Below are 101,915 nucleotides of genomic sequence, written 5' to 3' on the forward strand. Positions count from 1 at the left end.
GTTCTTCAATGAGGCAACGAAGCCATCAACCGGAGGTTTTCAGATGAGGCAACGAATCACTTTTCCCGGAGGTATTGCAATGAGGCAACAGGGAGAGGGAGAGGGAGATACCCGACGGCGTGACGCCAGGAGCCCCTGTCCCTTCGGAGGACCAGGCGTCTGGTCTTCGATCCCGCACAGCGTTAGTCTGGCCTGTAAATTTACCTAGCTTTCACAGAAGCCTGATCCACCCAATCATGTGAGGGGCATCGTGGCCGGATCGCTGCGCAAACGCGCTGAGTTCAGACTTGCGGCTGGTCTTCTGGCCTTGGGCCTGCTTTTGACCGCGTGCCAGTCCGGACCGCCGGAGCCCCCACGGCCGTCCCCCTCGGGCTCACCGGAGCCGTCTCGCTCGGTTTCACCGGAGCCGTCCCGGTCCCAGCAGTCCCCGGCTGGCACCGTGCACTTCACCGCCCAGGGGGATATGGGTGTGGGCTCGGGAGCCAAGAAGGTGCTCGACGTCGTCGCGGGACTCAAGCCTCAGCTGAATCTTGCCCTCGGGGACTTCACCTATGAGGCCGGAATCGAAGAGCAATTCTGCGATATGGTCACGGGCAAACTGGGCACCGAATTTCCTTACCAGCTCGTGACCGGAAACCATGAGAGCGACGGGCGCGAAGGCGACATCCAAAACTTCGTCCGGTGTCTGCCCAACAAGCTGCCCGGGCTGCAGGGGGAATACGGGACACAGTGGTACGCGGACGTCCCGGAAGAAAATCCCGTCGTCCGTTTCATCATGGTCTCGCCCGGCATCGACTTCCGGGACGGGCCCCTCGATTATTCAAAGGACAGCGAACGGTGGCGCTGGACCACCGACGCCCTCGACGCGGCAAAGTCGCAAGGTATCCCTTGGACAGTTGTCGGCATGCATGTCCCCTGCTTCAGCGTGGGCAAATATGACTGCCAGGCCGGCGAGGAATTAACCAATATGCTGATCGAGAAGAAAGTCGACCTGGTGCTGACCGGCCACGACCACGTCTATCAGCGGACACATCAACTGGGCGCTGGTTCCAGCTGTCCAGGCCTCGTGGCGGCCGCCTTCTCCGACGGCTGCGTGGCCGACTCCGACAGCAGCATGGTGCAGGGCGCAGGAACCGTGTTCGCCACCATCGGGGTCGGCGGGGTAGGGCTCTACGACGTCAACAGCACGGATGTGGAAGCCGGCTATTTTGCGACGTGGTCGGGCAGGAACCGGAACCCCTCCTTGGGCACACTTGACGTCACGGCGACAACCGGCGATTTGACCGCCAGGTTCGTTCCCGCCGAGGGCTACAGCCTCACGGACTCGTTCAGTATCCAGCGGAAATAGTGCGGTGCGTGTTCGACGCCGGATGCCCTGAGGACGCCGCCGACTCAATCGTCACGGGCGGATGTCCGGGCGTTCTTGCGGGCCTCTAAGCCGGTACCCACATGCTGATCCAGTCCAGAGAGACGTGGCCCTGGGTTTCGGGAGCAGGACAGATGGGCAGGCAGGACTCGGTCTGCAGGATAAAGTGCATCGGCGTCGAGGGTGCGTCAGTGGTAGTCGCACCGAGGGATCGCCCGTCGAGAAAAAACTCAACCCGTCCCGGGCTCCACTCCGTGGTGGCGACATGCCACGAGCTGACGGACTGGTCCGAGTCAAACTTGTCGAAGGCGTCGGCACCGGACCTTGCAAAATGCACCGCACCGTAAATAATCTTGGCGAGATCTCCTTCAGGAAAGTCGATCTCACCATCCCGCGGCCAGATGCCGCTGTCCGGCCACAGGAGCCACGCCGTCTTGAATCCGGGCATCGGATCAGCCCTGTAGCGCACGGAGTACCGCCCGTACAGGAGGCTGTTGGCACGTGGCGGGTTAGCGCTGGAGTTTGGAATTTTGGGCGTGGGCGCCGCCCCCATGGAGATCCCGTTTTCCGAGCGCAGGAACCAGTCCAAGGCGCCGTTTTGAACGCTGAGCACCTTCGACGGGTAGTAGCCGGATTTGCCGCCACTGACTTGTCCTGCCGTGTCCGGCGTCCCGTCCTTGTAACCCGCGCTCCACCGCTCCTGGTAGAGGGGGCCCGGGAAGGCGCCCAGCGGGACGTCGCCGGCGGAGAAATCCTCCACGAATACATGTTTCCACCCGGGCAGATCCCCGCTCTGTGCCAGATCTGTTGTCCGGATCGGGGCCGGGGTAGGGGTAGGGGTCGGGGTAGCGGTAGGGATCGATCTGAGGGCTGAACCGGGCGCGGCGCTGAAAGGCCGCTCAACCCGAGGAGCGGGGCCGGCCCCGCAACCCAGTAGAACAAGGACGACAGCGGGAACGAGCATTAACCGGGAGTTGCGGAGGCGCCGGGTACTGCTCCGGGCGGCGCCCCCTTGAACGGGTGTCCGCATGCGGTCAGTCTTGCATGTACGGAGCCGGGCAATCAACTGATTTTGTCAGGTATCCGGTGTCCCACGCTGGTCCACGAGGGTCCGGAGTTCGAGAAGTGGATGCTTCAACTAAACCCAAGGTTTCCGAAAGGTGCCGGGACCAGTATTTATCAGGGGGAATTTTACTTAATTGCCTACAATCCACCAGCGAAATAGCTGGGCTCTCGGGTCCATGCTCAGGGGGAAGCTGTGGTTTGGGGCAGCAGACAACGTCATTGAGTGGTGAGGCTGATGTCCATCCCAAATCTCAAACCCAAGTTGCGCCCCCAAACGACGCCGCCCCAGTCTGGCCCATCAGTGAGCGTGGTGATTCCCACCCTCAATGAGGCCATGAATCTTCCCTGGGTGCTTCGCCGGATGCCGACGTATGTCGACGAAGTTGTGATCGTCGACGGCCGTTCCCTGGACAGTACCGTTGACGTCGCCCGGGCGTTGCGCCTGGACGTCGTCGTTGTTGCCGAGCCCCGAGCCGGCAAAGGCAACGCGGTGCGGGCCGGATTCGCCGCGGCGTCAGGCGACATCATCGTCATGCTGGACGGCGACGGCAGCATGGATCCGCAGGAAATCGGCTGGCTGGTGACACCCCTCCAGCACGAATACGATTTCGTCAAGGGCTCGCGCTACGTCACGGGCGGCGGCTCGGATGACCTGACCATCCTGCGGAGCTCGGGCAACCGCATGCTGACGTGGCTGGCCAACGCCGTCCTACACAGCGACTATTCGGATCTCTGCTACGGATACATAGCACTCCGCCGGGAATGCGTTGAGATCCTGGAGCTGCAGTCCGACGGCTTTGAAATCGAGACGGAGCTGATCGTGCGGGCTTCCAGGGCCGGCCTTCGGATCGCCGAGGTCCCCAGCCACGAGCTGTGCCGGATATCCGGGAAGTCAAACCTCCATACCTTCCGGGACGGGTGGCGCGTGCTGCGAACCCTCGCCCGTGAACGTATCAGTTGGGAAGCGCCCACCGCAGGAGCCCGGCCCGAGGCCCTGCGACGGGTGAAATACAAGTATCCGAGTGTCATGTTCCCGCACATCCCTACGGATCCCCAGAGCGTTCTGGGATTGCGGCCAGGGGCCTGAGATGTCCCAGATCGCAGGGTTTCCGACGATTTCTGTAGTTATCTGCTCCTACGCGGAGGAGCGTTGGGATCTGTTAATGGGCGCTCTGGACTCGGTCCGGGCCCAGACTCATCCCCCGCAACAGACGATCGTGGTTGTTGACTACAACATGGATCTTTACAAGCGACTCATCTTCACGGTGTCGGACGTTGTCATCGTCGAAAACAGCGGACCCAAGGGCCTCTCCGGCGCGCGCAACACCGGAGCGGGGGTCGCGAACGCCAGAATAGTGGCCTTCCTCGACGACGACGCCGAAGCCGGCCCGGATTGGCTCGAACGCATGGCTGCCATGTACGACGATCCGGACGTTCTGGCGGTGGGTGGCCGTGTTGAGCCGCTGTGGAAGGCCGGCCGCCCAGGGTACTTCGCTGAAGAACTGGACTGGATCGTCGGCTGCACCTACCGGGGCATGCCCAAGGTCGCTGCTGAGGTCCGCAACGTCATCGGGGCGAACATGTCTTTCCGGGCCGATGTCCTCGACCGCGTCGGGGGGTTCAACACGTCATTGGGCCGCCAGGACGCCGTTCCCCTCGGATGTGAAGAGACCGAGCTCTGCATACGGGCGGTCATGGGCGCCCCTGGCTCCCGGATCGTCTACGAACCCGCGGCTCTCGTGCATCACCATGTTCCCGCGGAGCGTGGCAGCTGGCGGTACATGCTGGCGCGGTCCTGGTCCGAAGGCACCTCCAAGGCACAAGTGAGCCGGATTGTCGGCCACAAGCGCGCCCTTGGCCCTGAACGGCGTTATGTCCGGCAGGTCTTGCCGCGCGCCGTTTTTGCCGGAATCCGTGACTGGATCCGGGGCAAGGACGCCGCAGGCCTGAGCCGGGCGGGCGCAATCATCGCAGTGCTCGCATCCACGGCCTCCGGGTACGTTCGCGGACGCCGCCTGCCGCCGCCTCCTGAAACAAGCGTGGTGTCACAGGACGAGCTGTGGAGAGAAGTCCAGTGATTCAGATGCGCGTACCCCTATACATCGCCGTCCCGAAGATTGCCGTTGCGGCAGTCCTGACGTCAGGAAGATCCCGACATGAGCCAGTCTGAAAGAGACGTCATCCAGCACTCCGGCGCCGCCAGCGGGGCCGGCTTCGACATCCATGGCGTGGTGGGCATTGAGGTGGCACCCGGAACGCCTGGTGAGTCGCAGTTGCGGGACATGCTTGCCCCCTTCCTGGGGAAATCCGTCGCGTCCCGGCGGCTATCCATCAGCGAGCAAATTTCGCCGGTCTCCGGTCAGTCGCATGCGGAAGACTCTTATCGCTTCACTGAGGACTCGCTCTACCTCCCCGGCGACCGCGTCCAGATCATCGAAACGCCGGAAGGCTACCGGATCGAGGGCAGCGGTGAGTTGCTGACCGCGGTGATCCCTTTGCTGGACCGGCTATGCGTCCAGGAAGAGACCGCGATGATCCATGCCGCGGTTGTCGATTTCCGCGGTTCGGGCGTTCTGCTGCCGGCATGGGGCGGAGTCGGGAAAACAAGCACCGTGGCAAAACTTGTTGCCATGCCGGATGTCCGTTTCATGGCGGACGACTGGGCCTTCCTGGGCGCTGGCGGCATGCTCATGGGGTACGCGAAGCCCATGTTCATCAAGCCACACCACCGGGCCATCTACCCCGAACTGTTTCACGGAACACGCAAGCCGTTGGCTCCGGGCTGGCTCACCACCCCCGTGGCCCATCTGGCCACCGCTGTCCACCCCGTGATTGTGCGCTACCCCAAGACTGCCGCTTTCACCAGACGCTGGTCTCCCGAACACCGGATGGTGCACCCGGAACAGGTCTTCGGCCCGGAGCGGATCTCATCAGCGGCACCGGCCCAGCTTGCCATCTTCCTCGAGCGTTTCGACGGGGCGGAAGCACGGCTCGAAGCCCGCAGCGTCGACTGGATGACGTCCCGCATTGTCGGGAACTTCCATTCCGAGCTCCCGATGGTTTCCCGCCGGCTCGTCGAGGCTTTGGGGGCGTCCGGGCTGGTCCCCCTGGCGGAACATTTCGGCGAGAAGGCCGCCGTGGTGCGGCGGGCCCTGGAAGACGTGCCGTGCTCGCTGCTTCGTCTCCCTGTCTCGTGGTCCGCGGACCAGGCCTCAGATTTCGTCGCGAACGTGGTGCGTTCAAAGCTCGACGGGTGAGGTGGGGGACGTGGTCGAACTTGATGTGTCGGTGATCGTTCCGGCGCGAAACGCCGCCGCGTGGCTGGGCGAGTGCCTGGAGTCCATCACCGGTCAGGGTCCGCGCGAGGTCATCGTGGTCGATGGCTGTTCAACCGACGACACGGTCGCGATCGCGCGCTCCTTCGGTGCGCAGGTCATTTCGGATGAGGGCCGGGGCCTGCCTGCAGCACGAATGCTGGGTGTCCAGAGCGCCCACTGCGACGTCGTCACCTTGATAGACGCCGACGTCGTCCTCCCGCCGGGCAGCCTGGAGCGGCTGCTGGGCGAATTCGAAACGGGCGGCTTCGACGGTCTGCAGTTCGGGCTGGCCAGCGAGGCCGACGGGCCCGGCTACTGGGGATCGGCCCTGGCCTGGCACCACAACCACAGCCGGGTGCGGTCATGGTTCGGCGTCTGCGCCACGCTCATACGCCGGGACCTATTGCTTTCGGTCGGATTCGATGACTCCTTCCGCTCCGGCGAGGATGTTGAGTTGCGGATCCGTCTGGAAAAGGCCGGTTATCGGCTTGGAGTGTCCCCCACGACAGTGGTCCGGCACCGGTTTGCCGACACCTTTGACGGGGCGCGGGACCAATGGGAGCAGGACGGCGCCGGAATGGCGCGTACCATCCGCAAACATCCACGCCGTGCAGGCTGGATGGTTGCGCTTCCCCTGCTGGCGACCGTCCGGGGGGTGGGAATGTCCCTTGTTCGCGCACCCCGATACTTGCCGTATTGGCCGGGCTTCTTCCTCTATAACTACCGATCTATGATCGGTGAGATCCTGCGCCCGGCAGGCCAGCCGCTCTCCGTTGGCGGAAACGCGGCTTGGCTGGCCGCTGCCAGGGTGGCCCCCATGCTCACGGGTTTCCTCTTCTGGGCCCTGGTGGCTCTCGTACTTCCCCCCGCCCAAACTGGTTTGGGGTCGGTGGTGATATCGGCGGCACTCCTGACGGTGCAATTGGGTATGTTCGGCGTTGGACCGGCCACATTGACCCTCCTGCCCGCGGAATCGGACGGCGGCCGCCGCCTCATCGCCACCAGCCTGCTTACCGTTGGGACCTTCTCACTTGCGGTGGCCGGAGGACTTGCAGCAATAACACACTCCTTCGGTTCCGGGGTCGGCGAGGCCTGGAACGACCCGCTGGTCACAGCCCTATTCCTCGCCACGGCTGTCTTCGCCGCCGTCGCTTATCAGCTGGACCATATCGGCGTCGCCCAGGAGCGCGCCGACCGCGCACTCACCCGCAGCATCGTGCAGAGCATCGTCCAGCTCGCCGTGGTGGCACTCGCCTTCGTGCTCGGAATCCACGAACTGTCGGTAGTGGTCGGCGCAGTTGCAGCTGGTGCCCTGGCTAGTGTGGTGGTGGGACTGCGCCAACTCCGCCGCGCCAGTGTCTCCCCCGACTGGCGGCACGGGCTGCGGCCCCGGCACGCCCTGAAACTCTTGAAACCCGGGCTGCCAAACCACGCCCTGATGCTTGCCGACCGGGCACCCGGCTACCTGCTGCCCCTGATCGTGGCAGCAACGCTTGGCCCAGCGGCGACAGCGGCCTGGTACATCGTCTGGATGATGGCCTCGGCTGTGTTCTTCGTGCCGCAGTCCGCCGGCTTTTCTCTCCAGACGGCGCTGGCCGGAACGCGTTCCAGGCCCGGCCTCGTCGTGTCCGCCATCCGGGCCAGCCTCCTGCTCACTCTGGTGGCCGGCGGACTGCTGATCTTTGTCGGGCCCCTCCTGCTCCGTTTTCTTGGGCGGGATTATGCCTCGGTCTGGGTGCTGATTCCCATTCTCGTCCCGGCGCTCCTCCTGAGCTGCGTCACCCAGGTCTACTACGGGTTGTGCCGGGCCCAAGGGCGTCTTTTGGAATCCACATCGGTCGCCGTCGTGGCCGCGGCCCTGGTGCTGGGGCCGGCTCCCGCCGTCGCCCAATTACACGGCCTCACCGGCGTCTCCCTGCTCTGGTCCGTCGCACAATCTGTGGTGGCTCTGGTTGCCGGCTGGCGCCTGATAGCACTGACCCATACCAAGGCCTCTTCCGCGGCCGTCCAGATTCCTTCGTCGGCGCGCCAAGAGCCGACCGGAATGGAGACACTATGACTCACGAAACTGCAGCAGCAACTGTCCCCCGGACTACCCGGGACGCCCTCTATGACGATGTCCGGCGCGCTGGTGCGAAACCGCCCGCCGGCACCGGCTCCGGATTGACTCCCGCCTGGCGCATCGGCGCGCTCGGCGCCCTCGGCGCTGTATCCCTGATTCTCGGAATCTGGAGCCTGAGCACGGTCGATCCCCGGCAGATCGGCGGTTCCGGCCTCATTGGAGCACTGCCCCCCACTTATTTCGTGGCCCTCGCCCTCAGCCTGGTCGGATTCGTCGCCGCCCTGAACCTTCCCCGGTTCAATGCGGTCCTCCAGACCTGGCAGATCTTGGTCACGGTGCTGATCCTGCATGGCGCCGACCCGATCATCCATGGCCTTCCGCGGCTCGAGGCAAGTTACCGGCATCTCGGGATTGCCGACACGATTGCCCAGTCCGGGCAGCTGGACCCGACGTTGGACGCCTACTTCAATTGGCCGGGCTTCTTCAACCTGTTGGGAATGCTCTCGGGCGCGACCGGCGTGAAGGACCTGATGGGCGTGGCCACGTGGGCACCGGTCGGAGTCAACATAATCCTCCTCGCTCCACTGCTGGCACTGGCGACGAAGCTGACTGCCCATCGCCGCCAGGCCTGGGCCGCAGTGTGGCTCTTCTATTTGACCAGCTGGGTTGGCCAGGACTACCTGGCGCCGCAGGCTTACGCCTTCGTGCTGCTGGTCACCCTCATCGCCTGCATCCTCAGTAGCTTCACCGGGTGGGCATGGCGGACGGACCGGAACCGCTTCACCGTCGCTTTGGCGCGGATCGTCGGCAGGCTGGACACCGTCAGTCCCCGGCAGGGACTCGCGGTTCCATCCCGAGGAAATGCGGCCATTCTCGTCGTGGTCTGTTCGGTGCTCCTCTTCGCCATGACCGCTTCACACCAACTGACTCCCTTCGCGGCAATCCCGATTCTGGCCGCCTTAATGCTGACCGGCCGCCTGCGGCTCCGCTTTCTTTCCGTTCTAGCGGTGATGCTGCCGGTGGGATGGCTGGTCTTTCCGGCATCAGCGTATTTGCAGGGACACTATGTCGAGCTGTTTAGCTCGTTTGGCGACATCGGCGCAAACACCTTCGGCACGCTGAGCACAAGAGTCTCCGGCAGCAGCTCCCACATGTTTGTGGTCTACACCCGCCTGGCCGAGGTGGCGCTGCTGTGGCTACTGGCTGCAGTGGGTGCCGTGGTGGGCCGACGACGGAGGGCGCCCTGGCTCACGGCCGCGGTATGTGCGCTGGCGGTGCTGGTCCTCGTCCCGGTCCAGCCCTACGGAGGCGAGCTGCTGCTTCGGCTCTACCTCTTCAGCCTGCCGTTCACGGTGTGCCTGGCGGTGCTTCCGCTGATGTCGGACAAGCCCAATGGGCCGGGTCTGCGACGCGGCATCGCCCTCTTGCTGCTGGGGGCTGTTCTCGCCACGACCACCATCGTGACCAGATACGGCAACGACATCATGGAGAGCTTCACTACCCACGAAATCGCCCTTGTTAACCGACTCTACGAGACCGCACCCGCCGGGTCCGTGCTCATCGAAGCCGTGCGCAATACACCCTGGAAGTTCCAGCACTACTCCGGATACGACTACCGGGCGCTGGCTCCAGCCGAACCGAGGCCTGGGGCAAACCCGCTGACGTGTGAAGCCGCCAATCAAATAGCCGCCCGTTCCGGGGCCTACCTGATCGTCACGGTGAGCCAGCTTCACGCCGCCGAACTGCGCGGCTCAACGCCCCTAGGGGACCTGCAGAACTTCGTCGCCACGTGCGGCACCAGCCCCGGCTGGACGAGGGTTGCCGAGAACGACGACGGCGTGATCTTCCATATTGAAGGAGCAAGAAATGGCAATTGAACGACGTTACGTAGGCTTTGCGACGGCCGCCGTCGCGATAGCCGCCGTGCCGCTGTCATTTTTCGGCCCCGAGGGCCTCCGCCTGGCCGTCATCGGGCTGCTGATGCTCGCCGGCCCGGGAACGGCTCTGGTGCTGCTGCTCCGGTTCGGTCCGCCGCCCTCCGCGCAGAGCAGTGGAGCGCTGCCTCTGGCCGTCGCCATCGCCATTGCCTTCAGTCTCGCGATGTCCACCCTCGTATCGACGGCGATGGTCTACGCACGTCTCTGGTCACCTCCGGCAGGCGTGTGTCTCCTGTCCCTCGTCACACTTGGCTTGCTGGCCCTCGAGGCCAACCGGTCCCGCGTCTCCCCGGCAGGTGCAAAATGATGGTTTTCCTGACCGGGCTGGCTGCCATCACCTCGCTGGTGACCTGCGATGTATTGCGGGTATTGAATCCCGACAAACCACTCCCGCGGGCCGCGGCCTATGCGACGGCGGCTCTTCTTTCCGTAGCAGGTGTCTCGGTAGTCGCGCAGCTGATGCGCCTTCTGTAAGCGGTACCAGTCTGCCCATGCCGCTGGGCCAGTTCGCACCCGTCGAACTACTGACAGTAATCAACAACTGATACTGAGAGTAAATCAATGAGAACACTTAAAGCACTCAGCACTGCGGGAACGTTAGGGCTGCTCGTAGCCGGTTCCCTTGTTTTTGGTTCGGCCCAGGCCGCTACCGCGGCAACCTGCAGTCCCGCGCCGAAAGTCTCCTATCCGGGAAGCGTCGTATTGGCGACGGGCTTTGAAACCGGCAGCTTTTGCGGCCTTGTTCCGAAGGTGTCGGGAACCGGCACGGCGACTCTTTCGAGTACGTCGCCGCACACCGGGTCCAAGTCAGCCAAACTGCATGTGACCACCGATTCCGGTTCCCTCGCGAATTTTTCCACCCCTTCCTTCCCCTCGGGCACCAAGACCGCCTACGCAGACGGCTGGTTCAATATCACCGCCGCCGGGGTCTCCGGCAACGATGTACCGTACTTCCGGTTCTTCTCAGGCAGCACCCGGATCGCCGATATCTACCGGTACAACAGCAACGGGCAGCTGTGGCTGCGGGTCACCTCACCCAGCGGGTCGTTCGTCTACACGAAGCTGATCGCCGGAAGCATCTCCATGACGGCCTGGCATCACGTCACCATGCGTGTCACGACAAACGGCTCAAAATCAACGGTCCAGGTGTGGTTTGACGGGGTGCAGAAATACTCCAGCAGTGCAGTCAGTATGGCCGCCACCAGCCTGAGCAAGGTTCAGCTGGGGGCCGAGCACAACCGGCAGAAGGGCGATGAGTACATCGACGACGTCGTCATCACGCGCTCGCCCTGACCGCAGGAGCCTGCCGGTCTGAGCGGTATGCCGGTCCTGCACAGCTGTCGTGCACAGTTACGAAGGTCGGTGGCCGGGGAGATTCCCCGCCACCGCCCTTCGTCCGCGTTCGAACAGCCCTAGGCTGACTTGGCCGATTTCACGAACGCACTGATCTTGGCCAGGTCTTTGACACCGCGGGTTGATTCGACGCCGGAGGACACGTCAACGCCCCAAGCCCCGGCCTGTTCCGCCGCGTCGGCAACATTGGCGGGATCCAGCCCCCCGGCCAGCAGCCAGTTCCGGCCTTCCAGCCCCTTGGCCCGGACGGACGAATAATCCCATGCCTCGCCGGAACCGGGCACCGCGGCGTCGATGAGCAGCAGTTCCTCACCCCAACTGGCAAACGCCTCCGCGCCTGCGTCCATGGTCACCGCCCGGATGACGTTCAGGCCGGCGTCGTGCACGGCCTGCACGTCCGCCGGGGTGCGGTCGCCATGCAACTGGACCCAGTCCAGCCCCGCTTGGCGGGCCAGGGCGACGGTGTCCGCCGCGCGCTCGTGCCGGAAGACGCCCACCGCGGCAACCCCGCCGGGAACATGCGCCAGAAGTTCCCGGGCTTGCGCCGGGGTCACTTCACGGGGGCTGCGCGTCAGGACGAAACCGACGGCGTCAGCCCCGGCCGCGACCGCAGTCCGCACCGACTCAGGGGTACTGAGTCCACACACTTTGACGAACATTTGGCTCCTTCTGCAATGCTGCTGACTCTGACGTTAGCAAGATGCGGCAGCCGGCGGGGTGTTACGTGTTTCCGTCGCCTGCCGTGCGGGCTGCTGCCCCACCGGGTCGGCGGATAGGCTGGGGCGATGGAGATCATCCGCTACGCCGAGCTGAAAGCCCAACCCTGGCGCAACGGCGGCGGGGTGACCCGCGAACTGGCCCGGCGCCCGAAGCCTGCCGCAGAGGCCGCCACTGTTGATGCCGGTGGGCAGGACAGCGCATGGGACTGGCGGGTCAGCATCGCTGAGGTCTCCAAAGCCGGTGCCTTTTCCGCCTTCCCCGGCATGGACCGGGTACTCACCGTGATCGAAGGCGAACTCCTGCTCCTGAGCGTCGACGGTGCCGAGCATCCGCTGGAGAAATACCGCCCTTTCCGGTTTTCGGGGGACGCAGACTCCGCCGGCGCACTGCCCACCGGCGACATCCGGGACCTGAACGTCATCACCCGCAACGGCAGCTTCAAGGGCTACACCTCCATCATCGAGCTTTCCAAGAAGCGGGCGCATCCCGTGTTCGAGGGCCAGTTCGGCATCCTGCTACAGGGCCAGGCCACGGTAAGCCCCGGCACTGCGGGCTCCGAACCGGGCGTGGCGCCTGGCACAGGGTCAGCCGCCGTCACGGCGCCGGCTGCCGCCGTCGAGTCCCAGCCGCTGAACCGCTACGACGCCGTCGTCGGCTCTGACGCGGCGACGCCGGAAATCCTGGGCCGCGGCTTCCTCGCCGTCGTCTCGATCGACCGGGTTGCTGGGTAGCCGGGTGGCTGGGTAGCTCCAGCGGGCTAGCTTTCCGCCGTCTTCACGCGGGCGGCGCCCTGCACGGACGAGTGTGTCCCGGCCTTCACGCACCCGGTCTTCTGCCACCCGGCGTAGGGGTTGCTATTCTGGATCCCAGGGCCCCTTCTCCGGGCCTCCGGACGACGGTTCAGTACCCGGCACGCGACAAGACTGGCCACGGGAGCCGTCATGCCATGGATCATCCTCATATTCTCCGGGGCGCTCGAAGCCGTCTGGGCCGCCGCCCTGCACCGCACCTCGCAGGCCACGGGCCGCCGGCGGCTGCTTCCGGCCGTGATCTTCCTCGTCTCCGTCCTCGCCAGCACCGGCGGCCTGGCCATCGCGATGCAGACCATTCCGACCGGCACAGCTTATGCGGTGTGGGTGGGGGTCGGCGTCGTCCTGACCTCCGGCTACGCGATGATCACCAAAGTTGAACGCGCGACGGCGGCGCGGATCCTGCTGCTCGGCGGGATCGCCGCGTGTGTGGCCGGCCTGAAGCTGGTGGCGTGATCATGGCAACCAAACCGGTGCCGGGATCAGCAACCAGCTGGCTCTTCCTGCTCGCCTCTGCCGTACTGGAAGCGGTCTGGGCCACGGCCTTGGGCCTTTCCGACGGGTTCAGCCGGCCGCTGCCCACCGCGGTCTTCGCCGTGGCGGCCACGCTGAGCATGGTGGGGCTGGGCCTTGCTGTGAAGCGCATTCCGCTCGGGACGGCTTATGCCGTCTGGGTGGGGATCGGCGCGGCCCTGACGGTCGCCTGGGCGATGGCGAGCGGCGTCGAGCCCGCCAGCCCGCTGAAACTGCTCTTCCTGGCAGGGATTGTGGGCTGCGCGGCGGGACTGAAACTGCTGCCGGCCGGGGAATCCACGGCTTACCCGACGCTCCCGCCCAGTTAGTCCGTACCCGGACGGGTTGTCCGGGGCGACACGCCGTGGCTGCGGCCCGCCCGCGGGAAGCAACCGGGCGGGAGCGTTGGAATACGCCGGAACGCGCCGGGGTTGGGGGTAGAAACAGCGAATGGAGATCCAGATGAACGCGGCAGCATCAGTCCAGCTCGGCGACGGACTCAGAGTCACCCCCCTCGGATTCGGCGGCATGGCCCTGACCCCGGTGTACGGGGAGGTGGACCCGGCCGAGGCCCTGCGGACCCTGCACCACGCGGTGGATGCCGGCGTCAGCTTCATCGACACGGCGGACATCTACGGCGGCGGCAGCAACGAGGAGCTGATTGCCCAGCTGCTCAAGGAACGCCGCGGCGAAGTCCAGCTGGCCACCAAGTTCGGCCTCGTGGGCACACCGTCGGCCGGATACACGGACATCCGGGGCGACGGCGCCTACGTGCGGCAGGCCGTGGACCACAGCCTGCAACGGCTGGGCACCGACTCGATCGACCTGTACTACATGCACCGCCGTGACCTCCGCGTTCCGATAGTGGAAACCGTGGAGGCCATGGCGGGGCTGGTGCAGGCCGGCAAGGTGCGGCATCTTGGCCTGTCCGAGGTGACGGCCGAGGAGCTGCGTGTTGCCAGCAGCATCCACCCGATCGCCGCGGTCCAGAGCGAGTGGTCCATCTGGAGCCGCGATGTGGAACGCAACGTTGTTCCCGCCGCGGCCGAACTCGGGGTGGGCTTTGTGCCCTATTCGCCGCTGGGCCGGGGATTCCTCACCGGCACCGTGGACGCCTCAACGCTGGGCAGCAACGACTTCCGCCGCAACATCCCGCGCTTCGCCGCGGACGCCGCCGACGCCAACCAGGCCGTGGTGGCCGCCGTGCGGGCTGTCGCCGCAGAGCTCACCGTCGCCGGGCGCAGTGCAACACCGGCCCAGGTGGCCCTGGCGTGGCTCCTCGCGCAGGGCCGCAAGCTGGGCCTTCCCGTGGTCCCCATCCCCGGCACGCGCAAGGCGGACCGGATCGACGAAAACCTGGGCGCCCTGGCCCTGGACTTCACCGCAGCGCAACTCGAGAAGCTCGACGCCGCTGCGGACGCCGTCGTCGGCTCCCGCTCCGCGGACCCCAACTGGGTGTCCGAGGGCCGTGAATAGCGCCTCCGTAGACTGTTGCCCATGGACTCGCTCATTCACTCTTTACGTGACATCACCATCCGCCGGATTTCGGTCGGCGAGATGGACAACAACGTGTATCTGCTCACCAGCAAGGCATCCGGCGCGCAGCTCCTGATCGATGCGGCCGATGATCTGGCCGCCATCCAGGGGCTGCTCGCCGATGCCGCCGCGGATACTTCCGCGACGCCGAAGCTGGCGCTGATTGCCACCACGCACCAGCACTGGGACCACGTCCGGGCGCTGCCGGGCCTGGTGGAAGCCACCGGTGTGAAAACGGCGGCCGGGACGGACGATGCCCCGGAGCTGCCGGTGCCGGTGGATGTCCTGCTGGAGCACGGGGACGTCAGCAACTTCGACGGATTCGACGTGACGGCAGTGCACCTGCGCGGCCATACCCCGGGGTCGATCGCCCTCGTGTACCAGGACCCGGAGGGCCCGGCCCACATCTTTTCCGGCGACTCGCTGTTCCCGGGAGGAGTGGGCAACACGCAGAAGGATCCTGAGCGGTTCAACCAGCTGATCGCCGATGTGGCCGAGCGGCTGTTCGACGTTTATCCGGATGACACCGTGGTGCATCCGGGCCACGGCAAGCCGACCACCCTGGGAGCGGAACGCCCGCACCTGTCCGAGTGGCGCGCCCGCGGCTGGTAGCTTTGCGCTGCGCTTCTAGATTTGCGCTGCGCCTAATGCCGGCCGCTACGGGAATTCCCGTAGCGACCGGCATTTTGCGTATCGCCAGCTAGTTTGTGTCGCGGAAACCGAAACCGTTAGCGGCTGCGGCGTTCGTTCGACGCCGGTGCGGACGCGCGGCGGGGGCCGCCGCTGCGTGCCGGACGGCCTTCGCCGGAGCGGCCGTTGCCGCCGCCTGCGTAAGAGCCCCCGGAGGTGCCGCCGGTGTTGGATGACCAGACAGCCGCGTTGGCTCCGGCCTTGCTTGCTCCGGTCTTGCTTCCAGCGGGGGCGCCGGCGGCTGCACGCTGGCCCGTTGCCGGACGTCCGCCGCGCTGGCCTCCAGTCGAAGCACCCGTGCGGGGTGCGCCGCTTCGCGGTGCGCCGCTGCGGGGAGCCGAAGCGCCCCGGGCGTCGCTGCGTCCTTCTGCGGCGCGTCCGTCCGAGCCGCGGCCCGCCGAGGCGCGGCCGCCTGCCGCCGGTACATCGTTGCGGTGAGTGCCATAGGACGTTGAGCGGCCGCGGGTGTTGCGGCGCTCGGCGCGCTCGGCATCCACGCGGTCCTCGTTCTTCTCGATGACACGCTCAGCAGCGTTGCGCGCGGCAGCCTGGCCTTCGTAGGCCACGGCACGGCGCTCGGCACGGGGAAGATCGGTGCGGGGAGCCTCGGTTCCGACCCGTCCCCGTCCGCCACGTCCACCGCGGCCACCCGCGGTGGGTGCAGCCTGGGTGGTGCGGCGGGCGCGCTTGCGCTCGGCGTTGGCACCGGTGGAGCTGCCGCCGCCCTGGTTGGACTTGGCGGCCAGCAGTGCGGCGCGGGTGCGGGGATCGATCTTGTCGGCCATTTCGCCAACCAGCTGGGCGACCAGCGGGGAGTTGGCGGTGACGCGCTCGAAGTTGACCTCGACGCCGGCAGCCTTCATGAGCTTCTTGACGTCCGACTGCTGCTCGGGCAGGGTCAGCGTGACCACGGTGCCGTCGGAGCCGGCGCGGGCGGTACGGCCCGAGCGGTGCAGGTATGCCTTGTGCTCCGTGGGCGGATCCACGTGGATGACCAGTTCGACGTCGTCGACGTGGACGCCGCGGGCTGCGACGTCGGTGGCCACCAGGACGCGGACCTCACCGGAGGAGAACTCGGCCAGGTTCCGGTCACGGGCGTTCTGCGAGAGGTTGCCGTGCAGATCGACGGCGGGGATGCCGGCGTCGGTCAGGGTCTTGGCCAGCTTGCGGGCGTGGTGCTTGGTGCGCATGAACAGCATCCGGCGGCCGGCACCCGAGGCGAGCTCGACGATCAGCTGCTTCTTGACGGTCTGGTCGTTGACGACGAGCACGTGGTGTTCCATGGTGGTCACCGCGGCCTGCGGATCGTCCACGGAGTGGGTCAGCGGGTTGGACAGGTAGCGCTGGACAATCTTGTCCACGCCGTTGTCCAGCGTGGCGGAGAACAGCAGGCGCTGGCCCTGGCTGGGGGTCATGTCCATGAGCTTCTTGACCACCGGCAGGAAGCCGAGGTCCGCCATGTGGTCGGCCTCATCCAGCACGGTGATCTCGACGGCCTCGAGGGTCAGGATGCGTTGGCGGATCAGGTCCTCCAGGCGGCCCGGGCAGGCGATGACGATGTCGACGCCGGCGCGCAGGGCCTTTTCCTGGCGGGCCTGGGAGATGCCGCCGTAGATCACGGTGGTGGTCAGGCCCATGGCCTTGGCCATCGGCTCGATGGTCGCGTTGATCTGGGTGGCAAGTTCGCGGGTGGGGGCAAGGACCAGGCCCATCGGGCGGCCGGGCTTGCGGAAGTGCTTGGCTTCCCGCTCGGCGAGTCGTGCCACAAGCGGGATGGCGAAAGCGATGGTCTTGCCGGAGCCGGTGCGGCCGCGGCCCAGGACGTCGCGTCCGGCCAGGGTGTCCGGGAGGGTCTTGACCTGGATGGGGAACGGTTCCAGGATTCCCTGTGCAGTCAGGGTGTCGGCGAGTGCCTTGGGCGTGCCGAGGGCAGCAAAAGTAGTCATAGAGTCAAAGGTCTTTCAGGCGGTATCCATGCGGATATCGGCCCCCGGTGCCGGTTGGCCCAGGGGTTCGCCGAAGAAAAGTCAGGTGATCAACCGGGCCGCTGCCAACCTTGCGGCAGTGGCGGCCGGGACCAAATAGAACGCGTTCATCGACGCAGGATGTGCCTCTCACATGAAAAAACCCACTTCCTGCGTAGGGACTCCGGGAGGAATCCAGCAGGGGAACCGGTTGATGAACCGGAACCGGTCAATCAAAACTGATCAAAACCTGATCAACCGAATCTAAAGTGGGCATCACTGCACATCAAGTTCCATCAGTCTATCATCCGGGCGGGGCTGGGCCCGCTTCCGGCCGCCGGGCCCCCCGAAACGGCTCCGACTGGAGCCTGCACCCGGAACGTTTTCGGCAGCCTTTCCGCACGGTGATTCCCTGTTCCCCTAACCCGGGCCGGACTGCCATCATGTGGGAAGCGACCAGGAGGAGAACCATGACGGGGCACCAGCACGACGGCGGCACGGACGAAGGCACAGCGGCGCAGCTGTGGGACGAGAGATACAGCAGCCGCGCCAAGGTGTGGAGTGGACGGCCGAATCCGCAACTGCTGGTCGAGGCGTCCGAGCTGCCGCCGGGCCGCGCCTTGGACCTGGGTTGCGGCGAGGGCGCCGACGCCATCTGGCTCGCCAGCCGGGGCTGGACCGTGACCGCACTGGATGTCTCCGCCGTCGCGCTTGAACGGGCCGCTGCCCATGCCCGGGAGACGGGTCACGCGGGAAGGATCGAGTGGGTGCGGCAGGATCTTGCCACGTGGGTGCCGGAACCGGTGTATGAGCTGGTCACCGCCCAGTTCCTGCACTCGACGCTGATGCCGTGGCAACAGGCGCTGCAGCTGGCCGCCGCTGCGGTGCGGACGGGCGGCACCTTGCTCGTGGTCGGCCATCACCCCGAGGGACTGCCGCCGTGGGGAAATCACCACCCAGGAAATCACCACTCAATCGAGAAGTACTTCACCGCCGAGGAGGTGGCACGGGAACTGGGGATCGAGGCTCCCGAGTGGCACGTCGACGTCGTGGAGAGCCGGCGCCGCAGTGCGACGGGCCCGGACGGCGAGGCTGCCGGGCTCATAGACGCCGTGCTGCGCGCCACCCGGCTCGCCGCCCGCTGAGCTCCGATTCCCGGTCCCGGCCATCGCGGGTGGCGGGCAATCTATTCGGGAGGCGCGCCCTGATCGGGAGGCGAGTCCTGATCCTCAGGGGATGGAACTGGTCCGAGGATGCCGGTGGGCGTCAGGTCCACATGTCCGGCGCCCGCGTTCGCTGGCTTGAAAATCCAGTGCTTGTAGAGGAGAAAATTCCATGAAGTGGTTGCGACCGTCGCGGCCACCTTGCCGATGGCGTAGGAGTGTCCGGAAGCTGCAATGAGATTGACCACCAGGTCTGTGGCCACGAGGTTGAAAACCACCAGGGTCCCATACTTCAGAAAGCTCAGCTGGGCCCGCGAGTTCGACTGGAAAGTGAACTTACGCTGGATGAAGAAATTGAACACGAGACTGGCCAGGAACGCGATTGGCGTGGCGATCCACAGATCAACCCCGCCCACTTGGTGCATCAGTGCAAGCAAACCGAGGTCGATTGCGAAGGAAGCCACTCCCACCACAAGGAACTTCACCAGGTGTCCGTTGCGCACTGAAGCCTGGACACGCCTCCGGAGCCTCGTGGAAGATTCCCGCATGATCTGACTACCGCCCGTGTGGTTGAATTGCCCGACGTTCCGTCATTCAGGACACCAAAAGAGTCTATGCCAGGCACCCCCTTGTCCATATCCAGCATCCAAGCGCGGCCGGACTATGCCCGCCGTTCGGCAAGAAAGACCAAGTAGGGTTAGGAACTGAACCGCCATCGAAACAGAGAGATGCCAACCCCCAGTGAAATCAGGAAAAGAGTCCCGGGGGCTCCTGCGCTTCCTCGCCCTGTTTGCCCTGGCTGGCCTGTTGACGACTCTTTGGTCCTTGGCCAGCCCGCTGATCTCCGTCCCGGACGAACAAGCCCACGTCATTAAGGCAGCAGCCGTGGTGCGCGGGCAGCTTCAGGGCGAATCCGGGGTGGCTCAAGGCGAACGGACACAGGTACTGGTTCCCCAGTACATTGCATCCACGGACAAGCTCCAGACCTGTTATGCAGGCAACGCTCTGCTAACGGCAGATTGCAGCCCCAGCCTCCCGTCCGACACCACAATGGTTCGCGCCCTCACGAGTGCCGGCAGCTACAACCCCATGTACTACGCGGTGGCGGGCATCCCCAGCCTCTTCATGTCCGGCGACGAAGCCGTCTATGCGATGAGAATTGTCAGCGGCCTGTTCACTGCCGCCTTCATTGCCGTGGCCCTGTTTTCCCTGAGTGGCCTGCGCCAGTGGAGGGCTCCGCTGTTCGTCGGAACATTCGCAATAACTCCAATGGTCCTGTTTCTCTCCGGGGCCGTGAATCCCAATTCCCTCGAAGTCGCAGCCTCCATGGCCATGTTCTGCGCGCTCTCCCTGACCTGGGAACGAGTCGAATCCAGGTCTTCCTGGAAGGTTCCCCTGGCGCTTGCCGCATTATCCGCTGTGGTGCTGGCCAACACCCGCGCCGCGTCACTGTTATGGCTGGCGTTGGGGGTGGCGGCTTCCTTGTTGATGTTCGGTTACCGGCCCATGGTCTCCGTGTTGCGGCACCGGTTTGTCTGGGCCATGGCAGCTGTAGTTGCAGTGGGCTGCGCACTGTCGCTGATCTGGCTGAGGTACGCCAACAGCCTTCAGAACCTAGTAGGGAATGGCTCTGACGACCCTCCGGTGCAGATCGTGGCGGTCATGCTCGATCGGACGTTCGACTTCGCAACGGGCTATGTTTCCTATCTGGGCTGGCTCGACACCCTGGGCCCGACGGGGGTGCTCGCCGTCTGGGCTGCCCTGATCATCGGTGCGGTGTGTGCAGCCTTGTCCATTGGCAACAGGCCCGGGCGGCTCGCAGTGGGCTTTCTCCTGACAGCGGTCGTCGTCCTCCCCCCGATCCTTCAGATTCCCCTGGCGAAGGACGTCGGCATCATCTGGCAGGGGCGCTACATCCTGGCGCTGGTTGTGGTGCTTATTGCGGCAAGCGGCATAGCCGTACGGTCCTTAACCGTTGGCCAGGCCGATTCTGCGCGCCGCGCCAGCGCCGTGCTGCTCACGGTAATGGTGTTCGGCCACTTCTACGCCTTCATAAACGGGATGCGCCGCTATGTCATCGGGCTGGAAGACCGATCCAATTGGAGTGACATGGTCACCGCACCCCGGTGGGAGCCACCTCTGGGATGGATTACCCTCACGGTGGCTTACCTGGCCGTACTGCTGGTGGCTGCCGTGCTCCTGCATCATTGGGTCTCAAGGCCTGCCGGGATGCTCCCGGAGGAATCCGGAGCCCACGCCTAGGACGCTGATCTGCCGGCGGCAGGCGCGGCCACGCGCGGGGCGACCACAACGGCGGCAACGCCGATGGCAGCGGTCAGCGCGAAGACCCCGGCAAAGGAGGCCGCCGTCGTCGTGAATGCGGCAAAGACGATTCCCGTGGTGGCGAGTGCCAGCGCGCCGCCGAGGGAATCGGAAATCGACATGGCCGAGCTGTTGAACCCTTCGGTGTCCTTGGTCGACAGGGCCAGGGTCATCACGCTCAGCCGCGGGTACATCAGCCCCATGCCCCCGCCGGCAAACAGCCACCCCGTGATCGCGACGGCGGCCGGCCAGCCGAGCACGGTGGTCACCAGAGCCAGGACGACGGCGCCGAGCACCAGCCCCGCACCGATCCGGACCGCGCGCCGGTGGTCCAGACGGGGTCCGAGCCGGCCCTGGATGGCGGACGCCGCGGCCCATGCGAGGGCCCCGCCGGTGAGGGTGAGGCCGGCAAAGGTCGGTGCGAAGACGTAGCGTTCGACCAGCAGGTAGGGCAGGTACACCTCGGCGCCGAAGAACGCCGCCGAGGCCAGCCCGCGGGTGAGGATCACGCTGGGGAGCCCGCGGCGGGCCGTGAGCGTGCCGCGGGGCACGAGGGGTCGGACGGCGACGAGCGCCACGGCGACGGCGGCTGCCGCGAGCACGCCGCCGGCGACCGGGACCTCGGCGGACAGGTTCAAGCCCAGCACGGCGAGCGCGGCCAAGGCTGCCCAGGCCAGCCGCCCATAGCCCCACGGCGCCCAGCCCGGCTTGGACGCCGGCTTGCCCTCGGCCGACTCGCCCGCGGGGGTGCCGTGCAGTCCGCGCAGGGCCGGAACGATCATGAGCAGCGCCGGCACCACCAGGCCCACGACGCCGAGGAAGACCCAGTGCCAGCTGGCGAGCTGGGCCACGAGTCCGGCGGCGAAGGGGCCCACGAGGGAGGGGATCACCCAGGCGGCGGCAAACGCGGCGAAGATCTTCGGGTGCAATACCGGCGGATAGATCCGGGCCACCACGACGTAGAGGGCCACCGTCATGGCGCCGCCGCCGAGGCCCTGCACCAGCCGGCCGGCCACCAGGGCGGCCATGCTCCCGGCCGTTCCGGCGATCAGGAGGCCCAGCACGAACAGGGCCACGGAGGCGTACAGGGGTCCGACCGGACCCCGCCGGTCGGACCAGTTGCCGGCAGCCACCATACCGATGACCCCGGTGGCGAGAGGACCGGCGAACGCCAGTGCGTAGAGCCCGGCGCCGTCCAGCTCGCGGCTGACGACCGGCATGATGGTGGTGACCGCCATGGACTCGAAGGCGGCCAGGAACACCAGGGCGCAGGCGCCTAGGGTCACCAGCAGGTAGCTGCGGTGGAAGATGCCGGCCGATTCCGGGGCCGGGGCGGGGGCGGTACGGGGCAAGGGCGTGGCCTGATCGATAGTCGTGGACGCAACCGTAGGACCTCAACGAAAGTTCAGGTCACGGCCCGTCCTCCTGCGGTTTCGCCGGGGAGTTTTCGGCGAAGCTTGGGTGGAGGCTAAAGGGGAAGCATGCCACAGCTGGCGGGCGGCGCGCACCACGTGGTGAGTATCGGCGAGGTGTCCGAGCGCAGCCGGTGTGGCGCCGTCGGCCCTGCATTTCTACGAACGAAACGGGCTGATCTCCTCCACCCGCAACTCCGGCAACCAGCGGCGGTCCCGGCCCCTAACGCTGGGAGCCCACTCCCAAGTAGCTGGCAATAGTTGTCGTTCTGGGCGCGCGGAACGACAACTATTGCCAGCCAGTTGGGCTAACCCTGCGCGTCGAGGCCAAGGGCGGGGACGACGACGGCGCCACTGGCCGTCGAGTCCGGGTTCAGCATCCAGCCCACCCGTTTGACGGTGCTGAGCATCACGACGCTCTCGGCCAGCTCGATGCCCGGCACCCGCTGCCGCAGCGCCAGTTCGGCATTCATCACCTCCGCCAGCGAATGCAGCCACATGATGATCACGAAATTCGTCCGGCCCGTGGTGGAGGCGCTCAACCGGACGTTGCGCAGGCCGCGGAGCTGCGTCGCGGCGGCCTCGTGCTGGCCCGCCGGGACGTTGGCGAACCACTGGCATGTGACCGGAAAGCCCGAATACTTCTGCGCCACCTCGCACCGGAAGGACAGCATTCCGCTGGCCAGGACCCGGTTCAGCTGGCGCTGCACCGTGGCGGGGTGCCGGCCCAGGGCGCGGGCGATTTCGGCCGACGTCGAACGCCCGTCCCGGGACAGGAAAGGCAGCAGGGCGAGATGGCTGGCGGGCAGCGGCGGACCGACGGTTTTCGCCGGCAGCAGCCCCGCGGCTTCCGGACCCGCCAGCGCACGAAGCGCCGCCTGCTGGGAGCGATCCAGGACGTTGAGCCGCCAGGCGTCGCCGCCGCTGTGCAGCCGGGTGCAGAGCGCGGTCTGGTACTTCAGCAGCCCATTGATGTCCTTGAACCGGGCCACGACGTCGGCGCTGAACTCCTCCAGGGAGGGCGTGATCACGGTCAGCATCAGGTCGCGGTTGCTCGCGGCCTCCTCGACGGTCACCACCTCGGGAAGGGCGGCGAGCGCGGCCGTGACCTCGGCCCGTCGGTGCATCTCGCAGTCGATATCCACGAAGGCCAGACACATCTGCTTCGGATCCCCGATCAGGTGGGCCGTCACCCAGGAGGCACCGGCTGAGCGCAGTCGCTCCCAGCGGGCCGCGAGTGTGGTGGCGTGGACGCCCAGGACGTCCGAGGCGTCCTGCCAGCTCATGCGCGGAGCTATCTGCAGCGCATTGATGAGCGCCAAGTCTTCCTCGCTGAGCTCCATTGCACCTCCAAACCTTCGCCGCTGCGTGAAAACGCAATATTTGCCCTGTCTTCTGCATTATTCCAGCGAGTCAGTGGAATGTGAGGCGCGCCACTGCAAAATGGAGCGAGGAAGAAAACCAAGAGTCCGGGTGTCCGGACGGACCAACCATAGACCAGGAGGACGGATGCCGATCGCCGCAGACGCCAAGGAACTACAGGGGGACCTCGCCCGGTTCCGGCACGAACTGCACCGGGAACCGGAGATCGGCCTGGATCTCCCGCGGACCCAGGAGAAAGTGCTCAAGGCCCTCGACGGGCTCCCTTACGAGATCACCCTCGGCCGGGACACGACGTCGGTCACCGCGGTATTGCGCGGCCAGGGACCGCGGCGGGAGGCCGCCGGGGGGCAGGCAAACCGGCCCGCAGTGCTGCTCCGCGCGGATATGGATGCCCTGCCCGTCCAGGAGAAGACCGGCGCGGCGTTCACCTCGAGGATCGACGGTGCCATGCACGCCTGCGGCCACGACCTCCACACGGCCATGCTCACCGGAGCCGCCACCCTCCTGGCCGAGCGGCGGCACAAACTCGCCGGCGACGTCGTCCTGATGTTCCAGCCCGGCGAGGAGGGCTTCGACGGTGCCAGCTACATGATCCGCGAGGGCGTCCTGGAAGCGTCCGGACGCCGGGTGGACGCCGCCTACGGCATGCACGTGTTCTCCTCCCAGGAACCATTCGGCCGGTTCTGCACCCGGCCCGGCGTGATCATGAGCGCCAGCGACGGACTGTTCGTCACTGTCCTCGGGGCGGGCGGCCACGGCTCGGCACCGCACACGGCCAAGGACCCCGTGACCGCGGCCGCCGAAATGGTCACCGCGCTGCAGGTCATGATCACCCGGCAGTTCAACATGTTCGACCCCGTCGTCCTTACTGTGGGGGTGTTGCAGGCCGGCACCAAGCGCAACATCATTCCCGAGACCGCGCGGTTCGAGGCAACGGTCCGCACCTTCTCCGAAGAGGCCAGGGAGAAGATGATGACCGCCATCCCGGCACTGCTGAAGGGCATCGCTGCCGCGCACGGCGTGGAGGTGGATGTGGACTACCGCAGCGAATACCCGCTGAGCGTCACCAACGAGGACGAGACGCACACGGCCGAGCGGGTCATCCACGAACTCTTCGGCGAGGACCGGCACACCCGCTTCGCGAACCCGCTCAGCGGCTCCGAGGACTTCTCGCGCGTCATGAACGAGGTCCCCTCCACCTTCATCGGCCTCAGCGCCGTCCCGCGGGACGCGGACCACACGACGGCGGCGTTCAACCACTCCCCCTACGCCACGTTCGACGACGGCGTCCTCGCCGACGGCGCGGCGCTCTACGCCGAACTGGCCCTGCAGCGCCTCACGGCCCTGGCCGCCGGCTCCGGCTCCGCCGCTGCAGCCGCAGCTCCCGCCATCCGCAACTGACCCTAGAGAGATCCAATGACAACCACGCTCAACCCGCAGCGCGAAGCCCGGACCGCCCTCCGGAAAACCATCGTCGGCACCGGCATCGGCAACGCCGTCGAATGGTACGACTGGGCCATCTACGCCACCTTCACGCCGTTCATCGCCAGCCAGCTCTTCAGCAAGGCGGACCCCGCCTCGGCGGTGCTGTCCACCCTGGCGATCTTCGCCGTCGGCTTCGTGGCACGGCCGTTCGGCGGCTTCCTGTTCGGCTGGATCGGCGACCGGGTGGGCCGAAAGACCTCCATGACCCTCGCCGTCGGGCTGGCCTCGCTCGGCAGCCTGCTGATCGGCATTGCCCCCACCTTCGCGGCCGTCGGCGTCTGGGCGTCCCTGCTGCTCCTCGTGGCCCGGCTGGTCCAGGGGCTCGCGCACGGCGGTGAGCTGCCGTCGTCGCAGACGTACCTGTCCGAGATCGCGCCCAGGGAACGCCGCGGGCTCTGGTCGACCCTGATCTACACCTCCGGCACCGTGGGCATCCTGTTCGGGACGCTGCTGGGCGCGGTCCTGAACATGAGCCTCAGCACCGAAATGATGAACGCCTGGGGCTGGCGGATCCCGTTCCTGATCGGCGCCGCGATGGGCCTCTACGCCCTGGTCATGCGCGCCCGGATGCACGAAAGCAGCGTCTTCGAGGGTGAATCCCCGGCCGAGAAGCGCGAACCGATCTGGCCGCAGATTGTCCGGCACCGCAAGCAGGCGTTCCAGGTGATCGGCCTGACCGTCGGCCTCACCGTCATCTACTACATCTGGGGCGTCGTGGCCCCCAGTTACGCCACCACCGCGCTGAAGATCGACCGCGGCGAAGCCCTGTGGGCCGGGGTGGTCGGCAACCTGGTCTTCATCGCCGCCCTGCCCTTCTGGGGGAAGCTCTCGGACCGGATCGGCCGCAAGAAAGTCCTGTGGGCCGGCGCCACCGGCGCGGCTGTGCTGCACTTCCCGATGACCTGGCTGCTCAAGGATTCGGCGTGGCAGCTGGCGGTCAGCATGTCGGTGATGCTGATCTTCATCGCCGCGAGCGCCGCGATCGTTCCCGCCGTGTTCGCGGAACTGTTCCCGACCAGCATCCGCACGGTCGGCGTCGGCGTCCCGTACTCGATCTGCGTGGCCGCGTTCGGCGGGACCGCCCCGTACCTGCAGCAGTGGCTCAAGGACATCAACATGGCCCAGGCCTTCAATCTCTACGCCGTGGTCCTGCTGGTCATCAGCATCCTGTTCATCTTCAGCATCCCGGAGACCAAGGGAAAGGACCTGCGCGGCTGAGGAACTCCTTCCGGTCCCCGACTGACTCGCATTAGTTGTCGTTCTGGACGCCCAGAACGACAACAACTGCGAGCTACTTGGGCCGGGAAGACCGACTGAAAGGCCGGTCAGCCGCCGATGAAGCGGTTCCGCCCGGCACGGTAGCCGAACACCGCGCCGAGGGCACCGACGGCGAGGAACAGGATCCCGGCCGAGGCGAAAGACCCGGTGGACTGGTGCAGCTGGCCGACCAGGAGGGTGCCGGTAGACCCCAGCCCGTAGCCGACGCCCTGCATCATGCCGGACAGGTGGGCGGCGGTGTGGCCGTCGCGGGTGCGCAACATGATCATGGTGAGCGCGACGGCGGTCAGGCTGCCCTGGCCCAGGCCCAGCAGCCCGGTCCACAGCCAGATCAGCTCCAGCGGGCCGAAGATGCTCAGGGCGAACCCGCCACCGGTCATCAGCGCCACCACGGTGTTGATGGCGCGCTGGTCACGGAACCGGGCGGCCAGGGCCGGGGCGAAGAGGGAACCGAGCATCTGCAACACGATCGAGGCGGAGACGATCAGCCCGGCCGTAGCTCCGTCCACCCCGCGTTCGCGCAGGATCGGCGCCAGCCAGGCAAAGACGCTGAAGGACATCATCGCCTGCAGGACCATGAAGATGGTCACCTGCCAGGCGACGGCCGAGCGCCACACGTTGACGCCGTCGGCCGCCTGCCGGTGCTGGCCGTGGCGCTGCCGCACGGCCAGCGGCAGGAACAGCACCAGGACGACGCCGGCGGGCAGCGCCCAGAACCACAGCGCCGCCGTCCACTCCCCCGTCGCGCGGAAAACCGGGTACGTGAAACCGGCGCCGAGGGCCGCCGAGGCGCAGATCGCCGTCGTGTAGAGGCCGCCCATCAGGCCGAGCCGGTGCGGGAAGTCCCGCTTCACGAGGCCCGGGAGCAGCACGTTGCAGAGCGAAATCGCGGCGCCGCAGGCCGCCGTTCCGGCCAGCAGCGCGGGCAGATGCCCGGCGCCCGCGGCGTCCAACGGCCGCAGCAGCAGTCCGGCGGTCAGTACCCCCATGGCACCGAGCAGCACGCGTTCCGCGCCGAAACGGCGCGCCAGCACCGGGGCGAGCGGGGCGAACACCCCGAGCAGCGTCACCGGCACCGTGGTGAGGACCACCACCGCCCAGCCCGGCAGCCCGGCGTCGGCCGTCACTTCGGGCAGGACCGCAGAGAAGCTGGAGAAGACGGTGCGGAGGTTCAGCCCGATCAGGACCAGGCACAGGCCCAGGTAGACCAGCGCGCGGCGGCTGCCGACGCTGGTGGGCGCGGCCGCGGGAACGTCGTCGATCTCGGCATCCACGAGCGTGCTGCGGCGGTCCCTGAGTGCGGGCCTGCCGCCGGGCGGGGAGTCCGGGGAGTTCTTGGGCTGAGTCACGGACCCATTCTGGCAGGCCGGAGCGCACCGCCCCTGCCGGAGAGCAGCTCCCCTGCCGAGCGCACCGTCAACCCCGCCCGCGGGAAGGAGGCCGCGGCGTCGGGCGCCGGTATTCTGGATGGGATGAGTGAATCCCCAGAAACACCCCAGACGCCGGAGCCAACACAGCCGCCCCGCCCGGTGACTCCCGGCACCCAGGCCTCCTTTGGCACCTACGGCGGACGCCCGGTCAGCTTCGTGCGCCGCGGCACCCGCCTGCAGGGCCGCCGCCAGTCCGCCTGGGAAGAGCATTCTGACCGCTGGGCCGTCGAGGTCCCGCGCCACATCGCCAACACGTCCGTCCACCCGGACTACGTGTTCGAGGCCGAAGCCGAATTCGGCCGCACCGCCCCGCTGATCGTCGAGATCGGCTCGGGGCTGGGCGACGCCGTCTGCCACGCCGCCGAGGAGAACCCGGATACGGACTTCCTCGCCGTCGAGGTGTACACCCCCGGCCTGGCCAACACACTCATCAAGATCAACAGCCGCGGCCTGAGCAACGTCCGCGTCGTGGAGGCAAACGCGCCCGAGGTCCTCGCCACCATGCTCCCGGCAGGCTCCGTGACGGAACTGTGGGTCTTCTTCCCCGACCCGTGGCACAAGTCCCGGCACCACAAGCGCCGCCTCATCCAGCCGGCCTTCGCCGAGCTTGCCTCGCGCGCCCTCAAACCGGGCGGCATCTGGCGCATCGCGACCGACTGGTCCAACTACGCCGTCCACGTCCGCGAGGTCCTGGCGGACTCCCCCGATTTCGAGAACCTGCACGAAGGTGAGCGCAGTGGTGCGGAAAGCCCCCTCACCCAGGTCTGGGAATCCGGCGTCGAGTCTCTCGTGGGCGGGGCGCCGGTCAAGGAGGGCCGCGCACCGGTCAGCACGGAACATACAGGCCCCAACGAAGGCACCGATCAGGCCGGCGGCTGGGCTCCCAGATTCGAGGGCCGGATCCTGACCAGTTTCGAAAACAAGGCCCATGAGGCCGGACGGCTCATCTTCGACCTCAGCTACCGGCGGCGATAAGCCACCCCACAGCGGAGGTGTCAAATAGCGTTGCCGGCCTGAGCCAGGTCAGGGTGATTGCGCGTTCGATGCTGGCGCGGTGGGTGCCGGTCCAATCCTGAAACGGCAGGCGTCAACCCGCCAATGGCACGGCTCCCCAGGCCGCTGTCCGGATTCAGCCTGAGCCCGAAGCCGCAGATGCTTTTCCCGGACCGGCCGGCGTGGCACGATTAGCTAAGATGCATGCCCCGGGCGGAGCCCTCGTCCGGCCGAACAACCGAGTCAGTTGGGGGATGTGCCATCAAAAAGGAACTGAAAGACGTCGCCGATGCGACCGAGGACGCCACCAACTCGCGCGCGCTGGAAGTAGTGGCGCGGGCCGGGTTTGCGGTGAGCGGCATCCTGCATTTCCTGATCGGCCTCGTTGCCATCCGGCTCGCCATGGGCGGTACGGGGAAGGCGGATGTCAGCGGTGCCGTACAGCAACTGGCCGGCCAGCCGGCGGGTCCACTGCTGCTGTGGGGCTCGTTCGCGGCCTGCGTTGCGCTGGCGCTCTGGCAGACCAGCGACGCCATCTTCGATTTTGAACACATGCCAGCCAAGAAGAAGCTCGGGAAGAAGCTCAAGGCCGCCCTCCAGGCCGTGGTCTACGCCGCTCTCGCCGTGTCCCTGGTTTCCTTCGCCATCGGCGCCGGCAAGGAGAACAGCACCTCCACGAGCGACCTCACCGTCACCGTGATGAAGGCCCCAGGCGGGTACGCACTCCTGCTCTTCATCGGCGCCGCGGTTGCCGTCACCGGAATCATCTATGCCATCCGGGGCTTCCGCCAGTCCTTCACGAAACACCTGAGGCTCCCTGCATCCCAGCAGGCGCAGTCCGCGGTGAAGGCACTGGGCGTCGCGGGCTACGCCGCCAAGGGCATCGCCCTGCTGCTGGCGGGCCTGCTGATCATCATTGCCACGGTGAGGGTCCGTCCCGAAGAATCGACCGGGCTCGACGGCGGCCTGAAGGCGCTGCGTGACCAGCCCTTCGGCATCTACATGCTGGCGGCCGTGGGCGCCGGCCTCATTTGTTACGGCGTCTTCATGGTGGTGCGCGCCAAACTCGCCAAGATGTAGCTTGGCCCAGCCGCCGGGCCGGATGGAGAGCTAGCCGAGCGGCACGGCGACGACGGCCACCGTCTGCTGCTGAGAGTTGCGCATCTCGACGCTGGCGATACTGGTGAGCTGCAAGGGGGTGGCGCCGGTGATCTTGACCCTGCCGCTGGGTGTGGCCGTCCAGGCGCATGCGCGGTCTTCGCCGCCGTCGTGGTCCTTTACCCAGAGCGAGAAGGTGCCGTCCACCGGCAGGCTCCGGCCGTCGACCGCGAGCTCCGTACCCCAGGCCTTCTTGACAAGGCCCACGGTGAACTGCAGTCCATCGCCGGCCTGGACGGAGTAGCTGGCGTCCGGCTTGGCCGGCTGGTTGACCAGCGGTCCGGCCAGGACGCCTAACGCGAGGCAGGCAGCGGCGACGGCCGCCACCGCTGCCGACCACCGGCGTCGTACCTTTCGGCGGCGGGTGGACAACTCATCGAGCAGCCGCCTGGGTACCGGAACAACCCCGGCAGCCCGCGCCGGTCCGGGGCCTGCCGCGGCGGTGAGGGCGACGGCGTCGGCCACCGGAACCGCATCCAGCAGAGCAGGGAGGCTTGCGAGTTCGTCGAGCTCCTGCCGGCACACAGCACAGGATTCCAGGTGCTGCTCGAAGTCTGCGGCGTCGGCGGGCTCCAGGCCACCGAGCAGATAGGCGCCGAGCAGCTGATGCATTTCGGTGCCGTTCACCGCTGCATCCCCATTTCGTCAAGGATGGTCCGCAGCGCCCGCACGGCGTAGAACGCCCTGGACTTCACTGTTCCGCTGGGGATATTCAACGTCTTCGAGGCCTCCTGGACCGTGTAGCGGCGGTAGTGGAGGGCCACCAGGACGCCCCGGTGCTCGGCGCTGAGCCGCAGCAGCGCTTCCTCCATGAGGACCCTGTTGAGGAGTTCGTCGACGCGTTCGGCAGCGTCTACAGGCTCAGCCAGATCGCGTTCCGTGGCTTCGAGGGGCCTGCGCTGGGCTTTTCGGTAGTTGTCGATCATGATGTTGCGGGCCGTCCTGAACAGGTAGCTGCGCAGGCTGCCGGTGATCTCCGGCGCCTGCTGCCAGACGCGCAGCACGGTCTCCTGCACCACGTCATCGGCCAGGTGCGGATCCCGGGAGGCACCGAGGACAAACCGTTTCAGGGCCGTCCCGTGATCACGGTAAATCTCGGCCACCACGTCTTCGTCCAGCGACATGCCATGCCTCCCGGCCTCGTGTGGTTCTACTCTCTTCTGCCCCGTACGACGTATGGGCCGCCGGAAAAGTTCAATGCCGCCGCCGTGAACCATTCTTCACCCGGCGGCGTCCTAAGGGGTAGCGCCGGACTCTGAGTTGGCCGGCACGAGTCAAGGAGCAGCACATGAAGAAGCACCTCAGCATTGGCTTGTCCGCTTTCGCCCTCGCAGCACTGCTTTCCGGCTGTGCTGGCGGTGGCGGCACCACAACACCGACGACGGCGGCCGCGCCGGCCACGAGCGCTCCCGCCGCTTCGGCTCCTGCGACCTCGGCTCCTATGACCTCGGCGGCCGCCAGTTCGGCTCCCGCCTCGGCCATGGCGGCAGAGCTCAAGGTGGCCGAGTCCAAGCTCGGCCCGATCGTGGTGGACGGCAAAGGCATGAGCGTCTACTACTTCACGAAGGACACAAAGGATTCGGAGACCAGCGCCTGCACCGGCGGGTGCATCACCAACTGGCCGCCCGTCGTTACCACCTCGGACGCCCCGGCGGTCGAAGGCGTCACCGGCACCCTGGGAACCATTTCGACCCCGGACGGCAAGAAGCAGCTGACCATCAACGGGATGCCTGTCTACTACTTCGCCAAGGACAAGGCGGCTGGGGACATTCTGGGCCAGGGCGTGAACAGCACCTGGAACCTTGTGGCTCCTTCCGGGGAGATGATCACCGCACCCGCCGGCTACTAAAGACTGCCGGGTTCGCGGAGGAGAGTCTCCTGCCTAGATGAATAATTCCAAGGGCTGTCAGTGGTCGTAGGCGGTCAGTGAGCGGCGGACGGCCTGTCCTGTCTGGTCGTTGTGCCAGATCGCGGCGGTCATGGCCAGGAGGCGCTGGATGATCCGGGCGGTGACGCCTGCCGGGGTGCGTCCGCCGTGGTGTTCGAGGTCGAGCTGGCCTTTGAGGGTGTCGTTGATCGATTCGATGATCTGCCGCAGGGGTTTGAAGAACCGGGATCCCGCCCGCGGTTTTTCTCCCTTCCGGGCCGGGCGCAACAGCTCGATCCCGGCCTGGTCGACGGTCTCCTCGAACCCGGCACCGTAGTAGTTCTTGTCGCCGATGAGGAGCTGGCGGTGCCCGTCGGCACGGACCCTGGCCATGGCCGGGGTGTCGGCGAGGATGTCCAGGAACGTCTGGCGTTCGTCGACCTTGGCCCCGGTCAGGGCGTATCCGATCGGGAGCCCGTGCAGGGTGCAGACCAGGTGCAGGCGCAGGCCCAGAAATACCGGCTGTGGGAGGCGCAGTAGCCGTATTCGGCCCACCCTGCCATCTCGGAGCGGCGGACGGTTTCCTTGGACCTGGCGCATTCGACCGGGGTCGAGTCGACCACCCAGACATCGTCGCAGCCGATGTCGCTTTGTTGGACGAGGACGCCGATGAGCCAGTTCATGGTCGGGAAGAGCCGGCGCAGGCGCTTGTTGTATCCGGCCTGGCCCGGCAGGTACGGGAACATCGTGGCCAGATTCTTGTGGGCATGGCGCAGCCAGCGGGCTTCGCTGGTAAAGCCGAGCAGCGCCTGCATCAGCGCCAGGGTCATCACTTCGGCGTCCGTGATTCGCGGACTGATGCCGATCCGGGGCCGGGCCGGGACCCGTCCCGGATGCGCCTTCAGCAGGTCATCGGCGGCGACATAGAATGCTGTTGCGAGGGTGTCCAGATCGGTGTCCACGTGAACCTCCAGGTTCGGCGTTGGGTAGATAACACCGATTCTGGGCACCCTCCACCCCTCACCAAGGCATGACATGCCGCCCGGACCCCTTGGAATTATTCATCTAGGCGTCTTCCTCCGCGAACTCGACGGCGGCCACGATCTCTTTGGTTTCCGGGTGGATCATGAAGGCTTCGTCGTCCTCTTCGACCATCAGGAACTCGCTCTGGTCCGTGGCGAAGTGCCAGGCCAGGGCACGGTGGCCATCGTGGTCGTAGTTGGGGTTGCCCAAGGTGATCTTCAGCAGCGTGTGGCCCGCAACGTCGCACAGTTCACGGATGATCAGCTCGAATCCCGGAGCGTTCATCAGCTCATCGTCCGCCGCCTCGGCCTGGCGTTCCGCCAGATTCGGGATCCGGGAAACACGTTCGGCGATGTGCCGGTCGAGTTCCGCCTCGTCCAGGACCAGGAGATCCTGCTGGGCGCGAAGCCACGCCGCGTTAAGCGCGGTGATGTCCTCGGTCTCCACGAGCGATTCGAACTCGGCATCGAGCTCTTCCAGCCGCTGCACCGCCTGTGTGGTGCCGTGGCTCCTGTCCGTTGCCCCGTCCGGGTGGTCCCCGTCCAGCTCCGTATCCCCGTCAAGATAGGCGTCGGCTTCCTCCTCGGTGAGCGATTCGAACGCCGCCGCGGTGCGGTTGAAGAGCTCCAGATGCCCCACGGCCCCCATCCCTGACAGCCCCTCGCGAACGTAAGGGTCAATATCCTCGCGCTCCTGCGCGGTGATCACGTACTGGGCGAAGCCGCCGGCCAGGGACTGTGTCAGGTAGAAGTCCACGTAGTAGCTGCGGAGTGCGTTCGGGGCGATTTCCTCGACGTCGAGAAGCTCCGCGTACATGGTGTTGACCACGTCCACGTTCGCGTCGACCACCTCCGCGTCGCCACCGGCGAGGCTGTCCCTGGTCAGGACCGGGGCGTAGTCAGTTGCGGACAGGCTGATGGAAGGGCTGTTGCTCATAGGAAATCCTCACCGTTGAATGCAGATGGCGCTCCGAACCCTTCCACCGTATGTGGCGCCGGTTGCCCGCATCGGCGTCGAAGTTGAACGCCGGGGGAAGACTTGGGGGTCTCGTTCCGGCCGGGGTCCGCCGGCCGCCACTTTTCCACACAGCCCCGGGACCCGACCGGCCTCGCCGCGGGGCGGGGCGGGGCTAGTCTCGGGGCGGGGCCGCTCTTCCGGACACCCCCCGGCCAGGGACGAATCCGCAAGCCACTCCCCGGCTCGCTAAGATGGATCTGATGACCAACTGCCGAAAGTAGTGCGCACATGCCTTCCCATCCGGACGAGAGTGCGGCACTGGCAATACAGACACCCGCGATCAACGACCGCTCCCTTGCGGCCGGGCTTGCCTACGCCATGGGGAGCCGGGTCTCCGTAATCTCCTTCGACCCCGCCACCGGCCTGATGCTCGGCAAGGTGCGGGGCGGCTCCGAAGTGCCCTATTCGACGACGGCGAAGCTGGTCCGGAAGGCGGGCGGCTGGAGCTGCACCGTGGGCGTCTGCAGCTGCCCGGTCCGGAAGGACTGCAAGCACGTGGCCGCCCTGCTGTTCGCGGCCGAGGACAACCCCGCAACGCGGGTCCAGTTGCTGACCCCCGCCGATGCCTCCCGGACCTCCCGCCAGGCGCCGGCCCTCGAGGTGCCGGACTGGGAACAAGCCCTGAGCCCGCTGATCGAGCGCCCCGGCATCACACAGTCCACCAACGGGATTCCGCTGGCCCTCCAGTTCGAAATCGAGGAACCCGCTCCGCATTTCTCCTACACCGGCCGCAGGGATCCCCTGCGCAGCGTGCGGCAGCTGAAGGCCCGGCCCGTGATCATGGGCGCCAAGGGCAAGTGGATCCGCGGGGACGTTTCCTGGAACACCCTGAGCTACCTGAACTACCGGCGCGAGTGCAACGAGGCCCACGTCGAGTGGATGCAGGAATTCCTCGCCTCGCACACGGCCCTCGCCAACCGCCAGCACGCCGGCACCGCGCCCTGGCTGGGGCTTAACACCTACGCCGGCAAGAACCTGTGGAGCCTGCTGGACCAGGCCCGGAAGATCGGCGTCGCCCTGGTCCACGGCCGCGGCCAGGAGCCGGTGCGGGTGGTGGAGCAGCCTGCCGCCGTCGGACTCAATCTCGCCCGCGACGCGCGGAACCCGCCCGGCAGGGATGGCGCCGGCACCATCGTCTCCGCCGGGGCCGCCGGCACCACCGGCAACGCCGGGGATCAGAACGGCGGGCTGTCGCTCGCGCCCACCATCACGGTCGAGGGCGTCGTGGTTGATCCTGCGAGCGTGGGCACCATCGGCCGTCCCGCGCACGGGATCTTCCTGACCACCGGCGGAGACGCCCTCCCCGGGGTCGCGCTGGACGAGTCCATCATCACCCTCGCCCCGCTGGAAAGCGGGCTCAGCGAGGAGCTGCTGACCTTTGTCACCGCCGGGACCACGTTGCACATTCCGGCCCGGGATGAGAGCCGGTTCCTGACCGGCTTCTATCCCAAGCTCAAGCAGTCCGCCCGGGTCACGGCATCCGACGAGTCCGTCGAACTGCCCACCCTGGCTGTCCCTACGTTGTCCCTGCTCGCCAATTACGGCGCGGACCACCGGGTGCGGCTGCACTGGGAATGGCACTACAAGTCCGGGAAGCTGGTCACCGCGCAGCCGCTGTGGCGCCACCCCGGCGATCACGGCTACCGCGATGACCCGGCCGAGGCCAGCATCCTGGAGGCCGTTGGGCAGCCCTGGGACATGGTGCCCGCCTTGGGCGAGTCAGCCACCGGCGGCTGGGGGACGCCGCGGCTGGCGGCCTCGGCCGAACTCAGCGGCCTGGACACGCTGGCCTTCACCGAGGAGGTCCTCCCCCGGCTCCGCGAGCTGCCCGGTGTCGCGGTGGATACCGCCGGCGACATTGCCGACTACCGGGAATCCGAAGAGGCCCCGGTCGTGGCGATCTCGACCAAGGCCACCGACCAGCGGGACTGGTTCGATCTTGGCATCGTCATCACTCTCGAGGGCCAGCCGGTGTCCTTCGCGGCGCTGTTCTCCGCCCTCGCCTCGGGGCAGACCCGCATGCTGCTGCCCAGCGGCGCCTACTTCTCTCTGGACCTGCCTGAGCTGCACCAGCTCCGGGCATTGATTGATGAAGCCCGCTCGCTGCAGGACAACAAGGACGCGCCGCTGCAGATCAGCCGTTTCCAGGCCGGCCTCTGGGACGAACTCGCGCAACTTGGCATCGTGGACGAGCAGGCCGCGGCCTGGCGCGAGGCTGTCGGCGGGCTGCTGGAAGGCGGCGTGAAGGGCCTGCCCTTGCCTGCAACGCTCAACGCCGAGCTGCGCCCGTACCAGCTCGAAGGGTTCAACTGGCTCAGTTTCCTCTACCGGCACGGCCTGGGCGGGGTGCTGGCCGACGACATGGGCCTGGGCAAGACTGTCCAGGCGCTGGCGCTGATCTGTGCAGCCAAAGAAGCAGCGAAGGAGCCGGCCAAGCAGCCCCCCGCGGCGTCCGACGGCGACGGTGCGGCCCCGGACACTGTTGGCGCGGCGCCCGGCGCTGCCCCTTTCCTCGTCGTCGCCCCCACGAGTGTGGTGGGGAACTGGGAAGCCGAGACCGCCCGGTTCGCGCCTGGCCTGACGGTGCGCGCCGTCAGCGAGACGTTCGCGAAGAGCGGTTCGACGCCGGCAGAGGCGATGGCCGGTGCGGACATCATCATCACCTCTTACGCGCTGTTCCGGATCGACTACGACGCGTATGCCTCGCTGGAATGGGCCGGCCTGGTCCTTGACGAAGCGCAGTTCGTGAAGAACCACCAGTCCAAGGCCTACCAGTGCGCCCGGAAGCTTCCGGCGGCCTTCAAACTCGCCATCACCGGCACGCCCCTGGAAAACAACCTGATGGAGTTCTGGGCCCTCACGTCGATCGTCGCGCCGGGTCTCTTTTCGAGCCCCAAGCGGTTCGCCGAGAACTACCAGAAGCCGGTGGAAAAGAACGGCGACAAGGCGCAGCTGGACAAGCTCCGGCGCCGGGTCCGGCCGCTGATGATGCGCCGCACGAAGGAGCAGGTCATCCACGATCTGCCGCCGAAGCAGGAGCAGATCCTCGAGGTGGTGCTGAACCCGCGGCACCAGAAGGTGTACCAGACACACCTGCAGCGGGAGCGGCAGAAGATCCTGGGCCTGATTGACGACGTCAACAAGAACCGCTTCACGATTTTCCAGTCCCTGACCCTGCTCCGGCAGCTCAGCCTGGACCCCTCGCTGATTGACCCCTCGCTCTCGGGCGTGCGGTCCAGCAAGCTCGATGTGCTCTTCGAGCAGCTGGAGGACCTCGTCGCCGAAGGCCACCGGGCGCTGATCTTCAGCCAGTTCACCGGGTTCCTGGGCAAGGTGCGGGAACGGCTCGTCGAGGAGAACATCGAGTTCTGCTACCTGGACGGGAGCACCCGGAACCGCACCGACGTCGTCAACGAGTTCAAGAACGGCGCGGCGCCGGTGTTCCTGATCAGTCTCAAGGCCGGCGGCTTCGGCCTGAACCTCACCGAGGCGGACTATGTGTTCCTGCTGGATCCTTGGTGGAACCCGGCCTCGGAGGCGCAGGCCGTGGACCGCACGCACCGGATCGGCCAGGCCCGGAACGTGATGGTCTACCGGCTCGTTGCCAAGGACACCATCGAGGAAAAAGTGATGGCGCTCAAGGCCAGGAAGTCCCAGCTGTTCGCGGACGTCATGGAAGGCGATGCATTGTCAGGCGGCGCGCTCACGGCGGAGGACCTGACCGGGCTGTTCAACGACTGACACGCTTCAGCCGCGGGGCTGTGCCCGGAGCCGGGACAGGAGCGTCGCGGCGAGCAGCGCCGTCGTCATTTCCAGCGCGATGACCGCCAGCAGCGCCCCGGAGCCTGAGGGCGCCGCTCCGGCTGCCGCGGGAGCGGCGCCCTCGTGGACGTGACCCGATGCCCCGGCGCCGAGGAACAGGAGCGCGTGCACCCCGGTCATCGCCAGGGCCGAGGCCATGACCCGGCGAAGGGCGGCGGCCCTGCCGTGCCGCCAGATGTGCACGGCGCACGGCAGGCACGCAGCCACCATGGCGAGCATGAGCAGGTTCAGCCATGTCCCGTGCTGGTTCCCGGCGACAAGCCACAGGTGCATGAGGCAGGACGCCGCCGTCACGGCGGCGCAGATCCGCGAATGGAAGACGATGCCGGCGATGCCGCCCCGCCGTCCCACGCCGCCCGCCACGCTCACGGCGCCGGACTAGCTGTGGCAGTGGCCGCCGGCCGGCTGTGCACTCGTGGGCACATCCAGCACGGGGCTGCGGTCAAAGAATCCCTCGGGCCGGAGCTTGAAGCCGACCGAGTCCACCGGCATGATGGGCCAGTCCTCGGGACGCGGGAAGTGGGTCAGGCCGAAGGTATGCCACAGAACGATGTCCTGGCCGTCCAGCTCCCTGTCCTGTGCCACAAACTCCGGCAGCCCCGCTCCCCCGGCGTGCTGGTTGACGAAATCGCCTGTGGGGTACCGCTCCTCCTCCGCGAACCGGGTCACCCAAAGGTCTTTCGTGGCAAAGGCGGCCCGCCGGGCAATGGAGGACTCCGGGTCTGCCAGCAGCGTGGGCTGGCCCTCGGCATGGAGCTTGTATCCCACGGCTTCGCCGAGGCGATTCCGTGACTGCGGGTTGGAGATGACCCAGGTCCGGCCGCTGCGGGCATCGGCCTCGCGGGCACCCTCGGATTCGCGGGCGATCACTGTGCGCTTCCGGGAGAAGGCATTGCCGCGTTCATTGCCCTCGCCCATCGCCTGCCGGACCACGTCCTCTTCCTCCACCCGGTTGGTGAAGCCGTCGATCGCCATGTCCAGCCGGGCGCTGAACAGGTGCTGGTGGTACGGGGCGCCCAGACCCGGGGCGAGCTGGGAGATGTTGGCCGAGCCGCCTTCTGGGTAGGCGGAGGTGAAGACGACGCCGGTGGCTTTGGCCTCGAACTCGATGGTGCCGTCGAGGTAGAGGTACCAGTAGAAGCCGTAGTCATAGTTGCCGATGGTGGTGAAGAAGGAGATCACCAGGCGGCGGTTGCGGCGGGTGTAGTTGATGCCGGTCCAGAGGTCGCTGTGCTTGGCCAGGATGCCCCAGTCTTCCTCATGCATGCAGATGCCGTTGCGGATTTCCCGGGGGTTGCCGAAGGCGTCGCTGATGACGGGGCTGAGGTAGGTGATCTCGCCGAGGCAGTCGCAGCCCAGTTCCAGCGAGTTGGCGTACTGGCCCACCAGGTATTCACCGGTGTCGAAGTAGTTCTGCCAGGACCGGATGGGCGACGGGTCCCCGTAGGGAACCACCATTTCGGCGATGGACGCGCGGTTGATGATGGGCCGCTTGCGGCCCCCGTCCCGGAAGGCAAGGTTGTGCAGCACCACGCCTTCGCGGACGTCGAAACCGACGTCGACGCTCCACTTTTCCCACTCGACATGGTTCCCGCCGGTGACGGTGAAGCTGGGTCCGTCCGGCTGGGTGATGTTGATGGGTTTCTGCGTGGTGCGCAGCGGGCCGGTGAGCTCCGGATCGGTGTAGTTGCCGTGTTCGGCCGGAATCTGGACGGCGCCTGTGTCCAGCACCTGCGTGACCTCCTGGCTGACGACGTCGACGTACGCCACCAGCCCGTCCACGGGGTGCGCCCAGGCGCTGTCCTCCGGGAAATCCTGCACGAAGGCCAGGCCACGCAGGATCCGGCGGCCCTTTTCCTCGGGATACTCGAACGCCCCGGCGGACAGCGGGGCAACGCGGACCTTGCTGACATCCAGGCCCCGGCTTGCCAGCGCCTTGAGCCACCGTTCGTCCGTGGCCAGGAGCTGTTCCACGACTTCGAATTCCTCCTCCAGGACGGGAAGTTCGCCGGTCAGGGCCGTGTCCAGCTCGACGGCGGAAATCACCGCGCCGCTGGAAACCGAGACGGTCACGTCGGCCGGGCGTCCTCCGGAGACGTCGTGCAGGAAGACCCGGAACCGTCGATCTTCACTGTCGGCCGGCGCGTGCCTGGCGGGGTCCACCAGGCCGAGGTACGCGATGCGCTGCGTCTCTCCCAGCAGGCCCGCGGCACGCAGGATGCCTTGGACGGCGGTGATTTCGGCGCCCGTGGCCAGACTGTACGGGCTATACGGAGTGAGGGTGTCAGTTTGTACGGGCATCTTGAGGGCCTTCGTTCGGTGACCCTGGCGGGTCAGAACTTTTATTTTCTATAGTTGTAGAGAATACGGAACCGTAAGATGTGCCACAAGAGTCCGACGCAAAATATTTTGGGGAGCTGCCCGGTGCCAAAGATTGTCGACCACGACCAGCGGCGGCTAGAACTCGTCGACGCGACGTGGCGGACCATCGCCCGGCTCGGCATCGAAAGCGCCACCATGCGCGAAATCGCCCTCGAGGCCGGCTTCGCGAACGGGGCCCTCAAGCCGTACTTCCCCACAAAGGATGACCTGCTGACGTTCGCGTTCGGGCATGTCTTCAACCGCACCAACGAACGCATCGCGGAAGTCACCGCCGGGCAGTCCGGACTCGTTGCCCTGAGATCGTTTTGCGTCGAGGTGCTGCCCCTGGATGAGGAGCGGATCAACGAGGCCCGGATTGTCATTCCCTTCTGGCAAAAGGCCATCAACGATCCCGGCAAGGCCCGGATCCACCGGGATTCGATGGCGCAGTGGCTTGCGGCGATCCGTCAGCACCTTGCCGAGGCGCGGCAATCCGGCACCGTCACCACAGCCGTCGCCGACACCGCGCTGGCCGGGCAGCTGCTCAACTTCCTCCTCGGCGCGCAGATCGCGGCGGCACTCGCCCCCGAGGGCCAGGTGGAGCTCGGGTTGAACGAGCAGCTGAAGGGGATCCTGACCCTGCTGGGCAGCTAGCAGCCCGCTCGTCTGTTCTTTTTTCGCCGGTTGTCGAAAAAAGATGACAGCGGCGGGCCGCGCCGCTACCCTGAAAGGACTGTGTCCCACGGCACAGTCCCCGGAAACGGCACAGTCCACGAATTACGACGGCGTCAGGATCTTTCATGACCGCAGTTGCAGCCCGCCCATCCCTCAGTCCGTCCGGACAGCACGTCCGCACCAGCACGGCGGCCTCGTTCGAGCACTGGAGGCACCTCGTCGCGGAGTCCTTCGTCCCCCTGGCCGCCTCGAGCGCAGATGCGGACAACTTCCGCGGCCGCATGCGGGCCCGCAGGCTGGACCGTGTGGCGGTCGTCGAAGTCTCGTCGACCAGCCATGAGGTCCACCGCACGCCGGCGCTCATCGCCCAGTCCAACCAGCGCTATTTCAAGCTCAATCTCCAACTGCAGGGCACCGGGCTCCTGATCCAGGACAACCGCGAGGCCCTCCTGCGCCCGGGCGACCTCTCCATCTACGACACCAGCCGGCCCTACACGCTTGCCTTCGAGGGGGACGCCCGGCTCATGGTGGTGATGTTCCCCTGGGACGCGCTGTCCCTGCCGCCGGACTGCATCGCGCAACTTTCGGCTGTGCGGATGGCCTCCGACAGCGGCCTCGCCGCGATCGTCGGGCCTTTCATCGCCCACCTCGCAGAGAACCTGGACGCGCTGAGCGGCCCCAGCGGGTCCCGCCTCGCCACCAATGCCCTCGATCTCGTGTCCACCATGCTGCATTCGGAACTGGACATGTCCCCGGACCGGATGAGGCCGCAGGCCCTCCTGGCGGCCTCGGTCCGCGAGTACATTGACGCGCACCTGGCCGATCCGCTGCTCTCCCCCGCCTCCATCGCGGCGGCCCATTTCATTTCCACCCGGCACCTTCACAATGTGTTCCATGAATCCGGGACCACCGTGGCGAGCTGGATCCGGACCCAGCGGCTGGAAGGGGCACGCCGCGAGCTGCGGGATCCGCTCCTGGCCGGCATGCCGGTAGCAGCCGTGGCCGGGCGCTGGGGCTTCCTGGATGCGGCCCACTTCAGCCGCTCCTTCCGTGATGCCTTCGGCGAATCCCCCAGCGACTGGCGGCGCGGCGCCTGAGCGTGGCCGCCGCCCGCCGCTGACAGCGCCCGCCGTTTGACAGAGCCAGCAAGCCGGGATGCACAGGGGGCGGTGCCGGATCTGCCCGGCACCGCCCCCCGCCTCCTCAGCCGAGTCGACTACCCGGCGAGCTCAAGCCCAGAGGTCCGGATCTGCCTCTCCACCCGGACTTCCACCAGGACGCCGGCCGCAAAGACCGCGGGGACTGCAATCAGCAGGCCGACGGCTGTTTCTGTGCTTCCTCCGATGAGGGACGTGAAGTTGCTGACCACCAGGTGCAGCACCCACGCCAGCAGCGCGGAAGCGAGGACCGGGGCGATGAACGTCTGCCATAGCTGCCCGCTCACCCGCTCCCGGCGGAAATAGCCGACGACGGCGAGGGAGGACAGCATGTACAGCACCAACAGTGCTGCGACGGCCAGTCCGCTGAACCACGAGAAGAGCGTCAGCACCGGGTCCAGGCCCAGCAGGGCGAACGGCGCCACGAGCAGGAGCGCGATCGCGGTCTGGACCCGCGCGGCCACGGCGGGGGCGCGGTGCCGGTTGGTCCGGGCCAAGGCGCCGGGCAGCGACCCGCGCAGGGCCAGCGAATGGAGGTAGCGGTTGATGCCGTTGTGGAAGGCGATGATGCCAGCCAGGAGGGATGACACGAGCAGGATGCCGGTGACCGTTCCGGCCCACGGCCCGAACAGCTCCACCATAGGCGTCAGCACGAACGAGGTGGAGTCGCCCGATTCGAGGGCCGCGCCCGCGGCATCCATAACGTGGGAGGGGCCGTAGTAGCTCACCAGCATCCACGAAATGAAGGAGAAGAACACCGCGATGACCACCACCGACAGGTACGTGGCGCGGGCCACCGTGCGGTGGGCGTCCTTGGCCTCGGCCGAGTAGATGGCCGTGGATTCGAAGCCGAACATGGACGCGACAGCGAACATGATGGCCACGCCCGGGGCTCCGGTGGCGATTGCCTCGGGCGAGAAGGACGCCGCCAGGTTAATTCCTTCCGGTCCGCCGCCACGGAACAGCACGGTGAACCCGAACATGAGCAGGATCGCGACCTCCAGGCCGACGAGCAGCGCCAGAACCCGCGCCCCGAGTTCGATGTTGAGGGATCCCAGCACCTGTACGCCCGCCATGGTGAGTACGGCCAGCAGCCACCAGGGGACCTCAATGCCGGCGGATCCAAGGAGCCCCGAGAAGGCCGCACCGTACAGGCCGTACATCGCGGCCTGGACCGTGCTGTATGCGAGGAGCGCGAGCCACGCGGCACCCGCGCCGGTCTTTCGCCCAAAGGCGGCGGTCACGTAGGCGTAGAAGGCGCCGTTGGCCTGGATCTTGCGGCTCATCGCGACGAACCCGACGGCGAAGATCACGATGACGATGCCCACTACCAGATAGGCCCCGGGCGCGCCGGCGCCGTTCCCGAGGGCTGCGGCCAGGGGGGATGCGCCGACGATGCCGGTCAACGGCGCCTGGGCGGATAAGACAAAGAAGAGAATGCCCATGACGCCGACGCTGCCGGCGCGCAGCGCGGTGGAGTGCTCCGTGCGGGGACGGTCTTCCGCGGTCCGGGACTCGGAATTTGAAATACTCATCGGATCCTTCTTAACGGTCATGAGTCTGGGAAATGGCTGTCTGAGAAATAGGGGTGCTTGCACCGTGAAATCCAGCATGGCAGGTGACGCCCGTCACTCTTTTGTCGATCCGTGATCGGTTGTTGTTCCCCAGCGCAATGGAACCCAGCGCGACGGCCGCCCTGGCGATCATTCGCACCCGGTCAACTCCAGTTCGCGCAAAGACAAGACTGCACGTCAGGCACCGGAGGACACTCGGACATGTGTCTCAACGACTCAGCGCCTCAACTACTCGATGTGGAGTACCCATGGAAACCTACGACGCCCTCCTCGCCTCGATCACCCCGGTGTCCGGTGAGACCCGCACAATCTTTGACCCGGCCACCGGCGAACCGGTCGGCGAAGCCCCGGTCCACACTGTCGAGGACCTCGAGCAGGCCATCGCCGCCGCGGCGGCCGCGCAGCCGGCCTGGGCTGCCCTGGGCCACGAAGTCCGGTCCGCCGCGCTGCTCAGGGCCGCCGACGCCGTCGAACGCTCCGCCGAGGAACTGGCCCGGCTGCTCTCCCGGGAGCAGGGCAAGCCGCTCAACGGCCCGAACGCCCGCTTCGAGGTAGGCGCCTGCGCCGCGTGGCTCCGCGCCGCCGCCGGCACCCCGCTGGAGCCGGAAACCGTGGTGGACGACGGCGAAACCCGCGCCGAACTGCACTACCGGCCCATCGGCGTCGTCGGCGCGATCGGCCCCTGGAACTGGCCCATGATGATCACCGTCTGGCAGATCGCGCCGGCCCTCCGGATGGGCAACGCCGTGGTGGTCAAGCCTTCCGAATACACCCCGCTCAGCGTCCTGGCCCTGGCAAAGGTCATCAACGAGGAACTCCCCGACGGCCTCCTCACCGTCGTCTCCGGCGGCCGCGACGTCGGCGTCCGGCTGGCCGAACACCCCGCGATCGGCAAGATCATGTTCACCGGCTCCACCGCCACGGGCAAAGCCATCATCAAATCCTCCGCGGACACCGTCAAGCGCCTCACCCTGGAACTGGGCGGCAACGACGCCGGCATCGTCCTGCCCGACGCCGACCCCAAAGCCATCGCCGAAGACCTCTTCTGGGGCGCCTTCATCAACACCGGCCAGACCTGCGCGTCCCTCAAGCGCCTCTACGTCCACGACACCATCTACGACGCCGTCTGCGCCGAACTCACCACCGTCGCCGCCGGCATGCCCATGGGGAACGGCCTCGACGAAAACAACGTCCTCGGCCCGCTGCAGAACCGCCAGCAATACGACGTCGTGGCCCGCCTCGTGGATGCCGCCAAGGAGTCCGGCGCCCGAGTGCTGCTCGGCGGCAACCCGGACCCGGACCAGCCCGGCCACTTCTACCCCACCACCCTGGTGGCGGACATCGACAACAGCAACCCTCTCGTCGCCGATGAACAGTTCGGCCCCGCCCTGCCGATCATCCGCTACAGCACCGTGGACGAGGCAGTCACTATGGCCAACGCGCTCGACGTCGGGCTCGGCGCCTCCATCTGGTCGACCGACCCGGCAAAGGCCCGGAAGGTGGCGGCCCGCCTCGAAGCCGGCACCGTCTGGATCAACAAACACGGCGCCGTGGACCCGCGCGTCCCCTTCGGGGGCGCCAAGCAGTCCGGATACGGACTCGAGTTCGGCGTCGAAGGCCTCAAAGCACTAGGTATCCCGCAGGTCATCAACGGCTAGGCCAGGCCTGTCCGCGATTCCGCAGTCTGAGAGGATCTGCCGGTGCACTCTCCGGCAGATCCTCTTCGCACGTCCGGATGCTGACGACGCCCGCATCCGCGGTGAGCGCACGCGGGCGTTGTCAGACCGCGCGTACGGGGTCACACCGCTGCGGACCGCCCTGCCCGCAGGAGGGGCGCGAAGAACGCGGCGAGCTCCGCCGTCGCCGTCAGGGGCAGGACGTTGGCCACATACTGGTCCGGCCGCACCACTACAACGACGCCGCCGCGGTCGAGACCGCGCAGCTCGAAGATGTCCGCGGCCGGATCGGTGCCGTAGACCTTCTCGTAGTCCGTCAGCCGGAACGGTCCCACCTGCGGTTTGAACGCCGCCGGGACGGTTCCGATGTCGATGCTCGTGTGGTCCTGCTGGTAGATGACCTTCACGTCGAACCATGCGTCACGGTCGGCGCCCGACGGCGTCGCGGCCAGCGGCGAGTCCGGCGCGTTCGCGATCCACTCGGCGAAGTCGGCCACAGGCGACGCCTCCCCGGCCAGTGCCGCGTCGGCGAAGACGTAGATGCGCCACCTGCCGTCCGCCGTGGCATGGTGCCCGAGCTGCACCGGGTTGGTGTCGCAGACCCGCACGACGGGCGCCGACTTGAAGCGCTTGCCGATGGTGAAGCCGGTGGCCAGGTCCTGGTGCGCGGGCGCGGCGATGAGCATGGAGGGGGCGTAATGCGTCATGAACCCCGCGGGGAACTCTGCGGTGCGCACGTAGAAGTCCTCGAGCTCGGAGGGGTTGTCGAACTCCTCGGGCTTCTTCGCCATGAGCGTGGACCACTCCTTGTCGAAGTCGATGAGGTCCTTCGCGATGACCTGGCGCTCGGCCGAATACGTGGACAGCAGGCTCTCGGGGCTGCGGCCCTCGAGCACGTGTCCCAGCTTCCAGGCCAGGTTGAAGCCGTCCTGCATGGAGACGTTCATGCCCTGGCCGGCCTTGGCGCTGTGCGTGTGGCATGCGTCGCCGGTGATGAATACGCGCGGCGTGCGGTTGCCCCGCTGGTCCGGGAGGACGTCGTCGAACCGGTCGGTGAGGCGGTGGCCGACCTCGTACACGCTGTGCCAGGCGACGTTGCGCACGTCGAGCGTGTAGGGGTGGAGGATCTCGTTCGCCTGGGCAATGATCTGCTCGATGGTGGTGTTGCGGACGGCGCCGTTGTCGTTCTGGTCGACCTCGCCGAGGTCGACGTACATGCGGAAGAGGTGGCCGCCTTCACGCGGGATCAGCAGGATGCTGCCGCCCGTGCCGGACTGGATGGCGCACTTCGTGCGGATATCCGGGAAGTCCGTGACGGCGAGCACGTCCATGACGCCCCAGGCGTGGTTGGCCCGGTCGCCGGCGAGCGTGCAGCCGATCGACTCCCGCACCCTGGACCGGGCGCCGTCCGCGCCGACGACGTACTTGGCCCGGACAACGCGCTCCCGGCCTGCGTCGGGGCCGGCCGTGTGGAGGAGCGTCGCGGTGACGGGGTAGTCGCCCTCGCCGGAGACCTCGAGGCTGCGGAACTCCAGGCCGTAGTCGGGCGACATCCGCGTGGGCGCGTTGGCCATGACCTCGGCGAAGTAGTCCAGCACGCGGGCCTGGTTGACGATCAGGTGCGGGAACTCGCTGATGCCCGCCGGGTCGTCCAGGGTGCGGGCGGTGCGGATGATGCGGGAGGGGTCCGCGGGGTCCGGCTTCCAGAACGCCATCTCGGTGATGCGGTACGCCTCGGCGATGATCCGCTCGGCGAAGCCGAACGCCTGGAAGGTCTCGACGCTCCGGGCCTGGATGCCGTCGGCCTGGCCGATGGCGAGCCTGCCGCCGCGGCGCTCCACGATGCGCGTGGTGACGCCCGGGAACTGGGACAGTTGGGCTGCGGTCAGCATGCCCGCGGGGCCGGTGCCCACGATGAGCACGTCGACCTCGTCGGGAAGCTCCGCGGGCCGGTCGACGCCGACGCCGGCGGCGGGCTGGACCCGCGGGTCACCGGATACGTAGCCGTGGTGGTGGAACTGCACGGGGTTTCCTCGTTTCGTCATGTGGGACGCTTCGCCTGAATTGTGTTCGATATTAGAACTCAGTGTTCGATAATAGAATGCGTCTATTGGTCTAATAGTGTACGGCAGATATGACGCGGGTTACAGGCCAGCCGGTATTGGCCAAGCTCTTCAACGTGTGTCACCACCCGGCCGGGGACCGCCTTCAGCAGCAAGTCTGCGATGTCCATATAACTTCTTCCTCTTCCAGGCGATCGTCTGGCGTCCCGGGTCAACGGGTCATGTATTGCCCCGGCGGGGGCGGCTCCCAGCTGACCGCTGGATCAGACTTTGGCGTTGTCCGTGGTGTGGCTGACGGCGGGAGTGCGCTTGTCGAAGATGGTGGCTCCGACCTCCTGCTCGGCCTGGTTACTGATGCTCAGGTCGATGCCTTTCCGGTCACGGAGCACCAGTACGGCGGCCACCGAAATCAGCGCGACAACCAGCAGGTATACGGAAACGGACGTGGTTGTCCCGGTGGCCTGGACCAGCGCCGTGGCAATGGTCGGAGCGAAGGCCCCGCCGAGGATCGAGCCCAGGGCGTAGGAAATGGCGACCCCGGAGAACCTGATCGAGGCCGGGAACAGTTCACTGTAGAGCGCCGCCTGGGGGCCGTAGGTCAGGCCGAGTCCGACTGTCAAAAACGCAAGGCCGAGGAGCAACGCCCAGATGTTCCCGGTGTTTACCAGCCAGAACAGGGGGAAGACTGCCGCGACCAGGCAGCCGTAACCAATGAGGTACGTCTTCTTGCGGCCGATGCTGTCGGAGAGGTAACCGGCAACCAGGGTGAAAATGAACCAGAAGGCGGCGGAGGCAGTCACGGCGAGCAGCACTCCGGTGCGGTCCATGGCCAGGCCCTTGGGGTTGGTGGAGTAGTTAAGGATATAGCCGCCGGTGGTCATGTAGCCTGCGGCGTTGTTACCTGCAAAGACCAGTGCGGCGAGAATAACCAGCAGCCAGTGCTTTTTGAACAACTCGACGATCGGAACACGCGTCTGCTGCTTCTTCTGGGCGATTTCCTCGAAGACGGGGCTTTCTTCCACACTGCGGCGGACAACGAAGCCGACGATGATCAGGACGAAGCTGAGCAGGAACGGGATGCGCCAGCCCCACTCAACAAAGGCCGCGCCGGGCGAGATCACGCCGGACATCAGTGCCAGCACGCCGGAGGCAAGGATCATGCCCAGGGGGACGCCCAGCTGCGGGAACGAGCCGTAGAGGCCGCGCTTGCCCTTGGGAGCATGCTCCACTGCCATCAGTACGGCACCGCCCCATTCGCCACCGGCGGAAATGCCCTGCAGGATGCGCAGCAGCAGCAAGAGTACCGGTGCGATAATGCCGGCAGTCTCGTAGGTGGGCAGCACACCAATAAGGGTCGTGGCAACGCCCATCAGCACCAGGGTGAGGACCAGCATTGCCCGCCTGCCCAGCCTGTCGCCGAAGTGGCCGGCCAGGAAAGCGCCCAGGGGCCGGAACAGGAAGCTGAGTCCGATCGAGGCAAAGGAGATCAGGATGCCGATGTCACTTCCGGCAGGTTCGAAGAAAAGCTTGGCGAAGACCAGGCCCGCCGCGTTGGCGTAAATGAAAAAGTCGTACCACTCGATGGTGGTTCCGATGATGGTGGCGAACGCTACCCGGCGGCGATCCTTTGCCGTCGTGCGCTGCGCATGCGGGAGAGCAGTCATGGATTCCTCATTTCTTGCGGGCACGTCTCTGTGGCCCGGTAGAGGTGGAAGTGCGGTGGCCGCGATCTGGGCCTACGGTCATACATGAAACCGTATATGATTGTTCATAGTAGCTGTGATGAAATTCGTGTCAAGGCTCACATTCAAATCAAGCTCCTATCCGCGCCAATACTACGAACTCCGCGCAGGCCCTTGACGGAACCTTCGGAACCATGCATAGTTTCGTATACGATTTTGTTTTGATGAGGAGATACTTTTGGACCAGGTCAATGAAGACACGCTGGCCGCCGCCAGGAAGGTCATCGCGGTGCACCTCAACTACCCCAGCCGCGCAGCCCAGCGGGGCCGCACGCCGGAACAGCCCTCGTACTTCCTGAAGCCGTCGTCGTCCCTGTCGCTCGGGTCGGCAGAAGCCCCTTCCGCGGTGGAGCGTCCGGCCGGCTGCGAACTGCTCGGTTACGAAGGCGAGATCGCCCTGATCATCGGCAAGCCCGCCCGCCGGGTCGGCATCGCGGACGCCTGGAGCCACGTCGAATGGGTCACGGCCAGCAACGACCTCGGCGTCTACGACCTCCGCTACGCGGACAAGGGCTCCAACCTCCGTTCGAAGGGCGGCGACGGCTTCACCCCGGTCGGCCCGGGAATGATCCCGGCGGACGCCGTGGACCCCGCCACACTGCGGATCCGCACCTGGCACAACGGCGACCTGGTCCAGGACGACACCACCGGGGGCCTGCTGTTCCCATTCGCCCGCCTGGTTGCCGATCTCTCCCAATTGCTCACCCTCGAAGAGGGCGACATCATCCTGACCGGCACGCCTGCCGGGGCCTCGGTGGCCAAGCCGGGCGACGTCGTCGAGGTTGAAGTCAGTGCTGCCGGCCTGACCACCGGGCGGCTGGTCACCCGGGTGGAGGAAGGCACGACGCCGTTCGCAGACTTCGGTGCGCCGCCCAGGACGGATGACCTGCAGCGCGAGGAGGCATATGGTTCGCGGGAAGCGGCCGGCCTTGCCGCGGTGGAGGGCGCCGCCGTCGGGCCCGTCCTGTCCCCGGAACTGAAGGCGAAGCTGGAAAGCGTCTGCACCGCCACCCTCTCCTCCCAGCTGCGCAAGCGCGGGCTGAACAACGTCAGCATTGACGGCCTGACCGCCACGCGGCCGGAGAAACGGGTGGTGGGCCTGGCCCGGACACTGCGCTACGTACCCAACCGTGAGGACCTGTTCAAGACCCACGGCGGCGGGTTCAACGCCCAGAAGCAGGCGATCGACTCCGTGAACGAGGGCGAGATCCTGGTCATGGAGGCCCGCGGCGAGAAGGGCACCGGCACCATCGGCGACATCCTTGCGCTGCGCGCCCAGGTCCGGGGAGCGGCGGCGATCATCACCGACGGAGGCGTCCGCGACTTCTCCGCCGTGGCCGCGATGGAGATGCCCACCTACTACTCCAACCCGCACCCCGCCGTCCTGGGCCGCCGCCACATCCCGTGGGACACGGACATCACCATCGCCTGCGGCGGCACCACCGTGCAGCCAGGCGACATCATCGTGGCCGATTCCGACGGCATCCTGGTGATCCCGCCGGCGCTGGCCGAAGAGGTAGCGGACGACTCCATCCGCCAGGAACGCGAGGAAACGTTCATCGCGGAAATGGTGGCACAGGGCCACAGCGTGGACGGCCTCTATCCGCTGAACGCCGCCTGGCGCACCAAGTACGAGGAATGGGAAGCGGTCAAAGCCAATGGTTGAGACGACGGTGGCAGCAGGCAGCAAGTCCGAGCAGGCCTACGCGGCTATCAAGGACCAGATCCTCCAGGGCCTTTACTCGCCTGGGTACCGTCTGGTGCTTTCCAAAATCGCGGACGGCCTGGGCGTCAGCGTGGTCCCGGTCCGCGAAGCAATCCGCCGGCTCGAGGCGGAGGGCCTGGTGAAGTTCGAGCGCAACGTGGGCGCCACGGTGGCAGGAATCGACCCGGTCGAATACCTCTACACCATGCAGACCCTGAGCATCCTCGAGGGTGCGGCCACCGCACTTTCCGCACCGCTGATCGGCGCGGCGGATGTTGCCCGGGCCCGTGCCGTCAACGCGGAGATGCGCGCCTGCCTGGAACATTTCGACCCGATCCGGTTTACGCAGCTGAACAAGGACTTCCACAGCGTCCTGTTTGAGCACTGCCCCAACCCGCACATCCTGGGCCTCGTCCATCAGGGCTGGGATCAGCTGGGCTCCCTGCGGTCCTCCACGTTCCGCTTTGTCCCCGGCCGGGCCCACGAATCGGTGGACGAGCACGAGGCCCTGCTGCGGCTCATCGAAACCGCCGCCGGCGCGGAGGACATTGAAAAGGCCGCCCGACTGCACCGTTCCGCCACCCTGGACGCCTACCTCAACCAGGCCAAAAACATCTGACCCGATTTCCCCAGGACGCTGACCCGATTGCCCGGGACGCTGTCCGGACCCACCCAGTAGTAAGGAAACAACAATGACGTTTACTGCCGCAGAAGCCAGCACGCACTATGTGCCGCAGGACCTGCCCACCCATATCCAGCACTACATCAACGGCGACTTCGTTGACTCCGTGGGCGGGGCCACCTTCGATGTCCTGGACCCGGTCTCCAACCAGAACTACGCCACCGCCGCGGCCGGCCAGAAGGAGGACATCGACCTCGCCGTCGCTGCCGCCCGCGAAGCCTTCGTCAACGGCCCGTGGCCGAAGATGAAGCCGCGCGAACGCGCCCGTGTCCTGAACAGGATCGCCGACGCCGTCGAGGCCCAGGAGGACCGGCTCGCCGAACTCGAAACCTTCGACACCGGCCTGCCGATCACCCAGGCCAAGGGCCAGGCCCTCCGTGCAGCCGAAAACTTCCGCTTCTTCGCGGACCTGATCGTCGCCCAGTTCGACGACGCCATGAAGGTCCCCGGCTCGCAGATCAACTATGTGAACCGCAAGCCGATCGGCGTCGCCGGGCTCATCACGCCGTGGAACACCCCGTTCATGCTGGAGTCCTGGAAGCTGGCCCCGGCGCTGGCCACCGGCAACACCGTGGTCCTGAAGCCGGCCGAGTTCACCCCGCTCTCGGCATCCCTCTGGGCGACCATCTTCAAGGATGCCGGCCTGCCCGACGGGGTGTTCAACCTGGTCAACGGCCTGGGCGAGGAAGCCGGTGACGCGCTGGTCAAGCACCCGGACGTGCCGCTGATCTCCTTCACCGGCGAGACCACCACGGGCCAGACGATCTTCCGCAACGCCGCCGCCAACCTCAAGGGCCTCTCCATGGAGCTCGGCGGCAAGTCCCCGTGCGTCGTGTTCGCCGACGCCGACCTCGACGCCGCGATCGACTCCGCCCTGTTCGGCGTCTTCTCGCTCAACGGAGAACGCTGCACGGCCGGTTCCCGCATCCTGGTGGAGCGCGGCATCTACGAGGAGTTCTGCGAAAAGTACGCCGCCCGGGCGAAGAACATCGTGGTCGGGGACCCGCACGATCCGAAGACCGAGGTCGGCGCCCTGGTCCACCCCGAGCACTATGCCAAGGTGGCCTCCTATGTGGAGATCGGCAAGTCCGAGGGCCGGCTGCTGGCCGGCGGCGGACGCCCCGAGAACCTCCCTGAAGGCAACTACATCGCCCCCACCGTGTTCGCCGACGTCGCGCCGGACGCACGGATCTTCCAGGAGGAGATCTTCGGACCGGTCGTCGCGATCACCCCGTTCGACTCGGATGAGGAGGCGCTGGAGCTGGCCAACGGCGTCAAATACGGGCTCGCCGCCTACATCTGGACCCAGAACCTGACCCGCGCCCATAACTTCTCCCAGAACGTCGAGGCCGGCATGGTGTGGCTGAACAGTCACAACGTCCGCGACCTCCGCACCCCGTTCGGCGGCGTCAAGTCCTCCGGGCTGGGGCACGAGGGCGGTTACCGCTCCATCGATTTCTACACCGACCAGCAGGCCGTGCACATCACCCTGGGCCCTGTTCATACTCCTAAATTCGGCAGCATCGAAGCCTCCGCCCACAGCGAGGGCTAGTAGCCGGCGACAGCTAGCCCCTCCCCCACCCCCTTTCAAAGAAGAGAGAACACCATGACCAACTTTGTACCCACCCCCACCGTTCCGGCACCGGACATCGTCCGCTGCGCCTACATGGAAATCGTGGTCACCGACCTCGCCAAGTCCCGCGAGTTCTACGTCGACGTCCTCGGCCTGCACGTCACCGAGGAAGATGAGAACAACATCTACCTGCGCGCCCTCGAGGAGTTCATCCACCACAACCTGGTGCTGCGCAAGGGACCCATCGCCGCCGTCGCCGCGTTCGCCTACCGGGTCAAGTCGCCGGCCGAGGTGGACGCCGCCGAGGCCTACTACCAGGAACTGGGCTGCCGCACCGAACGCCGCAAGGGCGGCTTCACCAAGGGCATCGGCGACTCCGTCCGCGTCGAGGACCCGCTGGGCTTCCCGTACGAGTTCTTCTACGAGACCGAGCATGTCGAACGCCTCACCCAGCGCTATGACCTCTACAACGCCGGCGAACTGGTCCGCCTGGACCACTTCAACCAGGTCACCCCGGACGTCCCGCGCGGACGAGCGTACCTCGAGGACCTCGGCTTCCGCGTGTCCGAGGACATCAAGGACTCCGACGGCGTCACCTACGCGGCCTGGATGCACCGCAAGCAGACGGTCCACGACACCGCGCTGACCGGCGGCGATGGCCCGCGCATGCACCACGTCGCCTTCGCCACGCACGAAAAGCACAACATCATCCAGATCTGCGACAAGATGGGCGCCCTGCGCATCAGCGACCGGATTGAACGCGGCCCCGGCCGGCACGGTGTCTCCAACGCCTTCTACCTCTACATCCTCGATCCGGACGGCCACCGGATCGAGATCTACACCCAGGACTACTACACCGGCGACCCAGACAACCCCGTGATCACCTGGGACGTCCACGACAACCAGCGCCGCGACTGGTGGGGCAACCCCGTGGTCCCGTCCTGGTACACCGAAGCCTCCCTGGTCCTGGACCTGGACGGCAACCCGCAGCCCATCGTGGTGCGTGAAGACAAGAGCGAAATGGCCGTCACGGTGGGAGCCGACGGCTTCTCCTACACCCGCGAGCCGGGCGAGGAAGTCGGCTTCAAGCTCGGGGCGCAGCTCTAGCATGCTGGACGCCAGGACCATCGAGGCCATCGCCGACGAGCTGCTGGAGGCGGGCCGGAACCGCAAACCCGTGCCCCTGCTTACGGCCCGCTACCCGGGCATGACGGTGGAGGACTCCTACGCCGTGCAGCAGCTGTGGCGGCGCCGCAACGAGGACGCAGGCCGCAAGCTGGTGGGGCGCAAGATCGGTCTGACCTCCAGGGCGATGCAGGCCGCCACAGGCATCACCGAGCCCGATTACGGTGCCATTTTCGATGACATGGTGCTGGAAACCGGCTGCTCGGTGGCCTGGGATCAGTACACCCATCCGCGGGTGGAGGTGGAACTGGCGTTTGTCTTGAAGAAGGACCTGTCCGGTCCCGGCTGCACCATCTTCGACGTCCTCAACGCGACTGACTACGTGGTTCCGGCCCTGGAGATCCTGGATTCCAGGATCGAAATGGAAGGCCGGACCATCGTGGACACCATCTCGGACAACGCCGCCATGGGCGCCATGGTGATCGGCGGCAACCCGGTAAAGCCCGACGCCGTCGACCTCCGCTGGGTGTCCGCGATCCTGTACAAGAACCAGACCGTGGAGGAGACCGGTGTGGCCGCCGGCGTCCTGGACCACCCGGCCAACGGGGTCCATTGGCTGGCCAACAAGATCGCCGCCCACGGAGACGGCATGAAGGCCGGGGACATCATCCTCGCCGGCTCCTTCACCCGGCCGATGTGGGTCTACAAGGGCGATACCGTGCACGCCGACTACGGACCGTTGGGAGTTGTGACGTGCCGCTTCGAGTAGACCCCGGAAATGCTGATTACGCGAACACGTTCCGCGACGCCCTCGCCGCTGCGGACCGCCCGCTGGCCGGGATGTGGGTGTGCTCAGGCAGCCCGCTCGTGGCGGAGCTCTGCGCGGGGTCGGGCCTGGACTGGCTCCTGGTCGACGCCGAGCACAGCCCCAACGGCCTCGAATCCATCCTGGCCCAGCTGCAGGCGGTGAACGGCTACCCGGTCCACGTCCTGGTCCGCCCCCCGGTCAACGACACCGTGGTGATCAAGCAGTACCTGGACCTTGGCGTGCAGAACCTGCTGATCCCGATGGTGAACTCGGCCGCCGAAGCGGAATCCGCCGTGGCGGCCACCCGCTACCCGCCCCAGGGCGTCCGCGGCGTGGGCTCCGCGCTGGCCCGCGCCGCCCGCTGGAACCGCATCCCGGACTACCTCGCCCGGGCCGGCGAAACGGTCAGCGTCACTGTGCAGATCGAATCGACGGCGGCTGTTGAGGCTGTGGAGGACATCCTGGCGGTGGACGCTGTGGACGCCATCTTCCTGGGACCGTCCGATCTGGCGGCCTCCATGGGCGTGCTGGGACAGCAGGAACACCCCGAGGTGATCGCCGCCGTCGAACGCTGCCTTACTGCTGCAAAAGCGGCGGGGAAACCGGCCGGCGTGAACGCCTTCAACGAAGGCACGGCCCGCGGCTATCTGGCGGCAGGGGCGTCCTTCGTGCTGGTGGGCGCCGATGTTGCGCTGCTGGCACGCGGCTCCGAAGCCCTCGCCGCGAAGTACGTCCCATCTCCGGTGGTTGAGCCTGCCGAAACCCCCGCCAGCTACTGACGCCACCTGCGGCGCTTGAGCCTGCCGAAACGACCAGGCAACGCAGCCGGTCCGCGTGGGTTCCCCGCCACGTGACCCGGCCCGCAACTTTGTCTCCCTCCACCACGGCGTCCTCGACCACGCCGCGGAGTCCGCCATCAAGGGGTCAGTCGGTCCCGCGCGGCCTCCACACCACCAAAGCCTGCGAGCGGGCCCGGGGCCGCTTGCCGCGGGCGAGGCTGACGACGTCGCCGGCAGTGCCTGCCGCGAAAACGCGGGCGTCCAGCGGCTGGCGGCGCCGTCCCAGTTCCTCGGTCAGTTCACCGACCCGCCGCTGCAGCGCGGCGACCTGGCGCTCCAGCTGGAGGATCCGCTTGATGCCCTCGAGGGAGACGCCCTCCTGCGAGAGCCGCTGCACTTCGCGGAGCATCATGACATCCCGCTGGGAATACCGCCGGGATTTGCCCGGGGCGCGGCTGGGCGAGACGATGCCCAGCCGGTCGTACTGCCGCAGCGTCTGCGGGTGCATGTCGGCCAGTTCCGCGGCCACCGAGATGACGAAGATCGGCTGGTCAGCACTGATATTCACGGTCTGCTCCGCTGCCTAGAGCCGGGCCTTGGCCGCCAGGCCGGCGCGGGCATCCTCGCCGGCGGTGGCCGCGGCGAACGCCTTCACGGCGTCCTCCGCTGCCTTGCTGAGCTTCCGCGGAACCGCGACGTCGATCGTCACCAGCAGGTCGCCGGTGGCCTTGGCGTGTTTGACGCCCCGGCCCTTGACGCGGAGGGTGCGCCCGGACGGGGTGCCGGCCGGAACACGGACCTTGACCGTGTCGCCGTCGATGGTCGGGACCTCGATGTCGGCGCCCAGGGCTGCCTCCGGAAAGCTGACCGGAACGTGGATGCGGACATTGTCTCCGTCGCGGACGTAGAAATCGTGCGGCTTCACCGAGACCGTGACCATGAGGTCGCCGTTTCCCGCGGGGCCGTACTGGCCCTTGCCGCGGACGCGGACCTTCTGGCCGTCCTTGATGCCGGCCGGGATCCGGACGTCGATGACTTCGCCGTCCGGTTCGCGCAGTCCGATGGTGGTGCCGCGGATCGCACCGGCAAAGGAGATGCTGGTTGATGCCGTCCGGTCCGCGCCTTTCTGCGGGGCCCGCTGGTAGGACTGGCCACCGCCGAAGCCGCCGCCTCCGCCGAACAGGTCGGCGAACTCGGGCGGTATGCCGCCTGCGGTGCTGTAGCCGCCGGAATGCCGTCCCCCGGCGCCGGTGAACAGCCCGCCAAAGAGGTCCTCAAAGCCCGCACCGCCGCCGGCTGCGCCGCCTGCGCCGCCCGGGGCGAACCTGGCTCCGCCCATGGCCCGGATGGCGTCATACTGCTGGCGCTCGTCGGGATCGGAGAGCACGGAGTAGGCCTCGGAGATGTCCTTGAACTTCTTCTCCGAGGCGGTATCCCCCGCGTTGGTGTCCGGGTGGTGCTGCCGCGCGAGCTTCCGGTAGGCCTTCTTGATGTCGGCGTCGGAAGCGTCCTTGGCGACACCAAGGATCTTGTAAAAGTCCTTGTCCACCCAGTCCTGGCTAGCCAATGGCGTTCCTCTCTAGTTCTGCGTTGCGGTGAAGCTCATCTCACTTTAGGCGAGACAACCGCATGAGCGGAGCGAGACAAGGGGCCCGGGAGTGGCATCGGGCCTGCCGGAGCCGGGTGGCCGAGGATCGCAGATCCTTGGCCACCCGGCGGCGGGGCGGGGCCCCTTGTCTCGCTTCGCGAAGGTGACTACGCCGGTACGGCCACGATGACCTGGGCTGCGCGGAGCACGCGGTCGCCGGACTTGTAGCCCGAGCGCAGGACCTCGCTGACGGTGTCGAACTCGACATCCGGGCCGGGCTGCTGGATGAGGGCCTCGTGGATCGTGGGATCGAACTCCACGCCGGTCTCACTGATGCGTTCCAGGCCGTAGGTCTTCAGCGCGTTCTCCAGCTTGGCTGCGATCGCCGCGAACGGGCCGTCCGCGAGGTCACCGTGCTGCCGGGCGGCGTCGACATCGTCTAGCACCGGGAGCAGGGCGTTCAGGACGCCGATGACGGCCATCTCCCCCGCCACGGCACGGTCGCGTTCGACGCGCTTGCGGTAGTTGACGTACTCGGCCTGCAGCCGGCGGAGGTCATTCCTGAGCTCCTCGGCCGCGGCCGCGTCAACGCCCTGCGCCACCGACTCCTCGGCCGGAACCTCAACACTGTTCAGGATGTCCTCCGCCTGGGACAGTGCGTCCCCGGAACCGGAGTCCCCTGCGGCCGCGTGCTCCTGGTCAGGGTGGCGGGCCTGCCCGGTCTTCGGATCAACCTTGCGGTTGTCGTGGATGACCGGCTTCTGCGGCTCGTTCTCCTGCTCGTTGCCGTGGCTCCGGTTCTCCGAAGAACCGTGCTCCTCTTCGTTGCCGTGATGGGGCATGATTACTTCTTCTCGTCTTCGTCAACGATCTCGGCGTCGACGATGTCCTCGTCGGCTCCGGCAGCCTGCTCGCCGGCAGGTGCACCCTGGGCGCCGGTGGCGCCGTCCGGGGAACCGGCCTGGGCGTAGATGGCCTCGCCAAGCTTGGTCTGGGAAGCCTGCAGCTTCTCGAACGCGGTCTTCACCGCGGCGTCATCGGTGCCTTCGAGGGCCGCCTTGAGGGCGTCGACGTCGGCCTTGACCTCGGTCTTGACCTCTTCGGGCAGCTTGTCGGCGTTGTCCGCAATCAGCTTGTCGACGGAGTACGCGAGCTGCTCGGCCGTGTTGCGGGTGTCAGTTGCCTCGCGGCGGGCCTTGTCCTCGGCGGCGTGCTCCTCGGCGTCACGGACCATACGGTCGATGTCCTCCTTGGAGAGCGCGGTGCCGCCGGTGATGGTCATGGACTGTTCCTTGCCGGTGCCCTTGTCCTTCGCGGAGACGTGCACGATGCCGTTGGCGTCGATGTCGAACGTGACCTCGACCTGCGGGACGCCGCGCGGAGCCGGTGCGATGCCGGTCAGCTCGAAGGTTCCCAGCGGCTTGTTGTCGCGGGTGAACTCGCGCTCGCCCTGGAAGACCTGGATGGCCACGGACGGCTGGTTGTCGTCAGCCGTGGTGAAGGTCTCGGAACGCTTCGTGGGGATGGCCGTGTTGCGCTCGATCAGGTGCGTCATGACACCGCCCTTGGTCTCGATGCCGAGGGACAGCGGTGTGACGTCGATCAGCAGCACGTCCTTGCGCTCGCCCTTGAGGACACCTGCCTGCAGCGCGGCGCCGACGGCGACGACCTCATCCGGGTTGACGCCCTTGTTCGGCTCCTTGCCGCCGGCGAGTTCCTTGACCAGGTCGTAGACGGCCGGCATGCGGGTGGACCCGCCGACGAGCACGATGTGGTCGATCTCGGAGAGCTTGATGCCGGCTTCCTTGATGACGTCCTGGAACGGCTTCTTGGTGCGGTCCAGCAGGTCCTTGGTGAGGTCCTGGAACTTGGCGCGGGTCAGCTGCTCGTCCAGGTGGACCGGGCCGTCGGGGGTGACGGAGAGGTACTGGAGGGAGACGTTGGTGCTGGTGGAGGAGGAGAGTTCCTTCTTGGCCTGCTCGGATGCCTCGCGCAGGCGCTGCAGGGCGATCTTGTCCTTGGAGAGGTCGATGCCCTTGACCTTGAGCTGGTTCAGCAGGTAGTCAACGACGCGCTGGTCCCAGTCGTCGCCGCCGAGGTGGTTGTCACCGGCGGTGGAACGCACCTGGATGGTGGAGAAGTTATCTTCGTCCTTGCCCACCTCGAGGAGGGAGACGTCGAAGGTTCCGCCGCCGAGGTCGAACACGAGGATGAGCTCGTCTTCCTTGCCCTTGTCCAGGCCGTAGGCCAGGGCGGCCGCGGTGGGCTCGTTGACGATGCGCAGGACGTTCAGGCCCGCGATTTCGCCGGCCTCCTTGGTGGCCTGGCGCTGGGCGTCGTTGAAGTAGGCCGGAACGGTGACGACGGCGTCGGTGACCTTTTCGCCGAGGTAGGACTCGGCGTCGTTCTTCAGCTTCATCAGGATACGGGCGGAGATTTCCTGCGCCGTGTACTTCTTGTCGTCAATGGCGACGGACCAGTCCGTGCCCATGTGGCGCTTGACGGAATGAATGGTGCGGTCGATGTTGTTGACGGCCTGGCGCTTGGCGATCTCGCCGACCAGCACTTCGCCGGACTTGGAGAATGCAACGACCGACGGCGTGGTGCGGCCACCCTCGGCGTTGGCAATGACGGTGGGCTCGCCGCCTTCGAGAACGGAGACGACGGAGTTGGTTGTTCCGAGGTCAATTCCTACTGCACGTGACATGTGTTGCGTCCTTCTTTTCTTGGGAAACTTGCCGGGCTGGCCGCGGACCACAGTGGCATCAACCGCGGGGATCCGACCGTTATTGAGCGATCTGCACTCAACTTTACTCAGACCGGGATCAAAGTCAATCCAAAGTTGAGCCATCTAGACTCAACTTTGGACGGAGGCAGCGCGGACCACGGCCAGGCGCGCAGAATTTCCCGGAGTTCCGGCGGATTGACGCCGTCCGGGCTGCGGTTTCGCTGTGCGCGAAGTCCCGCCGGCTAGCGCTCCTCGCGGGGAGCTTCCTCGGGGGGAGCTTCCTCGGGGGGAGCGTCTTCGCGGGGGGCGTCCTCGGCCGGGGTGCCGCCCGCGGTCTTTTCGTCGGTGGAAGCCTGGCCGGCAGGCCGTTCGCCGGCTGTCCGTTCGCCGGCTGTCCCCGCGGCGCCATAGTCGCCTTCAGGGTAGTCGCCCTCCTCCGTGGTGACGGGCGTGCCGCCAACAGCGCCGGCCTTGCCGTAGTCACCCTCGGGATAGCCACCCTCCTCGTCGCCGACGGAGGTTGCACCGGCCGTCCCCGCGGCGCCGTAGTCGCCGGAGGGGTATTCGCCCTCGACTGCCGTGGGAGGGATCTCGCCGGCAGTGCCCGCGTTGCCGTAGTCGCCCTCGACATACTGGCCTTCGGCAGCCTGATCTTCCGCAGCGCCGCCTTCGGCTTCCGCTGCCTCTCCCTCGGCTTCCGCTGCCTCTCGAGCAAACTCACTGTTATCGGACATGTTCGGGTCCTTCCTGGAAGCATTAGGGCACACCCGCGCGGGCGCAGGGGCAGTCTATCGAGCACCGCCGGGAGGCAACAGAGGGGAAGGAAACCGGCCCGGTCCGCTAGCCATTGGAGGGCTGATAGTTGGCGGGATCGAGGCCCGCGACGCCGGCCAGCACCGCAAGATGATGGGCAAAGAGCTCATCCGGGGCCGCGAAGGTGTCCGCGCCGTACTGCCCGAAAACCTCGAAGCTGACGGCCCCGAACAGCGAGGTCCACACCAGCGCACCCCGCGCGAGCAGCCCGTCCGGGACGGAGGCGCCCAGTTCAGTGCGGATCCGCTCGAGGTCCGCCGCCAAGGGCGGCACGACGGCGTTCGGATCGCCTCCGGCGGCCACCCGGCCGGCGCGGTACGCGGCGTCGAGGATCGCCATCAGCGCGTGGATGACCCGCGTGCCGGGACCGGTGGTCCGCTCCGCGGGCGCCTGGTAGCCCGGCACGGGGCTGCCGAAGAGCAGCCCGTAACGGGCGGGCTCGCTGAGCGCCCACCTCCGGACAGCCGTTCCCAGTGCCCGGAACCGGCCGGTGAAGTCCTGCTCCGGCAGAGCCCCGACGGCGGCGTCCACGGCGTCGCCGAGCTCGTTGTAGGCGTCGACCAGCAGCAGTGTGAGGAGCTCTTCGCGGTTCTCGACGTACCGGTACACGGCCGAGGACACGACGCCCAGATCCCTGGCCACGGCACGGAGCGAGAGGGCGGCTGCGCCATGAACGGCCAGATGCTCCCGGCCCAGCCGGATGATGTCCTCGATGGTCCGGGCGCGGGCGCGCTCACGCGGCGTCGACGGCTTCCGGGCGGCGGATTCTGCTGGTGGCATGGTCCCAGCATTCCACAAGGCAGAGCAGTGTCAACAAATGTGAGCAGTGCTCTTGACGTAGGGGCGGCGCAGGTCCATTCTGGATTTAGAGAGCACTGCTCACAGGTATCCGAGAGGGAGATCAAGATGTCCGAGTTTGATAGGCCTGAACCCCGCGAAGCCCCCGCGTTGTACGTCGTGACCGGAGCCGGACCCGTCGGCTGGACGGTTGCGGAACAGCTCGCCGCGGCGGGCCACAGAGTGCGCGTCCTGACCCGGTCGGGCAGCGGACCGTCCCATCCGCTCATCCAACGGACGGCGGCCGACGTGTCCGATCCGGCCCGGCTCGAGGGCCTCTTCAGTGGCGCCGCCGCCGTTTTCCACTGCATCCACGGTTCGAACTACAGCGCCCGGATCTGGGAAGTCGAACTTCCCCGTGCCGAGCGGAACGTACTGGCCGCGGCCGGTGAGGCCGGCGCCGTCGTCGTCTTCCCGGAGAGCCTCTACTCCTACAGCGAGCCGGACCGGATCATGGCGGAAGACAGCCCGCGCGAGGCACCGGGCGGCAAGCGCGGCATCCGCACCGCCCTGCTCAAGGCCCGGGCGGCGTCCGGAACGGACACGGTGAGCGTCGTGGCGGGTGATTTCTTCGGACCGCGGGTCCGCGGGGCCCATGCCGGCGAGCGCATGCTGCGGCCGGTACTGGCAGGCAAGCCCCTGCTGGTGATCGGGAGGGCGGACCAGCCGCACTCCTTCAGCTATGTGCCGGACCTGGCAGCGGCCATGATCCGGGCTGCGCGGGACCGCTCGCTGTGGAACAAGGTCTGGCACACGCCCACGGGCCCGGCGCTCGGCCAGCGGCAGATCGCCGGTGCGTTCGCCGCCGCGGCGGGCGTGCGCAGGCCACGCGTGGCCGCGGTGCCGGGCTGGGCGCTGCGGGCGATGGGGCTGCTCTCCCCCGGGACCCGGGAACTGGCCGAGACCCTCTACCAGTTCGAGAAGCCGTTCGTGATGGATTCCCGCGCCAGCGAGGCGGCCCTGGGACTGCGGCCGACGCCGCTTCAGGCGGCGGCCGCCGCCACCGTGGCCTGGTGGGGGGACCAGGCACGGTGACGGAAGCTGCGGCCACGGGGCGACGGCGGGCTACCGGACCCCGGCGTCCGCGGCCTCGGCCGCCTCGGCGGGCAGTCCGCTTGGGCGGTTCCCGGGGATCGGCGCAGCGAGGGCCCCCCGCCTGCCGGCCCACAACGCGGCCGCCGCAAGGACCAGCGGGACCACAAGAGCCCAGCCACTGAACAGCAGCACCGCCACCATCACTGCCGCGGCAACAATGACGCCGTACCAGGCGGCGGTCCGCGCCGGCAGCAGGCGGATCCCGGCGGCCAGCCCGAACGCCGTCACGGCCGTGAAGCAGGCGGATGCAGCCCCGATCTGGAACTGCATGTTGCTGAGCCCGGCCGCCGCCGCGCCGTAGGACAGGAACGTCATGCCGGCGAGTACGGCCAGGCTGGCCGCGGGCACAGTCCCGGCGTCCCCCGCCAGCGTCCGCGGCAGCACGCCGTCGGACGCCAGGCTGGCGCCCAGCCGGCTGGCACCTGCCACAAACGTGTTGATCGGGCCGAAGGTCAGGACCGCAGCAGCGACGGCGGTGAGCGGCCCGGCGAGTCCGCCGAGTCCTTTCTCGAGCAGCTCGGCGATCGGCACTTCACTGCCGGGGAGGCGTGGCCCCAGCACGGCCACCGAGGCTGCAACCACGCCGATGTAGGCCACACCCACGACGATCAGGGTCAGCCAGGTGGCGCGCTTGAGGTCGCGTTCCGGGTGGCGGAATTCCCCGGCGATATGGGTGACCGCCTCCCACCCGGCGAAGCAGAAGAAGAGCAGGCTTGCCACCCCGCCCACCGCCCAGTAGCCATGCGGGGCAAACGGTTCGAAGTTCTCGGCCTTGGCGTACGGGGCGGCCAGCGCGACGGCGAGCGCCAGCAGCCCGATCAGCAGGACCATCAGCACCAGCTGGATGCCGCTGGACATCCGGATGCCGACGGCGTTGCTCGCGAAGGCGGCAGCGAGCAGCAGGGCGGCCGCCAGCAGCGCCGTTTCCCGCCCGCCACCCACCGCGTGGGCGATGTAGTTGCCGCCGATCACCGCCGTCGCCGGGGCACCGAACGGAATCGCGAAGTAGAAGAGGTAGCCCGCCACGGCTGAGGCGCGGCGGCCGTAGGCCCGCGTGACGAAGTGGGCTATCCCGCCGGCGTCGGGCTGCTGGCGGCTCATTTCGGCGAAACTGAACGCCACGGGGGTGCAGAACACCAGCAGCAGGGCCCAGGCCAGGAGCGACGCCGGGCCTGCCTCCTTGGCTGCGATCGCGGGCAGCACAAGGATGCCCGAGCCCAGGATGGCCCCCACGTAGATGCCGGTGGCGCGGAACAGCCCGAGCCCTGCCTTTTTGCTGTTGATGGTCACCCCTCCAATCATCCGCAGAACCGCCCCGAGCAGAAGCGGCAAAACCGACGTCCATGCGCGAAAAACCGCCGCCGCCGGCTGACTGCGCCGGCTGACTGCGTGGCGGCTCCGTCCGATTGCACCCGCGGGGCGGTAGCGTTTCATTATGAGTGCGCAGCAGCCTGACGATGTGTACAGCCACGGCCACCACGAGTCGGTGGTCCGCGCCCACGCTTCCCGGACGGCGGAGAACTCCGCAGCGTTTGTGATTCCGCACCTCCTCCGCGGGGTGTCGGTGCTCGACGTCGGCTGCGGCCCGGGCAGCATCACCTGCGACTTCGCCGTGCTGGTGGACCCCGGCAAGGTCACCGGACTGGACCGCTCCCCCGAGGTGATCGCCCAGGCCACCGCGCTGGCGGCCGAACGCGGCGTGCAGAACGCCGGGTTCGCGGCCGGGAACGTCTATGACCTGGACTTCGAGGATGAAAGCTTCGACGTCGTCCATGCCCACCAGGTGCTGCAGCACCTGACCGATCCTGTCGCAGCCCTGCGCGAGATGCGCCGGGTGGCAAAGCCCGGCGGGATCGTCGCGGTCCGCGATGCCGACTTCCACGGCATGAGCTGGTACCCGTCCCTCCCGGAGCTGGACGAATGGATGGAGCTTTACCAGCGGATCGCCCGGCGGAACGGGGCGGAGCCCGACGCCGGCCGCCGCCTGGTCTTTTGGGCACAGTCCGCCGGCTTCACCGACGTCGCGCCCTCGAGCAGCAACTGGCTCTACGCCACAGGCCAGCAGAGGCGGTGGCAGGCGCGCGTGTGGGGCGAACGGGTACTGCACTCCGCCTTCGCGGACCAGGCCCTCGAGTACGGCTTCGCCACGCCCGCCGATCTGGCCCGGATTTCCGCCGGCTGGCACCGCTGGGGCTCCACGGACGACGGCTGGTTCCTGATCCCCAACGGCGAGGTCATTGCCCGGGCCTGAGCGGCAGGCCCTTGTCCACATAAGCGCTCCTGGATCTAGAGCTCCCAGTGTGGGCTTTCTAGCATCTAAGAATGATCATCCAAGCAGGTTTTGACTTCGAGTTTCTCGCCCGCCCGTTCATTGTCCAGGACGGCAGACTCATGCCGAAGCTCGTGGTGATTTGTGTGGACGCGGAAATGCGACTGAACAGCGTGGACGTCATCGCCGGAGATTTTGCGGGCTCACTGACCCCTTTCCACGATGCTGTCCTGGTGGCGCTGGATCCGGAATACACCAAGTACTTTGCCATCGCCCACCCTGGCAGATTCAGCGAATACGACTTCGCGGAGCCAATCACGGACGAGGCCGATGAATTGGAATTGAAGGCGGCCGAACGGGGCATGCAGCTGATCGGACACTTCGCCATCGACGAGACGGGCTATATGTCGGCCCGCGCGCGCTCGTACTTTGACCAGTATCCGGAGCACGATGACCTTCCCAGGACCATGAATCATTGGTCGCATTCAAAGCTGGGCAAATGTGGCTGAACTTGGTCGGATGGCGGATCTCCCTGTCAGTGCACGGCCTCGGGAACGGCTCCTCCGGCTCGGCGCTACAGCACTGAGTGATGCTGAATTGGTGGCGATCTTGCTCGGGGCGGGAAGACCCGGCGTCAATGTACTGATTTTGGCGCAGTCCATGTTGGTCGACTTCGGCGGCGTGGCGGGCTTGCTTCGCCTACAGGCAGCTGACCTCACGGCTTGGCCCACAGGGAACCCGGACACTGCACCGGCCCCGGCACCCTGCCGCCGGCCGGACGGCTGACCGCACGTCATCCAGCACGGCCGCGGAATCCGGCACGCCTTCGGCAGTAAACTGAATCAGTGCAACCCTCCCTTTGGCTGGCCCTCGCAGGCGCCGGCGTCCTGATCAGCTTCACTCCCGGCGCGGGCGCCATCAATACCATGAGCAACTCGCTGAACTCCGGCTTCCGCCGCTCGTTCTGGGGCATCCTCGGCCAGCAGGCCGCACTCATTGTGCATATCCTGATCGTGGCCCTGGGCGTCGGGGTCCTCGTGGCGAGCTCGCCGGTGGCGTTCAACGTCATCCGCTACGCCGGCGCTGCCTACCTGGTCTACCTGGGCGTCCGGCAGTTCCTGCACCAGCCCGATCTGGACCAGGAGAAGGCTGCCGCGCTGCGCAACGAGCCGGCATTCTCCATGTTCCGCCGTGGCCTCTGGGTGAACATCCTGAACCCCAAGGCCATCGTGTTCTTCCTGGCGTTCATGCCGCAGTTCATCCGTCCGGAGCAGCCGTTGCTCCCGCAGTACCTGGTCCTGTCCCTCACCGTCGTGGTGATCGACATCCTCGTCATGTGGTTCTTCTTCGCCGCCGCGGCCACGTCCTTCCAGCGGTTCACGCACGACGCCCGCGGGCAGAGGATCCTTAACAGGACATTCGGCGCCTTGTTCGTTGCAGTGGGCATCATGCTGGCGTCGATCCACTAGCGCCCGGGCCCCACGTCAGAAAATGACAACTTAGTAAAACTCATTGACTGAGTCTGCAATATTGACGGAGGCCGGCTAGCCAAGAGGCGCCCGCATCATTCATGCTTAGCAATATGACCTCAACGTCGAGCCCGTACCGGATCATCGCGGTCTGCACCGGAAACATCTGCCGGTCCCCGATGGCCGAGCTGATGCTGGCCGACGACTTTGCCGCCGAGGGTCTCGCCGGCGCCGTCGTGGACTCGGCCGGTACAACTGCCTACGAGGCCGGCCGGCCGATCGATCCCCGTGCCGCCCGCACGCTCCTGGGCCACGGCATCTCCTCAGACCACCACACGGCGCGTGAATGGCGGCCGGAATGGTTCCAGAGCCGCGAGCTGATCCTTGCCCTGGACGTGGACCACTATGGCTGGCTGCGGCAGGCGGCACCGGACCGCGAATCGCTGTCCAAGATCCGGATGCTGCGCAGCTTCGATCCCGCCGTGGCCGGCAAGGATCCCCTGGACCAGGGCATCGAGGATCCCTGGTACGGCGGACACGCGGACTTCGACACCACCTGGAACCTGATCCACGCCGCAATTCCCGGCATCGTGGGGCATGTCCGCGCCCAGCTGGCGCAACGGCAGCGGCCGGAGCAGCGGGTACGCTCTATTTCATGAGCCCCGCACCCGTCATCATCGCCATCGACGGACGGTCCGGCGCAGGAAAGACCACTCTCGCGATCGAACTCGCGGCCCGGCTCCGTGAGCACCACAAGGTCTCCCTGTTCCACCTCGAGGACATCTACCCCGGCTGGAACGGGCTCGCCGCAGGAGTTGAACGCTACGTCTCCACGGTCCTGAAACCGCTGCACCATGGCGAACCCGCCGACTGGGTCAGCTGGGACTGGAACCGGCACTACGACGGCGAAACCCGCACCACCCAGCCCGCCGAGATCGTCCTGGTGGAAGGTGTCGGCGCCGCGGCCGAAGCCGCCCGTCCGTTCCTTGACGCGGTGGTCTGGGCGGACTCCCCGGACCAGGACCGCCGCAGCCGGGCGCTCGCCCGCGACGGCGAAAGCTACGAACCCTACTGGGACCAGTGGGCCGCCCAGGAGCAGGAATGGCTGGCCGCGGACGATGTTCCGGCGCACGCCGCGGTGCGCGTGCTCAACCTCGCGGACGGCGCCGCCCCCGAGGAGGTGCTGCAGTCCCTGCAGTACCTGCCCGCTCTTGCCCCGGTGCTGTTGCCTGAGCTCGCGGCCCGCCGCGGCCTCCAGCTCCACACCGAACGGATCGACGCCGAGCCGGACGCCGTCAGGCTGTTCGAGCGCCTCTTCGGCCGCTCCGCCAACGCGGTCTGGCTGGACTCCTCCCTCAAGCCGGAAGAACCGGGACTCTCCGGCGTGGCCCGGGACGGAGCGGCGGCAGAGCGGAGCCGCTTCAGCATCCTGGCGGACGACGGCGGCCGCTTCGGCCAGACGGTCCGGCACAGCTCCGGCAAGACCTGCGTGAGCGTCGGAAATGCCACCGTAAAAACTGAGGGACCGTTCTTCCGCTGGCTCGACGGCGTCTGGGGGCGCCGGGCTCTCCGCGTTCCCGAGGACTACCCGTGCGGGTTCACCCTGGGTTGGCTCGGCTACCTCGGCTACGAGCTCAAGCGGGAAACCGGCGGCAGCGATGTTGCCTCGGCGACCCCCGACGCCTGCCTGCTCTTCGCCGGCCGCGCCGTCGTGCTGGACCATCTTGAAGGTACGGTATGGCTGCTTGTCCTGGACACGCCCGAGGCCCGGGAGTGGCTGGCGGCGGCCCGGTCAGCCGTGGCAGCGGCCGTGGCGGACACGTCCACGGCCACGGTGCCAGCCACGGCGACCGTGCCGGCCGGCGGCAGCAACGACGTCGTTCTTTCCGCCAGGCTGGACTCTGCCGGGCTGGACTTTGCCGCGCGGGACTCGGAGGTCTCCTACAAGTCGAAGATCACCGAGGCACAGCATGAGATCGCCGAAGGCAACAGCTACGAGGTCTGCCTCACCACCGTGCTGACGGCAAAGGTGCCGGCCGGCGCGCTGGATCCCTGGCCGGCTTATCTCGCGTTGCGGCGCCGTAACCCGGCGCCGTTCGCCAGCTACCTGCGCTTCGGGGGACTCAGCGTGGCCAGCACCTCGCCCGAGCGCTTCCTGCGCATCATGGCCGACGGCGGGATGCGGGCCGAGCCGATCAAGGGCACCCGGCGCCGGGACGCCGACCCGGTGCGGGACGGAGCCCTGCGGCAGGAACTCAAGTCTTCGCCCAAGGACCGCGCCGAGAACATCATGATCGTGGACCTGCTCCGGAATGACCTGAGCCATTTCGCCGTGCCGGGCTCCGTGTCGGTCAGCCGGCTGTGCGCGATCGAAAGCTACGCCACCGTGCACCAGATGGTGAGCACCATCGACGCCCGGCTCCGGCCCGGGACGCCGCGGGCCGAGGCCGTGGCGGCCTGCTTCCCCGCGGGGTCGATGACCGGCGCCCCGAAGGTCAGCACCATGGCCATCCTGGACCGGCTGGAAGGCGCACCCCGGGGCGTGTACTCCGGCGCGATCGGCTACTTCTCACTCAACGGGGCCACCGACCTCGCCGTCGCGATCCGGACGCTGGTGGTCAACGCCGACGGCGGCGCGGACGGCGGAGGCGGAGCGGAGCTGAGCCTCGGCGTCGGCGGCGCAATCACGGCGGATTCCTCGCCGCAGGAGGAGTACGAGGAGATCCGGACCAAGGCCTTCGGCGTCCTCTCGGCGCTCGGCGCAGACTTCCCGTCCGGCTGAGCATCCACCCGTTGCATTTGTGCCACCAGTCCACTAAAACTATGGTGCGGCCGCGCCCTGCCAGCGTGGTCCTTCAGGATTCCGTTCCCAGGGGAAATCATGATGCCATCCCGGAAGTCCTTGCGTTCCATCCTCGTCATCGTTTTGGCTTTCCTCGGCATGGCCCTTGCCCCGATGCCGTCGTCTGCCGCTGGCGATCCGATGCCGCCGCTTCCGCAGGTGCAGGGAATCACAGCCGCCGAGCAATACAACATCCTGCATCTCTATTACAACGGGCCCACGGTCCGTCTCACCTTTGATGACTGCGCCACGCCAGCAAGGCTGACGGGGATGCTGGCCTGGCTGACGGCATACAACATCCAGGCCACGTTTTTCTTCACGGGCCAGTGCATGCTGGCGCATCCCGGCTACGAGTCGCAGCTGGTCAACGCCGGTCAACTTCTCGGAAACCACAGCTACGACCACCGCGACTACTCCCGCATGACTTCCGCCCAGATCAACGATGAGGTTCGCCGCTCCGGAAGCGTGGTTCCCACGACCACCCCCAAGCTGTGCCGGCCACCGTACGGCGCGGGCGCCTTCAGCCTGAACGTCTATGACGCCCTGGCGGCAGCCGGCTGCAGGCCCGCTTTCTGGACGGTGGACACCCGGGACTGGGATGGATCGTCGGCGGCGACCATCATCCAGCGGGTCCAGTATGGCGACGCGACTACCCCACGCGTCTACCCGGGCGGGGTCATCCTCATGCACGGCACCGGTCTTCATACCCTGGAGGCGCTGCCCGGCGTCCGCTCGGCACTGATCTACCGCGGCTACGCCACCTTCCACATTCGCTAGTGGCTCAACGGATGGTGTGGATTACTACTGCAGGGTGGCGGTCAGCCGTGCGACGTTGTCCACGTACTTGACCAGCATCGGCCGCTTCATCCAGTCCTCGAGCACCAGCTCGCGCGAGATCTCCCGGTAGGTGTCCTCCACGGCGCGGACCCTCTGCACGATGTCCTCGCCCAGGAGCATCACCGAGACCTCCAGGTTCAGCGAGAAGGAGCGCATGTCCATGTTGCTGGAGCCGAGGACGGCCACCTCGTCGTCGATGGTGAAGTGCTTGGCGTGCAGCACAAACGGAGCCTTGTACAGGTAGATCCGCACGCCGGCCTCCAGCAGGGCCTCGTAATAGGACTGCTGGGCGTGGTGGACCAGGAACTGGTCGCCCTTTTCGGAGACGAACAGTTCGACGTCGATGCCGCGCTGCGCCGCCGTCGTCACCGCGTAGAGCAGGGAGTCGTCCGGGACGAAATACGGGCTGCAGATCGAAATCTTGTGCTGCGCCGAGTAGATCAGCGTGTTGAAGAGCCGGAGGTTGTTTTCGGTGATGAAGCCGGGGCCGCTGGGCACCACCTGGGCCGTGATGCTGCCAGCGTGCAGTTCGGGCCGGTGCGCGAGCTGGTCCTCGAGCGACTCGTCGGTCTCGCTGAGCCAGTCGGTGGCGAAGACCACGTTGAGCGTCGTGACGATCGGACCGCGCAGGCAGGCCATCAGCTCCACCCACTCGCGGCCGATCTTCCGGTGCCGCGGGTTGTTGTAGGAGGGCTCGATCAGGTTCTGCGAGCCGGTGAAGGCGATCTCGCCGTCGATCACCAGGATCTTGCGGTGGTTGCGCAGGTCCGGCCGGCGCCACTGCCCGTGCACGGGCCGCAGCGGTAGCATGGGCCGCCAGCGGATCTTGCTGGCCTTGAGCCGGGCGATCAGTTTGCCGTAGCCCTTGATCCGCAGCGTGCCGAGGTGGTCGAAGAGCAGCCGGACTTCGACGCCGCGCTCGGCCGCCTCTTCGAGGGCCGTCAGAAGATCGTCCGTGACGTGGTCGCTGCTCATGATGTAGAACTCCGCGTTGACGAAGTCCTTGGCCTCGCGGACCGCCGCCGCCATCGCCCTGATGGAATCCGGATAGCCGGGCAGCAGCTCCACGCTGTTGCCGTCCACCATCGGCAGCGAGCCAAGGGTCTTGTTCAGCTCGGCCGCGGAGGCCACCCATTCCGGGCCGTCGTAGCGGCTTTCCTGGCTGGCCAGCTCCGAGGTGCCCGCCCGGACCCGGGTGTTCACCGCCTCCTGCTGCGCCCGGCGCTTGCGGGAGAGCCGGAAGTTGCCGAAGAGCAGGAACAGCACCAGGCCCAGGGCCGGGACGAAGAAGATGCCCAGCAGCCACGCCATGGCGGTGGTGGGCCGGCGGTTTCCGGGGATGATGCCGAGGGCTAGCACGCGGATGGCGAGGTCGATCACGGTCACAATGAGAATGGCCCAGGACGGGAGCGTCCCCGCCAGCGGAAATGGCCACAGCACAGGCGAACCCCTCAAGCTCCAGACCCGCGGAACAGTTCCGGAACGGGCAACGTGCAAATCCTATCCGAGGCACGCCGCACGGACATGAAATCCCCCGCCACGGCGGGACGACCGCCCCTCGGGAACTAAGCTGAAACCATGACTTCTCCTGCCCCAGTTCCCGGCCCGGCGACGGTGCTGGTCTTCCTTGATCCCGAGTTCGAAGACGGCCGCATCGCAGACGCGTCCAAGCCGCAGTTGATGGCCACGGACCAGGGAGCCACCCGCGGTGACGGCGTCTTTGAATCGCTCCTCGCCGTGGGCGGCCGGCCCAGGAAGCTGCAGGCCCATTTAAGCCGTCTGGCCGGGTCCGCCCGCTTGCTGGAGCTGGACATTCCCGCGGAGGACCAGTGGCGGCGCGCCATTGAGACCGCGATCAGCGAGTACCGGAGCCAGCATGTGCCCGCCACGGCGGACGACACGGCTCCTGCTGATGAGCTGGTGGTGAAGCTCCTCGTGACGCGCGGCGTCGAGGGCGGGGGCGGGCCTACTTGCTGGGTCCAGGCCTCCGCTCCCGCCGCCGCGGGCCACCGCCAGCGCGCGACGGGGATCGACGTCATCCTCCTGGACCGCGGCTACGACAGCGAGGTGGGCGAGCGCGCCCCCTGGCTGCTCCTGGGCGCCAAGACCCTCTCCTACGCCGTCAATATGGCAGCGCTGCGCTACGCCCACCATCGGGGCGCCGACGATGTCATCTTCACCTCCGCGGACGGCAGGGTCCTCGAGGGCCCGACGTCGACAGTCCTGCTGGCGCACCTGGAAACCTCCGACGATGGCGAGGGCGGCATCCGCACGGTCCGGCGGCTCATCACACCCCAGCTGGACAGCGGCATCCTGCCCGGAACCTCGCAGGGCGCCTTGTTCGCCGCCGCCAAGGCTGCCGGCTGGGAGCTGGGCTACGGACCGCTGGAGCCGAAAGACCTGCTCGACGCCGATGCCGTGTGGCTGATTTCGAGCATCCGGCTGCTGGCGCCGGTCAACCACCTGGACGGCAAGGAGATCGGCACTCCGGAATTGCGCAAGCAGCTCACGGCCGAGCTGAACGTGCTCTACGCCACCATCGAGTAGCCGGCGCTCGGAGGCTTAGGCCCAGGCTTTTTTGAGCGCGCGCCAGGCGTCGTCGTCGAGCATGCTGGACGGTGTGACGGCGACGGCGGCCGCTCCGCCGGCGACGGAAGCCTGCAGCCCGCTCGCCAGGTCCGCGGCGGAGACACTGCCGTCCTTGGCCCACATCCCTATCGAGATAGCGAACTTGCCGGACCGCTTCGCCATGGCGCTGGCCAGCTCGGCGGAGTACGCCGGTGCGGCGTCGTTGAGCGCGAAGTAGTTCCACACGACGAGCCGGTCCGCGGCCGCGGCGAGCAGCCTGTAGTCATGGCCGCTCTCCGGCCTGTCGCCGGAAGGATCGTGCCACGGCGCACGGACGTCCATGTCGAGGGTGGCACCGTTGGCGTGCGCGGCCGCCGTCGCCTTGGCCACTAGGCCAGCCACCGACTTCGACCGCCAGGACCCGATGCTGGGGTGTTCGACGTCGATGTTCCCGTTCGCGAGCCGCGGCCAGTCCGGGGCGCCGCTGGCCAGCCTGTAGGAATCGCGGTCGTCGCCGCCGTAGGTGTTGTTGTCGAACATCAGTTCCGTCAGGGCCACGGCGTCCGGCTGGTACCGCGCGGTCACCTCGGCCACGAAGTCCACGAGCCGCTCCCCGACGGGTCCGGTCGTGAGGGCGGTGACGCTTGCGAAGTCTTTGGACCGGGTGCCGTCGAAGTTGACGCCGGCCACGCCGGGGTTGGTGCTGATCCAGCCCGGCACCAGCAAGTCGATGGTCAGAGTGATCCTGCGTTTCTTGCCATCGCCGCCGATGCCGAGGGCCTTGATCGCTTCGGCCACGTGGTCCCGGCCGGGGACAGCCTCAATCTCGGGGTGGGCGTCCCAGGGGAACGCCGTCCAGTCCAGCCGCCCGACGCTAATGGTGACGCTGTTGGCGTTCACCTCGTCAAGCCTCTTGGCCAGGGCCGGCAGGGTGGAGGCGGCATCGACCACGGTTTCGTAGCCGACGCCGACCGTGCGCTCCGCGGCGGGCGCAGTCGCTTCGCGCGGTTCCCCGCACCCTGTGGCGGCAAGCGCCAGCACGGACAGGAGCGCCAGGGCGGGGAGGAAGGCCGGTCCGCGCCTCAAACGTTGACCTCCGCGCGCGGGGCGGGCGCGGTGACACTGACGACTCCGGTCCGCGTGAGCTTGTTCCAGTGAGCCTCCTTGCCCCGGAGTTCCTGGACGAGCGCGGCCACCATGGTCAGGCTCGTGAATACGGAATAGAGCGGGATGAGCGGGAGCGCCCAGACATGCCGCAGGTCTTTCCACGCCCTGTTCATGGCCAGGGCAAACACTGTGAGCAGCAACGTGATGAACAGCCCCAGCCAACCAAGGACCGCCCAGGCGTCGGCGCCGAGCGGGCTACGGCCCAGTGCCACGAGGAAGACCAGGTCCAGGAGCACGATGATCTGGAGCACCGGGAGGACCACCATGGTTATGGTGTTGAAGAGCAGGTAGGCACCGAACTGGCCGTGCCGGAGGTTCCCGATCATGCCCTTGTGGACGCCCATGGTCTGCAGCAGCCCGCGTGCCCAGCGGACGCGCTGGCGCCAGAGCGCACGGATGGTTGACGGCGACTCAGCATAGACGAGCGCCCGCGGAGCGAAGACCACCCGGTAGCCGGCCTTGTGCACCCGCCACGTGAGCTCCAGGTCCTCGCCTACCGTGTCTTCTCGGAACGGTCCGATCTCCGCCAGGACGCGGCGAGGGAATGCCCCGATGTTGCCGGAGACTATGGGGAGGCAGCCGATCATGGTCAGGGCCCGGCGGACCATCCCGGTGCCGACATGGCTGATGAAGGCCAGCAACCGCGTCTGGACCCGGTTAAGGTTCACCGGCCGGTCATCGCCGCAGACAGCCCCCGTGCGCTTGTCCGCGAAGCCCTGGAGCATCCGTTTGACGGTGTTCCTGGAGAAAATCCCGTCCGCGTCGACAAACATGAGGACGTCGCCGGTGGCCTTGTGGATGCCCAGGTTCAGGGCGGCGCCCTTGCCCGAGTTGGCTTGCGCGAGGACCGTGATCCGGGGATCCGAAGCGGCCAGGCTTGCCATCAGCTCGGCCGTGTTGTCCGTGGAACCGTCATCCACGAGGATCACCTCGTAGCGGTCGTACCCGGTGAGCTGGATGGAGCGGACGCAGTTCTCGATGACGGTCGCCTCGTTGAAAGCCGGGACAATGATCGACACGCTGGGCCAATCATCGAGCAGGGTGGGCGCTTCGCGGCGGCGGCGCCGGACGGCCCGGAGTTCAAACCAGACGGACAGCGGCAGCACCAGCAGCTTCATGAGCCCGAACACCAGGATCGGCAGCCCAATGAGGAGCAGGAGGAACTCGGCCTCCGGGACCGCTGAGGCGGAGGCGGATTCAAACCAGGACATTGGCGTACGCTCCTGTGCTTTGCCGGAAGGACGCTGGGTTGAAGGATGGAAGGGCGAACGACGCCAGGACGGCGTCCAGGAGTTCGGGGGCGCGTTCGCTGTTCGCGCCGAACCGGGCGTTTATTTCGAGGACCACCGGGGTCCCGCCAGCACGGCGGCGGACGTCGACGTCGACCGGACCCGTGAGGCCCAGCGAGCGGACGGCGGCCATCGCCACGTTGCCCACGTCAATGGCTTCGCCCGCTACGGCGCGGCGGGTGGTCACGGCGTTGCCCACGTTGCCCTGCGCCAGTTCGGTCTTCTCCACGACGACGACGAACGGTGCGGTGCCGTTGTGCGCCGGCGTTCCGAAGACCATGGGGCCGTATTCGGCGCCCGGGATGAACTCCTGGACAATCTGGCCCTCCGGCAGGTGGTGCCAGTCCACCTCCTCGCTGCCGTCGATGACGATCACTCCACGCCCGCCGCGGGAAACCCGGGGCTTGACGACTATGGGGCCGCCGAGCGCAGCCATGGCGGCGTCGGCGTCGGCGAAGTCCCTGGGCACCCCGAACCTCGGCACGGGGACCCCGGCCGAGTGCAGCTGCCAGGCCGTGAAGAGCTTGTCATTGGCGAGGGCCACCGGACCCGGGTCGCCGATGATGACACGGACGTCGGCCCCGAACGCGGAACGGAACGCCGCAAGCTGCGGGAGTTCCTCACTCACAGTGGGGATGACCAGGTTGATGCCCTCCTGGACCACCAGCCTGCGGAGCGCCGAAACCATATCCGGGTCCGAGGCCGGCGGGACCGGAACGACGGTGAGGCCGGCCCCGGCGGGGAGCTCCCGGATGTCGGTGCCCAGTACGGGAATGCCGCGGGCCTTGAGCTGCGCCGCGATGGCGCGGCCAGCGGGGCCTCCGGCGCCGGTGACCAGCACGCGGGGCTTCACAGCTTTTCCATTTCCGTGCTCAGGAGGCGGACGGGTTCATAGGCTTCGGCGACCCTGCGCCTCGCCTGTCCCCCGCGGAACGAGGCGATGCCGCGGACCCGCTCGGCCGTCATGTACGGCTTGGCGAGCTGGTCGCTGTGCATTTTGACGGCCTGGATCTTGGCATCCACGTAGTCGTCGATGTCGACGAACACGCTGGGGTTGAATTCGCGCGTCGCCGACGGGCTTTCGTAGCACAGGATCGAGTGATGCTGGCGGGCGGCCCGCAGGGTGGCCATGTGGACGGCCTGGTGATCCTGATGCTGGTCATGGTTGGAATGCGTGAGGATGATGTCCGGGTTATAGCGTGCAATTGCGGCCTCAATGACTCCGACCATTTCCTGGCCGTGCCGGTTCAGCTCCGTGTCGGTGAAATTGTGGTGGCTCATGCCGGAAAGGCCCATGAAGGCCGCGCCGCGCTGGGCATCCAGCGAACGCTCCAGGGCGTCTCCGCCACGCTTGCCATCGCTCATGACGAGTCCCTGCACCTCATGTCCGGAGTCGACGAACTTGGCCAGGGTCCCGCCGCAGGCCAGTTCGAGATCGTCAGGGTGGGCGCCGATGGCCAGAACCCTGCGGGGCTGGCGGGCCGGGACTCCCCCGGTGCGCAACGCCGTCGTGGCAACGCCCAGGGACGCGAGGGCTCCAACTGTCGCGGTGAAGTTGGCAGTCCGCCAGAACTCCGGAGCGTCGAGGATAAAGCAGGCCAGATTTGCCACCAGCAGCATCGAGCCAACCATGAGGAAAATCCTGCGCAACAGCTCGGGACGGCGCAGCCGGCGGTGAAACAAGGACCGGCCGAGCGCGGCGGCGACCACAAAAGTGATCAGGAAAACAATGAGCAAAACATAAATTGAGACCATGAGAAATCCAATTCCTTGGTTGAAGTGCCGGCGCCCCAATGCTGGGCCGGGTTAAATTGTTGGATCTTCAGATCCGGCCGCACAAACGGGCCAGGCCTTGGGGACGGGAGTAGGGCCATTTCTTGAGTCAGCCCGTGGGATCTCCGGCAGGGCACATCCCGGCGCCAGGCGCAGCCGTGATCGGTTGTGCGAGAACTTCTGGGCATTGACCGGCGCTTATGTAGCGCAGCGCAATAGCCCCCCGGCGTGTTGCGTGACATGTTCTTGAGACTTTCTGGAGACCTTGGACTTGCTCTTCCAGTAAACGCGAGAGGCCTATCAGTAGACCCGAGTAGGCACTACTTGAAACCTCATCTAAGTTAATTAATGGCCGGCGCAGGTAGTACTCGCATCTCATATGCCGACTACCCGGATTGGGCCTTTGGCAGAGTCAAAGGTTCCCGTACCAGGCAACTAGGAACGATCAACTGGGCGCCGGCTGGAAATTGCCGGCTAAATAACCGGGATTCAAGGACTACTATTCGGGAACAAATGAGGCATCTTTCGACCGGAATTCCTTGTGTTGCACCACCTGAGGAACCCTGGCCGGGGTCCGTGACTTAACATGACGACGGCGGCGGTGCGGGCCGGCGTCGTAAGTGTTACGTTTTTGGGGAGTCATGAGAACCGGTGCCAAGCCCTGACTGGCCGGTCGGCAACCCTCCCCTTTCGCGGCGGGGTGCCTCAGGTGAATACTCGGCATATCGACCCATTCGAGCTGCAAGCCTGAAAGAAGGAGTACCGTCGTGCCTGACGCATCCGCCCCCGCTGTCCCCAGCACAGCACCCGCCCCGTCCGCCGCCGTCCCCGGCGCGGCCGCCGAGGAAAAGCTGGCCTACCGCCTGTTCACCGGTCCCGACGACCGCTCCTTCTGCGAGCGGGTTTCGGCGGCGCTGGCCGAAGGCTACGTGCTGCACGGAAGCCCCTCCGCCGCCTTCAACGGCAGCAGTGTCATCGTCGCCCAGGCCGTCATCCTGCCGGCCGCAATTGCCAGTGCGGACGCCGCCGTCGCCGACGCGGTAGACGGCCTGGGAACTGACGGTTTCGGCTACGAAGAGACCATCGAGGGCCACGCGTGAGCTACGCCGGAGACCTGTTCCCGCAGGAGGCCTGGGCCAAGCTGGAGGCGGGCGCCATCCTGGTGGACGTCCGCACCGAGGCGGAATGGGCCCACATCGGCATCCCGGACACGGCATCCGCAAACGAAAAGCGGAACGATCCGCTCTTCATCCAGTGGAGCCTGGCCGGCGGCATCCCCAATTCGCAGTTCGTGAAGCAGCTGAAGCAGCAGGCGCCCGAGGATGCCGGTGCCGAGCTGGTGTTCCTCTGCCGTTCCGGCGCCCGCTCCATTGCCGCCGCAACCGCCGCCACCGAGGCCGGTTTCACCTCCTACAACGTCCTTGAGGGCTTCGAGGGCGAGCCGGACCGCTACGGCGAACGGACCGTCAACGGCTGGAAGAACCGTGGCCTGCCCACCAACCTCGGGAAGAACTAAGTGACTTTCAATCCCGACGCCGCCGGCTGGAGCCCCGACACCCAGGCCGTCCGGGGCGGACTTGACCGCACCGGCTTCCAGGAAACCACCGAGCCGATCTTCCTTAACTCCGGCTTCGTCTACGAATCCGCCGCCGCCGCCGAGCGCGCCTTCACCGGTGAGGACGAGCGCTTCGTCTACTCCCGCTACGGCAACCCCTCGGTCGCGACCTTCCAGGAACGCCTCCGGCTGCTCGAGGGCACCGAGGCGTGCTTTGCGACGGCGTCCGGCATGTCCGCGGTGTTCACCGCGCTCGGCGCGTTGCTGGGCACCGGGGACCGTGTGGTCGCCGCCCGCTCGCTGTTCGGCTCCTGCTTTGTGATCCTCAACGAAATCCTGCCGCGCTGGGGTGTGGAAACGGTCTTCGTCGACGGGCCGGACCTGGAGCAGTGGCGCGTGGCGTTGTCGGAGCCGACGACGGCGGTCTTCTTCGAGTCGCCGTCGAACCCGATGCAGGAGATTGTGGACATCGCCGCCGTGAGCGGGCTGGCCCACGCCGCCGGCGCGACCGTCGTCGTCGACAACGTCTTTGCCACCCCCCTGCTGCAGCGCTGCGGGGACCTCGGCGCGGACGTGGTGGTCTACTCCGGCACCAAGCACATCGACGGCCAGGGCAGGGTGCTCGGCGGCGCGATCCTGGGCACCAAGGCGTTCATTGACGGCCCGGTCAAGCAGCTTATGCGGCACACCGGACCGGCGCTCTCCGCCTTCAACGCGTGGGTCCTGACCAAGGGCCTGGAGACCATGGCCCTGAGGGTGAACCATTCCTCGGCGTCCGCCCTGCGGCTGGCGGAGTGGCTCGAGGGGCAGCCCGCGGTCAGCTGGATCAAGTACCCGCTCCTGCCGTCCCATCCCCAGTACGAGCTCGCGGCCCAGCAGATGAAGGCCGGCGGCACTGTGCTGACGTTTGAGCTTTCCCCGTCCCCCGGGCGCTCCGCGAAGGAAGCCGCGTTCGCACTGCTGGACGCGCTGCGGATCATCGACATCTCCAACAACCTGGGCGATTCTAAGTCCCTCATCACGCACCCCGCCACGACGACGCACCGCGCCATGGGCCCGGACGGCCGCGCGGCGATCGGGCTCAGCGACGGCGTGGTGCGGCTCTCCTTGGGCCTGGAAGACGTCGAGGACCTGATCCGCGATCTCGGGCAGGCGCTCAAACAGGTCTGACCGGGGATTCTTCCTTCCGCGGGACGGCATCCCGCGGCAGCGTCTCTTCAGTCAGGCCCGGCGCACCCGCCCCAGGGCCGACGGCTGGTGCGCGGGATCCCGGGACGCCGAGCCCAGCATGGTCACCTTGACGGCCCGGTCGACGACGGCGGCGAGCCCGCCTTCCCGGAACGGCCGGCGCTGCAGCTGCGAACCGGTTCCCTCGGCGAGGATCCGTGCGATGCCCTCGTGGACCAGTTCCAGCTCCGCCTGCTCCGCCAGGACCGGGGCCAGATAGTCCACGAGGGCGTGGACCACATCCGCCGCCGGCGCGGGCGTAAAGGTCCCGAAGTCCAGCAGCTGGCCGCGGAGCCCGCCATTACTGGCCTGCCAGGCGGCCATCCGCAGCAGCAGCGTCGGCACCGGGGCTGGTTCAACGCCGTCGTTCCACTCCCGGCAGGCCGATTCGACCAGGGCACGCACCAACACGGCGATCAGCGCCGCGTCGTCGGCCCGCAGGCAGACGTCGGCGACCCGGACCTCCACGGTGGGATGGTGCCTGCACAGCCGGGCGTCGAAATAGATCATCCCCTCGTCCAGCAGCACACCGCTTTCCACCAGCCGGGTCACCACCCGCCGGTAGACCGGCAGGCTGCCGAAGATCATCGTGGGACCCGAGCCCGGCCAGCGGTTCCACGCCTGGGTGCGGTAGCTTTCAAACCCTGTCTCCGCGCCGTTCCAGTACGGGGAATTTGCGCTGAGGGCTATCAGCACGGCCAGCTTGTCCCGGATCCGGTCCATCACCGCCACGCCTTCCTCGGGGGATTCCACCAACGTGTGGACGTGGAACCCGCAGGTGAGCTGGTTCCGGACGATCAGCCCGAAGCGTTCCTGCATGCTCACATACCGCGGCGACGGCGTTGTGTGCGTCGCGGATCCCCTCGGCGACGTGGCCAGGGCTGCGATGCGGCCGCCGTGTGCCCGTGCGGCCCGGTCCGCGAGCGCACGGCCCTGCCTGAGCTGCTGGAGCAATTGGGGGTAGCCCAGACACGGCTGCGTCTGGGTTTCGATCTGCTCCAGCTTGAGCTCGAGGCTGAACCCGGCGTCTTCGTGGACCGGCCCCTGCGCCGGGACCACCCGGCCGGCGTCGTGCTTCTGCGGGACCAGGCTGGGCAGCATGACGTCGGCCAGGGCGAGCGGCATCCCCGTTTCGGGGTCCACTATCAGCAGTTCTTCCTCCACGCCGAAGGTGCGCATAAATCTATTGTGCGTCAGGACCCGCGGAAGCGCGCTACCCCAACGCGGGGTCACTCCGCGCGCGGCGACAGGTTCCGGGGCAGGGCGCGCACCGCTGCGTTGCGGGCTTCCTATTGCCGGGTGAGGAACACGAGATTCCAGGTCCCGGCGGCCAGCGCCGCGGCGACGGCGGCAGCGGCAATGCCGAGCCCGCCCAGCAGGACCCAGGCGTCGAGGCTGCTGAAGGTGGAGGGCCGCGCCCAGGTGCGCTGGGCGCCGCCGAAGCCGCGGGCCTCCATGGTGACGGCCAGGCGGGAGGCGCGCCGGATGGCCTGCACGAGGAGCCCGAAGCTCTGCCCCAGCGTGGACCGGAGCCGCTGGTACGGGTTGCCGCGCGAGCCCACGCCGCGGGCCCGCCGCGCCATGCCGATGGTCTGCCACTCTTCGGCCATGAGCCCCACGAGCCGCATCGCGGCCAAGGTGCCCAGGACGAATCGGTGCGGCAGTTTCGCGTTCTGGGCCAGCGCGTCGGCAAGGTCCGTGGGGTCCGTGCAGCTCATCAGCAGCACCGCCGGCAGCGCGATGGCGAGTCCGCGGAGCAGGAAGCCCAGCCCCAGTTCAAGGGAACCGTCGCTTACGGACCAGATGCCGGCGTCGAGCAGTATTCTTCCGCTATCCGGCGCCAGGATGGCCGTACTCCAGCCGCCCAGCGCCGCGGCCAGGATCAACGGCCAGCCGCGCTGCCAGAGCAGCGCGAGGCTCAGCCCGGCCAACGGAAACAGCGCCACTTCGAAGGCCAGCGCCACCGACGCTGAAACCCAGTCGATGGACAGCGCCAGCACGAGGGTGATCAGCACGACGGCGGTGAACTTGGCCAGCGGGTTGGCGCGGGTCAGCAGGGCCTGGTTGCCGCGCAGGCTCAGGACGTCCCTCACTGCGCCTGCACCGGACCCGGTACGCGATCGCCCGGTACGCGACTGCCCGGCTCGCGATCGCCCGGTTCCCGGTGCTCCGGGGCGCGGAGGCTGAGCTGGGTGCCGCCCAGGACCGCGGTGAATTCCGCGTCGTGGGTTACCGACACGACGGCGGTGCCGGCGTCGAGGAGTTCGGAGAGGAGGGAGGCGAGCTCGGCCCAGGTGTTGGCATCCTGGCCGAAGGTGGGCTCGTCCAGGACGAGCACCTGCGGATGGGCCGCGAGCACGGTGGCAACCGAGAGCCGCCGCTTTTCGCCGCCGGAGAGTGTGTAGGGGTTCGCGTCCACCAGTTCGGTCAGCCGGAGCCGCTCCAGCAGTTCGTCCACCCGTTCTTCGCCCCGGCCCAGGTGCCGGGGACCGAACATCAACTCGTCGAGCACCCGGCCGGTGACGAACTGGTGTTCGGGTTCCTGGAAGACGGTACCGATCCGGGCAATCAGCTGTTGAGCCTTCCACTGGTACGGATCGGTCCCGGCGCCGGCGCTCAGCTCCGGCGTGGCGGAGACCGCGCCGGACACCGGCGCCAGCAGGCCGGCCAGGGTCAGGGCGAACGTCGACTTGCCGGAGCCGTTGGGGCCGGTGATGGTCAGCGCCTCGCCGGCCCGGATCCGGGCTGTGAGGCCGGACTGCACCGGTACCGGGGCGATGGCCCTGAAGCCCCTGCGCAGACCGGATCGGCGGGGGTGTTCGCGGGAGACCGCCAGGTTGTCGGCCGCCATCAGGAGGGTCCCGGCGTCGGGCTGTCCGGGCAGGGATGCTTTTGCGGAGCCAGCGACCGGCAAGCCCGCGGCAGACGCTGCCCGCACCCGGGTCGGCGGCACGTAACCGGGCACCCAGACGCCCGCGGCGGTGAGCATGTCCCGCGCCTGCACCAGGACCTGGTCCGGCGGGCCGTCGATCAACACGGCCGTATCCGTGGCGGATCCCGGCTGCAGGACCACGATCCGGTCCACAAGGTCCTTCCAGACGGCCACCCGGTGCTCCACCACCACGAGCGTGGCGCCGGTCTTGTCCAGGCAGCGGCCCACGGCGTCGCGGACTTCCAGGACGCCGGCGGGGTCCAGGTTGGCGGTGGGTTCGTCGAGCAGGAGCAGCCCGGGCCGCATCGCCAGGATGCCGGCGAGCGCCAGCCGCTGCTTCTGGCCGCCGGAGAGGGCCGAGGTCGGGTGGTCCAGCGGCAGCCGGCCCAGCCCGACGTCGTCGAGCGCTTCCCGCACCCGCGCCCAGATCTCCGCCGGGGGCACGGACAGGTTTTCCGCCCCGAAGGCGACGTCGTCACCGAGACGGGAGAGCACCACCTGCGTCTCCGGGTCCTGCTGCACCAGCCCCGCCCGGCCGCGCCGGGCCCGCGGCGGGGCGCCGTCGATCAGCAGGCTGCCGGTCTCGTCGGAATCCTCTGCCGTGTTGTCGCCGAGGGCGTCGGCTGCGTTGTCGCCGAGGACCCCGGCCAGGGCGTGGAGCAGCGTCGATTTGCCGGCGCCGGAAGGCCCGAGCAGCAGCACCCGCTCCCCGGGCCTGATGTCCAGGTCCAGCCCGTTGACTGCGGGCCGCGGCCGGCCGGCGTGCCGCCAGCCCCAGCCGCGGGCCGTGACCGCGGCCGGGCGGACGCCGTCGGAAGATGTCGGGCAGTGTGCCGGCATCAGGAGAACACAGGCTCCGTGGCGGCCTTGCGCGAGGCGAACGAGCTCAGCACCCCGGTCTTGGCGAGACCCCGGGTGGCGAGCCAGGACAGGGCGCCGGCGATAATGGCGCCGGAGACGGACATGAAGATGATGTACGCGAGCTTGTCCCCGGCGGCATAGGCGATGTTCCAGCCCCATGGCGCGAAGGAGTCATTCAGGGCGCCGAACAGCCCGGCACCGGCACCGGCCAGCAGGGAAACCGGCAGGTTGAACTTCTTGTAGACGAACGCTGCGAACACGAGCTCGGCTCCGAGGCCCTGGAGCACGCCGGAGATCAGGACAGTGGTGCCGTATTGCGAGCCCATGATCAGCTCACCGGTGGCGGCCACCGTTTCGCAGAACAGTGCCGCCCCGGGCTTGCGGATGATGAGCATGCCCAGCACGGCGGGAATCATCCAGCCGCCGGCGTAGAGCCCGGTCAGCGGCGGGTAGAACGCGTTGACGGGTGCGGAAATGAGGTTGGCGCCCTGGGACCAGGCCCAGAAAATGACGCCGCCGGCCACCGCGATCAACGCGGCCACCACGATGTCCACCACACGCCAGTTGTAGCTGCGCCGGGTGAGGATCTGCTTCGCAGAAATGTCAGTCATGTCGTCCTCCTGAGGAACAGGAGGGGAGAGTGCGCCGGCCGGCCACGGCTTCCGCCGCCCTGCCGGGCACTCTGAGAACTCGACTCCCTTTCGCCGGTACTAACCGGATCAGGTTCGAGGGTCTGCGGCTGTCCGCACTCTCAGCGCCCACCGGTGGTTTTCCCTGGATTCCTCCAGCGATGCCCGACGGCGGCGCTCCCCTGTCGTATATAAAATCGCCCTTGTGGGCACTGTCCAGTTTACACCCGGCGGGACCGGCTTCCCGTGCCCAGCAGTCACATTCCGGGCCGGAGGGACCGGCGCCGCACGGCGCGGCCTGCGCGGCCGGGTCCCTCCGTCAGGGCCGGGACGCTAGGCTGGGGGAAGCCCTGTTCCCTCCCGCAAGGAGTCCGAAGAATGAACATCGTCATCAAACTGCTCGGCACCGGCATCAGCCTGCTCGCCGGGTTCGTCGGCACAAAGCTCGTCGACACCGTCTGGGAAAAGTCCACCGGCAACAAGCCGCCCAAGGGCCACGACGACGACATCCCCACCACGCTGCGCTCGGCCCTGACCTTCGCGCTGATCTCGGCCGCGGTCAGCGCCATCATCCAGGTCCTCGCCAACCGCGGCACCCAGCGCGCCATCACCCGTTTCGCCAAAACCCAGGACATCGTCTAGCGGTCATTTTCGTTAATTTTCGGGGGTTTGGAGGGCCAGGACCTCTTCGGGTCGGGAGGACATGCCCATCCGTCGCGCCCGGGTCCGGTCATAATCGGAATATGCCCATCCGCGGGTCCCGGCGCGGGGCATGATCCGTATCCCGGGGGCAAGTGCGGGTGGCTCCGCTGCGGGGATCGGCTACTCTCCGGGAGGACATGCCCATTCCTCGCGCCCGGGTCCGGACAGAATCGGAATATGTCCATCCGCCGACCCCGGCGCTGGGCATGTCCTTAAGCCCGGCCACCCCGCCGCCCGGACCTGAACCCGGGCGAACTAACGAAAATGCTTACTAGCACCGGTCACCGGCGGCCCCGACCGCCGCCGTCGTCAGCGGCCCCGCCGTCGTCCGAGAAACCGCTCTTGCCCGCGGCCTGCTGCACCACGGCCTCCAGCTCATCGGCACTGAGCAGCTCCGGATGGAGGTGCTTGGTGCGGTAACCGGCCCGGCCCACCATGTGGGCGGACACCGGCACGGTGAGCAGCTGGAAGATCCAGGCCACCACGAGCACCGGCCACACCCACCACGTGCGCATCTGCAGGCCCACCGCGCAGAGCAGCAGGAACAGCCCGAGCACCTGCGGCTTCGTGGCGGCGTGCATTCTGCTCATCAGATCGGGGAAGCGCAGCAGGCCCACGGCCGCGCCGAGAGACATCAGCGCGCCGACCACCATGAACACGGCAGAGACGGCGTCGATCACGGTATCGCCGGAGAACGTCTCAGGATTCACGGGCGTGCTCCCGCCGGTCGGCGACGAACCGGGCCACGGTCACCGAGCCGACGAACCCGATGATGGACACGGCGACCAGCAGCATGAGGTTGTTGAGGTGCCGGTTCACGGCCATGTCGATGCACAGCGCCGCCCCGAAGATGGCCAGCAGCACGTCGGCGGCGAGCACCCGGTCCAGCAGCGAAGGGCCCCTCGCGATCCGGATGATCGCCCCCGCGGCGGCCAGGGACAGCACCACCGAGGTTATGGTCAGGACGAGCTGCATCATGCGCTCACCTCCTGGTTGAGAGCGGACAGTTCGTCCTTGGTGCCCATGATCCGGATCAGCCCGGCCTCGGCGTCGCGGACGTCTTTGCGCAATCGTGCGGCATCGTCCGCGTTGCGGACGTTGATGCCGTGGATGTAGAGCGTGGACGTGGACCTGTCCACCTCCACCACGAGCGAGCCGGGGATCAGCGAGATCACGTGCCCGGTGGCGGTCACCAGCAGGTCCGAGTGGCTCCGCAGCGGGACGGCGACGACGGCGCTGATCACCTTGGGGCCCTTGGCCACGGCAAGGTAGAAGACCTGGAAGCTCGCTGCCACGACTTTGACCAGGATGATCAGGGCAAAGGGGACGGCGCGCAGGATGTTGAACCGGCCGCCGAGTTCCACCGGCGGCAGGTACAGCAGCCTGGCCACCACCACGGCGATGATGGCGCCGAAAAGCAGGTTGCCCGGACTGAAGTCCTGCCAGAGGGCGCCCCAGACAATCACGAGCCAGACCAGCAGCGGGAGTTCCTGCCGCAGTGAGATCCGCTTCCGGCTCATTTCGGCACGCCCTGCTGTGCGGGCTGCTGCGGGGGCTGCTGCTGTGCGTGCTGTGCCAGTGCCGGCACCGGCGCGTCCCCGCCGAGGACCGCCTGGATGTAGGCGGTGCGGTCCAGCATCTCCGCGGCGGACTGGTCCGCCACCTTGAACAGCGGCCCGGCGAAGACGGTCAGCGCGACGCCGAAGATCACCAGGCCCAGGGTGGAGCCCACCATGGTCCGCGGCAACAGGGTGACGTTGGGTTTGCCCGCGCGGTGCCCGGTGGCCGAGTCCTCCGGGGCGGCCAGGAGCACCGGGTCAGGGTGTTCGGCGTCCTCGGGCTTGCGCCAGAACGCGCGGTTCCAGACCCGCGCGACCGCCAGCAGGGTCAGCAGGCTGGTCAGCACTCCGCCGATTACCAGGGCGTAGGCCAGCGGGGTGCCCAGCTGCACGCCCGCCTGCAGGAGCCCCAGCTTGCCCAGGAAGCCCGAAAACGGGGGGATTCCAGCCAGGTTCATGGCGGGAACGAAGAACAGCACGGCCAGCACCGGGGAGAGCTTGGCCAGGCCGGCGACGCGGTCCATGGAGGAGCTCCCGCCCCGGCGCTCAATCAAGCCGGTCACCAGGAACAGGCTGGTCTGGATGGTGATGTGGTGGACCACGTAGAAGACTGCGGCGCCCAGGCCGGCCACCGAGGACATCGCCAGCCCGAACACCATGTAGCCGATGTGGCTCACCAGGGTGAAGGAGAGCAGTCGCTTGATGTCGCTCTGGGCCAGGGCGCCCAAAATTCCCACCACCATGGTCAGCAAGGCGGCGACCATCAGCGGGGAATTGAAGGTGTCCCCCGGGAAGAGCAGCGTCTCGGTGCGCACCATCGCGTACACGCCCACCTTGGTCAGCAGCCCGGCGAACACCGCCGTGACCGGGGCGGGGGCCGTCGGGTAGGAGTCCGGAAGCCAGAAGGACAACGGGAACACCGCGGCCTTGATCCCGAACGCAACTAACAGCATGACGTGCAGCAGGTTCCGCGTGCCCTGGTCCACGTCGGCGAGCTTGATGGCGAGGTCGGCCATGTTGATGGTTCCGGTGGCGCCGTAGATCATGGCGATCGCGATCAGGAAGAGCACCGAGGAAACCACCGAGACCACCACGTAGGTCACGCCGGCCCGGATCCGCGGCCCCGTCCCGCCCAGCGTCATCAGCACATAACTGGCGGTCAGGAGGATCTCGAAGCCCACATACAGATTGAACAGATCCCCGGACAGGAAGGCGTTGGAGACCCCGGCAACCAGGATCAGGTAGGTCGGGTGGAAGATCGAGACGGGGGCGTCCTGGTCGCCGTCGGCCATGCCCTGACCGGTGGCGTAGACCAGCACGGCGAGGCTCACGGCGGAGGAGACCACCAGCATCAGCGAGGAGAACTGGTCCACCACCAATACGATGCCCCAGGGCGGCAGCCAGCCACCGATCTTCACCGCCGCGGTGCCGCCCTCCCAGACGGACGCAAGCAGCAGGCATTCGAGCAGCAGCGTCAGGGACAGCAGCGTGATGCTGACGGCCCGCTGGGCCCGGGAGTGCCGGATCAGCAGGAAGGTCAGGGCGGCGCCGAGGATGGGAAGTACGACGGCGAGCGGAGCGAAACTGGCGATGTTCACTTATCCCCTCCTTCCGGGCCTGGTGGGGTTACGTTGCGCGAGCCGGGCTGCTCTTCGGCGGCGGCGTCCTCGGCGTTGAGCTTGCGGTCGGCCACCTGGACGGTGGCGGCGCCGGGGGCGTTGCTTCCGGCGGTGTTGTTTCCGGGGGTGTTGCTTTCGGGGGTGTTGGAGATCCCGCCACCGTCCGAACCGATCATGGTGAGCGGGAATTCGGAGGTCTCTGCCGGGATCACGGAGTCGTCCTCGGCGTCGAAGCTGGGCGTCTCGGCGACGCGGCGGTCCTCGGCGTCGTCCTGGATTTCGTCCTGGCGGGCCAGCACCCAGGTGCGGTAGATGATGCCGAGCATGAACGCCGTGACCGCGAAGGAGATCACGATCGAGGTCAGGATCAGCGCCTGCGGCAGCGGGTCGTTGTAGTCCCGCGCCCCGGTGTCCTTGCTGAACAACGGCGCCAGCCCGGCGTAACCGCCGGTGGCGAGGAGGAGCAGGTTGGTGGCGTTCGCCAGCAGCATGAGGCCCAGGAGCACCCGGGTGAGGCTGCGTTCCAGGATCAGGTAGATGCCGCAGGCGTACAGCGCTCCCATGACCGTCAGCAGGGTCACGTTGACACTCATGCTTTCCCCCTGGCGGTGGCTTCGGCGGCCGCTTGGTCCGGGGCCCCGCCGGCTTCCTGGTCTTCGGACGGTTCCCCCGGATGCTCTTCGAAGTGCTCGTCGAAGTGCTCGTCGATTTCCGCGCCGAGGCTGCGCAGCACGTCCAGCGTCAGGCCCACGACCACAATGTAGACACCGATATCGAACAGGGTGGACGTGACGAACTTGATGTTCCCGAAAACCGGCAGCCAGAATTCGATGATGGCGCTCTGGAACACCTCGCCGCCAAGCAGCAGGGGTGCCATGCCAGAGGCAGCGGCGGTGGCGAGTCCGATCCCCAGCAGGGCACCGGCGCTGACGGGGGTCGCCTCGCGGAGCTCGTACCGGCCGCCGGCGAGGTAGCGCATGGTCAGGGCCAGGCCCGCGGTGAGGCCGCCTGCGAAGCCTCCGCCGGGCAGGTTGTGGCCGGCCAGGAGCAGGTAGACCGAGAACACGATCATGGAGTGGAAGATCAGCCGGGTGACAACCTCGAAGATGATCGAGCGCCGTTCCGGCGCCAGGGTCCGCCCCGCAACGAGCCACGCGTCGCGGCTTGAGGCGGCAAAGCGGCGGCTCATGGCCAGGGCGGCGTCGTCGCGGGTGTTGCCCCGCCCGGCGCCGCGGCTGGGCTTCCGGCGGCCCACGGTCCCCTCAGCGACGGTGGACGAGGGCCGGATGCCGTCCCCGCGGCCGCGGACGAAGATGAGGCTGGCAACCCCGGTGGCTGCCAGGGCCAGCACGGAAATCTCGCCGAAAGTGTCCCAGGCCCGGATGTCCACGAGGGTCACGTTGACAATGTTGAGCCCTCCGCCGCCTTCGTAGGCCAGCCTCGGGAATTCAAGCGAGACCGGTTCGGCCACGCGGGCGCCCAGCGCGTAGATGGCGACGAAAACCATCGTGAGGCCGAAGGCGGCGCCGATGATGACGCGGACCACCCGGTATTTCCCGCCGGTGCGGTCCCGCAGTTCGGCGGGCAGGCTCCGCATGGCCAGGACGAACGCGACCAGGACGATGGTCTCCACCAGCATCTGGGTCAGGGCGAGGTCCGGGGCGCCCTGCAGCGCGAACATCAGCGCGATCCCGTAGCCCGTGACGGACACCATCAGCACTGCCAGGAAGCGCTTGTTGGCGCGCACGGCTGCCAGCGCCCCGATCACGATGCCGGCGCCCACCACGAGCTGCAGCGGAGAGTTCGGATCAATGAAGTAGAGCTCGCCGGGCAGCGGCTTCCCGGCCATCAACAGCGCCGTGAGCGGGAGGACGAATGCCACGGTGAGGATGACGGACAGGTAGAAGAACAGCGAACCACGCTGGGTCCGTCCGGTGACCCAGACGGCGGCGTCGTCGAGGGCCCCGATGGCCGCCTGGTAGCTGCGGTCGCCGTCGATCCAGCCGGGGACCAGGCCCTGCAGACGGGACACGGCGTTGCGGCCGTAAAACATGGCCAGGCCGAGGGCGAAGGTAATGGCGGTCAGTCCCAGCGCCGGGGTGAAGCCGTGCCACAGCGAGAGATGACCGGCTGCGCCACCCGCGCCGGCTGCGGCACCGGCGTGGTCCGCTGGCCCGCCCGGGAAGAGGGCGGCGTAGGGCTGGATCCAGCCGTCCACCGGGTCCGGCCACACCCCGTAGACGATGGTCAGCAGACTCAGGACGGCCGGGGCGGCGAGGAACGCCGGCTTGACCGGCTTGAACGGGGTGGCCTCCACGCCGGGCTTGACGGCGAAGGCGCCCCACATGAAGCGGGCGCTGTAGGCGAAGGTGAGGATGGAGCCGAGGACCAGTCCGCCCAGTAGCACCGGGCCCCACGGGCCCGCGGCGGGGTCGCTGCCATAGTGGACGAAGGCCTCGAAGACGGATTCCTTGGCCACGAAGCCGGCCAGCGGCGGGATGCCGGCCATCGAGGCCGCACCGATCGCGGCGACGACGGCCAGCGCCCGGGCGGAGCCGTAGACGCCGGAAAGCTTGCGGATGTCGCGGGTTCCGGCCTGGTGGTCGATGATGCCCACGACGAGGAAGAGCGTCGCCTTGAAAAGCCCGTGGGCCATGAGCAGGGCCAGCCCGGCGAGGGCGGCATCGGGTTTTCCCAGTCCCACCACCATGGTCAGGAAGCCGAGCTGGCTGACGGTGCCGTAGGCGAGGATGAGCTTGATGTCCGTCTGGCGGAGTGCGCGGTAGCCGCCGACGAGCATGGTGGCCAGTCCCAGTCCCAGCACCACGGGCAGCCAGAACGCGGTCTCCGCGAACCCCGGGGCGAGCCGCGCCACGAGGTAGATGCCGGCTTTCACCATCGCCGCGGCGTGCAGGTAGGCGCTGACGGGCGTCGGGGCCGCCATGGCCCCGGGGAGCCAGAAATGGAAGGGGACGAGGGCCGATTTGGTGATCGCACCGATCAGGATGAGGACGACGGCGGTGCCCACGGCCGCCCCGGCTGGTCCCGTGACCAGCGCCGGAGCTTGCTCCAGGATGGCCGAAATCCGGTACGTCCCGGCGCTGAAGCCCAGCATGATCAGGCCCACCAGCATCGCCAGCCCGCCGGCGGTGGTCACCATCAGGGCCTGCAGGGCCGAGCGGCGAGCCGACAGCCGGGTGCGGGCGTAACCGATCAGCAGGTAGGACAATACGGTGGTCAGTTCCCAGAAGATGAACATCAGGAGCAGATCGTCCGCGGTGACCAGGCCGAACATGGCGCCGGCGAATGCCAGCAGCTGTGCGCCGAAGCCGCCAAGGTACTCGTCCTTGTCCTTGAAGTACCGGGCGCAGTAGACGAGCACCAGCGCCCCGACGCCGAGGATCAGCAGGGACATGACCCAGGCCAGGGCGTCCATCCGGAAGGCAAGCTCAAGCTGCAGCCCCGGGATCCACGGCAGCACCTCCGCCGCGCCGGCGGCGTGCAGGGTGCCGGTGTCCGGATAGACGGCGCCGTGCTGCAGGATGAGCCAGAGGAACGACGCTGCCGGCACCGCCGCGAGGGCGTAGAACGAGTTCCTGCCGAACCTCCGGAAGAGCAAGGGCGCCACAGCGGCCACCGCAAAGTGCACGGCAAGGACTGTGATCACTGGTATCTCCGCAACGTCAGGATTTCGATTGTCTGTAAGTTGGAGCAGGCGGTCATTCGTTGGGTTCGGTCCGGACAGTTTACCAAGCGTGCACAAATTCTTTCACCCGGGGTGCCCGTCGCCGTGTTGGCTGCGGATACTATTCACGCTATGAACTCCGCTGCTGTCCCCGAGGCCATGCGTCCTGCCTCGGAACTGGAACCCGGCAGCCGGGTCCCGCACAAGGGGCGCGTGCTGGCGTGGGCGGCCTGGGACTGGGGATCGGCAGCTTTCAACGCCGTCATGACCACCTTCGTCTTCACCGTCTACCTGACCTCCAATGCGTTCGGCGGAGAGGACCAGGCCTCGGCGGTCCTCGGCGGAGCGCTGGCCATCGCCGGCGCGGCCATCGCGCTGCTGGCACCGGTCACCGGGCAGCGCGCGGATGCGGGGGGCCGGCGCAAGCTGTGGCTGGGGGTCAACACGGCCGCCGTCGCGCTCCTGACGGGCCTGTGCTTCTTCGTCTTCCCGCGGCCGGAGTTCCTGCTGCTTGGCGTGACGCTGATTGCACTGGGCAACGTGTTTTTCGAGTTCGCCGGCGTCAACTACAACGCCATGCTCGCCCAGGTTTCCACCCGCCGGAACATTGGCAAGGTCAGCGGATTCGGCTGGGGCATGGGCTACCTCGGCGGCATCGCGGCCCTGCTGATTGTGCTCCAGTTGTTCGTGCAGCCCAGCTTTGACTGGTTCGGCGCGTCCACCGCCGACAGCCTGAACATCCGCCTGGTGGCCGTGTTCTCGGCCTTGTGGTTCTTCATCTTCGCCCTCCCGGTGCTGTTCGCCGTGCCGGAGCCGCCCTGGGCCAAGCACGGCGCCGGGCTGGGATTCCTGGCGTCCTACCGCCTGCTGGTCCGGCGCATCCGGGCCATCTACAAGACCAGTCCGCACACGATCTACTTCCTGCTGGCCAGCGCCGTCTTCCGTGACGGGCTGGCGGCAGTCTTCACCTTCGGCGGGATCATTGCAGCGGGCACCTTCGGGTTCGAACTCAAGGAGGTCATTTTCTTCGCCATCTTCGGCAACGTCGTGGCCGCCGTGGGCGCCGTCCTGGGCGGTTTCCTCGACGACAGGGTGGGGCCGAAGCGGGTCATCATCGGCTCGCTGACCGGACTGCTGATCGCCGGCTCCGTGATCCTGGTTCTCGGCAACGGCAACTATTCCTTGTTCGGCATGGACTGGGCCGGGGCGACGACCTTCTGGATTTTCGGGCTGTTCCTGTGCCTTTTCGTAGGCCCGGCGCAGTCCTCCTCGCGGGCCTACCTGGCCCGGCTCGCCCCGCACGGCGAGTCCGGGGAGCTGTTCGGCCTGTATGCCACCACCGGCCGCGCCGTCAGCTTCCTCGCCCCCGCCCTGTTCACCCTGTGCATCACCGTCGCCGCCCCGCTCGTGGCTCCCGGCGAAGCGCAGCGCTGGGGCATCCTTGGCATCATGGTGGTGCTGCTGGCCGGACTGCTGGTCCTGCTGCCGGTCAAGCCGCCGGGCACGTCGGAAACCGCCGTGGTCCCCCACGCCTGAAGCAGCCCCCAAACGCCCTGGCGCGCACTAGGCTGGGAGCATGAACGTGGATGAGACAGACCTCCCCGGCCTCGGCCGGCGCAAGGACTTCATGACCGCCTCGGGGCGCCGGATCGGCGTCGTGGAATACCGTGAAGGCCAGACTGAACTGATCGTCTCCACCTGGGACGATCCGGACACCTGCCAGGCGTCCATCCCGCTGACGGCGGACGAGGCCGCCGCGCTGGGCAACCTCCTGGGCGGACAACGCCTGGCCATGCAGCTCTCGGAAGAACACCGGGAAATCCCCGGAATCGTCACCCGGCAGTTCTCCATTGGCGGGGAGTCGCCCTTCCACAACCAGCCCATGGGCAAGGCCTGTATCCGGACCCGCAGCGGCGTTTCGATCGTGGCCATCATGCGCGAAGGCGAGGTGCTCCCCTCACCCGGGCCCGACGTCGTCCTGCACCCGGGTGACCTGCTCGTAGCGGTGGGAACGCAAGAAGGCCTGGATACAGCGGCCGGCATCCTGCGCAACGGATAAGCGGCATGGATCCGCTCGCCCTGACCCTGATCGAACTGGGGGCCGTCGTCTTTTGCCTCGGCCTGCTGGCAAGGCTGGCCGGACGGATCGGAATGTCCCCCATCCCGCTGTATCTCGTGGGCGGGCTGTTCTTCGGGGCCGGCGGCCTGGTCAAACTCGACGGCATGCATGAATTCACCCATCTCTCCAGCGAGATCGGCGTCATCCTCCTGCTGCTTATGCTCGGCTTGGAATATACGGCGGCGGAGCTTGTCACCGGGCTGCGCCGGTCGTGGCAGGCGGGCATCATGGATCTGGTCCTGAACTTCCTCCCGGGCGCCGGGCTGGCGATCCTGCTGGGTTGGGGCGCGGTGGGGGCGATGGTGATGGGCGGGGTCACGTATATCTCCTCCTCCGGGATCGCCGCGAAGGTGATCACGGACCTGGGCCGGATCGGTAACCGCGAGACCCCGGTGGTGCTCTCGATCCTCGTGTTCGAGGACCTCGCCATGGCCGTCTACCTGCCGGTCCTGACGGCCACCCTGGCCGGTGTCAGCTTCGTTGTGGGCCTGCAGACCGTGGGGATCTCGCTCGCGGTGGTCACCGTGGTGCTGATCGTGGCCCTGCGGCACGGCCACCATGTGTCCAAGGCGGTGCACAGCGAGAACTCCGAGGTTTTCCTGCTCAACCTGCTTGGCGCCGCCCTCCTCGTGGCCGGGCTCGCCGCCGCCATGCAGGTGTCCGCCGCCGTGGGCGCCTTCATGCTGGGCATTGCCATTTCCGGCGCCACCGCGCACAGCGCCACCCGGATCCTGGAGCCGCTGCGGGACCTCTTCGCGGCCATCTTCTTCGTGGTTTTCGGCCTCAACACGGACCCCGCGACCATCCCCCCGGTGCTCGGCTGGGCGCTTCTGCTGGCACTCGTCACGGCGGCCACCAAGATGATCACCGGAATCTGGGCGGCGAAGCGGGCCGGGATCGGGCTGCCTGGCCGCTTCCGCGCCGGCGCCACGCTGATCGCCCGCGGCGAGTTCTCGATCGTCATCGCGGGCCTGGCCGTCGCCTCCGGCGTGGTCCCGCAGCAGCTCGCGGCCCTCGCCACGGCCTACGTGCTGATCATGGCCATCACGGGCCCGCTCGCGGCAAAATTCGTGGAACCAGCCGTCGCAATGCTCCGCCGGCCGGCGAAAACGCGGGCGGTGCGCACGGCCGACGGACTCTAGCGGACGGAGCGGATCTGTCAGTGCCGGCCGGGGCTAGAGGTCCGTGCGGTGGAAGTTCAGGTGGCTGCGGCTTGCCGTGGGGCCACGCTGGCCTTGGTACCGGTTGCCGTACTCGCCCGAGCCGTAAGGATGCTCGGCTGCCGAGGAGAGCCGGAAGAAGCACAGCTGGCCGATCTTCATCCCCGGCCACAGCTTGATGGGCAGCGTCGCCATGTTGGACAACTCCAGGGTGACATGGCCGGAGAATCCGGGGTCGATGAAGCCTGCGGTGGAGTGCGTGAGCAGGCCCAGCCGGCCCAGCGATGACTTGCCTTCCAGCCGGGCGGCGATATCGTCCGGCAACGACACGGTTTCGTAGGTCGAGCCCAGGACAAACTCCCCCGGGTGCAGAATGAACGGCTCGCCGGACTCGACCTCCACGAGGCGGGTCAGCTCGGGCTGTTCCTCCGCCGGATCGATGTGGGCGTATTTGTGGTTGTCGAAGAGACGGAAGAACTTGTCGATCCGGACGTCCACCGACGATGGCTGAACCATGGCAGGGTCGAACGGCTCCAGAACAATCCGCTGGGAGTCTATTTCGGCACGAATGTCGCGGTCTGAGATCAGCACAGGATCCAAAATACCGTACTCACTGCGGGCGGACCGCGGGCCGGGGTCGTGGGGCGAGTGTTACGGCCCGCACTACCGGCCGGTAACCGCGCCTCTATTCCGGGTGCGGCATGCCTTCCAGCACCGTCTTGAGCCGTTCCAGCTGGCACACTTCAGCCTTCATCGCCCGCGGGAACGGACTCCTCAACCGGGCCAGGATCCCCTTCGGCTCGCACTCCAGGGCGAAACGGACACGCGTGCACTGGCCCTCGGTGCTCAGGTAGTAGCCACCCCGCGGTCGTGCCTGGCCGACGATGACCTGATACTGGATCTCAGCCCCCGGCCGCGCTTCGATGATCTCGAAATCCCCCGCCACGGCCCGGCCGCCCGGTCCGGTGAGCAGCTGCCGGTAGACGGCCCCCTTGGCCCCCTCGGCCCCGGACTTCAGTTCGATACTGCGGATTCCGGCTCGCCAGCGCGGCAGATTCCGAGCGTCCGCGAGGAAGTTGTAGATGCTCATTGCGTCGCTCTGGATGAGGACGTCATACTCTGCGAATGCCACGGAAATCCTTGCTCGGCGGACAGCTGATGGCGTAGCGCGCTTCCCCCGGGACTGCAGCTAACCCTTTCAGGATAGACAGCGCGGCCCGCCTCGCATGGTCGCGCGGCGGGCCTTTACCGAAGAGTTATGCGCTACGCCGCCCGCGGCGGCCTCCAACTCGCCCGGCAGCGGGGCGCATCAGGTATCCACGCTCACGAACTTGCCCCGGCGGACGTGGGCGGCCCTGGACGAACCGTCGTCGTGGTGCTTGGGCGTGGGAGGAAGGCTCTCCGGATGGATGGCGCCATAGCCGGCAATGTAAGCCCCATTTGAATCGGGACCCCGCCGGGGGATCCTGTTCTGCACCACGCCCAGGATGTTGGCGTCCACAAAGTTGAGCTGGTCGATGGCCTTGGACAGACTGTGCTGGCTCACCTTCTTCGTGCCGACCACCAGCAGCACACTGTCCGTGCTTCGGGTCAGGACACTGGCATCCGCGACCGGGTGGATCGGCGGTGAATCCACGATGATCAGATCGAATTTCTTCTGCAGCTCCTCGATCAAATTGACCATGGCTCCGGAGCCCAGGAGCTCACTGGGATTAGGCGGCAACGGCCCCGAGGCGAGGAGTGCCAGGCCATCGTCGGACCAGTACTGGATGCTTTCCTCGAGGCTGGACGTCCCGACCAGGACAGTGGTGAGACCGATTTCGCCCTCGATGCCGGTGGCGGCGGCCACCGAGGGCAGGCGGAGATCCGCATCCACCAGGATGACCTTGCCGCCGCCCTTGGCGACGGTCAGCGCCAGATTCAGCGCGACGGTGCTCTTGCCCTCCCCCGCCGAAGCCGACGTCACGACGATTGAGCGCATCGGACGGTTCACGCCGGCGAACTGCAGGTTGGTCCGCAGCTTGCGGAAGGCCTCCGCCCCCGATCCGTCCAGAACCGAGGGAGCCGCGCCGAGCAGCCGTCCGCCACCGTGTTCGGTGATTCCGGCCAGCAGCGGCAGATCAGTCGTTTTGCGCAGATCAGATTCGGTCCTGATGTTGCGATCCAGCACGTGGCGCAGCACAGCCGTACCGATGCCGGCGGCGAGCCCGTACAGCAGCCCCAGTGCGAGGTCCAGCTTCACGTTGGGGCTCGACGGCTCGGCAGGCGTCGTGGCGTTGTCCACCGCGCTGAGCCGGATCGGCGTGGGCGTCCCGTTGGTCGGGCGCTCCAGGTCCGCGACTGCGGTGACGAGGCTTGCCGCCACGGCGTTGGCGATGTCCGCGCTGCGCTGGGCGGACCGGTCTTGGGCCTCGATATCGATGATCACCGTGTTGCGTGTTGTTGAGACCTTTATCTTGGAAGCCAGGGCTTCGGGGGTGGTAGCGAGGTTGAGCTTGTCGATGACCGGCTGAAGAACCATGGGCTTCGAGCCATCAACTTCTCGTCATACATAGTGAGACCTTCTAGCGACTGGGTTGGCTGTGGTCTCCCCTAGTAAATTAGATGGGCCTTGGGTGCACACGAGTGTGCACTACCTCTTTTGATTTTGTGGACCACTCGGCCTCTCCGCCGCCGTGGGCTGACTACTTGTGTGGATTACCCGGACCTGAGAGGGAACTACCCATTCTTGGGGCGAGGATCCGCCCCAGGGCCGTCTGGCGGCGAGCCCGTACAGCAAGCCAGGAACAGGCGCGGCGGCGGAAGGCGTTCAACCACGGGCTCAGACTGGGGTAATGTAAATCTCGTTGTTTCGCAGGGACCACGTCCGGCACTCTGGACAGTCCCGCTGCGGCTGTAGCTCAATGGTAGAGCGCTAGCTTCCCAAGCTTGATACGCGGGTTCGATTCCCGTCAGCCGCTCCATTTTCCCGGACCGCCGGCGCCGGACCCGGCGGCAATCGCGGCCGGCCCGTTAGGTCGCTACCTGTATCGTTCGAAGTCTGGAACCCGTTCGGTTCCGCTACAGGAGCGATCATGGCTGACAAGTCCCCCCGTCAAGCAGCATCCAAGAAATCCGGCAAGTCCATCAAGGAAAAGCGGGCCGACAAAAAGGCCTCGTCAGCTCCGCCCAGCTCCCTGGACAAGGCCACCAGCTCCAAGCCGGCGAGTGCCAAAAAGTAGTGAGCGGCACTTTGAGCCACCTCACCCTCGGAGTCATTGCCGGCAGTCGAAAGCCTGACGAGCAGCGTCTCCCGATCCACCCCCTTCACCTTGACCGCATCGCACCGGAACTCCGGCAGCAGCTGATCCTGGAGGAGGGCTACGGCGAGCGGTTCGGCGTGTCGGACCCCCAGCTGGCGCCGCTGGTGGGACGCATCGTGCCGCGTGCGCAGCTGCTGGCGGAGGCCGACGTCGTCCTCCTGCCCAAGCCGCAGCCCGAAGACCTCGCCGAACTCCGTGACGGGCAGGTCCTCTGGGGCTGGCCGCACTGCGTCCAGGACCGCGCCATCACCCAGCTGGCGATCGACAAGAAGCTCACGCTGATCGCCTTCGAGGCGATGAACCACTGGGCCAGCGACGGCGGATTCGGGCTGCACGTGTTCCACAAGAACAACGAGCTGGCCGGCTATTGCTCGGTGCTGCATTCCCTGGCCCTCACGGGATCGACCGGTGACTACGGCCGCCGGCTGAGCGCCGTCGTGATCGGCTTCGGCGCCACCGCCCGCGGCGCGGTGACGGCCCTGAACGCCCACGGCATCCACGATGTCCAGGTGCTGACCAACCGCGGCGTCGCGGCGGTGGGTTCGCCCATCCATTCCGTGCGGATCGCGCAGTTCGACCATGACCACAAGGCGCCGTTCCTCAGCGAGGTCATCACCGAACGCGGGCGCGTGCCGCTGGCGCCGTTCCTCGCCGAGAGCGACATCGTGGTCAACTGCACACTGCAGGACCCCAACGCGCCGCTGACGTACCTGCGGACCGAGGACCTGGACGCATTCCGGCCCGGCAGCCTGATCGTGGACGTGTCCTGCGACGAGGGCATGGGGTTCAGCTGGGCGAAGACCACCACCTTCGCCGAGCCGATGTTCAAGGTCGGGGACCAGATCGACTACTACGCGGTGGACCACAGCCCGTCCTACCTCTGGAACTCCTCCAGCTGGGAAATCAGCGAGGCGCTGCTGCCGTTCCTGTCAACCGTGATTTCCGGTCCCGAGGCCTGGGCCGGGAACGAGACCATCCGCCGCGCGATTGAAATCCGCGACGGCGTGATCGTCAATCCGGATGTGCTGCAGTTCCAGCAGCGGGAGCCGGAGTACCCGCACGCCCCGCTGGGCGTCTGAGCCGTTCCCGGGAGCTAGTGCGTGGCGGCCGCAGGCCGCCCGCCCCGGCGCTCCCCCGCCCGCCGGGGTCCCGGGCCTCTTGGCCTGAGCCCTTGCGGACAATGCGCACCAGCCGCCGCCGGTCCTTCAGGTCCACCTTGAGCATCAGCTCGCCCCGACGCGCCAGCACGACGGCGACCGTCGCCGCGGCGAGCGCCGGCACCCCGCCGGAGAACAGAATGGCGGTCTGCGGGTCCACGTGCTCGGCCAGCCAGCCGATCATCGGCCCGCCGATCGCCTGGCCGCCGATCAGCACCATGATGTACAGGCTCATCACCCGGCCGCGGACGGCCATGTTGGAGCTGATCTGGACCAGCTGGTTGGCCGCGGTGAGGAACATCAGGCACCAGAAGCCGGCCAGCACCATGGCCGCCCCGAACCACACCATGGACGGCGCGAGGGCCGCGAGGCAGAGCATGAGCCCGTACATGCCCGCGCCCAGCATCACCGAGCGCAGCCGCAGTTCGCGCCGCCGCGCAGAGGTGATCGCCCCGGCCAGCGCGCCCAGTGCCACCAGCGCGTTCAGCAGGCCGTAGCCGCCGGCGCCGACGTCGTACACATGGTCCGCAAACGCGGCCAGCAGCACCGGCAGGCTCATCGCGAACACGGCGACGAAGCCGGCCATCAGCCAGGGCCAGTAAATGGTGGGCTTGCTGAGCGCGTAATTCAACCCCTCCCGGAGCATGCCCTTGCGCTTGGGGACGGGAGCGCTGATGTGCAACTCGTCCTTCCGGAGGGTGAGCAGCATCGCCACCGTGGAGCAGCACGCCACGGCGTTGGCGGCGAAAGCCCAGCCGGCACCCACCGCCGTGAGCAGCAGCCCGGCGGCTGCCGGGCCGATCAGGCCGCCGAGCTGGAAGGTCGTGGAGTTCACACTGATGGCGTTCCGCAGGTAGAGCGGTCCCACGAGTTCATTGACAAAGACCTGCCGGGCCGGCTGGTCCAGCACCGTGACCAGCCCCAGGGCCAGTGCAATCGCGTAGACGTGCCAGACTTCGATCCGCTGGGTCAGCGCCAGCACCGCGAGGATCGCCGCAAGCCCGGCGGCCACGGACTGGCATAGCATCAGGATCCTCCGCTTCGCGAAACGGTCCGCCATCATCCCCGCCCATGGCCCAAGGAACAGCGAGGGCAGGAACTGCAGCGCCACGGTGATGCCGACGGCGGTGACGGAGCCGGAGAGCTCCAGGACCAGCCAGTCCTGGGCGATCCGCTGCATCCAGAGGGCGATCACGGCGATGAAGTGGCCCATCGCGAAGATGCGGAAATTCCGGACCCTCAGGGAAATGAAGGTGTGGCGCCACGGCAGGCGCTGGTTGACGACGGCGATCGGCGCGGTGTTGGTGTCCGGCAGTGGGGTTACGTTGGCCTGTAAGGGCGGAGGGGGTGCCAAGGAATGTCCTCAAGGGAGCGGGTGTGCGGGGATGCCTCTACGCTAAGCTGGCCCGGACAGATTGTGGAAGCTTATTCTCCGCATAACTCGCATTACGAAACGCAATGCGGCGCCCAGGTGCCGCCGGCCAGGAGTCCGCATGTTCGAACCCGCCCAGCTCCGTTCCTTCCTGGCCGTGGCCGAGACCCTGAGCTTCACCAAGGCCGCCGAACGCCTGGGCCTCGCCCAGCCGACCGTGAGCCAGCATGTCCGCAAGCTCGAGGCCGCCGCAAAGCGCGTCCTGGTGGCGCGCGACACCCGCGATGTGCGCCTGACGGACAACGGCGACGCGATGGCCGGATTTGCCCGCAGCATCCTCTCCGCGCACGACGCCGCCTCCCGCTACTTCTCCGGATCCGCCATGCGCGGCCGCCTCCGGTTCGGCACGGCGGATGACCTGGCCATCACCGGGCTCCCGCGGATCCTCCGGGAGTTCCGCCAGGTCTACCCCCAGATCAACCTGGAACTGACCGTGGGCCAGAGCGACCAGCTCTACAAGCGGCTCAACGCCGGCCAGCTGGACCTCGTCTTCGTCAAGTGGGTCGCTGGCGCGAAGGACGGCACAGTGGTCCAGCAGGATTCCTTCGCCTGGGTGGGCCTGGAGCAGACCGTGCTCGATCCGGCCGAGCCGGTACCGTTGATTGCCTACCCGTCGCCGAGCCTGAGCCGGAAACTCGCCATTGACGCCCTGGAATCCTCCGGCCGGACCTGGCGGATCACCTGCACCACACGCCAGATCAGCGGAGTGCTCGCCGCAGTCCGGGCGGGCATCGGCGTGGCCGTGATGCCGTCCTCGCTGGTCCCGGACGATCTGTTGGTCATTACCCGGCGTTTCGACCTGCCGGCCGTGGGCGACGTCGACTTCACCCTGATCCGCAACCCGCTGGCCAATACCGCGGTGATTGACGCCCTCACCGAGGCGATCGTAGGGCGGACCCTCAAGCGCTCCGCCTGAGGATCCGGCCGGCCGGTGCCGCCTGGCAGGCGGAATAGTACGGGTACTGCCGGTGTACCTACTCGGAAGGCGTACTTACGCGGACCCCTGTTGCCTCATTGCAATACCTCCGGGAAAAGTGATTCGTTGCCTCATCTGAAAACCTCCGGTTGATGGCTTCGTTGCCTCATTGAAGAACCT

92 protein-coding genes, 1 tRNA gene, 1 pseudogene and 3 riboswitches are annotated in these 101,915 nt (G+C 67.3%); of the genes and pseudogenes, 52 read left to right on the top strand and 42 right to left on the bottom strand.

What is annotated here, in order from left to right:
- Nucleotides 1-439: 439 nt before the first annotated feature.
- Nucleotides 440-1,348, top strand: coding sequence for a metallophosphoesterase (locus ABIB26_RS17245; protein WP_354245768.1), 909 nt, complete (start codon nucleotides 440-442; stop codon nucleotides 1,346-1,348).
- An 85-nt stretch (nucleotides 1,349-1,433) separates the two neighbouring features.
- Here ABIB26_RS17245 and ABIB26_RS17250 read toward each other — a convergent pair whose 3' ends face one another.
- Nucleotides 1,434-2,126: a glycoside hydrolase family 16 protein gene (locus ABIB26_RS17250; RefSeq protein WP_354245771.1), complete on the bottom strand. Its 693-nt coding sequence runs from the start codon at nucleotides 2,124-2,126 to the stop codon at nucleotides 1,434-1,436.
- Between the two features lie 612 nt (nucleotides 2,127-2,738).
- On the opposite strand from ABIB26_RS17250, the gene ABIB26_RS17255 reads away from it, so the two are divergent.
- The 8 genes from ABIB26_RS17255 to ABIB26_RS17290 all read left to right on the top strand — a co-directional run bounded on the left by ABIB26_RS17255 (nucleotide 2,739) and on the right by ABIB26_RS17290 (nucleotide 11,040).
- Nucleotides 2,739-3,518, top strand: a complete 780-nt coding sequence (locus tag ABIB26_RS17255; RefSeq protein WP_354245773.1) for a glycosyltransferase family 2 protein — start codon at nucleotides 2,739-2,741, stop codon at nucleotides 3,516-3,518.
- A gap of 1 nt (nucleotide 3,519) precedes the next feature.
- The gene (locus ABIB26_RS17260; protein ID WP_354245776.1) at nucleotides 3,520-4,509 is read left to right on the top strand and encodes a glycosyltransferase family 2 protein; all 990 of its coding nucleotides are present in this window, start codon (nucleotides 3,520-3,522) and stop codon (nucleotides 4,507-4,509) included.
- A 78-nt stretch (nucleotides 4,510-4,587) separates the two neighbouring features.
- A complete protein-coding gene (locus ABIB26_RS17265; RefSeq protein ID WP_354245779.1) occupies nucleotides 4,588-5,688 on the top strand; it encodes a hypothetical protein in 1,101 nt (366 codons plus the stop codon).
- Nucleotides 5,689-5,698: 10 nt separating this feature from the next.
- The gene (locus ABIB26_RS17270) at nucleotides 5,699-7,807 is read left to right on the top strand and encodes a glycosyltransferase (RefSeq protein WP_354245781.1); all 2,109 of its coding nucleotides are present in this window, start codon (nucleotides 5,699-5,701) and stop codon (nucleotides 7,805-7,807) included.
- Entirely contained in the window at nucleotides 7,804-9,687 is a 1,884-nt protein-coding gene (locus ABIB26_RS17275) for a hypothetical protein (RefSeq protein WP_354245783.1), read from the top strand. The genes ABIB26_RS17270 and ABIB26_RS17275 overlap by 4 nt, the downstream gene beginning before the upstream one ends.
- Nucleotides 9,677-10,054 (top strand): hypothetical protein, encoded by a 378-nt coding sequence (locus ABIB26_RS17280; protein WP_354245786.1) that lies wholly within the window; start codon nucleotides 9,677-9,679, stop codon nucleotides 10,052-10,054. The genes ABIB26_RS17275 and ABIB26_RS17280 overlap by 11 nt, the downstream gene beginning before the upstream one ends.
- The gene (locus ABIB26_RS17285) at nucleotides 10,051-10,221 is read left to right on the top strand and encodes a hypothetical protein (RefSeq protein ID WP_354245787.1); all 171 of its coding nucleotides are present in this window, start codon (nucleotides 10,051-10,053) and stop codon (nucleotides 10,219-10,221) included. Before ABIB26_RS17280 ends, ABIB26_RS17285 begins: the two co-directional genes overlap by 4 nt.
- A gap of 348 nt (nucleotides 10,222-10,569) precedes the next feature.
- On the top strand, nucleotides 10,570-11,040 hold the full coding sequence (locus tag ABIB26_RS17290) for a hypothetical protein (RefSeq protein WP_354245789.1): 471 nt from the start codon (nucleotides 10,570-10,572) through the stop codon (nucleotides 11,038-11,040).
- A gap of 119 nt (nucleotides 11,041-11,159) precedes the next feature.
- Here ABIB26_RS17290 and ABIB26_RS17295 read toward each other — a convergent pair whose 3' ends face one another.
- Entirely contained in the window at nucleotides 11,160-11,759 is a 600-nt protein-coding gene (locus ABIB26_RS17295) for a phosphoribosylanthranilate isomerase (RefSeq protein ID WP_354245792.1), read from the bottom strand.
- A 126-nt stretch (nucleotides 11,760-11,885) separates the two neighbouring features.
- Between ABIB26_RS17295 and ABIB26_RS17300 the strand changes: the two genes are divergently transcribed.
- From ABIB26_RS17300 to ABIB26_RS17320, 5 genes are all read left to right on the top strand, one after another.
- Nucleotides 11,886-12,551, top strand: coding sequence for a HutD/Ves family protein (locus tag ABIB26_RS17300; protein ID WP_354245795.1), 666 nt, complete (start codon nucleotides 11,886-11,888; stop codon nucleotides 12,549-12,551).
- Between the two features lie 135 nt (nucleotides 12,552-12,686).
- A riboswitch (guanidine-III (ykkC-III) riboswitch) is annotated at nucleotides 12,687-12,752 on the top strand.
- A gap of 9 nt (nucleotides 12,753-12,761) precedes the next feature.
- Complete coding sequence (locus ABIB26_RS17305) at nucleotides 12,762-13,085, top strand: DMT family transporter (RefSeq protein ID WP_354245797.1); 324 nt, start codon at nucleotides 12,762-12,764, stop codon at nucleotides 13,083-13,085.
- Nucleotides 13,086-13,087: 2 nt separating this feature from the next.
- A complete protein-coding gene (locus ABIB26_RS17310) occupies nucleotides 13,088-13,471 on the top strand; it encodes a DMT family transporter (RefSeq protein WP_354245800.1) in 384 nt (127 codons plus the stop codon).
- Between the two features lie 121 nt (nucleotides 13,472-13,592).
- Nucleotides 13,593-14,618 carry an aldo/keto reductase gene (locus tag ABIB26_RS17315; protein ID WP_354245803.1) on the top strand — a complete coding sequence of 342 codons (1,026 nt, stop codon included), beginning with the start codon at nucleotides 13,593-13,595 and terminating at the stop codon, nucleotides 14,616-14,618.
- A gap of 21 nt (nucleotides 14,619-14,639) precedes the next feature.
- The gene (locus ABIB26_RS17320) at nucleotides 14,640-15,290 is read left to right on the top strand and encodes an MBL fold metallo-hydrolase (protein ID WP_354245806.1); all 651 of its coding nucleotides are present in this window, start codon (nucleotides 14,640-14,642) and stop codon (nucleotides 15,288-15,290) included.
- Between the two features lie 116 nt (nucleotides 15,291-15,406).
- Here the strand turns inward: ABIB26_RS17320 and ABIB26_RS17325 are convergent, their stop codons facing one another.
- Nucleotides 15,407-17,314 carry a DEAD/DEAH box helicase gene (locus ABIB26_RS17325; protein WP_354245809.1) on the bottom strand — a complete coding sequence of 636 codons (1,908 nt, stop codon included), beginning with the start codon at nucleotides 17,312-17,314 and terminating at the stop codon, nucleotides 15,407-15,409.
- Nucleotides 17,315-17,802: 488 nt separating this feature from the next.
- On the opposite strand from ABIB26_RS17325, the gene ABIB26_RS17330 reads away from it, so the two are divergent.
- The gene (locus ABIB26_RS17330; RefSeq protein ID WP_354245812.1) at nucleotides 17,803-18,477 is read left to right on the top strand and encodes an SAM-dependent methyltransferase; all 675 of its coding nucleotides are present in this window, start codon (nucleotides 17,803-17,805) and stop codon (nucleotides 18,475-18,477) included.
- Nucleotides 18,478-18,518: 41 nt separating this feature from the next.
- Here the strand turns inward: ABIB26_RS17330 and ABIB26_RS17335 are convergent, their stop codons facing one another.
- On the bottom strand, nucleotides 18,519-18,980 hold the full coding sequence (locus ABIB26_RS17335; protein WP_354245815.1) for a GtrA family protein: 462 nt from the start codon (nucleotides 18,978-18,980) through the stop codon (nucleotides 18,519-18,521).
- A gap of 256 nt (nucleotides 18,981-19,236) precedes the next feature.
- Between ABIB26_RS17335 and ABIB26_RS17340 the strand changes: the two genes are divergently transcribed.
- Nucleotides 19,237-20,757: a DUF2142 domain-containing protein gene (locus tag ABIB26_RS17340; protein ID WP_354245818.1), complete on the top strand. Its 1,521-nt coding sequence runs from the start codon at nucleotides 19,237-19,239 to the stop codon at nucleotides 20,755-20,757.
- Here ABIB26_RS17340 and ABIB26_RS17345 read toward each other — a convergent pair.
- A complete protein-coding gene (locus tag ABIB26_RS17345) occupies nucleotides 20,754-22,169 on the bottom strand; it encodes an MFS transporter (protein ID WP_354245821.1) in 1,416 nt (471 codons plus the stop codon). The two genes, ABIB26_RS17340 and ABIB26_RS17345, sit on opposite strands and share 4 nt — an antisense overlap.
- A gap of 196 nt (nucleotides 22,170-22,365) precedes the next feature.
- Between ABIB26_RS17345 and ABIB26_RS23775 the strand changes: the two genes are divergently transcribed.
- The gene (locus ABIB26_RS23775; RefSeq protein ID WP_502913698.1) at nucleotides 22,366-22,626 is read left to right on the top strand and encodes a hypothetical protein; all 261 of its coding nucleotides are present in this window, start codon (nucleotides 22,366-22,368) and stop codon (nucleotides 22,624-22,626) included.
- Here ABIB26_RS23775 and ABIB26_RS17355 read toward each other — a convergent pair.
- Entirely contained in the window at nucleotides 22,538-23,572 is a 1,035-nt protein-coding gene (locus tag ABIB26_RS17355) for an Lrp/AsnC family transcriptional regulator (RefSeq protein WP_354245824.1), read from the bottom strand. The two genes, ABIB26_RS23775 and ABIB26_RS17355, sit on opposite strands and share 89 nt — an antisense overlap.
- Nucleotides 23,573-23,738: 166 nt before the next feature.
- On the opposite strand from ABIB26_RS17355, the gene ABIB26_RS17360 reads away from it, so the two are divergent.
- A complete protein-coding gene (locus tag ABIB26_RS17360) occupies nucleotides 23,739-25,013 on the top strand; it encodes a M20 metallopeptidase family protein (RefSeq protein WP_354245827.1) in 1,275 nt (424 codons plus the stop codon).
- A gap of 15 nt (nucleotides 25,014-25,028) precedes the next feature.
- Nucleotides 25,029-26,315: an MFS transporter gene (locus ABIB26_RS17365; RefSeq protein WP_354245830.1), complete on the top strand. Its 1,287-nt coding sequence runs from the start codon at nucleotides 25,029-25,031 to the stop codon at nucleotides 26,313-26,315.
- 107 nt (nucleotides 26,316-26,422) lie between these two features.
- Here ABIB26_RS17365 and ABIB26_RS17370 read toward each other — a convergent pair whose 3' ends face one another.
- The gene (locus ABIB26_RS17370; RefSeq protein WP_354246005.1) at nucleotides 26,423-27,649 is read right to left on the bottom strand and encodes an MFS transporter; all 1,227 of its coding nucleotides are present in this window, start codon (nucleotides 27,647-27,649) and stop codon (nucleotides 26,423-26,425) included.
- Nucleotides 27,650-27,847: 198 nt separating this feature from the next.
- Between ABIB26_RS17370 and trmB the strand changes: the two genes are divergently transcribed.
- On the top strand, nucleotides 27,848-28,780 hold the full coding sequence (gene trmB, locus ABIB26_RS17375) for a tRNA (guanosine(46)-N7)-methyltransferase TrmB (RefSeq protein ID WP_354245832.1): 933 nt from the start codon (nucleotides 27,848-27,850) through the stop codon (nucleotides 28,778-28,780).
- 222 nt (nucleotides 28,781-29,002) lie between these two features.
- Nucleotides 29,003-29,878: a DUF1206 domain-containing protein gene (locus ABIB26_RS17380; protein ID WP_354245835.1), complete on the top strand. Its 876-nt coding sequence runs from the start codon at nucleotides 29,003-29,005 to the stop codon at nucleotides 29,876-29,878.
- Between the two features lie 30 nt (nucleotides 29,879-29,908).
- On the opposite strand, the gene ABIB26_RS17385 is transcribed toward ABIB26_RS17380, so the two are convergent.
- Both ABIB26_RS17385 and ABIB26_RS17390 read right to left on the bottom strand, forming a co-directional pair.
- The gene (locus ABIB26_RS17385) at nucleotides 29,909-30,583 is read right to left on the bottom strand and encodes an anti-sigma factor family protein (RefSeq protein ID WP_354245838.1); all 675 of its coding nucleotides are present in this window, start codon (nucleotides 30,581-30,583) and stop codon (nucleotides 29,909-29,911) included.
- Nucleotides 30,580-31,080 (bottom strand): sigma-70 family RNA polymerase sigma factor, encoded by a 501-nt coding sequence (locus ABIB26_RS17390; RefSeq protein ID WP_354245841.1) that lies wholly within the window; start codon nucleotides 31,078-31,080, stop codon nucleotides 30,580-30,582. The genes ABIB26_RS17385 and ABIB26_RS17390 overlap by 4 nt, the downstream gene beginning before the upstream one ends.
- Before the next feature lie 164 nt (nucleotides 31,081-31,244).
- Between ABIB26_RS17390 and ABIB26_RS17395 the strand changes: the two genes are divergently transcribed.
- Nucleotides 31,245-31,805 carry a COG4315 family predicted lipoprotein gene (locus ABIB26_RS17395; RefSeq protein ID WP_354245844.1) on the top strand — a complete coding sequence of 187 codons (561 nt, stop codon included), beginning with the start codon at nucleotides 31,245-31,247 and terminating at the stop codon, nucleotides 31,803-31,805.
- A gap of 57 nt (nucleotides 31,806-31,862) precedes the next feature.
- Here the strand turns inward: ABIB26_RS17395 and ABIB26_RS23780 are convergent.
- Both ABIB26_RS23780 and ABIB26_RS17410 read right to left on the bottom strand, forming a co-directional pair.
- A pseudogene (locus ABIB26_RS23780) lies at nucleotides 31,863-32,785 on the bottom strand (IS982 family transposase).
- A 103-nt stretch (nucleotides 32,786-32,888) separates the two neighbouring features.
- Entirely contained in the window at nucleotides 32,889-33,782 is an 894-nt protein-coding gene (locus ABIB26_RS17410) for a DMP19 family protein (RefSeq protein ID WP_354245852.1), read from the bottom strand.
- Between the two features lie 309 nt (nucleotides 33,783-34,091).
- On the opposite strand from ABIB26_RS17410, the gene ABIB26_RS17415 reads away from it, so the two are divergent.
- Entirely contained in the window at nucleotides 34,092-37,604 is a 3,513-nt protein-coding gene (locus ABIB26_RS17415; protein WP_354245855.1) for an SNF2-related protein, read from the top strand.
- 6 nt (nucleotides 37,605-37,610) lie between these two features.
- On the opposite strand, the gene ABIB26_RS17420 is transcribed toward ABIB26_RS17415, so the two are convergent.
- Nucleotides 37,611-38,054, bottom strand: a complete 444-nt coding sequence (locus ABIB26_RS17420) for a hypothetical protein (protein WP_354245858.1) — start codon at nucleotides 38,052-38,054, stop codon at nucleotides 37,611-37,613.
- Between the two features lie 9 nt (nucleotides 38,055-38,063).
- On the bottom strand, nucleotides 38,064-39,986 hold the full coding sequence (locus tag ABIB26_RS17425) for a primary-amine oxidase (protein WP_354245861.1): 1,923 nt from the start codon (nucleotides 39,984-39,986) through the stop codon (nucleotides 38,064-38,066).
- Between the two features lie 123 nt (nucleotides 39,987-40,109).
- Between ABIB26_RS17425 and ABIB26_RS17430 the strand changes: the two genes are divergently transcribed.
- A complete protein-coding gene (locus ABIB26_RS17430; protein WP_354245864.1) occupies nucleotides 40,110-40,700 on the top strand; it encodes a TetR/AcrR family transcriptional regulator in 591 nt (196 codons plus the stop codon).
- A 146-nt stretch (nucleotides 40,701-40,846) separates the two neighbouring features.
- Nucleotides 40,847-41,818: an AraC-like ligand-binding domain-containing protein gene (locus tag ABIB26_RS17435; RefSeq protein ID WP_354245867.1), complete on the top strand. Its 972-nt coding sequence runs from the start codon at nucleotides 40,847-40,849 to the stop codon at nucleotides 41,816-41,818.
- A 119-nt stretch (nucleotides 41,819-41,937) separates the two neighbouring features.
- Here ABIB26_RS17435 and ABIB26_RS17440 read toward each other — a convergent pair whose 3' ends face one another.
- Nucleotides 41,938-43,413, bottom strand: a complete 1,476-nt coding sequence (locus ABIB26_RS17440) for an APC family permease (protein WP_354245869.1) — start codon at nucleotides 43,411-43,413, stop codon at nucleotides 41,938-41,940.
- Between the two features lie 287 nt (nucleotides 43,414-43,700).
- Here ABIB26_RS17440 and ABIB26_RS17445 point away from each other — a divergent pair, with 287 nt between their 5' ends.
- A complete protein-coding gene (locus tag ABIB26_RS17445; protein WP_354245871.1) occupies nucleotides 43,701-45,110 on the top strand; it encodes an aldehyde dehydrogenase family protein in 1,410 nt (469 codons plus the stop codon).
- 140 nt (nucleotides 45,111-45,250) lie between these two features.
- Here ABIB26_RS17445 and ABIB26_RS17450 read toward each other — a convergent pair whose 3' ends face one another.
- Complete coding sequence (locus ABIB26_RS17450) at nucleotides 45,251-47,152, bottom strand: FAD-binding monooxygenase (protein WP_354246007.1); 1,902 nt, start codon at nucleotides 47,150-47,152, stop codon at nucleotides 45,251-45,253.
- Between the two features lie 302 nt (nucleotides 47,153-47,454).
- On the bottom strand, nucleotides 47,455-48,855 hold the full coding sequence (locus tag ABIB26_RS17455; RefSeq protein ID WP_354245873.1) for an MFS transporter: 1,401 nt from the start codon (nucleotides 48,853-48,855) through the stop codon (nucleotides 47,455-47,457).
- 256 nt (nucleotides 48,856-49,111) lie between these two features.
- On the opposite strand from ABIB26_RS17455, the gene ABIB26_RS17460 reads away from it, so the two are divergent.
- The 6 genes from ABIB26_RS17460 to ABIB26_RS17485 all read left to right on the top strand — a co-directional run bounded on the left by ABIB26_RS17460 (nucleotide 49,112) and on the right by ABIB26_RS17485 (nucleotide 55,605).
- Complete coding sequence (locus ABIB26_RS17460; RefSeq protein WP_354245876.1) at nucleotides 49,112-50,599, top strand: fumarylacetoacetate hydrolase family protein; 1,488 nt, start codon at nucleotides 49,112-49,114, stop codon at nucleotides 50,597-50,599.
- A complete protein-coding gene (locus ABIB26_RS17465; RefSeq protein WP_354245878.1) occupies nucleotides 50,592-51,257 on the top strand; it encodes a GntR family transcriptional regulator in 666 nt (221 codons plus the stop codon). The genes ABIB26_RS17460 and ABIB26_RS17465 overlap by 8 nt, the downstream gene beginning before the upstream one ends.
- Before the next feature lie 73 nt (nucleotides 51,258-51,330).
- Nucleotides 51,331-52,872, top strand: a complete 1,542-nt coding sequence (gene hpaE / locus ABIB26_RS17470; protein WP_354245881.1) for a 5-carboxymethyl-2-hydroxymuconate semialdehyde dehydrogenase — start codon at nucleotides 51,331-51,333, stop codon at nucleotides 52,870-52,872.
- A gap of 54 nt (nucleotides 52,873-52,926) precedes the next feature.
- Entirely contained in the window at nucleotides 52,927-54,000 is a 1,074-nt protein-coding gene (gene hpaD, locus ABIB26_RS17475) for a 3,4-dihydroxyphenylacetate 2,3-dioxygenase (protein ID WP_354245884.1), read from the top strand.
- Between the two features lies 1 nt (nucleotide 54,001).
- A complete protein-coding gene (gene hpaH / locus ABIB26_RS17480; protein WP_354245886.1) occupies nucleotides 54,002-54,787 on the top strand; it encodes a 2-oxo-hept-4-ene-1,7-dioate hydratase in 786 nt (261 codons plus the stop codon).
- Nucleotides 54,772-55,605: an HpcH/HpaI aldolase family protein gene (locus ABIB26_RS17485; RefSeq protein ID WP_502913699.1), complete on the top strand. Its 834-nt coding sequence runs from the start codon at nucleotides 54,772-54,774 to the stop codon at nucleotides 55,603-55,605. The genes hpaH and ABIB26_RS17485 overlap by 16 nt, the downstream gene beginning before the upstream one ends.
- Nucleotides 55,606-55,750: 145 nt before the next feature.
- On the opposite strand, the gene ABIB26_RS17490 is transcribed toward ABIB26_RS17485, so the two are convergent.
- The 6 genes from ABIB26_RS17490 to ABIB26_RS17515 all read right to left on the bottom strand — a co-directional run bounded on the left by ABIB26_RS17490 (nucleotide 55,751) and on the right by ABIB26_RS17515 (nucleotide 61,514).
- A complete protein-coding gene (locus ABIB26_RS17490) occupies nucleotides 55,751-56,173 on the bottom strand; it encodes a heat shock protein transcriptional repressor HspR (RefSeq protein WP_354245889.1) in 423 nt (140 codons plus the stop codon).
- A gap of 15 nt (nucleotides 56,174-56,188) precedes the next feature.
- On the bottom strand, nucleotides 56,189-57,172 hold the full coding sequence (locus ABIB26_RS17495) for a DnaJ C-terminal domain-containing protein (protein ID WP_354245891.1): 984 nt from the start codon (nucleotides 57,170-57,172) through the stop codon (nucleotides 56,189-56,191).
- 188 nt (nucleotides 57,173-57,360) lie between these two features.
- Nucleotides 57,361-58,035, bottom strand: a complete 675-nt coding sequence (locus ABIB26_RS17500) for a nucleotide exchange factor GrpE (RefSeq protein WP_354245893.1) — start codon at nucleotides 58,033-58,035, stop codon at nucleotides 57,361-57,363.
- Between the two features lie 2 nt (nucleotides 58,036-58,037).
- On the bottom strand, nucleotides 58,038-59,900 hold the full coding sequence (dnaK, locus tag ABIB26_RS17505) for a molecular chaperone DnaK (RefSeq protein WP_354245896.1): 1,863 nt from the start codon (nucleotides 59,898-59,900) through the stop codon (nucleotides 58,038-58,040).
- Nucleotides 59,901-60,163: 263 nt separating this feature from the next.
- On the bottom strand, nucleotides 60,164-60,655 hold the full coding sequence (locus tag ABIB26_RS17510; protein ID WP_354245899.1) for a hypothetical protein: 492 nt from the start codon (nucleotides 60,653-60,655) through the stop codon (nucleotides 60,164-60,166).
- Nucleotides 60,656-60,761: 106 nt separating this feature from the next.
- Nucleotides 60,762-61,514: a TetR/AcrR family transcriptional regulator gene (locus tag ABIB26_RS17515; RefSeq protein WP_354245902.1), complete on the bottom strand. Its 753-nt coding sequence runs from the start codon at nucleotides 61,512-61,514 to the stop codon at nucleotides 60,762-60,764.
- A gap of 126 nt (nucleotides 61,515-61,640) precedes the next feature.
- On the opposite strand from ABIB26_RS17515, the gene ABIB26_RS17520 reads away from it, so the two are divergent.
- Nucleotides 61,641-62,606: an NAD-dependent epimerase/dehydratase family protein gene (locus tag ABIB26_RS17520; protein WP_354245905.1), complete on the top strand. Its 966-nt coding sequence runs from the start codon at nucleotides 61,641-61,643 to the stop codon at nucleotides 62,604-62,606.
- Between the two features lie 30 nt (nucleotides 62,607-62,636).
- On the opposite strand, the gene ABIB26_RS17525 is transcribed toward ABIB26_RS17520, so the two are convergent.
- A complete protein-coding gene (locus ABIB26_RS17525; protein ID WP_354245907.1) occupies nucleotides 62,637-63,956 on the bottom strand; it encodes an APC family permease in 1,320 nt (439 codons plus the stop codon).
- 145 nt (nucleotides 63,957-64,101) lie between these two features.
- Between ABIB26_RS17525 and ABIB26_RS17530 the strand changes: the two genes are divergently transcribed.
- The 7 genes from ABIB26_RS17530 to ABIB26_RS17560 all read left to right on the top strand — a co-directional run bounded on the left by ABIB26_RS17530 (nucleotide 64,102) and on the right by ABIB26_RS17560 (nucleotide 70,023).
- The gene (locus ABIB26_RS17530; RefSeq protein WP_354245910.1) at nucleotides 64,102-64,917 is read left to right on the top strand and encodes a methyltransferase domain-containing protein; all 816 of its coding nucleotides are present in this window, start codon (nucleotides 64,102-64,104) and stop codon (nucleotides 64,915-64,917) included.
- Nucleotides 64,918-64,988: 71 nt separating this feature from the next.
- Nucleotides 64,989-65,444: a hypothetical protein gene (locus tag ABIB26_RS17535; protein WP_354245911.1), complete on the top strand. Its 456-nt coding sequence runs from the start codon at nucleotides 64,989-64,991 to the stop codon at nucleotides 65,442-65,444.
- A 10-nt stretch (nucleotides 65,445-65,454) separates the two neighbouring features.
- Complete coding sequence (locus tag ABIB26_RS17540; protein WP_354246015.1) at nucleotides 65,455-65,721, top strand: UPF0758 domain-containing protein; 267 nt, start codon at nucleotides 65,455-65,457, stop codon at nucleotides 65,719-65,721.
- Nucleotides 65,722-65,780: 59 nt separating this feature from the next.
- The gene (locus ABIB26_RS17545; RefSeq protein ID WP_354245913.1) at nucleotides 65,781-66,404 is read left to right on the top strand and encodes a LysE family transporter; all 624 of its coding nucleotides are present in this window, start codon (nucleotides 65,781-65,783) and stop codon (nucleotides 66,402-66,404) included.
- 113 nt (nucleotides 66,405-66,517) lie between these two features.
- Entirely contained in the window at nucleotides 66,518-67,063 is a 546-nt protein-coding gene (locus ABIB26_RS17550) for a low molecular weight protein-tyrosine-phosphatase (protein ID WP_354245916.1), read from the top strand.
- Nucleotides 67,060-69,186: a chorismate-binding protein gene (locus tag ABIB26_RS17555; RefSeq protein ID WP_354245919.1), complete on the top strand. Its 2,127-nt coding sequence runs from the start codon at nucleotides 67,060-67,062 to the stop codon at nucleotides 69,184-69,186. The genes ABIB26_RS17550 and ABIB26_RS17555 overlap by 4 nt, the downstream gene beginning before the upstream one ends.
- Nucleotides 69,187-69,285: 99 nt before the next feature.
- Nucleotides 69,286-70,023: a polysaccharide deacetylase family protein gene (locus tag ABIB26_RS17560; protein ID WP_354245921.1), complete on the top strand. Its 738-nt coding sequence runs from the start codon at nucleotides 69,286-69,288 to the stop codon at nucleotides 70,021-70,023.
- 24 nt (nucleotides 70,024-70,047) lie between these two features.
- Here the strand turns inward: ABIB26_RS17560 and cls are convergent, their stop codons facing one another.
- A complete protein-coding gene (gene cls, locus ABIB26_RS17565) occupies nucleotides 70,048-71,523 on the bottom strand; it encodes a cardiolipin synthase (protein WP_354245924.1) in 1,476 nt (491 codons plus the stop codon).
- 138 nt (nucleotides 71,524-71,661) lie between these two features.
- Here cls and ABIB26_RS17570 point away from each other — a divergent pair, with 138 nt between their 5' ends.
- Entirely contained in the window at nucleotides 71,662-72,630 is a 969-nt protein-coding gene (locus ABIB26_RS17570) for an aminodeoxychorismate lyase (protein WP_354245927.1), read from the top strand.
- Nucleotides 72,631-72,645: 15 nt separating this feature from the next.
- Here the strand turns inward: ABIB26_RS17570 and ABIB26_RS17575 are convergent, their stop codons facing one another.
- The 4 genes from ABIB26_RS17575 to ABIB26_RS17590 are packed head-to-tail and all read right to left on the bottom strand — an operon-like array spanning nucleotide 72,646 to nucleotide 76,862.
- Nucleotides 72,646-73,737 (bottom strand): hypothetical protein, encoded by a 1,092-nt coding sequence (locus tag ABIB26_RS17575; RefSeq protein ID WP_354245929.1) that lies wholly within the window; start codon nucleotides 73,735-73,737, stop codon nucleotides 72,646-72,648.
- The gene (locus ABIB26_RS17580) at nucleotides 73,734-75,029 is read right to left on the bottom strand and encodes a glycosyltransferase family 2 protein (RefSeq protein WP_354245932.1); all 1,296 of its coding nucleotides are present in this window, start codon (nucleotides 75,027-75,029) and stop codon (nucleotides 73,734-73,736) included. The genes ABIB26_RS17575 and ABIB26_RS17580 overlap by 4 nt, the downstream gene beginning before the upstream one ends.
- Nucleotides 75,016-75,960 carry an ATP-grasp domain-containing protein gene (locus tag ABIB26_RS17585; RefSeq protein ID WP_354245935.1) on the bottom strand — a complete coding sequence of 315 codons (945 nt, stop codon included), beginning with the start codon at nucleotides 75,958-75,960 and terminating at the stop codon, nucleotides 75,016-75,018. The genes ABIB26_RS17580 and ABIB26_RS17585 overlap by 14 nt, the downstream gene beginning before the upstream one ends.
- Nucleotides 75,957-76,862, bottom strand: a complete 906-nt coding sequence (locus ABIB26_RS17590; RefSeq protein WP_354245938.1) for a PIG-L deacetylase family protein — start codon at nucleotides 76,860-76,862, stop codon at nucleotides 75,957-75,959. The genes ABIB26_RS17585 and ABIB26_RS17590 overlap by 4 nt, the downstream gene beginning before the upstream one ends.
- 655 nt (nucleotides 76,863-77,517) lie before the next feature.
- Nucleotides 77,518-77,634: riboswitch (SAM riboswitch) on the top strand.
- A gap of 13 nt (nucleotides 77,635-77,647) precedes the next feature.
- Here ABIB26_RS17590 and ABIB26_RS17595 point away from each other — a divergent pair.
- The 3 genes from ABIB26_RS17595 to ABIB26_RS17605 are packed head-to-tail and all read left to right on the top strand — an operon-like array spanning nucleotide 77,648 to nucleotide 79,605.
- On the top strand, nucleotides 77,648-77,980 hold the full coding sequence (locus ABIB26_RS17595) for a DUF1737 domain-containing protein (protein WP_502913700.1): 333 nt from the start codon (nucleotides 77,648-77,650) through the stop codon (nucleotides 77,978-77,980).
- Nucleotides 77,977-78,396 (top strand): rhodanese-like domain-containing protein, encoded by a 420-nt coding sequence (locus tag ABIB26_RS17600; protein WP_354245941.1) that lies wholly within the window; start codon nucleotides 77,977-77,979, stop codon nucleotides 78,394-78,396. The genes ABIB26_RS17595 and ABIB26_RS17600 overlap by 4 nt, the downstream gene beginning before the upstream one ends.
- The gene (locus ABIB26_RS17605) at nucleotides 78,397-79,605 is read left to right on the top strand and encodes an O-succinylhomoserine sulfhydrylase (protein ID WP_354245943.1); all 1,209 of its coding nucleotides are present in this window, start codon (nucleotides 78,397-78,399) and stop codon (nucleotides 79,603-79,605) included. It begins immediately after the preceding gene.
- A gap of 51 nt (nucleotides 79,606-79,656) precedes the next feature.
- Here ABIB26_RS17605 and ABIB26_RS17610 read toward each other — a convergent pair whose 3' ends face one another.
- The 4 genes from ABIB26_RS17610 to ABIB26_RS17625 form a co-directional block, all read right to left on the bottom strand.
- A complete protein-coding gene (locus tag ABIB26_RS17610) occupies nucleotides 79,657-80,841 on the bottom strand; it encodes a glutamate--cysteine ligase 2 (RefSeq protein WP_354245946.1) in 1,185 nt (394 codons plus the stop codon).
- Between the two features lie 110 nt (nucleotides 80,842-80,951).
- Nucleotides 80,952-81,755 carry an energy-coupling factor transporter transmembrane component T family protein gene (locus tag ABIB26_RS17615; RefSeq protein WP_354245949.1) on the bottom strand — a complete coding sequence of 268 codons (804 nt, stop codon included), beginning with the start codon at nucleotides 81,753-81,755 and terminating at the stop codon, nucleotides 80,952-80,954.
- Nucleotides 81,752-83,434, bottom strand: a complete 1,683-nt coding sequence (locus ABIB26_RS17620) for an ABC transporter ATP-binding protein (RefSeq protein WP_354245951.1) — start codon at nucleotides 83,432-83,434, stop codon at nucleotides 81,752-81,754. The genes ABIB26_RS17615 and ABIB26_RS17620 overlap by 4 nt, the downstream gene beginning before the upstream one ends.
- Nucleotides 83,434-84,066 (bottom strand): ECF transporter S component, encoded by a 633-nt coding sequence (locus ABIB26_RS17625; RefSeq protein WP_354245954.1) that lies wholly within the window; start codon nucleotides 84,064-84,066, stop codon nucleotides 83,434-83,436. Before ABIB26_RS17625 ends, ABIB26_RS17620 begins: the two co-directional genes overlap by 1 nt.
- A gap of 67 nt (nucleotides 84,067-84,133) precedes the next feature.
- A riboswitch (TPP riboswitch) is annotated at nucleotides 84,134-84,278 on the bottom strand.
- Between the two features lie 184 nt (nucleotides 84,279-84,462).
- Between ABIB26_RS17625 and ABIB26_RS17630 the strand changes: the two genes are divergently transcribed.
- The gene (locus tag ABIB26_RS17630; RefSeq protein WP_354245957.1) at nucleotides 84,463-84,726 is read left to right on the top strand and encodes a DUF4235 domain-containing protein; all 264 of its coding nucleotides are present in this window, start codon (nucleotides 84,463-84,465) and stop codon (nucleotides 84,724-84,726) included.
- Between the two features lie 341 nt (nucleotides 84,727-85,067).
- On the opposite strand, the gene mnhG is transcribed toward ABIB26_RS17630, so the two are convergent.
- Genes mnhG through ABIB26_RS17660 form a run of 6 tightly spaced genes read right to left on the bottom strand, consistent with a single transcriptional unit; the run spans nucleotide 85,068 to nucleotide 91,631 of the window.
- A complete protein-coding gene (gene mnhG, locus ABIB26_RS17635) occupies nucleotides 85,068-85,496 on the bottom strand; it encodes a monovalent cation/H(+) antiporter subunit G (RefSeq protein WP_354245959.1) in 429 nt (142 codons plus the stop codon).
- Complete coding sequence (locus ABIB26_RS17640) at nucleotides 85,486-85,764, bottom strand: MrpF/PhaF family protein (RefSeq protein WP_354245962.1); 279 nt, start codon at nucleotides 85,762-85,764, stop codon at nucleotides 85,486-85,488. The genes mnhG and ABIB26_RS17640 overlap by 11 nt, the downstream gene beginning before the upstream one ends.
- Complete coding sequence (locus tag ABIB26_RS17645) at nucleotides 85,761-86,306, bottom strand: Na+/H+ antiporter subunit E (RefSeq protein WP_354245965.1); 546 nt, start codon at nucleotides 86,304-86,306, stop codon at nucleotides 85,761-85,763. The genes ABIB26_RS17640 and ABIB26_RS17645 overlap by 4 nt, the downstream gene beginning before the upstream one ends.
- Nucleotides 86,303-87,943 (bottom strand): Na+/H+ antiporter subunit D, encoded by a 1,641-nt coding sequence (locus ABIB26_RS17650; protein ID WP_354245968.1) that lies wholly within the window; start codon nucleotides 87,941-87,943, stop codon nucleotides 86,303-86,305. Before ABIB26_RS17650 ends, ABIB26_RS17645 begins: the two co-directional genes overlap by 4 nt.
- On the bottom strand, nucleotides 87,940-88,557 hold the full coding sequence (locus ABIB26_RS17655) for a Na(+)/H(+) antiporter subunit C (RefSeq protein WP_354245970.1): 618 nt from the start codon (nucleotides 88,555-88,557) through the stop codon (nucleotides 87,940-87,942). Before ABIB26_RS17655 ends, ABIB26_RS17650 begins: the two co-directional genes overlap by 4 nt.
- Nucleotides 88,554-91,631 carry a Na+/H+ antiporter subunit A gene (locus tag ABIB26_RS17660; RefSeq protein ID WP_354245973.1) on the bottom strand — a complete coding sequence of 1,026 codons (3,078 nt, stop codon included), beginning with the start codon at nucleotides 91,629-91,631 and terminating at the stop codon, nucleotides 88,554-88,556. The genes ABIB26_RS17655 and ABIB26_RS17660 overlap by 4 nt, the downstream gene beginning before the upstream one ends.
- A gap of 150 nt (nucleotides 91,632-91,781) precedes the next feature.
- Between ABIB26_RS17660 and ABIB26_RS17665 the strand changes: the two genes are divergently transcribed.
- From ABIB26_RS17665 to ABIB26_RS17675, 3 genes are read left to right on the top strand one after another with little or no spacing between them, the layout of a single operon-like run.
- Entirely contained in the window at nucleotides 91,782-93,185 is a 1,404-nt protein-coding gene (locus tag ABIB26_RS17665; RefSeq protein WP_354245976.1) for an MFS transporter, read from the top strand.
- A gap of 40 nt (nucleotides 93,186-93,225) precedes the next feature.
- Entirely contained in the window at nucleotides 93,226-93,708 is a 483-nt protein-coding gene (locus ABIB26_RS17670; RefSeq protein WP_354245979.1) for a cation:proton antiporter regulatory subunit, read from the top strand.
- A 5-nt stretch (nucleotides 93,709-93,713) separates the two neighbouring features.
- On the top strand, nucleotides 93,714-94,910 hold the full coding sequence (locus tag ABIB26_RS17675; RefSeq protein WP_354245982.1) for a cation:proton antiporter: 1,197 nt from the start codon (nucleotides 93,714-93,716) through the stop codon (nucleotides 94,908-94,910).
- A gap of 33 nt (nucleotides 94,911-94,943) precedes the next feature.
- On the opposite strand, the gene dcd is transcribed toward ABIB26_RS17675, so the two are convergent.
- From dcd to ABIB26_RS17690, 3 genes are all read right to left on the bottom strand, one after another.
- Nucleotides 94,944-95,519: a dCTP deaminase gene (dcd, locus tag ABIB26_RS17680; protein ID WP_354245985.1), complete on the bottom strand. Its 576-nt coding sequence runs from the start codon at nucleotides 95,517-95,519 to the stop codon at nucleotides 94,944-94,946.
- 94 nt (nucleotides 95,520-95,613) lie between these two features.
- Nucleotides 95,614-96,060, bottom strand: coding sequence for an SRPBCC family protein (locus tag ABIB26_RS17685; protein ID WP_354245988.1), 447 nt, complete (start codon nucleotides 96,058-96,060; stop codon nucleotides 95,614-95,616).
- A gap of 177 nt (nucleotides 96,061-96,237) precedes the next feature.
- Nucleotides 96,238-97,449 carry a tyrosine-protein kinase domain-containing protein gene (locus tag ABIB26_RS17690; RefSeq protein ID WP_354245991.1) on the bottom strand — a complete coding sequence of 404 codons (1,212 nt, stop codon included), beginning with the start codon at nucleotides 97,447-97,449 and terminating at the stop codon, nucleotides 96,238-96,240.
- Nucleotides 97,450-97,817: 368 nt separating this feature from the next.
- Between ABIB26_RS17690 and ABIB26_RS17695 the strand changes: the two genes are divergently transcribed.
- The 3 genes from ABIB26_RS17695 to ABIB26_RS17705 all read left to right on the top strand — a co-directional run bounded on the left by ABIB26_RS17695 (nucleotide 97,818) and on the right by ABIB26_RS17705 (nucleotide 99,309).
- Nucleotides 97,818-97,891, top strand: a tRNA-Gly gene (locus tag ABIB26_RS17695).
- A gap of 111 nt (nucleotides 97,892-98,002) precedes the next feature.
- A complete protein-coding gene (locus ABIB26_RS17700; protein WP_354245993.1) occupies nucleotides 98,003-98,149 on the top strand; it encodes a hypothetical protein in 147 nt (48 codons plus the stop codon).
- Nucleotides 98,149-99,309 (top strand): N(5)-(carboxyethyl)ornithine synthase, encoded by a 1,161-nt coding sequence (locus tag ABIB26_RS17705; protein ID WP_354245996.1) that lies wholly within the window; start codon nucleotides 98,149-98,151, stop codon nucleotides 99,307-99,309. Before ABIB26_RS17700 ends, ABIB26_RS17705 begins: the two co-directional genes overlap by 1 nt.
- On the opposite strand, the gene ABIB26_RS17710 is transcribed toward ABIB26_RS17705, so the two are convergent.
- A complete protein-coding gene (locus tag ABIB26_RS17710) occupies nucleotides 99,242-100,741 on the bottom strand; it encodes an MFS transporter (RefSeq protein WP_354245999.1) in 1,500 nt (499 codons plus the stop codon). The genes ABIB26_RS17705 and ABIB26_RS17710 overlap by 68 nt on opposite strands.
- A gap of 139 nt (nucleotides 100,742-100,880) precedes the next feature.
- On the opposite strand from ABIB26_RS17710, the gene ABIB26_RS17715 reads away from it, so the two are divergent.
- Complete coding sequence (locus tag ABIB26_RS17715; protein WP_354246002.1) at nucleotides 100,881-101,735, top strand: LysR substrate-binding domain-containing protein; 855 nt, start codon at nucleotides 100,881-100,883, stop codon at nucleotides 101,733-101,735.
- Nucleotides 101,736-101,915 lie beyond the last annotated feature (180 nt).

It is taken from the genome of Arthrobacter sp. UYEF20, assembly GCF_040546335.1.
GTDB lineage: Bacteria > Actinomycetota > Actinomycetes > Actinomycetales > Micrococcaceae > Arthrobacter.

Coding starts and splice junctions, on each gene's coding strand:
- ABIB26_RS17690 (WP_354245991.1), bottom strand. CDS start 97,449: ATGGTTCTTCAGCCGGTCATCGACAAGCTCAACCTCGCTACCACCCCC.
- ABIB26_RS17530 (WP_354245910.1), top strand. CDS start 64,102: ATGAGTGCGCAGCAGCCTGACGATGTGTACAGCCACGGCCACCACGAG.
- ABIB26_RS17655 (WP_354245970.1), bottom strand. CDS start 88,557: ATGAGTGTCAACGTGACCCTGCTGACGGTCATGGGAGCGCTGTACGCC.
- ABIB26_RS17380 (WP_354245835.1), top strand. CDS start 29,003: ATGCCCCGGGCGGAGCCCTCGTCCGGCCGAACAACCGAGTCAGTTGGG.
- ABIB26_RS17570 (WP_354245927.1), top strand. CDS start 71,662: ATGACTTCTCCTGCCCCAGTTCCCGGCCCGGCGACGGTGCTGGTCTTC.
- ABIB26_RS17540 (WP_354246015.1), top strand. CDS start 65,455: ATGGCGGATCTCCCTGTCAGTGCACGGCCTCGGGAACGGCTCCTCCGG.
- ABIB26_RS17260 (WP_354245776.1), top strand. CDS start 3,520: ATGTCCCAGATCGCAGGGTTTCCGACGATTTCTGTAGTTATCTGCTCC.
- ABIB26_RS17610 (WP_354245946.1), bottom strand. CDS start 80,841: ATGCGCACCTTCGGCGTGGAGGAAGAACTGCTGATAGTGGACCCCGAA.
- ABIB26_RS17625 (WP_354245954.1), bottom strand. CDS start 84,066: ATGACTGACATTTCTGCGAAGCAGATCCTCACCCGGCGCAGCTACAAC.
- ABIB26_RS17315 (WP_354245803.1), top strand. CDS start 13,593: ATGGAGATCCAGATGAACGCGGCAGCATCAGTCCAGCTCGGCGACGGA.
- ABIB26_RS17295 (WP_354245792.1), bottom strand. CDS start 11,759: ATGTTCGTCAAAGTGTGTGGACTCAGTACCCCTGAGTCGGTGCGGACT.
- ABIB26_RS17435 (WP_354245867.1), top strand. CDS start 40,847: ATGACCGCAGTTGCAGCCCGCCCATCCCTCAGTCCGTCCGGACAGCAC.
- trmB (WP_354245832.1), top strand. CDS start 27,848: ATGAGTGAATCCCCAGAAACACCCCAGACGCCGGAGCCAACACAGCCG.
- ABIB26_RS17265 (WP_354245779.1), top strand. CDS start 4,588: ATGAGCCAGTCTGAAAGAGACGTCATCCAGCACTCCGGCGCCGCCAGC.
- ABIB26_RS17715 (WP_354246002.1), top strand. CDS start 100,881: ATGTTCGAACCCGCCCAGCTCCGTTCCTTCCTGGCCGTGGCCGAGACC.
- ABIB26_RS17445 (WP_354245871.1), top strand. CDS start 43,701: ATGGAAACCTACGACGCCCTCCTCGCCTCGATCACCCCGGTGTCCGGT.
- ABIB26_RS17555 (WP_354245919.1), top strand. CDS start 67,060: ATGAGCCCCGCACCCGTCATCATCGCCATCGACGGACGGTCCGGCGCA.
- ABIB26_RS17395 (WP_354245844.1), top strand. CDS start 31,245: ATGAAGAAGCACCTCAGCATTGGCTTGTCCGCTTTCGCCCTCGCAGCA.
- ABIB26_RS17580 (WP_354245932.1), bottom strand. CDS start 75,029: ATGTCCTGGTTTGAATCCGCCTCCGCCTCAGCGGTCCCGGAGGCCGAG.
- ABIB26_RS17520 (WP_354245905.1), top strand. CDS start 61,641: ATGTCCGAGTTTGATAGGCCTGAACCCCGCGAAGCCCCCGCGTTGTAC.
- ABIB26_RS17675 (WP_354245982.1), top strand. CDS start 93,714: ATGGATCCGCTCGCCCTGACCCTGATCGAACTGGGGGCCGTCGTCTTT.
- ABIB26_RS17510 (WP_354245899.1), bottom strand. CDS start 60,655: ATGTCCGATAACAGTGAGTTTGCTCGAGAGGCAGCGGAAGCCGAGGGA.
- ABIB26_RS17640 (WP_354245962.1), bottom strand. CDS start 85,764: ATGATGCAGCTCGTCCTGACCATAACCTCGGTGGTGCTGTCCCTGGCC.
- ABIB26_RS17300 (WP_354245795.1), top strand. CDS start 11,886: ATGGAGATCATCCGCTACGCCGAGCTGAAAGCCCAACCCTGGCGCAAC.
- ABIB26_RS17700 (WP_354245993.1), top strand. CDS start 98,003: ATGGCTGACAAGTCCCCCCGTCAAGCAGCATCCAAGAAATCCGGCAAG.
- ABIB26_RS17365 (WP_354245830.1), top strand. CDS start 25,029: ATGACAACCACGCTCAACCCGCAGCGCGAAGCCCGGACCGCCCTCCGG.
- ABIB26_RS17320 (WP_354245806.1), top strand. CDS start 14,640: ATGGACTCGCTCATTCACTCTTTACGTGACATCACCATCCGCCGGATT.
- ABIB26_RS17500 (WP_354245893.1), bottom strand. CDS start 58,035: ATGCCCCATCACGGCAACGAAGAGGAGCACGGTTCTTCGGAGAACCGG.
- ABIB26_RS17355 (WP_354245824.1), bottom strand. CDS start 23,572: ATGGAGCTCAGCGAGGAAGACTTGGCGCTCATCAATGCGCTGCAGATA.
- ABIB26_RS17360 (WP_354245827.1), top strand. CDS start 23,739: ATGCCGATCGCCGCAGACGCCAAGGAACTACAGGGGGACCTCGCCCGG.
- ABIB26_RS17515 (WP_354245902.1), bottom strand. CDS start 61,514: ATGCCACCAGCAGAATCCGCCGCCCGGAAGCCGTCGACGCCGCGTGAG.
- ABIB26_RS17535 (WP_354245911.1), top strand. CDS start 64,989: ATGATCATCCAAGCAGGTTTTGACTTCGAGTTTCTCGCCCGCCCGTTC.
- ABIB26_RS17410 (WP_354245852.1), bottom strand. CDS start 33,782: ATGAGCAACAGCCCTTCCATCAGCCTGTCCGCAACTGACTACGCCCCG.
- ABIB26_RS17280 (WP_354245786.1), top strand. CDS start 9,677: ATGGCAATTGAACGACGTTACGTAGGCTTTGCGACGGCCGCCGTCGCG.
- ABIB26_RS17310 (WP_354245800.1), top strand. CDS start 13,088: ATGGCAACCAAACCGGTGCCGGGATCAGCAACCAGCTGGCTCTTCCTG.
- ABIB26_RS17665 (WP_354245976.1), top strand. CDS start 91,782: ATGAACTCCGCTGCTGTCCCCGAGGCCATGCGTCCTGCCTCGGAACTG.
- ABIB26_RS17465 (WP_354245878.1), top strand. CDS start 50,592: ATGGTTGAGACGACGGTGGCAGCAGGCAGCAAGTCCGAGCAGGCCTAC.
- ABIB26_RS17620 (WP_354245951.1), bottom strand. CDS start 83,434: ATGCCGGCACACTGCCCGACATCTTCCGACGGCGTCCGCCCGGCCGCG.
- hpaH (WP_354245886.1), top strand. CDS start 54,002: ATGCTGGACGCCAGGACCATCGAGGCCATCGCCGACGAGCTGCTGGAG.
- ABIB26_RS17415 (WP_354245855.1), top strand. CDS start 34,092: ATGCCTTCCCATCCGGACGAGAGTGCGGCACTGGCAATACAGACACCC.
- ABIB26_RS17275 (WP_354245783.1), top strand. CDS start 7,804: ATGACTCACGAAACTGCAGCAGCAACTGTCCCCCGGACTACCCGGGAC.
- ABIB26_RS17330 (WP_354245812.1), top strand. CDS start 17,803: ATGACGGGGCACCAGCACGACGGCGGCACGGACGAAGGCACAGCGGCG.
- ABIB26_RS17560 (WP_354245921.1), top strand. CDS start 69,286: ATGATGCCATCCCGGAAGTCCTTGCGTTCCATCCTCGTCATCGTTTTG.
- ABIB26_RS17305 (WP_354245797.1), top strand. CDS start 12,762: ATGCCATGGATCATCCTCATATTCTCCGGGGCGCTCGAAGCCGTCTGG.
- hpaE (WP_354245881.1), top strand. CDS start 51,331: ATGACGTTTACTGCCGCAGAAGCCAGCACGCACTATGTGCCGCAGGAC.
- ABIB26_RS17425 (WP_354245861.1), bottom strand. CDS start 39,986: ATGCCCGTACAAACTGACACCCTCACTCCGTATAGCCCGTACAGTCTG.
- ABIB26_RS17645 (WP_354245965.1), bottom strand. CDS start 86,306: ATGAGCCGGAAGCGGATCTCACTGCGGCAGGAACTCCCGCTGCTGGTC.
- ABIB26_RS17285 (WP_354245787.1), top strand. CDS start 10,051: ATGATGGTTTTCCTGACCGGGCTGGCTGCCATCACCTCGCTGGTGACC.
- ABIB26_RS17630 (WP_354245957.1), top strand. CDS start 84,463: ATGAACATCGTCATCAAACTGCTCGGCACCGGCATCAGCCTGCTCGCC.
- ABIB26_RS17670 (WP_354245979.1), top strand. CDS start 93,226: ATGAACGTGGATGAGACAGACCTCCCCGGCCTCGGCCGGCGCAAGGAC.
- dnaK (WP_354245896.1), bottom strand. CDS start 59,900: ATGTCACGTGCAGTAGGAATTGACCTCGGAACAACCAACTCCGTCGTC.
- ABIB26_RS17550 (WP_354245916.1), top strand. CDS start 66,518: ATGACCTCAACGTCGAGCCCGTACCGGATCATCGCGGTCTGCACCGGA.
- ABIB26_RS17390 (WP_354245841.1), bottom strand. CDS start 31,080: ATGTCGCTGGACGAAGACGTGGTGGCCGAGATTTACCGTGATCACGGG.
- ABIB26_RS17440 (WP_354245869.1), bottom strand. CDS start 43,413: ATGAGTATTTCAAATTCCGAGTCCCGGACCGCGGAAGACCGTCCCCGC.
- ABIB26_RS17590 (WP_354245938.1), bottom strand. CDS start 76,862: ATGGTCTCAATTTATGTTTTGCTCATTGTTTTCCTGATCACTTTTGTG.
- ABIB26_RS17325 (WP_354245809.1), bottom strand. CDS start 17,314: ATGACTACTTTTGCTGCCCTCGGCACGCCCAAGGCACTCGCCGACACC.
- ABIB26_RS17455 (WP_354245873.1), bottom strand. CDS start 48,855: ATGACTGCTCTCCCGCATGCGCAGCGCACGACGGCAAAGGATCGCCGC.
- hpaD (WP_354245884.1), top strand. CDS start 52,927: ATGACCAACTTTGTACCCACCCCCACCGTTCCGGCACCGGACATCGTC.